We start from the raw sequence: 115,343 nt of genomic DNA, 5'->3' as shown, positions 1-115,343 counted from the left end.
CAGCCGGCGCGGACCACGGACGGGGTGTCGGTCGCCGGTGACGGCGAGGCCGACCCGCGGGGCGGTACAACGGATGGCATGAAGGAGAGGGTGGGATGACCGCGCCGGCGGACGGCAAGAGCCCGATCGAGGTCCTGCTGGTGGAGGACGATCCGGGCGACGTGTTGATGACCCAGGAGGCGTTCGAGGAGCACAAGCTCCGCAACCGGTTGACCGTCGTCTCCGACGGCGCCGAGGCGCTGGCCTACCTGCGGCGCGAGGGCCCCTACGCGGACGCGGTGACCCCCGACCTGATCCTGCTCGACCTCAACCTGCCCCGGCGGGACGGCCGGGAGGTGCTCGAGGAGATCAAGGAGGACGAGGTGCTGCGCCGGATCCCGGTGGTGGTGCTCACCACCTCCCAGGCGGACGAGGACATCCTGCGCAGCTACCAGCTGCACGCCAACGCGTACGTGACGAAGCCGGTCGACTTCGAGCGCTTCATCTCGGTGGTCCGGCAGATCGACGAGTTCTTCGTCAGCGTGGTGAAGCTGCCGCCGCGTGGCTGACACCCTGATCGACGACGTCGGCGGCCTGCTGCGGGAGGCCGCCGACGATGTCGTGGTGCCGCTGTTCCGCAAGCTGGACGACGCCGACATCACCGAGAAGGCCCCCGGCGAGCTGGTCACCGTCGCGGACCGGAAGGCGGAGGAACTGATCACCGCCGGGCTGCGCCGGTTGCGCCCCGGCTCGGTGGTGGTCGGCGAGGAGGCCGTCGCCGAGGATCCGGAGCTGCTGCGGCACCTGCACGGCGGCGGCGACGTGTGGCTCGTCGACCCGATCGACGGCACCGCCAACTTCGCCGCCGGCCGCCGGCCGTTCGCGCTGATGGTGGCCCTGCTGACCGACGGCGAGCCGGCCGCCGCCTGGGTGTTCGACCCCATGGCCGGCACGTTCGCCACCGCCCGGGCGGGGCACGGCACCCGGCTGGACGGTCGGCCGGTGCGGGCCGCCGCCGACGCGCCGCCGGTCGGCGCGCTGCGCGGCACCGCGATGACCCGGTTCCTGCCGCCGGCCGACCGCGCCGCCGCCGAGACCGGCGGCGAGCGGATCGGCGAGCTGCTCCCCGGCCAGCACTGCGCCGGCCGGGAATACCTCGACCTGCTCACCGGCAGGCAACAGTTCGTCCTCTTCTGGCGCACCCTGCCCTGGGACCACGCCCCGGGGGTGCTGCTGGTCCGTGAGGCCGGCGGGGTGGCCCGCCGGTTCGACGGGGCCGACTACCACCCGGCCGACGAGGGCCGCGGGCTGCTGGTCGCCGCCAGCGAGGAGATCTGGGCCGAGGCCCGCGAGGCGCTGGTCGCCCACTGAGACCCTGACGGAAGGACCCACCGTGCCCAGGATCAGCTTCCCCCGGCGGCTGTGCCGTCCGCTGATCGTCCTGCTCGCCGCCCTGGCCCTGCTGCTCGGCGCGGGCGCCGGGCCCGGCTGGGCCGCGCCCGACGAGGGTGGCTCGAAGAAGCTCCGGGACGCGCTGGAGGCGGCGGCCAAGGGGCACATCGAGGCCACCGCCCGGCTGGACAACTCCAAGCGCCGGCAGAAGGCGCTGACCGGCCGGCTGAAGGCCGTCGAGGTCCGGCTGGTCGAGCTGACCGCGCAGGTCGGCGAGGTGGCCGCCCAGTCGTACCGGCTGGGGCGGCTGACCCCGATCGCGGCGTTGCTGGACAGCACCACCCCCGAATCCTTCGTCCGCCGGGCCGGCGAGCTGGACGTGATGGCGCAGCGGGACGGCCGGCGGCTGCGGGCGCTGGCCGAGGCGCGGGCCGAGGCCCGGACCGCCAAGCTGGCCATCGACGCCGAGGTGCGCGAGCAGCAGAAGCAGGTCGTCGTGCTGGCCAAGCGGAAGCGGGACGCCGAGCGGGCGCTGGCCGAGGTCAGCTCCGGCACCGGCTCCGGGTTCGGCGGCGGGTCGGCGTCCGCCCGGCCCGCGCCCCGCAACTCGGACGGCTCCTGGCCGTCCGAGTCCTGCTCGGTGTCCGACCCGACCACCTCCGGCTGCATCACGCCGCGCACCCTGCACATGCTCAAGCAGGCCCAGTCGGCCGGCTACCAGCGCTACGTCTCCTGTCACCGCAGTGGTGGCGGCGGCGAGCATCCCAAGGGTCGGGCCTGCGACTTCGCCGCCGCGAAGGGCGGCTTCGCGAACGTCTCGGCCAGCGGCGGGGACAAGGCGTACGGGGACAGCCTGGCCACGTATCTCAAGAGCAACGCGGGCCGGCTCGGCGTGATGTACGTGATCTGGTACCGGCAGATCTGGATGCCGAACACGGGCTGGCGGGCGTACAGCGGCGGGGGCAGTCCGGCCGCCGACCACACAAACCATGTTCATGTTTCGATGTACTGACCTCGTCGCCCAGGTTCGCTGCGTACCATCGCCCCGGTGAACTCCGCATCCTCCGAGGTCGCGGCCGAGGCCGTGACCGACGTCCCGACCGGGCACCGGGCCCTGCCCAACGGCCTCGCCGCGTTCCTGGTCTTCCTGTCCAGCGGCGCCGTGCTGGTGCTGGAGACCGTGTCGCTGCGGCTGGTCGGCCCGTACGTCGGGGTGACCCTCCAGGTGACCAGCTCGGTCATCGGCATCGCGCTGGCCGCCATCGCGTACGGGGCGTGGACCGGCGGCTGGCTGGCCGACCGGCGGGACCCGCGCACCCTGCTGGCGCCCGCGCTGGTGCTGGCCGGCATCGCCACCGCGGTCACCCTGCCGATCGTCCGGTACGCCGGTGAGGTGCTGCGCGGCGGCGCGGCCAGCGGGATCCTGCTGCTCACCGCGCTGGCCGTCTTCGTCCCGGCGGCGCTGCTCGCCGCGGTCACCCCGCTGGTGGTCAAGCTTCAGCTCGCCGACCTGCGCCGCACCGGGCAGGTGGTGGGGCGGCTCTCCGGCATCGGCACGCTGGGCGGCATCACCGCCACCCTGGTGACCGGGTTTGTGCTGGTGGCCGCCCTGCCCAGCACGGTGATCGTGATCGCGCTGGCGGTGCTGCTGGGCGTCACCGGGCTGGCGCTGGGGGCGTACCTGCGCCGGCAGGTGCCGGCCGGGCTGCCCGGTCCGACCCGGGCGAAGGCCACGCTGGCCGTGCTGGGCCTGGTCGGGGCGGGGTTGAGCGCGGTCGCGCCGAACCCGTGCGACACCGAGACGGCGTACCACTGCGCGCGGGTCGACACCGACCCGGACCGGCCGAGCGGCCGGTTCCTGCTGCTCAACTCCGCCCAGCACTCGTACGTCGACCTGGCCGACCCGACGCACCTGGAGTACGCGTACACCCAGTGGTTCGGGGTGGTGGCCGACGAGGCCGCGCCGAAGGGTCGCCCGCTGGACGCGCTGCACCTGGGCGGCGGCGGGTTCACCATGCCCCGGTACCTGACCGCCACCCGGCCGGGCACCGACAACCTGGTTTTCGAGATCGACGGCGCGCTCGTCGACCTGGACCGCCGCGAACTGGGCGTACGCACCGGTCCGGGGCTGCGCGCCGAGGTCGGTGACGCCCGGGTGCTGCTCGGCGGGGAGGCCACCGACAGCCGCGACCTGATCGTCGGCGACGCCTTCGGTCACCTGGTGGTGCCGTGGCACCTGGCCACCCGGGAGATGGCCGCCGACATCCGCCGGGTGCTCCGGCCGGGCGGCGTCTACCAGCAGAACGTCATCGACTACCCGCCCGGCCGGTTCATCCGCAGCGAGCTGGCCACCGTCGCGGCGGAGTTCCGGCACGTCGCGCTGATCGCCCCGCCGGCCGCGATCAACAACCAGCACGGCAGCAACTTCGTCATCGTGGCCTCCGACGTGCCGCTGCCGCTGGCCGCGCTGGACCGCCGGGTCGGCGGGCTCACCGAGCCAGCGGTGCTGCTGCACGGCGCCGCCTTCGACGAATGGGTGGGCGACGCGCTGGTGCTGACCGACGACTTCGCGCCGGTGGACCAACTGCTCGCTACCGCCTGATCGGGTGACATTCGTGACCGATTCTGACGGTAGAGGTGTAGCCGGGGGGTTGGCGGGCAAAAGCTCGAACCATGGGTGGAGCTGCACGCAACGGCGCACAACTGCTCGATGAGCGGTACCGGCTGATCGAACAGCTCGGCGCGGGCGGCATGTCGGTCGTCTGGCGCGGTTACGACGAGGTGCTCGGGCGCCAGGTGGCGGTCAAGGTGCTCGCCTCCCGGCTGGCCAGCGACAAGGCGTTCCGGCACCGGATCCGGTTGGAGGCGCAGGCCGCCGCGCGGCTCTGCCACCCCAACATCACAAACGTGTACGACTACGGCGAGTCCGAGCAGGTCGGGCTGACCGTGCCGTACGTGGTGATGGAGCTGGTGGACGGCGGCCCGCTCAGCGCCCGGCTGGCCGGCGGGGCGCTGCCCTGGCGGGAGGCGGTGACCATCGGCGCCGAGGTGACCTCGGCGCTGGCCACCGCGCACGCCCGGGGCGTGGTGCACCGCGACGTCACCCCGGGCAACGTCATGCTCACCTCGACCGGGGTGAAGGTGGTCGACTTCGGCATCTCGGCGCTGGTGGGGGAGAGCGACAAGGGGCCGGACGGCGCGCTGCTCGGCACCCCGGCCTACCTGGCCCCGGAGCGGCTGGACAACGGCCAGGTCTCCCCGGCCACCGACGTGTACGCGGTGGGCCTGCTGCTCTACCGGATGCTTACCGGCCGGCTGCCCTGGCAGGCCCGGACGACCACCGAGATGCTCCGCGCGCACATGTACCACGAGCCGGGCCCGCTGCCGGCCGTGCCGGGGCTGCCCGACGAGGTCGCCGAGCTGGTCGGCCGCTGCCTGGCCAAGCGTCCCGCCGACCGGCCGGCCACCGCCGAGCTGGCCCGTACGCTGGCCGAGGCGGCCGGGGTGCTCGCGGCCGTGCCGGTCTCGCCGGCGCCCGGCACCCACGACCCGGCGCTGCTGTCCAGCGTCGGCACCACGATCCTGCCGTGGTCCACGGACACCGACGCGTTGCCCTTTTCCAGCGTCCGTTCCCGGGAGCGGACCCGCCGTTCGGTGTCCCGCCGCCGCCGGGTCGAGGCCGGGGTGGCCGCCGCGGGCCTGGTCGCGGTGACCGCCGGCGTCTGGGGGCTCACCTCCCGCAGCCCGGCCAGCGGCGGGGTGGACCGGCCGGTGGAGGCCGCCATGGGGCTGTCGCCGTCCGTCTCCTGCGACGTGGACTACGTGCTGCGCCGGGACACCGGCAAGGACTTTACGGCCGACCTGACGCTCACCAACACCGGCCGCACCGAGCTGCGCGGCTGGACGATGAGCTTCACCTTCCCGGGCAAGCAGAAGGTGGCCGGTGCCACCCCGGTGCCGGCCCGGCAGGCGGGCCGGACGGTGGAGATCACCCCGGCCGCCGGGCGCGACGCGCTGGCGCCCGGCGCGGCGCAGAAGGTGGCGTTGACCGGCTCGTACACCGGCACCAACCCACTGCCGGTGGAGTTCCGGCTGGGCGACACCACCTGCGGGGTGGAGGTCGCCGGGGTGGCCGGCTCGGTCCCGCCGCCGCCCGCGGCGCCGAAGACGACGACCGCCAAGGCCCCGGCGAAGGCGCCGGCCGCGAAGGCGGCGGGCAGCGGCGGCGGCGCCGCCGCGAAGACCAAGCCGCCGAAGCCCAAGCCGAAGCACGCCGCGAAGGGCAAGGGTGAGGGAAAAAAAGCGGGAAAGTAGCGAAGAAGGGAGCCGCCAAGCCGAAGCCTAAGAAGGACGCCGGCAAGGGCCCGAAGAAGTGAGGGCCGTGGTCAGGCCAGGGCCGCGAACCGCTGCACCTGGCCGATGGTCCCCTCGACGATGAGTACGCTCTCCGGCGCGAGCACGGTGTCCGGGGAGGCGTAGCGGAACCGTTCGCCGGGCAGCTTCGCGCCGACCACCATCACGCCGTACCGTTCGGCGGGGGTGATCTGCCGCAGCGGGCGGCCGGCCAGCGACGCGGGCACCCGCACCTTGGCGATGGCGAAGTCGTCGTCGAACTCGATGAAGTCGAGCATCCGGCTGACGATCAGGTGGGCCACCCGCTCGCCCGTCTCCGCCTCGGGGAAGACCACGTGCTGCGCGCCGACCGAGGACAGGATCTTGGCGTGCTTGCCGGAGGTGGCCCGGGCCCAGATCTGCGGCACGCCCAGCTCGGTCAGGGCGAGCACGGTCAGCACGCTCGCCTCCACCGACGCCCCGATGGCCACCACCACCCGGTGGAAGTCGGCGATGCCGAGCTGGCGCAGCGCGTCCTCCTCGGTCGCGTCCGCCTGCACCACCCGGTCGAGCTGACCGGACCAGCGCTGCACCCGGTCGGCGGACCGGTCGATGGCGAGGACGTCATGGCCGAGGTGGGTGAGGGAACCGGCGAGGTGGCAGCCGAACCGGCCCAGGCCGATCACCGCGACGGGGCTGTCGTCCGTCGTTCTAGCCGACAATGGGTTGCTCCTCCGGGTAGCGGTACAGCCGGCGCCGGGTGTTCAGGGCGATCGCCGAGCCGAGGGTGAGCGGGCCGATCCGGCCGATGTACATGAGCGCGGCCAGCAGGTACTGCCCGGGCTCGGGCAGTCGGGAGGTGACGCCGACGGTCAGGCCGGTGGTGCTGAACGCCGAGGTCACCTCGAACAGCACGGCGTAGAACCGGACGTGCTCGACGAGGGCGATCACGCAGACCGTGCCGCCGACGACCAGGGCCACGCTGAGCAGCGCCACGGTCAGCGCCTGCCGCTGGCTGGCCGCCGCGATCCGGCGGTTGCCGATCGTGACGTCCGGCTCGCCGCGCAGCTCCGCCCAGATGACGAAGCCGAGCAGGAAGAACGTGGACACCTTGATGCCGCCGGCGGTGCTGGCGCTGCCCCCGCCGATGAACATCAACGCGATGAGCATCGGGTAGCTCTCCTCGGTGAGCTTGCCGACGCCGACCACGTCGAACCCGCCGGTGCGGCTCAGCGCGATCTGGCTGAACGACGCGAGCACCTTGCCCGCCGGGTCGAAGGTGCCGATGGTGCGGGGGTTCGCCCACTCGGCGACCAGCAGGTAAGCGAAGCCGACCACCAGCAGCACCACGCTGCCCCAGATGGTGAGCTTGGTGGCGACCGCCCAGCCGCGCGGTCGCCGCCACTCGCGGACCGCCTCGAAGAGCGCCGGAAAGCCGAGCCCGCCGACGATCCCGCCCAGGGCGAGCGGCAGCATGATCCAGGGATCGCGGGAGAAGGCCAGCAGCCCGTTCGGATACAGGGTGAAGCCACCGTTGTTGAACGCCTGCACGGAGTGGAAGACCGCCGACCAGAGCGCGTGGCCGGGTGGATAGTCGAACGCCAGCCAGAGCCGGCCGGCGACGACGGCGGTCATCAGGGCCTCGGCGGTGAACACCGTGCCGGCGATCCGCAGCAGCAGCCACCGTACGTCGGCGATGCCGTACTCGGCGCTCTCGGCCTGCACCAGCAGCCGGTTGCGCAGCCCGAGCTGCCGGGAGACGGCCAGGATGACAAGCGCCGCGCCGGTGAGGATGCCCAGCCCACCGACCTGGGTGAGCACGGTGATCATCACCAGGCCGAAGGTGTTCCAGTAGGTCGGGGTGTCGTTGACGGCCATGCCGGTCACCGAGACCGCCGAGGTGGCGGTGAACAGCGCGGTGACGAACGGGGTGTACCGGTGCTCGCTGTCCGCCCAGGGCAGCATCAGCAGACCGGTGCCGAGCAGGATCACCGCCAGGAAGCCCAACGGCACCAGCCGTACGGGATGACGGAGAAACCGGCGCACCAGACAATCTTTCCCTTTCCGCCCGCGCCCGGTGCGGAAACCCGCAACCCGGAGATTCACCTCCCGGCCAGCCCTCGACCAACTGGCGGTCAGCCGGGGCCGGTCTGCTGTGCGCATCCCTCGACGAATCAGGAGACGGCGATGCGACGTACCCTTTCCGCCCTCGGTGTGGCCGGGGCGCTGCTGGCGGCGGCCGTGGTGGTGCCGGCGGTGGCGTCCGCCGACCCGAAGCCGGGCCCGGACCGGTCCCGGGAGGCCGTGCGGCCGGTGGTGATCGGGCACCGGGGCGCCAGCGGGTACCGCCCGGAGCACACCCTGGAGGCGTACCGCCTGGCGATCCGGATGGGCGCCGACTACATCGAGCCGGACCTGGTCTCGACGAAGGACGGCGTGCTGGTCGCCCGGCACGAGAACGAGATCTCGGGTACGACGGACGTGGCCGCCCGGCCGGAGTTCGCCGGCCGCAAGGCGACCAAGACCATCGACGGCGTGTCGGTCACCGGCTGGTTCACCGAGGACTTCACCCTGGCCGAGCTGAAGACGCTGCGGGCCAAGGAGCGGCTGTCGCAGGTGCGGGTCGCCAACACCGCCTTCGACGGGCTGTTCCAGGTGCCGACCTTCCAGGAGGTCATCGACCTGGCCCGGACCGAGTCCACGGCGCGTGGCCGGACCATCGGCGTCTATCCGGAGACCAAGCACCCGAGCTACTTCGCGGCCATCGGGCTGCCGCTGGAGGAGCCGCTGGTCGCCGTGCTGAAGGCCAACCGGCTCACCCACCGCAACGACCCGGTCTTCGTGCAGTCCTTCGAGACGGCCAACCTGCGCAAGCTGGACCGCATGATCGACGTGCGGCTGGTCCAGTTGCTCGACGCCGCCGGCCGCCCGTACGACTTCACCGTGGCCGGTGACGCGCGCAGCTACCAGGACCTGGCCACGCCGGCCGGCCTGGCCTGGATCGCGAAGTACGCCGACGGCATCGGGGCGAACAAGAACCTGATCGTGCCCCGGGACGCCGGCGGCCGGCTGCTCGCCCCGACCACCGTCATCCGGGACGCGCACCGGGTCAAGCTGGTGGTGCACGCCTGGACGTTCCGGGTGGAGAACCAGTTCCTGCCGGTCGACTTCCGGATCGGCGCCGACCCCAACGCCCGCGGCGACATCACCGCCGAGTACGAGCTCTTCCTGGGCCTCGGCCTGGACGGCGTCTTCGCCGACCAGCCGGACACCGCCGTGGCGGCCCGCGCGGGCCTCTGACCAGCACGTTTCGTGGGGTCCGGCGGCGGCCGGGCCCCACGTTCTGTGGTCGTCGCCGGGTGGTCGTGGTGCTCCGGCGGGCGTGCCGGGTCCTGGTCAGACGCTACGAACTTGTCGCCGGGCTTGTAGGCGAAAGATCCTCGGTATGCCCTAATAGGGAGCAAAACGGGACGAATAACTAAATACTGACACCCGCGTGGCCCGTGCACAGGCGGGCCGGGGATCGCGCCGTGCCACACACGGCGTACGGGGGTAATGAATGTCGATTCTGAGCACGAGACGAGCACGCCGACCGTGGCGTGCCGCTGCGGCGTTGTCGCTGGTCGCCGGCCTGTTGCCGCTGGTTGTGCCGCAGGCCGTCGGGCCGGCGCGGGCGGCCGCCCCAGCCGACCCGCCGGCCACGGTCGTGGTCAACAAGAACTGGGTGATCAACGGGACGGCCTATCCGAACCCGACCCAGCCGCCGCAGTTCCAGGCGACCCTGCTGTTGTCCGACGTCGAGCGGAACTGGGGCGAGGAGTACTCGACCTTCCAGTCCGGGCAGACGGTGGTGATCGACGAGCGGCTCGACACCGCGCTGCTGCCGCCCGGTTGCAGCAACACGGCCAGCGGTGACCTGGGCGAGCAGCTCCTCGTCGAAGGGACGAACACCTTCCAGATCACCAACACGGTCACCTGCGTGACCCTGCTGACGCTGGTGAAGGCGGTGCAGAACCCGTACGGCGGCACCGCGAGACCCGCGGACTGGACCCTGCGCGCGGAGCCGCGCTCGCTGGTGCTCCCGGTCATCAGCGGGCACAGCGGCGAACCGTCCGTGACCAACGCGCAGATCGGCCCGAACGTCGGTTACCAGTTGCGGGAGACCGGCGGCCCCGCCGGGTACGAGCAGGTCGACGGGGTGCGCTGCGTCGACGACGCGACCGGGCTGGTGGTACCGACCCCGGGCAGCGTGCTCACCGCCGGGCCGACGCAGCGGGTCACCTGCACGTTCACCAACCGGCAGCTCCCGCCGCCGCCGGGCCAGGCCCGCGTGACGCTGGTCAAGACGGTGGAGAACAGGTTCGGCGGCACGGCTCGACCGCGGGACTGGCTGCTGCACGCCACCCCACCGCCGGGCTCCTCCGCCACCCCGATCAACGGCCGCAGCGGCCAGCCCGCGGTGACCCGCGCGGTGGCCGTGGCCGGGGTCGGCTACACCCTCACCGAGAGTGGTGGGCCGGCGGGCTACGCCCAGATCGGCGCGGTGCGCTGCGTCTTCAACGACACCGGTCAGGTGGTCCCGACCCCGCGCAACGTGCTCACCCCGATCGCCGGCCGCAGCTACACCTGCACCTGGCGCAACGGCCAGCTCGACCCGGGGCGGGCGTACCTCACCCTGGTCAAGAACGTGTGGACCGGCGGTGACGGCTGGTCCGGCGGTGACGGCTGGTCCGGCGGGGACGGCTGGTCCGGTGGGGACGGCTGGTCCGGTGGGGACGGCTGGTCCGGTGGGGACGGCTGGTCCGGTGGGGACGGCTGGGACGGCAGGAGGGCCAAGCCCACCGACTGGCTGCTGACCGCGACGCCGCTCAACGGCGCGAAGCCGATCAGCGGCAGGTCCGGCAGCCCGGCGGTCACCAGGGTGTCGGTTCAGGCTCGGGTGGGTTACCGGCTCACCGAGTCCGGCGGCCCCCGGGGTTACGAACCCGGACCGCTGCGGTGCGTGCTCACCGGCACCGATCGGCAGGTACCCGTGGTGAACAGCGTGGTCACCCCGCAGCGGGGGCAGGCCATCACCTGCACGTTCAACAACAAGCGGGTGCAGAAGCCCGGACCGCCGCACGGCAAGGGCCGGGAGCACCTGCCGGTCACCGGTGTCAAGCTGACCGGGCTCATCGCCGGCGGCTCGCTGGCCCTGCTCGCCGGCGTGGTCCTGCTGGTGCTCGGCCGGCGCCGGCGCTCCCTGGCGGGGAGTCGATGAGCTGACCGGCGAGGTCGCCGTGACCGGATGACCGGCGCGGACGGCAGTGGTGGCCCGGCGGGTGCCGGTGCCGGTGGAGGCGTGCAGCGCCCGCCGGCCCGGCCCCGCCGGGCCACCGGCGTCTCCGGCCCTCGCCGGGGGCTGCCGGGCGATGGCGGGGTGCGACACACCCGCCGACCGGGCGGTGGCGATCACGGCCACCGTGCGTCGGGCCGGTTACGGCCCGGGGCCGCAGGCTGTAACGCCAGGCCATCCCATCCCGGTGACTTGTGTGCGTCCACCACATAGCCCGTGGGTGACGTCACTTCTAGCGTGAGCCGACACATAGAGTTCCCCCCACCTCCGAGTCCTCACGTGGAGTCGCAATGACGGTCCGGACGACGCGGCGGGCGTTCCTGTCCGCCACCATGATGGCCGCGGCGCTCGCCGCAAGCGCCTGTGGCAGCCCGCAGGAGACCGCCACCGGCGGCGGCGACAGCGCCGCCCCGGTCAAGGTTGGCCTGGTCTATTCCCAGTCGGGCCCGCTGGCCAGCTACGGAAAGCAGTACATCGAGGGTTTCAAGGCCGGGCTCGACTACGCCACCAAGGGCAGTGGCAAGGTCGGCGACCGGAAGATCGAGCTGACCGAGGTCGACGACGCCGGTGACCCGGCGAAGGCGGTCTCCGCGGCGAAGGACCTGATCGGCAAGGGCACCAAGATCCTCGCCGGCTCCACCGCGTCCGGCGTGGCCCTCCAGGTGGCCCCGATCGCCGCGCAGAACAAGGTGCTGTTCATCTCCGGACCGGCCGCCACCGACGCGGTCACCGGCGCGAACCGGTACACGTTCCGCTCCGGCCGGCAGTCCTACCAGGACGTGGTGACCGCGAAGTCGTTCATCGGCGACCCGAGCGGCAAGAAGGTCGTGGTCTTCGCCCAGGACGGCGCCTTCGGTGACGCGAACGAGGCCGCGGTGAAGGCGGTCATCGGCGGCGCCGGCGCGACCGTCAGCAGCGTCCGGGCCCCGGCCAGCGCCACCGAGTTCACCCCGTTCGCCAGCCAGATCAAGGCCGCCAAGCCGGACCTGCTCTTCGTCGCCTGGGCCGGCGCCACCGCCCCGGCCATGTGGCAGACCCTCGACCAGCAGGGCGTCCTCTCCTCCACCACGGTCGTCACCGGCCTGGACATCCGGGCCTCCTGGCCGACCTTCGGCGCCGCCGGCAGCAAGATCTCGTTCCTGTCGCACTACTTCGACGGGGCCAGCGACACCGAGGCGGCCAAGGCCGCCAAGGCCAAGATCCCCGGCGGCAAGCTCGACCTGTTCCACCCGGACGGCTTCGCCGCCGCCCAGATGGTGGTCCGCGCGGTCGCCGAGGGCGGCGACGACGTGGAGAAGATGATCAAGGGTCTGGAGGGCTGGCAGTTCGAGGGCGTCAAGGGCCGGATGACCGTACGCGCCGACGACCACGCCCTGATCCAGCCGATGTACCAGGCCAAGCTGACCGGCAGTGGCACCGACTTCACCGCCACCGCGCAGAAGACCCTGACCGGCGACGAGTCCGCGCCGCCGGTCACCCAGATGAAGGGCTGAACCGTGCTCGCCACCCGCGGTCTGACCTGGCGGATCGGTGAGGTCGCCATCGTCGACGACGTCGCGCTCGACCTGGCGCCCGGGGAGTTCCTCGGCGTCATCGGGCCCAACGGCGCCGGCAAGACCTCACTGTTCAACCTGATCACCGGCCTGCGCCGGCCGACGGACGGCCGGATCCTGCTGGACGGGAAGGACATCACCGCCCTTCCCCCGCACCGGCGGGCCCGCCTGGGGATGGGACGTACCTTCCAGTCGTCCTCGGTCTTCGGCTCGCTCACCGTGCGGGAGAACGTCCGGCTCGCCGTGCAGGCGCACCGCGGGGGCTCGATGAAGCTGTGGCGGCGGGCGGCGGCCGACCGGGAGGTCGCCGCCGCCGCCGACGCGGCGCTCGACCGGGTCGGCCTGCACCACCGGGGTACGGCCCTGGCCGGCACCCTCGCCCACGGCGAGAAGCGCAAGCTGGAGATCGCCCTGCTGCTCGCCGGGGAACCCCGGGTGATGTTGCTGGACGAGCCGATGGCCGGCGTCAGCGCCGAGGACGTGCCCGAACTGGTCGCGGTGATCCGGTCGCTGACCGGCGACAGCGGGCGGTCGGTGCTGATGGTCGAGCACCACATGGACGTGATCCTGGAGTTGGCCGACCGGATCGCCGTGATGCACCACGGCGCCCTGCTGGCCTGCGACACCCCGGACACGGTGATGGCCAACGCCACCGTCCAGGAGGCGTACCTGGGGGAGGCGCTCTAGTGAGTGCGAGGAGTGAGCCGGGTTTGCGAGCCCCGCAGTCGCGAACGATAGAGGGCTCAGTGGAGCCGATCCTGACCGTGGCGGACCTGTCGGTGCGGATCGCCGGGCTGCACATCCTCCAGGGGGTGTCGTTCACGGTCGCGCCCACCGGGGTCACCGTGCTGCTCGGCCGCAACGGCGTCGGCAAGACCACCACGCTGCGCGCCGTCGTCGGGTTGACGCCGCGCAACGGCGAGGCGCGCGGCAGCGTACGGATGGACGGGCACGACCTGCTCGACCGCCCCACCCACCGGCTGGTCCGCGCGGGCCTGGGCTACGTGCCGGAGGACCGCTGCGTCTTCGCCGGCCTCACCGTCGCGGAGAACCTGCGGCTCGCCGAACGGCGCGGCACCACCCCGGCGTACGACCGGGTCTACTCCCTCTTTCCGGAACTGGACCGGCGCGGGCGGCAGCGGGCCGGCTCGCTCTCCGGCGGCCAGCAGCAGATGCTGTCGATCGGCCGGGTGCTGCTCAACGACAACCGGCTGCTGCTGGTCGACGAGCCGACCAAGGGGCTGGCGCCGAAGGTGGTGACCGAGGTGGCCGAGGTGCTGGAACGGGTCGCCGAGTCCGTGCCGGTGCTGCTGGTCGAGCAGAACCTGGCGGTGGTCCGCCGGCTCGCCGCCGCCGCGGTGGTGCTCGCCGCCGGCCGGGTCGCCTGGACCGGTGCCGCGGACGTGCTGCTGCGCGAGGCCGAGCTGACCCGCTCGCTGCTCGGCGTCGGCTCCGGCGACGGCGGCCAGCACGGGGCGCCGACCGCCGCCGGCGTACGGAAGGACGAGAGCTGATGAGCACGGTCATCCTGCTGACGCTGACCGGGCTGGGCCTGGCGGCACTGTATTTCCTGGTCGCCTCCGGCCTCTCCCTGGTCTTCGGGCTGGCCGACGTGCTCAACTTCGCGCACGGCCTGTTCCTCGGCGTCGGCGCGTACGCCACCTGGTGGGCGTCGGGGAACCTGCCGGGCGCCGGCCCGGACGGCCTCGGGTTCGTGCTGGCCGTCGCCTTCGGGCTGGCCGCCGGCGTGCTGGTGGCGGTGCTGGTCGAGTTGGTGCTGATCCGGCCGCTCTACTCCCGCACCATCGAACAGGTGCTGGTCACCGTCGGCCTGTCGCTGGCCGGGGTGGCGCTGCTCCAGGCCACCTGGGGCGCCGACCCGCGGCCGTTCCCCCGACCGGCGTGGACCCGGGAGGTCACCTCCGTGTTCGGCGCGAACGTGCCGAACGCCGGGCTGCTGCTGATCGTGGCCGCCGCGGTGGTGCTGGCCGCGCTGCTGGCGTTCCTCCGCTGGACCCGGTACGGCCTGATCATCCGGGCCGGCGTGGAGAACCGGGAGATGGTAACCGCGCTCGGCATCGACGTGCGGAAGGCGTTCACCCTGGTCTTCGCGATCGGCGGGGCCGCCGCCGCGCTGGCCGGCGCGCTCGGCGGCGTCTACTTCGGCAACGTCTCGCCCGGCCAGGGCGGCTCCCTGCTGATCTTCGCCTTCATCGTGGTGGTGATCGGCGGGATGGGCTCGGTGGTCGGCTCCGCGTACGCGGCGGTCGCGGTGGGGCTGCTGCAACAGTTCGTCAACTACTACGGCCCCTCCGGCCTCGGCGACGTCTGCGTGGTGGCGCTGCTGGCCGTGGTGCTGCTGCTGCGCCCGCAGGGCTTCGCCGGAAAGGTGGCAACCGCATGACCGAGGTGAAGAGCCCCGAGGTGCCCGCGCCGCCGGCCACGGTGCCCGCCGAGCTGACCCCCGGGCACCGGCGCTGGCACGGGCTGCGGCCGTACCTGCCGCTGGTGGCGCTGGCGCTGGCCCTGGCGGTGCCGTACTCGACGCTTACCCTGCCGGGGATCTTCGAGGGGCCGCTGAACTCGCCGGGCACCCTGCAACTGCTCGCCGTCTGCCTGGTCTTCGGTGGTCTCGCCGCCGGTTACGACCTGCTCTTCGGCCGGACCGGGCTGCTCTCCTTCGGGCACGCGCTCTACTTCGCCGCCGGGGTGTACGGCACCGACATCCTGATCACCCGGGCCGGGCTGCCGCTGTGGCAGGCGGCGCTGCTCACCATCACCGGCGGGACGATCCTGGCCGCGCTGCTCGGCGCCATCGCGCTGCGTACGGTGGGCATCGCCTTCGCCATGGTGACGCTGGCCTTCGCCCAGGTCGGGGCGATCCTGGTGGCCCGCGACTTCGGCGGGCTGACCGGTGGCGAGGAGGGGTTGCCGCTGGACGTGTCCGGGCTGCCGGCCGGGCTGGTCGGGGTGGCCAACACGGTAAACCTGTACTGGCTGGCGCTGGCGTACCTGGCCGTGGTGGTGCTGGTGGTGCACCGGGTGAGCGGGTCGCCGACCGGGCGGGTGCTGGCCGGGCTGCGCGACGACGAGCGGCGGATCGGGGTGCTGGGGCTCGACCCGTACCGGTTCAAGCTGGTGGCGTTCACCCTGGCCGGCGGCTTGGCCGCGGCGGCCGGGGTGGTCTACTGCCTGATCGTCGGCGGCGCCAGCCCGCACATCACGTCCTCCGAGCTGACCCTGTCGCTGCTGGTCATGGTGGTGCTCGGCGGCCCCGGCACCCGCTGGGGCCCGGTCCTCGGCGGCATCCTCTACATGTACCTGGACCACCGCCTCACCGCCTTCGGCAGCAGCGACGCGGTGAACAGCCTGCCCGCCTTCCTCAGCCACCCGCTGAGCCAGCCGCTGTTCGTCCTCGGCACCGTCTTCATCCTGGCCGTCTACTTCTTCCCCGGCGGCCTGGCCAGCCTCAAATCCCGCCTGACCCCCCTCCTCACGGCCCTCCGCCGCCCCCCTGCCCTCCACTGACCCCGCGTCGGCGCGCGCGTCGCCCCGTTGATCATGAAGTTAGCGTCGCGACACGCCCGGTCGGAGGGCGCTAACCTCATGATCGACGCAATCGGGCGGAGGGGGCGTGCGGTGGTGCGGGAGCGGTTGGCTGTGGTCAGCGGCGGGGGGACGGGGATCGGGGCCGCCGTTGCCCGGGTGCTGGTCGAGGACGGGTACGACGTGATGATCGTGGGGCGGCGGGCCGATGTGCTGCTGGTCGCCGCCCAGCGGATCTCGGCGGAGTGCGGGCGGCCGGAGGCGGTCAGCGCGGTCACCGCGGACCTGACCGATCCGGCCCAGCTCGCCGCGGTGGTCGAGGCGGTCGGGGAGCGGACCGTCGACGTGGTGGTCAACAACGCCGGCGGCTACCTGGGCGGGGACACCGCCACGCTGGCCGGGGTGGCCGCGCAGTGGCGGGCCAACCTGGACGCCAACGTGCTCACCGCCGTACTGCTCACCGAGGCGCTGCTGCCGGCGCTGCGCCGCCCCGGTGGCCGGGTGATCCTGCTCAGCTCCATCGCCGCCCAGCGCGGCGGCGGCGGGCCGTACTCGGCGGCGAAGGCGGCCCTGCACGGCTGGGCGTATGACCTGGCGGCGCAGCTCGGCCCGGAACAGATCACGGTCAACGTGGTCAGCCCCGGCTACGTCGCCGAGACCGAGTTCTTCGGCGACCGGATGACCCCGGAGGGGCACGCGAAGCGGGTCGACGCGACCCTGGTCAAGCGCGCCGGCCTGCCCGACGACATCGCCGCGGCGATCCGCTATCTGGCGAGCCCGGCGGCCGGCTACGTCACCGGCCAGGTGCTCGGCGTCAACGGCGGCAGCGTCCTCGGCCGCTGATGTGTAAGGAGGGGCCCCTTATTAACAGACGTCTGTTAATAAGGGGCCCCTCCTTACACCTCGGGGTGGCGGCCCCCCGGGTGGCCGCCGCCCCCGCCTCAGCACTTGTGGATCAACTGTTCAGGATCTCGTAGACCAGGGCCGGTGCCTTGGTTGCCGCGTCGCCGGTCGGCGCGCTGATCTTCGGGGTGCTGCCGAAGCCGCTGTACTGCACGACGTACTGGTAGGCCTTGCGGTCGCCGGACGCCGGCATCTTCAGTACCAGCGAGGCGAGATGCTCGTCCGGGCCTACCGTGGCGGTGAAGGGCACCCGTCGGCCGGCCGCGCCGAGTGCCGCTGCCTCGCCCTCCTCCAACGCGTCGCCGACATTCCCCTCGGTCACGTCGATGAAACCGGCGTACTTTCCCGGGCCCCGCTCCTCAACCGAGGTGGCCGCCCCGATCAGCGGGGCGGCGCTGCCCGGGTCCGCGCCGTCGTACTCCGGAATCACCCCGCTAGCGGTGATCTTGGACTTGTCCAGGCTCATCCACTTGTCCGGGAATCTCGGGAGGCCAGAGTGCCCGTTGAACTTGATCTTCACCCAGGTCTTGTCCTTGATCGTCAGGAACGACATCTTGGCGCTGATGCCGTCCTTGTCCGGCCCGCTCGCCAGGTGGATCTCATAGGCCAATGACTCCGGATCGATCCGGCCGTTCAGCTTGCTGGACGAGTCCCTCCCGCTGAACCGGAAGGTGCTCTCCCCCTCGTCGGGAACGGCGGCGAGGAGCGTCTCCTTAGGACTGGCCGACGGGGTCGGGCTGGCTGTCGGGGTTGATCCGGTGGTCCGGTCGGGCACCGCTCCCGGCCCTTCCTTCGTCCCGCAGCCGGCCAGCAGGGCGGTCGCGGCCAGCAGGGCAGCAAACACCCCCGTCGCCCGTCGGATGCTGCCGTTGCCGCCCGTTGCCTGTGTCATCGCATGTCTCTTTCTCGTTGCCTGGCCTCTGCCGAGGATCATCGTGGGGGCGGGCACGGCGCTACGGCTGCCGATATGCTGCCGTTCGGCTGACGGCACTGCCATCCGGCCGCCAGTGGGGCCTCAGGAGCGGAAACACGCATGTCAGGAACGACGGTGCGGCCGGGTGCCGTGAATCCGCGGACGCCTCATCCGCTGCGTTTCGCCATCCTCGGGGCTCAGCGGGCGTGGTACACCGACCGGCAGCTCGACCTCGGTCCCGGCAAGCAGCGCGCCGTGCTGGCCGTTCTGGTCCTGTCGGCCGGTCGTCCGGTGTCCACCGGGCAGATCATCGAGGCGGTGTGGCCCGACGAGCCGCCCGCGAACGGCCCCAACGTCGTGCAGAAGCACATCGCCGGGTTACGCCGGCTGCTGGAGCCCGACCGGTCACCCCGTACGCCGGGGCAGGTGCTGACGCTGACCGACGCCGGATACCGGCTGGGGATCGCGCTGGAGTCGGTCGACGCGGTCCGCTTCGAGCAGGGTGTGCACCGGGCGCGGCAATGGCACGCGGCGGGCCGTACCAACGAGGCCCTCGCCGAGGTGACCGCAGCGCTGGAGCTGTGGCAGGGCGAGCCGTTCACCGGTTTCACCGGGCCGTACTTCGAGACCGCGCGGCACCGGTTGATCGAGCTGCGCGCCGTCGCCCTGGAGACCCGAGCCGAGCTGGGACTGGCCGCTGGGCGGCATCGCGAACTCGTCGGCGAGTTGGTTGAGTTGGTGGGCGAGTTCCCGGTCCGGGAACGGCTGCGCCACCAGCTGATGCTGGCGCTGTACCGCAGCGGGCGGCAGGCCGAGGCGCTGGCCGCATACCGCGATTTCGCCCAGCTGCTCCGCGACGAGTACGGCATCGAGCCGGGCGAGACACTCCAGCAGCTGCACGGTCGGATCCTTCGTTCGGACCCGACGCTCGCGCCAGCGGCGCCGGACATCGGCCTGCCTGCCGCGGAGGCAGGAACGACCGCCACCGTTGGCGGTGATTCGGCCCTACCGGAGCGCGCGGTGGACCTGCCGCCGCCCGGGGTCACGCCGCCACCTGCGCCGCACGCGGTGGCGGACCTGCCGCGAATGCGGGGCGGGGCGGCCATGTTCCCGCCGCCGGTGGCGCCGGCCCCCACAGCTGCCCCGGCGGGGATGCCTCCGGCCTTCGGTGGGCACCACCTCCGCGGTCGCCCCGGTGGCTTCCGGTCGGCGCGACGATCGCCGGCGCGACGCTCGCACTGCTGTCCTTCGGAATGCTCACCTGGGCGGTGGTCCTGGGCTACGCGTTGTGGCGGCGTAGCTGGCGGCTCGCCCTGGCGGGGAGCGGATACTTCCTGCTGGTCGTCGCCCTCGTCGTGGTCGCCCTGACGTCGCCGGTGCCGCCCGACCAGCCCGCCCCGGACCACGAGACTCTGTTCTTCATCATTGTGTTGGGCATCTGCTGGGGGTTGGGCACCGGCCATGTGGTGCTGCTCAACCGCGCCGTGATGTCGGCGCTCAGCCGGGCCTCCGGGGCGGGTCAACGCGGCGGCGCAGAGGAGCGACGAGCGCGCCGGGAGCAGGCCCGCCACCTGCTCCACCACTATCCGTCGGCCCGGGTCGAGCTGCACATCGGCCGGCCCGACCTGCCCCGGACGTTTGACGACGGCGGGTTGGTGGACGTCAACGCCGTCCCGGATCAGGTGCTGGCCGGGCTGCCCGGACTGACCGATGACCAGCGCCGTCTGATCATTACCGACCGCAGACGGCACGGGCCGTACGGGTCGCTGGAGGAACTGGGTGGCCGCTGTCCGTTGCCGGCAGCGACCACTGCGCTCCTCCGCGATGTGCTGATATTCGTCCCGCCCCTGCCATTCACCCGATCTTGACGGTGTTAAGCGGGGGCCCTTCCTATACAGAATGCGTTAGCAGGGGGCCCCTCCTTACACCTGGTAGAAATGCCGGATGGGTGACGATCGGGCGGCGGTACGGGAGCGCGCCGAGGCGGTGCTGCGTCGGTTGGCCGGCGAGCACGCCCGGCTGCGGGAGGATCAGTGGCGCGCGATCGAGGCGCTGGTGGTCGACCATCGGCGGGTGCTCTGCGTACAGCGCACCGGCTGGGGCAAGTCGGCGGTCTACTTCGTGGCCACCGCGCTGCTGCGGGAGGGCGGCGAGCACGGCCCGACGGTGATCGTCTCGCCGTTGCTCGCGTTGATGCGCAACCAGGTCGAGTCGGCCGGCCGGGCCGGCATCCGGGCCCGCACCATCAACTCGGCGAACCTGGACGAGTGGGACGAGATCACCGCCGAGATCCAGGCCGGGGCGGTGGACGTCCTGCTGATCAGCCCGGAACGGTTGAACAACCCGGACTTCCGCGACACCGTCCTGCCGAAGCTGGCCGCGACCACCGGGCTGCTGGTGGTGGACGAGGCGCACTGCGTCTCGGACTGGGGGCACGACTTCCGGCCCGACTACCGCCGGCTGCGGACCTTCCTCGGCAACCTGCCGGACCGGACCCCGGTGCTGGCCACCACCGCCACCGCCAACGCCCGGGTCACCCAGGACGTGGCCGAGCAGCTTGGTGACGCCCTGGTGCTGCGCGGCACGCTCGACCGGGAGTCGCTGCGGCTCGGCGTACTCGACCTGCCCGGCCCGGCGCACCGGCTGGCCTGGCTCGCCGACCACCTGGACGGGCTGCCCGGGTCCGGGATCATCTACACGCTGACCGTGGCGGCGGCCACCGAGACCGCCGAGTTCCTGCGCGCCCGGGGCTGGTCGGTGGCCGCGTACAGCGGGCAGGCCGAGGACGCCGACCGCCGCGCCGCCGAGCAGGACCTGCTCGACAACAAGATCAAGGCGTTGGTCGCCACCAGCGCGCTCGGCATGGGCTTCGACAAGCCGGACCTCGGCTTCGTGGTGCACCTCGGCGCGCCGCCCTCGCCGATCGCCTACTACCAGCAGGTCGGCCGGGCCGGCCGGGCCGTCGACCACGCCGAGGTGCTGTTGCTGCCCGGCGTGGAGGACGCGGCCATCTGGCGCTACTTCGCCTCGCTGGCGTTCCCGGCGGAGGAGCAGGTCCGGGCGGTGCTCGCCGCGCTGCCCACCGACCGGCCGATGTCCACCCAGGCCCTGGAACCGGTCGTCGACCTGCGCCGGGCCCGGCTGGAACTGATGCTGAAGGTGCTCGACGTGGACGGCGCGGTCCGCCGGGTGCGCGGCGGCTGGCTCGCCACGGGCGAGCCGTGGGTCTATGACGGGGCCCGGTTGCGCCGCGTCGCCCAGGCGCGCACCGCCGAGCAGCAGGCCATGCTCCAGTACGCGGCCACGACCGGCTGCCGGCTGCGTTACCTGCGGGAATGCCTGGACGATGCCGGGGCGGGCGACTGCGGCCGGTGTGACAACTGCGCGGGCGCCCTGTTTGGCACCGAGGTGTCCGACGCCGCGCTGACCGCCGCGCAGACCTTCCTCGGCCGCCCCGGGGTGGAGCTCGCCCCGAAGAAGCTCTGGCCGACCGGCCTGGAGCCGGTGGGCGTACCCCTGAAGGGCCGGATCCCCCCGACCGAGCAGGCGCTGCCCGGCCGGGCCGTGGGCCGCCTCTCCGACCTGGGCTGGGGTGGGCGGCTGCGCGGCCTGGTCGGTCCGGAGGCGGCGGACGGCCCGGTCCCCGACGACGTGGCGGCGGCCGTGGTCGAGGTGCTCAAGGCCTGGGCGCACGGCGACGACCCGTGGCCCCGCCGCCCGGCCGGCGTGGTCGCCGTCGGCTCCCGTACCCACCCGGCCCTGGTCGACTCGCTGGCCGAGCGGATCGCCGCGGTCGGCCGGCTGCCGCTGCTCGGCCGGGTCGTCCCGACCGGCCCGCCGGGCGCGGGCGGCCCGCGGGGCAACAGCGCCCAGCGGGTGCGCGCGCTGCACGACGCCTTCACCGTCCCCGACGAGCTGGCCGGCGCCGTCACCGCGCTGGACGGGCCGGTGCTGCTCGTCGACGACCTGGTCGACTCGGGCTGGACGATGGCCATGGTGGCCCGGCTGCTGCGCCGCGCCGGCGCCCCCGACGTGCTGCCGCTCGCCCTGGCCGTCGCCGGCTGACCGCGCCCGGTCCGGAGGGCTGACGCCCGGTGGGGCGGCGACCGCAGCCGGGCCGCTCAGGGCCGGTGACAGACCGCTATGCGGCAAGCCGGGCCGTCCAGGGCCGGTGACAGGCCGGTATGCGGCAAGCCCGCCGGTGCGTCCAGGGCACCGGTATGCGGCGCCCGCCGGTGCGTCCACGGCAGGTGATGGGCCGGTATGCGGCAAGCCCGCCGGTGACCGGCCGGCGTGCGACGGGGCTGCGGCGGAGCCGGCGGGGCGGGGAAGTTCCGGGCGATCGTTGATTGCGACCATTGCCACGACGGGCGGTGGTCGCCCGGGCCGCCCGAAACGTGCCGGTACCGTGAGTTCATGCCCGAGCAGCTCTCCGCCCCGCACCCGCCGGTGGGTGGGGAACGGCCGGCGCCCGCCGACGACCGCCCGGACGATCTGCCGGGCGGCCCGCAGCCGAACGGGGAAGGGCCGGCACCCGCCGATCACCGTCCGGGCGACCTGCCGGTGGACGGGGAACGGCCGGCGCCCGCCGACCGCCGTCCGGGGGGCCCGCCGCCGGACGGGGTGGACCGGGGCACGTTGCGGCTGGCGCTCACCGTGGGCGGTCTGGTGCTCGCCGTCCTGCTCGGCTTCGGCCTCGGCCGGGCCAGTCCCGGCCCGGCGGCGCGGACCGGCGCGGAGCCGGGGACCGGCGCGACGCCGGCCGGCGCCACCGGTGGCGGCAGCACCCCCGGCGGGGAGCACAGCCACGCGCCGGGCACCGGCGCCCACCAGCACGGCTCGGCCGTCGCCGGCCAGCCGGACCCGGCCGCCGCCGACGGGCTGTCGGTCAGCGCGTCCGGCTACACCCTCACCCCGGTGCGCGCGAACCTCGTCGCCGGTCGGGCCGGCGAGTTCCGGTTCCAGATCCGCGACGAGCGGCGGCGCCCGGTCACCCGCTTCGCGATCGTGCACGACAAGCCGCTGCACCTGATCGTGGTGCGCCGGGATCTCACCGGCTACCAGCACCTGCACCCGGCCATGGCACCGGACGGCACCTGGTCGGTGCCGCTGACCCTGGCCGAGCCGGGCGTCTGGCGGGCGTACGCGGACTTCACCGCCGTCGCCGACGACGGCCGGCAGACCGCGGCGACCCTCGGGGTGGACCTGGCGGCCCCCGGCGACTACCGGCCGCGTCCGCTGCCCGTCCCGGCCACCACCGCGACGGTTGACGACTTCACCGTCGGCTACCGGGGGGTCCCGGAGGTCGGCGCCGCGGTGCCGCTGGCCTTCACGGTCCGCACCGGCGACACGCCCGCCGCCCTGGAGCGCTACCTCGGCGCGTACGGGCACCTGGTGGCGCTGCGCGAGGGCGACCTCGGCTACCTGCACGTGCACCCGGAGCCGGCGCCGGCCGGGGACGCGGTGACGTTCTGGCTGACCGCCTCGGGGCCGGGACGTTACCGGCTCTACTTCGACTTCCAGGTGGCCGGCGTGGTGCGTACCGCCGAGTTCACCGTCACGGTGAGCTGACCCGGCGGGTCGATCAGCCGGCCGCGAATCCGGCCAGCGCCCGCAACCCCAACCGGGTGGCGGCGTCGTTGGCGAACCAGACGTGGTACTCGTTGGCCGGGTCGAACCCGGCCCGGCCCGCCGCCGCCCAGTCGTCCCGGTCCAGCAGGGCCAGGTAGTCGGCGAGCAGCCGGTCCCGCTGGGCCGGCGTGCAGCTCAGCTCCGTCGGCGCCGACCGGTCCAGGTGGTCGGCGAGCCGGGCGAGCGACAGGTACCGGGGCATCGTCGGCGGCCGGCCGGACAGGTGCCGCAGGTATTCCCCGAGCACCGTCGGTGCGGGCGGGTAGTTGGCCAGGGTGGCACCCATGCCGTGGTTGCCCGCCATGGTGAGCAGCACCCGGGCGGTCTGGCCCAGGATCTCGTCGTCCACCTCGTCGGCCCGGATGGCCTCGGCCAGGTACGACACGGTCGCCACCGGCCCGACGTAGTACCCGTCGAGATAGTTGCCGTCCAGGCCGTGCCGGAGCAGCCACTCCCGTACGGCGGTGGCGGCATGGGCGCACAGCGCCTCCATGACGTAGACGCGTCCCCAGCCGGTGGTCCGCGCGGCCAGCCAGAGCAGCGCCGCCCCGCCGCCGGGTCGACGCCGCAGCGCGTGCGCGGCGAGCGGGCCGAAAGAGGTGGAGAGCAGCCCGATGGTCTGGATCAGCGGGATGTCCCGGTCGTCGTGGTCCTCGGCGAGCAGCGCCAGGCCGAGCACGACCGCGTCGAGGCGGGTGCCGTGCCGGACCAGCCAGCGCCCGGTACGGCGGACCCGCTTTCGCTTCCCGCGCAGCGCGGCGGCGGCGATGTGCGGGTTGTGGTGGATGGGGACGCCGAGGTCGAGGACCGCCTCGGCGAGCTCGGCCGGGGTCGCCGTCGGGTCCGCGAAGTGGGCGTCCAGCGCGGCCGCCACATCGCTGCCCACCCGGCGCGGCCGATCGGCTCCGGCCGGGCGGGGCTGTCGTTCCGCCGCGGCCCGGCGTTCCTCGTCGTCCGGATAGGGTTCGCCCGATCTGGGCAGTGGCGAGTCCGGATGCGCGCGATGCAGCCGCAGCGCGTGGGCGTAGAAGCTGGGCCGGGATCCGAGCTCTGCCGGCTCGGGGGTCTGGCTCACCGGCGGGTGGAGGACTCGATTCTGCTGATCATGGACGGAGATGATGCCAGCCGGCGGGAGCCGGGGCAACCGGTCAGCCGGCTCGCCGGATCGGGCGGCGGGCCAGGTAGCGCAGCAGGTCGCGGATGTGGTGCTTCTCCTCGGCCGGCACGGTGGGGTCGGCCAGCCGTTCCAGGATCACCCGCACGTCCGCCTCGACCGGCGAGTCGTCGGTGCGGCGGCGCGGCGGGGTGCCGGCGTCGGGCAGGCCGAGCGCCCGGAACGCGGCCGCCACCGGCAGGTCGAGGGCGGCGCAGAAACCCCGCACCTTGGCCAGCTCGGGGTAGTCCTGCCAGTCGCCGGCCAACCAGCGGAAGACCGTCGAGCGGCCGACGCCGGTGTGCGCGGCCAGGTCGGTGACCGTCCAGCCGCGCTCGTCGCGCGCGTCGTCGATGGCCCGGCGTACGAAACGGGCGAAGGCCATCTGCGGCGATACCTCTGCGGCTGCCATGTCGCTGTGGGATCTTCCCTTTTCGGCCGACCGGACGGTGCGCCTACGAGAGTAGTACGACCTCCCCTTCGCGCAATTGCCCGATCATCCCATCCACTGGACGCGGAGGCCGCCCGCCCAGGTGGTTGCTTGTCCGGCGTCAACTAGGCTCGATGCCGACGTCCGGGACGGCCGATCGAACCGCGGAGGAGCAGCATGGCCGAGACGACCCGCCCGCTGCCGCACCGTCCCGGTGCGGTGAGCCTCTTCTTCGTGGTGAAGGCCGGCGTCTTCGCCGCCGGGTTCTGGATCTGGCTGCTGGTGTTGGTGCTGGGCGGTGGCCCGGCGGGCGGGGCGGAGGTCTTCGCCGCCACCGGCGCCGTCACCACCACCCTGGTCGGGGTGATCCTCGGGTGCCGGCTGGCCCTGCAACGCAACGCGGCGGACCGGCACGCCGAGCTGAAGCGGCTGCTGGTCGACATCTCCTGGAACGCCTTCACCGCCGCGGGCAACGCCGAGGCCCCCGCCAAGGTGGTGCCGTTCCCGACCCTGCCGCCGGAGGGCGACCGGGCACCCGGCGAGCGGGCCCAGGGCGAGCGCGTGACCGTCTTCGACCGGGGCCGGGACCGTAGCGGCGACCGCCGCCGCTGACGCGACCCCTGCTGACCGGGGCGCTTTCGTAGCGGCGACCGCCGCCGCTGGCCGGGCGGGTCAGCGGGGCGCGAGCAGCGTCTCCAGGCGCGGGGTCAGCTGCCACTGCTCGACCAGCGTCCGGTATTCCGCCCGCTGCTCCGGGGTCGGCTCCGCCCCGGTACGCCGGGCCCGGATCAGCAGGTTGCGCGGGGTGTGCTGGGAGTCGACGAACTCCACCACCTCGGCCCGGTAGCCGTGCAGCCGGAGCAGCGCGGCGCGGACCGAGTCGGTGAGCACGTCGGCGAAGCGCTCGCGCAGGATGCCCTGCCGGGTGAGCAGCTCGTACGGCGCCGGGGCGGGCCGCGTCCGTAGCTGCGCGGCGAGATCGTGGTGGCAGCAGGGCGCGGCGAGCACCCAGCGGGCGCCCCAGCGCACCGCCCGGGCCAGCGCCTCGTCGGTGGCCGTGTCGCAGGCGTGCAGCGCGAGCACCAGGTCCGGTGCCGGCTCGACCACCGCGTCGGCGATCGTGCCGGCGACGAACCGCACCCGGTCGGCCCAGCCCAGCCGCTGCGCCAGCTCCGTGTTGCGCCGGCGCTGGTCCTCGCGGACGTCCACCCCGACCAGTTCCACGGCCAGGCCCCGCTGGGCCAGCCAGCGGTAGGCGGCGAAGGTCAGGTAGGCGTTGCCGCAGCCCAGGTCGACCACGCGCAGCGGCCCGTCGAGGTCGTCCGGCAGGGTGGCCGCCAGCGCCCGGAGGAACGCGTCGACCTGCCGCCGCTTGGCGGCCGACCCGCCGATCTCCGCGAAGAGCGGGTCACCCGGGTCCAGCAGCCAGTCCTTGGCCCGGTCGTGCCCCTCGGCGGCCGGCGCCGCCCGGTCCGCCGCCGCCCGGTGGACCTGCGCCTCGCCGGACTTGGTCACCCGGAGTTGGAGCGTGGCGCCGGTCGTCTCGACGTGCCAGTTGCCGAACGGCTCGGCCAGTAGCGCGTCCACCGCCGCGTCGGCCTCCGCGCCGCGAGCGACGTTACGGGTGTACGGGCGGTGCCCGTCCGAGGTGGAGATCTGGATCCGGGGCCCCGCCTTCAGGGTCACCGGCCGCAGTTCGGCGCGGACCACCGAGGGGTGCTGCCCCTTGCGGCGCCCGGCGGCCACCGCCCGGGTCAGGGCGGGGTCGAGCAGCAGGGCCCGAACCTCGGTCAGGGCGGCGTCCAGTGGTTCCGGCATAGCTCCATCATCCTTCCCGGCTGTCGGCTCGCCGTCGCCAGCCCCAGGTCAGTGCGTATCCCCGATCGCCTTTGCTCTGCTTACGCCGAGGCAACACCGCACGGCCGAAAGTGGTGCGCCGGCGGCAGCAGAGCAAAGCCTGCCGACCCACCCGCCTGCCGGCTGGACCGCGGAGCAGCCGGCCCGCGAGATGCCGGCTCCCGACGATCAGCCGGCCCCTGGTCAGCCGGGCCCCGATCAGCCGGCCCCGATCAGCCGGCCCCGGCCAGCCGGGCCCCGGTCAGGCAGCCCCCGATCAGCCGGCCCCCCGAGCAGGCGGCCCCCGATCAGCCGGCCTACCGGCCAGCCCGGCGTCGATGTTCCGCGTTCCGCAGAGGGAGGCCGGATCGCGATGAGCGCCGGACGCGGAGAGTGCGACATCCCCCGTACCGGAACGGCCGGCACGGGGGATGTCAGGGTGCGTGGGAGATCAGTCGGCGGTGGACGCCTCGGCCGGCGTACCCGGGCCGGAACCGCCACCGCGACGGCGCCGGCGGCGGCGCGGCTTCGCCGACTGCCCGCCCTCGGCGGACGCGGCGGCCGGCTCGGCGGCACCCGCGTCGGCGGCGACCACGGCGGTCGGCTCGCCCGCGACGACCTCGCCGGCCCGGCGGCGACGCCGGCGGCGCGGGGTGCGGCTGTCGCCCTCGTCGGCGGTCTCGACCGGCGCGTTGGCGTCCGGGGCGTCGGAGCGGCCCCGGCCCTCGCCGCGACCCCGGCCTTCGCCCAGGCCACGGCCCTCGCCGCGACCCCGGCCCTCGCTGCGGCCCCGGCGACCCCGGCCGCCCTCGCCGCGCCGGGACCGGCCGCCGCCGAGGTCCTCCTCGACCTCGGCGGAGAGCCCGGCCCGGGTCCGCTCGGCGGTCGGCAGGGTGCCGGTCACCTGGGTGGGAATGTCCAGGTCGGTGTAGAGGTGCGGAGAGGTGTGGTACGTCTCCGGCGGCTCCGGCATGTCCAGGCCGAGGGTCTTGTCGATGATCCGCCAGCGGGGCATGTCGTCCCAGTCGACGAAGGTCACCGCGACGCCGCTGGCGCCGGCCCGGCCGGTACGCCCGATCCGGTGGGTGTAGGTGTCCTGGTCCTCGGGGCAGTCGTAGTTGATGACGTGGGTGACGCCGCTGACGTCGATGCCCCGGGCCGCCACGTCGGTGGCGACCAGCGTGTCGATCTTGCCGGCCCGGAACGCCCGCAGCGCCCGCTCGCGGGCGCCCTGCCCGAGGTCACCGTGCACGGCCGCCACCGCGAAGCCCCGAAAGTCGAGGTCCTCGGCGACCCGGTCGGCGGCCCGCTTGGTGCGGGTGAAGATCATGGTGAGCCCGCGCTCCTCGGCCTGGAGGATCCGCGCCACGATCTCGACCTTGTTCATCGAGTGGGTGCGGTAGGCCAGCTGCTTGGTCCGCGGGTTCGGGCCGGTCTCGGCGGTGTGCCCGGCGTGGATCGTCATCGGGTGGTGCAGGAAACGCCGGGACAGGGTGACGATCGGGTCCGGCATGGTGGCCGAGAAGAGCATCGTCTGCCGGTCCTCCGGCAGCATCGCCAGGATCCGCTCGACGTCGTCCAGGAAGCCCAGGTCGAGCATCCGGTCCGCCTCGTCGAGGACGAGCGCGCGGACCCGGTCGAGCCGCAGGTGCTTCTGCTTCTGCAGGTCCAGCAGCCGGCCCGGCGTGCCGACCAGGATCTCCACGCCCTTGCGGAGCGCCTCGATCTGCGGCTCGTACGCCACGCCGCCGTAGATCGGCAGCACCCGGACACCCCGGGTGCTGCCCGCGGCGGACAGGTCCTTGGCGACCTGGATGCCCAGCTCGCGGGTGGGGACGACGACCAGTGCCTGCGGCACGCCGTCGCTGCCCTCGCCCGGCGCGAAGACCCGCTCCAGCAGGGGTACGCCGAAGCCGAGGGTCTTGCCGGTGCCGGTCGGCGCCTGGCCGATCATGTCGGTGCCGCGCATCGCGATCGGGATCGCGTACTCCTGGATGGCGAAGGCGCGGGTGATGCCGGCGGCGGCCAGGGCCTCGACGGTCTCCTGCCGGGCGCCGAGCGCGGCGAAGGTGGGAGCTTCCGGGCGGACGGGAGCGGTGGGGGCCAGCACCTGGCCCTCGGTGGGTTCGGAAATGTGTTCGCTCATCTGGATCTGGGGGTGCCCTCTCGTGGTGCGCCCCGGCATGTCCAGCAGGGCGCTGTCGGTTTGGCGCGGGCCACACGGTCGGCGGAAACTGCCAACGCCGCACCGGGCCGCACGCGCGCCGGGGGCCGGACTCGAACAGATCGGCGCCCACGGCAACTGTTGAATACTACCTGAGCCGCTGGCCAGCGGTCTCGGCCAATGACAACACGCCCCACGCCGGGCGTGTTCCCTGTTGCCCGCGTCACACCGGCGGGTGTCCGGAACGCCCCGCTCGGCGGTAACCTGCGCTGCGTGTCCGCGCTGTCCGATCACGCACCCGTCGACCTGCTCGGCCTCGTCGCGTACGGCGAGCTGCTCCCCCTCCCCCCCCTCCCCGCCGCCCCCCCGGGCCGCCCCCGCCCGCGTTCCGGTCGTCCGGGCTCAGCCCGGCCACCAGTTCCTCGACCGCCGCCCGCTCCCAGCGGCCGGCCACCCCGCGCAGCCCGGCCAGGTGATCGGCGATCCGGGCCGCCGGCCAGTGGTGCGCCTCCCGCAGCCCGCCGGCCAGCATCCCGAGGTAGGCCGGTGCCGGCGCGTGCCACGGCACGTCCACCGCCCGCCAGGGTGCGGTGAAGGTGAGCATGGGCAGGCCCTCCCGGGTGCCGACCCGGATCAGGGTCTCGTACCGGCCGGGGCCCAGCGTCGCCCGCCCGCTGGCCACCGCCGCCGCGATCCCGGCCAGGTCGGCCCCCGGCGGCCGGTACATCTCCTGGGCGGCCAGGTCCGCGAACTGCTCGCCGGTCAGCAGCCAGGCCCGCGCCGCCGCGACCCCGGGCAGCCACGGGTCGTAGAAGGCCATCCCGCCGGTCCAGGCCCGCGACTCGCCGGCGAAGTACACCCCGCCGGGCACCAGCACCGGCGCCGAGCGGCGCGGTGGCCGGCCGTCCCGGCAGCCCGGGTACGACCGCAGCCCGCCCGGCGGACGCCCGCCCGACAGGTAACACCCGAGCCGGGCGGCGGACATGTTCGAGCCGTAGGCGACGTACCAGAGCCGGTCCACCCGCCCAGCCTGCCAGCCGGGCCCGCCGTCCACAGCCTGTGGATGGAACATGTGTACGAAGCCAGAGCTGATCTTGCTGGTGGGCGGAGCCCCGAGCCGCGGACTACCCTTGATCCGCCCCCGGGCGCCGCCCACCGCGCCCCCTTACCTGGAACGACGTGCCGCGTGGATCACAACCGGGTCATCCGAGACGTCACGGTCCGCCTGCCCATGGCGTCGACCGCCGTCGAGGCGTGCCAGTGGACCGTGGCCGCCCTCGCCCGCTACACGCCGGCCGCCATCGCCGTGCTGCTGCACGTCCAGGGCCGGCTCCGCTGCGTCGCGGCGACCGGCTCCTGGCAGGTCTTCTCCACCGTCGCGCCGGGCAGCGGCATCACCGGCCGGGTGCACGCCACCGGGCACGCCGCCACCGTCGCGGACGTCACCGCCGACCCGGACTACCTCCCGGTACGCCCCGACGTGACCGCCGAGATCTGCGTGCCGCTGTGCGACCCCGCCGGCCGGCCCATCGGCGTGCTCGACCTGCAGTGGAGCGCCCCGGAGGAGCTGGACCGGTGGCGGGCGACCGTCGAGCGGCTGGCCGACCGACTGGGTGCGCGGATCACGGCGCTGGGCGGACCGCCCGCCGAGAGCCGCAGCGAGAAACTGCTCCGGCACGCCGCCACGCTGACCGCCGCGCCGACCCAGTGGGAGCTGCTGACCGAGGCGATCGCCGCCGCCCGGGACGTCTCCGGTCTCGCCGCCGCGATGCTGGTCCTCGCCGACCGGAACGAGCCCCGCCTCGGCGGGCCGACCGACGCGCCGGGCGAGCTGGAGAGCCGGGTGCGAGCCGAGTTGGCCCAGGCCGGCCCGGAGGCGCTGCGGCGGATGATCGCCCGGGCCCACCGGTACGGCTCCGGCTACACGCTGGGCGAGGCCGGGCACCGCCCCACCGACGAGTACGCGCCGATCGCCCGGGCCGGCGTGCGCACCCTGATCGCGGTCCCGGTCGGTACGCCGGACGCGGGCGGGGTGCTGCTGGTCGCCGACGACCGGCTGCTGCGCCCCGACCCGACCACCGTCAACCTGATGGAACTGCTCGCCGGGCAGGCGTGGACCTGCCTGGACCGGCTGCGCACCCTGGCCCGGCTCCGCGAGCAGGCGAGTTCCGACCCGCTCACCGGGCTGCGGCACACCGGGCCGTTCGGCCAGCGGATCGCGGCGGCCACGCCGGGGCGTACCGCGCTGCTCGCCATCGACGTGGACGGCTTCAAGGACGTCAACGACACGTACGGCCACCAGGCCGGCGACCGGCTGCTGGTGGGGCTGGCCCGGGCCCTGGAGGGGGCGCTGCGCCACGGCGACGAGCTGTACCGGATCGGCGGCGACGAGTTCGTCGCGGTGCTCGAGGTGAGCCGCCCGGACGAGGCGGTCCGGATCGCCGAGCGCCTCGCCGAGGCGGCCCGCGGCGTGGGCCGGACGATCAGCGTGGGCGTGGCCGTCGCCCAGCCCGGCGAACGCCCGGAACTCGCGATGCGCCGCGCCGACCAGGCGCTCTACGCGGTCAAGCGGCAGGGCCGCGACGGCGTCCACCTCTCCGCCGCCTGAGGCCCCACCCCAGGCCCACGCCCCCACGCCCCGGGGGCGTGCGCCCGGGGGGCGATGCGTCAACTTGCGGCACGTCGGGCCTTGGCCGGCGCGGGATGGCGCGACATCCCGCAACCGGCGAGCCTTCGCGCGCGGAACGCGGACCTGCCGCGCCACGGCCCGTCCCGCCCAGCCACCCGCGCGAGCTACCGCACAACGGCCCATCCCGCCCAGCGGAGGGCCCGACATCCCGCACAGGGGCCCGTCCCGCCCAACGGAGGGCCCGACATCCCGCAAGGGGCCGGTCCGGAGGGGTGGGTCAGCGGCGGGTGAGCTCCTTGGCCAGCAGCTCGGCGATCTGGGCGGTGTTCAGCGCGGCGCCCTTGCGGAGGTTGTCGCCGGTGACGAAGAGATCGAGGGCGCGCGGGTCGTCGATCGCCCGGCGGATGCGGCCGACCCAGGACGGGTCGGTGCCGACGGCGTCGATGGGCATCGGGAACTCGCCCGCGGCGGGGTCGTCGACCAGGATCACCCCCGGCGCGTTGCGTAGCGCCTCCCGGGCGCCCTCGGCGTCGACCTCGGTGGCGAAGACCGCGTGCACGGCGACCGAGTGGCCGGTCACCACCGGCACCCGTACGCAGGTGGCGGAGACCTTCAGGTCGGGCAGGCCGAGGATCTTGCGCGACTCGTTGCGCATCTTCATCTCCTCGGACGACCAGCCGCCGTCGGCCAGCGAGCCGGCCCAGGGCACCACGTTGAGCGCCAGCGGGGCCGGGAACGGGCCCAGCTCGTCGCCGACCGCCTGTCGGACGTCACCCGCGCGGGAGCCGAGCACCCGGTCCCCGGCGATCTTGCCGAGCTGGGCGTGCAGGGCGTCCACGCCGGCCTGCCCCGCCCCGGAGACCGCCTGGTACGAGGCGAGCACCAGCTCGCGCAGGCCGTACTCGCGGTGCAGCGGGGCGATCGCGACGATCATCGCGAGGGTGGTGCAGTTGGCGTTGGCGATGATGCCCTTGGGCCGGTTGCGCACCTGCTCGGCGTTGATCTCCGGCACCACCAGCGGGACGTCCCGGTCCATCCGGAACGCGCCCGAGTTGTCCACCACGACCGCGCCCTGGCTCACCGCGATCGGCGCCCACCGCGCCGACACCTCGTCGGGCACGTCGAACATGGCCACGTCGACGCCGTCGAGCGCCTCGGGGGTGAGCTCCCGGACCGTCAGCTCCTCACCCCGGCAGAGCACGGTGCGGCCGGCCGACCGGGCCGAGGCGAGCAGCCGGATCTCGCCCCAGACGTTGCGCCGGGAGGAGAGCAGCTGGCACATCACGGTGCCGACGGCACCGGTCGCCCCGACCACGGCGAGGGTGGGCAGCCGGGTCATCCGGCTACCGCCCGGTGCCGGCGTAGACCACGGCCTCTGTCTCGCCGCCCAGCTCGAACTGGTCGTGGATGGCGCGGACCGCCCGGTCCAGGTCGGTGTCGCGGCAGACCACCGAGACCCGGATCTCCGACGTGGAGATCATCTCGATGTTGACCCCGGCGGCGCCGAGGGCGGCGAAGAAGCCGGCCGCCACGCCCGGGTGCGACCGCATGCCGGCGCCGATCAGCGACACCTTGCCCACGTGGTCGTCGTAGAGCAGACCCTTGAACTTGACCGCTTCCTGGATCTTGCTCAGCGCGGCCATCGCGGTCGGCCCGTCGGTCTTGGGCAGGGTGAACGAGATGTCGGTGCGGCCGGTCCCCTCGGTGGAGACGTTCTGCACGATCATGTCGATGTTGATCTCGGCAGCCGCGACGGTGTCGAAGATCCGCGCCGCCGCGCCCGGCTCGTCGGGCACCCCGACGATGGTGATCTTCGCTTCGCTGCGGTCGTGGGCGACGCCGGTGATCAGTGCCTGTTCCACAGGAAGGTCCTCCATCGATCCGGTGACCATGGTTCCGGTGTTGGTCGAGTATGACGAACGGACGTGGATCGGCAAGCCCGCGCGCCGCGCGTACTCCACGCTGCGCAGGTGCAGCACCTTGGCGCCGCAGGCGGCCAGCTCCAGCATCTCCTCGTAGGTGATCTGCGTGATGTGCCGGGCGTTCGGCACGATCCGCGGGTCGGCGCTGAAGATGCCGTCCACGTCGGTGTAGATCTCGCAGACGTCGGCGTGCAGCGCGGCCGCGAGCGCCACGGCGGTGGTGTCCGAGCCGCCCCGGCCCAGCGTGGTGACGTCCTTGGTGTCCTGCGAGACGCCCTGGAAGCCGGCCACGATGACCACCGAGCCCTCGTCCAGCGCGCCCTTGAGCCGCCCCGGGGTGACGTCGATGATCCGGGCCCGGCCGTGCACCGAGGTGGTGATCACGCCGGCCTGCGAGCCGGTGAACGAACGGGCCTCGTACCCCAGGTTGTGGATGGCCATGGCGAGCAGCGCCATGGAGATCCGCTCCCCGGCGGTGAGCAGCATGTCCAGCTCGCGGCCCGGCGGCAGCGGGCTCACCTGGTTGGCCAGGTCGAGCAGCTCGTCGGTGGTGTCCCCCATCGCGGAGACCACCACCACCACGTCGTCGCCGGCCTTGCGGGCGGCGACGATGCGCTCGGCCACCCGCTTGATCCGCTCGGCGTTGGCGACGGAGGACCCGCCGTACTTCTGCACCACGAGTGCCACGACGGCGCACTCCCTCCCAGCGTCCCTGAGCGTGCCGACGCCGCCGGCATCGGGTCCGGCGGCGCGGGTCAGACCACCCCAGGGTATCGGGCGCCGCGCGTCGCCGGGTCGGGTGATCCCACCATCCGGCCTGCCCAGGCCGACCCCACCCGGCAGGCCAGGCCGTCCCACCTGGGCCGCGAGGGGGTACGCCGGTGGCGCGGCGAACCGCGACACGCCGGCCGGGACGGCTCCCCACGGCGGGTGGCCGGCACCGCAGAATGGCCCGGTGCATGCCCATCACCGCGTGGCGCGCCGGTTGACCGGTCCGCTCGCGCTCCTCCTCCCGGCGATGCTCGCCGCCTGCGCCGCGGATCCCCCGGCGGACGCCCCGACGACGAGCGAGGACCCCCTCCCCGCCTCGGTCGACAGCGCGCGGGACCAGTTGACCGCCCTGGCCACGGCGGCCCGGGACCGGCATTTCACCGCCCGCTACACGCTGACCGGCTCGGCCGGCCCGGAGCGGACGATCCTGGTGACGACCGCGAACGACGGCACCTGGCGGGTGGACGTCCCGGCCGGCGCTGGCGGCGGGACGATCGACGTCTCCCTCGCCGCCACCGCGGACGGGCTGTTCCAGTGCGCCCTGCCCTCGGCCGGCCATCCGGAGGCGGCCGGTTGCGTCCGGCTCGGGGACCGGGACGACCGGGTGCCGGGGCGGTACGACCCCCGGGTGCAGCACCCGTTCACCGACTGGCCGGCGGTGCTCAACGACGGGCGGGCCCCGCTGGCGGTGTCCGCCACCCCGGCGCCGCACGGGGTCGACGGGACCTGCTTCGCCGTCGACTCCACCTCGGCCTCGCTCGACGCCCCGCTGGACGTCGGCACCTACTGCTACGGGCCGGACGGGACGCTCACCGCGCTGCACTCCGCGCTGGGCACGCTCCGGCTGGCCGGGCCGCCCGGTCCGGCGCCGGACACGGTCACGCTGGCCGGGCCGGTGGTGGACCGCTCGCCGTGGCAGACCACCTCGCCCGCGCCCGAGCCGACGGAGTCAGCGCCCGAGCCGGCGGAGTCGGGGCCGGAACCCACCGCAACGCCCTGACAATCGCGTCGTTACGGGTGTGCTTGCCCACATTCGTCACCCCCTGCCCGACCGGGCGAATCGCCCATACGGGACGCTTCATCCATGTCGGATCTCCACCCACTGCTCGCCTTCCGTTGGAGCCCCCGCGCCTTCGACCCGGCCGCCCGGCTGACCGACGCCGACGTGGCCTGCCTCCTCGAGGCCGCCCGCTGGGCCCCGTCCGCGGGCAACCGCCAGCCCTGGCGGTTCCGGCTCGGGCACCGGGACGACGAGACCGGCAAGCGGATCCTGGTGAACCTGCCGGCGCAGGACCAACGCTGGGCGCGGCACGCCTCCGCCCTCCTGGTCGGCGCGCACACCGGGCCGGACGGGTCCGCCGAGCGGCGCGCGTACGACCTGGGGCAAGCCGTCGCCCACCTGACCGTCCAGGCCACCGCGCTCGGGCTCTACGTGCGCCAACTGGTCAGCTTCGACCGGGCCGGCCTCACCGCCGACCTCGACCTCCCCGCCGACGTACGCCCCATGGTGGTGGCCGCCGTCGGCCGGCTCGGCGACCCGCACGCCCTGCCGCCCGACCTGCTCACCCGGGAGACCGGCCTGCGGCACCGCCACCCCCTGCCCGCCCTCCTGCTCACCTGATCACCCGGTCGGGTCGGCCACCCCGCTGGCCCGCAGCAGCACCCCCGCGGCCTCGGTCTGGCGATAGCGGACGTGCCGCCCCTGTCGAGACCGGCTGACCAGACCGGCGGCGTGCAACGCGGCCAGGTGCTGCGAGACGTTTCCGGCGGACATCCCGGCGAGTCGGGCCAGGTCCGTGGTGGTGCTCGCCGTGCCGAGCAGATGCAGCAGCGTGGCCCGCCCGGGGCCGATCAGCCGGGCGAGGGGGTCGCCGGGCGGTCGCGTGGTCACCTCCCAGAGCGTCCCGACCGCCCGGACCGGGTACACCGCGGCCGGTGGTGACTCCTCCAGCACGTTCCACAGCACCCGCTGGTCGGTGAAGACCGTCGGGTGCAGCGTCAACCCGCGACCGCGCAGGTCGAAGTCCCGTTCGAACGGATCGTCGGCGAGCACCCGGTCGTCGAGCCAGCGCAGGCTCGGGTGGAGCTGCTCGAAGAACCGGCCGGCCCCGCTCCCGGCGAGTTGGGCGGCCCGGTACGCCACGTCGGCGTCGAGCAACGCGCGGATCCGCGGCCAGTCCGCGGCGATCGCCTCGTCGTACCAGACCCGCACCGCGTCGACGAGCTGCGGCAGCAACCCACGGGGGTCGGTGAGCAGCGCCCGCCCGAACGGACTCAGCGGCTGGCGCGGGGTGTTCGCCAGCAGGTCCTGGACCACCACGGCCGGCGGCGTCGCCGCGAGCTGGTCGAGCTGCTCGGCGATCTCCACGTTGGGGCGCGCCGCCGGGGTGAGGAAATCCGGCAACGGGCAACCCCGCCAGGTCAACTCCATCAGCGGTCGGACCCGGGCAGCGACCTCGGGACGGCGCAGGATCACCCGGGCGCGGTCGATCCAGGGCAGGTGCACCGGGTAGCGGACCGGGTCGGCCAGCGCCCACACGCTCATGACCGTCTCGTTGACCGGCGACACGGCCAGCCGCACGCCCGCCACGTCGGCCAGGCTGAACCGCAACTCGGACACACGCACCCCCGGGACCAGGATTCGGTCCAGCCTAAAAGGCTCGACCGAGGGGTGGGGGCAGGGTTCACTTCCCGGCCATGGGGGCCAGAGACACCATCCGCACCGCCGTCCGAAACGTCGTACCGCCGGCCGGGTTGACCCGCGCGCTGGCCGCGCAGGCGATGGTCTACGCCGTCGGCAGCGGCCTGTTCCATGCCGGTAGCGCCGTCTTCTTCACCCGGGCGCTGGGGCTCAGCGCCGCCCAGGTCGGGCTGGGCCTGTCCATCGCGGCAGGGGTGTCGCTGCTCGGCACGGTGCCGCTGGGCGGGCTCACCGACCGGTACGGGCCGCAGCGGGTCTGGCTCGTCGGGCTGGTGCTGGACGCCGCGCTCTTCGCGTCGTACCCGTTCGTGGGCGGCTTCGCGGGCTTCCTCGCCGTGGTGGTGGCACTGGCGATGGTGGACGCGTCGACAGGTGTGGCCCGTCAGGTCTACTCGATCAACGCGCTCCCACCGGCCGAACGGGTCACCGCGATGGCGTACCAGCGTTCGTCGTTGAACGTCGGCTTCGGGCTGGGCGCGGTGATCAGCGGCCTGGTGCTGACGGTGGACACGATCGAGGCGTACCGGGGAATGGTCTGGTTCATCGCGGCGGTGATCCTGGTGACGGCCCTGTTCGTACGACGACTGCCCCGGCTGCCGCAGGTGACCCGGCCGGTGGAGCCGATGAGTCGCCTCGCGGTCCTGCGGGACCGGCCGTTCATGGTGGTGTCCCTGCTGTCCGGGCTGCTCACCGCGCACGGGGTGCTCTATCTGACGGTCCTGCCGCTCTGGATCCTCACCCACACCGACGCTCCGAAGACGATCATCGCCGCCCTGGTGCTGCTCAACACGGTCCTGATCGTCGCGCTCCAGGTACGCGTCAGCCGAGGTGCCGACACCGCCGCGGGTGCGGCGCGGGCCTCCCGCCGCGGCGGCCTGCTGATCGCCGTGTCCTGTCTGGTCCTGCCGATCTCCGGCCTCACCCGGGGCCCGCTCACCGTGGTGGTGCTGGTGGCCGCCGCGATGCTGCTGATCCTGGCGGAGCTGATCGAGTCGGCGGGCACCTGGGGGCTCACCGCCACCCTGCCACCGGACGACCAGCGCGGCGCGTACGTGGGGGCGCTGCGGCTCGGCGAGCAGGTGCAGTACATGATCGCCCCGGCGGGGTTGACCGCGCTCGGGGTGACCACCGGCGGCTGGGGCTGGTACCCGCTGGCGGCGATCTTCGTACTGGTCGGGCTGGCGATCGTGCCGGCGGTGGCGTGGACCGGGCGGACCCGCCGCCTGGGCGCGGCGAGGCCGGAGTTCGAGAGGGTGACTCCGGTCCCATAGTCCGGACGCGCCTTACCAAAGCCGACCTGATCACGTAGGGTCACCCTGTCATGTGGCAGGCGTACCTTCTCCTTCGCTGCCGCGACGAGGCCTGACGGCCGGCACCTCGTCGCGGAGTTGAACCGCGCCGTCCAGCACATCTGAGCTTTTATCGGCCCCCGGCACCGTCGCCGGCAGCGCGCCGACACCTTCCGATTGCTGACGCCACATGTTCCAGGGAGCACTCCGCCATGGCTCAACCCGCCGTCGACGCCGAAACCGATCCGATCGCCCGGCAACGTCCCAGCCGGATGCCGATCCACCGCTACCAGCCGTACCACCAGCAGTTCCGGCTCGACCTGCCGGACCGCGCCTGGCCGACCCGCCGCGTCGAGACCGCCCCGCGCTGGTGCGCGGTCGACCTGCGCGACGGCAACCAGGCGCTGATCGACCCGATGTCCCCCGAGCGCAAGCGCCGGATGTTCCAGCTGCTGGTGCAGCTGGGCTACAAGGAGATCGAGGTCGGCTTCCCCTCGGCCAGCCAGACCGACTACGACTTCGTCCGGCAGCTGATCGAGCAGGACCTGATCCCGGAGGACGTCACCATCCAGGTGCTCACCCAGTGCCGGGAGCACCTGATCGAGCGGACCTTCGAGTCGCTGCGCGGCGCCCGCCGGGCCATCGTGCACTTCTACAACTCGACCTCCACGCTCCAGCGCCGGGTGGTCTTCGGCCTGGACCGCGACGGCATCACCGACATCGCCACGTCCGGGGCCCGGCTCTGCCAGAAGTACGCCGAGATCCACACCCCGGACACCGACATCCACTACCAGTACTCGCCGGAGTCGTACACCGGCACCGAGCTGGAGTACGCGCTGGAGGTCTGCTCGGCGGTCATCGACGTGATCGACCCGACCCCGGACCGCAAGCTGATCATCAACCTGCCGGCGACCGTCGAGATGGCCATGCCGAACGTGTACGCCGACTCGATCGAGTGGATGCACCGGCACCTGCCCCGGCGGGACAGCCTGGTGCTCAGCCTGCACCCGCACAACGACCGGGGCACCGGCGTGGCCGCCGCCGAGCTGGGCCTGCTGGCCGGCGCCGACCGGATCGAGGGCTGCCTGTTCGGCAACGGCGAGCGCACCGGCAACGTCGACCTGGTCACCCTGGGCCTGAACCTGTTCTCCCAGGGCATCGACCCGATGATCGACTTCTCGAACATCGACGAGATCAAGCGCGCCGTCGAATACTGCAACCAACTGCCGGTGCACGAGCGCCACCCGTACGCCGGCGACCTGGTCTACACCGCCTTCTCCGGCTCGCACCAGGACGCGATCAACAAGGGCTTCGACGCGCTGGCCGTGGACGCGGCGGCCGCCGGCGTGCCGGTCGACGAGTTCACCTGGGCGGTGCCCTACCTGCCGATCGACCCGAAGGACCTGGGCCGCACCTACGAGGCGGTCATCCGGGTCAACTCGCAGTCCGGCAAGGGCGGCGTCGCGTACATCATGAAGACCGAGCACCAGCTCGACCTGCCCCGCCGGCTCCAGATCGAGTTCTCCGGCGTGGTCCAGCAGGTCACCGACCACGACGGCGGCGAGGTCGAGCCGGGCACGATGTGGGAGATCTTCGCCCGCAACTACCTGCTCGACCACCAGGTCGACCCGGCGGTCACGCTGGCCGGCTACAGCCTCGGCACCGCCGACGGCAAGGTGGAGATCGAGGCCACCGCCGGCTTCGGCGGCGAGCAGCGGGTGCTGGCCGCGGTGGGCAACGGCCCGATCGACGCGTACGTCAACGCGTTGCAGTCCCTGGGCGTGGCGGTACGGGTGCTCGACTACCACGAGCACGCGCTCTCCTCCGGCGGGGACGCGCAGGCCGCCGCGTACGTGGAGTGCGAGGTGGACGGCCGTACGGTCTGGGGCGTCGGGATGGACGCCAACATCGTCACCGCCTCGATCCGCGCGGTCACCAGCGCCGTCAACCGCGCCCACCGCTGAGGCGCAAGGCTGAGGTGTAAGGAGGAGGTGTAAGGAGGGGCCCCCTGTTAACGCATTTTGTATAGCAGGGGCCCCTTCTTAACACTTCTCAGCCGGGCGCGCCGTCGTCGAGGACCACTGCCTGGGCGACGACCACCCGCTGCCCGTCGAAGGTCATCGTCGGCGAGCCGTGCAACCGGTAGCCGTCGGCCAGCGCCGCACTGACCCGCCGGCAGAACTCGGCGTCGTCCGGCCCGGTGAGCAGCCGGTACCGCAGCCGGCCGTCCTGATCCGTCATGGCCGCGACCGTAACAGGCGGTGAGGTGTTAACAGGGGGCCCCTGCTATGCAGAATGCGTTAACAAGGGCACCCTCCTTTCACGTGTCCCGGGGTGGGCGGTGCACCAGGACGGCGGCCAGCAGCGCCCCGCCCAGCAGCAGCCCCGCGCACCAGGCCAGCGCCCCCCGGTACGCGTGGGTCAGCTCCGCCTTCTGCTCGTAGCCGGTGCCGGTGAGCCCGACCAGCAGCGGCAGCGCGGCCACCGCCAGCAGGCCGCCGGCCCGGGACGCGGCGTTGTTGAAGCCGCTCGCCACCCCGGCGAACCGGTCCGACACGGCGGCCAGCACCGAGGCGGTCAGCGGCGCCACCACCAGGGTCAGCCCGACACCGAAGAGCAGCACCCCGGGCAGCACGTCCGTCCAGTACGAGGCGCCGGGCCGCACCCCGCGCAGCAGCAGCAGCCCGGCCGCGGCGATCACCGGCCCGACGGTGAGCGGCAGCCGGGGCCCGACCCGGGCGGCGAGCGCCCCGGCCCGGGACGAGCCGACCAGTAACAGCACCGTCATCGGCACCGTGGCCAGGCCGGTGCGCAGCGCCGACCAGCCCACCACGTTCTGCAGGTAGACGGCGAGAAAGAAGGTGAAGCCGCCGAGCGCGGCGTACACCACCACGGTGAAGACGTTCAGCGCCGAGAAGAGCCGGCTGGCGAAGAGCCCGGTGGGCAGCATCGCGCCCTCGCCGCGCCGCCGCTCCAGCCACACGAAACAGGCCGCCGCGGCCACCCCGACCAGCACCGACAGCAGCACCGGCAGCGAGCGGAGGCCGCGGGCCGGGGCGTCGATCAGGGCGTACGTGATGCCGCCCAGGCCGAGCGCGCCGAGCGCCGCGCCGGCCATGTCGAACCGCCGCCGGCCGGTACGCGCGACGTCGACGTCCCGGCTCTCCGGCACCCAGCGCAGCGCCGCGAGCACCACCGCCACGGCCAGCGGCAGGTTGATGAAGAAGATCCACCGCCAGGAGAGCGCGTCGATCAGCCAGCCGCCCAGGAACGGGCCGAGCGCGGTGGACACCCCGGACAGCCCGGCCCACACGCCGATGGCCCGCCCCCGGTCGTCGGGATGGAAGCTGGCCTGGAGCACGGAGAGCGAACCCGGGGTGAGCAGGGCGCCGCCGGCGCCCTGGAGGATCCGCGCGGCGATCAGCTCGCCGGTGCCCTGCGCCAGTCCGCAGAGGACGGAGGCGACGGCGAACCAGATCACCCCGATCAGGAAGATGCGGCGCCGGCCGAACCGGTCGCCGAGCGCCCCGCCGAGCAGGACGAACGCCGCCAACATGAGCAGGTATCCGTTGACGGTCCACTGCAGATCGGCCACGGTGGCGCCCAGTTCGGCGCCGAGTCGGGGCAGGGCCACGTTGATGACCGTGCTGTCCAGGAACACCATGCCGGAGGCCAGGATCGCGGCGAGCAGGGTGCCCCGCCCCGCGGCGGTGCCGATCCGGAGCGCGGGTTCGGGTTCGGTCATGGGTCCAATCTGCCCTGTGGGTTCTCCTTCGCGCCGCGAATCGCCGAAAGCGCGGCGGGGTACTGTGCTGGCTCGCCGGTAGGACGCAAGCTGGAGGGGTGTCGGTGCGTATCAGATCAGGAGCACGGTTGGCCGGGGTGGCCGTACTGGCCGCGGCGCTCGCGTTCGGTGGGGCCGGCTGCGTCCCGGTCGACCCCGACCAGCCGGAGGCCACCCCGACGGTCAACGCCAACGTCCGCCAGCAGCTCGACCAGCTGACGGTCGCCAAGGAAGCGCCGATGCGCGGCTACAGCCGGAGCCGCTTCCCGCACTGGCGGGACACCGGCAAGAACTGCGACGTCCGGGACAGCGTGCTGAAGCGGGACGGCGAGGGCATCCGGCTGTCCGGCTGCAACGTGGTGGGGGGCCGCTGGGAGAGCGCGTACGACAGCAAGGTGCTCACCGATCCGATCGAGGTGGACATCGACCACACCGTCCCGCTGGCGGCGGCGTGGCGCAGCGGCGCGGCGGACTGGGACGACGCCAAGCGCGGCAACTTCGCCAACGACCTGACCCGACCGCAGCTCATCGCGGTTTCCCGGACGTCCAACCGGGCAAAGGGTGACCAGGATCCGTCCCGGTGGAAGCCGCCGAACCGCGCCTACTGGTGCACGTACGCCGAGAGCTGGGTGACCGTCAAGCACTACTGGCGGCTCACGGTGACCACCGCCGAGAAGGCCGCCCTGGCCGACATGTTGGAGGACTGCACATGGGCGAACAAGCGGTGACCGAGGCCGGGGCGACCCCCGCCCAGGAGGAGACGCCGGCCGCGGCCACCACCCCGACCGCGGATGCCACCACCACCGGCAGCGGCACCACTGACAGCGGGGACGCCGCCGCCGGCGGCGCGGACGCCGCTGCGGTGGTGGGCGAGGCGCCGGCCGCACCGCCCGGCGGCGAGCCGGCGGCGAAGGCCGGGGAGAACGCCCCGCAGAGCCGCAGCACGGACATCGTGGCCGGCCCGGGCGGGGTGATGACGGACGAGGCCGGTGTGGTCACCGGCGAGCTGACCCTGCGGACCGAGTACGCCGACGGCCAGGTCACCCTGCACGTCCAGTACAAGGACGCCGACGAGTGGTACGTGGTGACCGGCGGCCGGGTGCCGCTGGCCGACCCGGCCGCGCTGGAGGCGGTGCACAACGTGGCGGTCGCCCTGCTCAACCGCCCCGAGGGCTGAACGGACGACGGCGCGGCCCCGCCCAGGTGGGTGGGGCCGCGCCGTCGTGCCAGGTCAGACGTACGAGCCGGGCTCGCTGGGTGCGGAGACCACGCTCGGGTCCTCACCCTCGTCGGTGGGACGGGTGATCTGCGCGGCCACCTCGTGCGGGCGCAGCTCACCGCTGGCGATCTGCTCGGCCCAGTGGCAGGCCACCCGGCTGCCGCCGATGTCGCGCAGCACGGGCCGCTCGTCCGAGCAGCGGGTCGGCTGCGCCCACGGGCAGCGGGTGTGGAACCGGCAGCCGGACGGCGGGTTGGCCGGCGAGGGCAGGTCACCGGCGAGCAGGATCCGCTCGCGGCGGTCCTCCAGGTCCGGGTCCGGCACCGGCACCGCGGACATCAGCGCCCGGGTGTACGGGTGCAGCGGCTGAGTGTAGAGCCGATCGCTCGGCGCCTCCTCGACCAGCGCGCCCAGGTACATCACCCCGACGGTGTCGGAGATGTGCCGGACCACGGCCAGGTCGTGCGCGATCACCAGGTAGGTGAGGCCGAGGCTGTCCTGGAGCTCGTCGAGCAGGTTGACCACCTGGGCCTGGATCGACACGTCGAGCGCGGAGACCGGCTCGTCGGCGACGATCAGCTCCGGGCCCAGCACCAGCGCCCGGGCGATGCCGATGCGCTGCCGCTGACCGCCGGAGAACTCGTGCGGATAGCGGGAGAGCGCCCACCGGGGCAGGCCGACCTTGTCGAGCGTCTCACCGATGATCTTCCGGCGCTCGTCCCGGCCGCCACCGATGCCGTGCGCCTGGAGACCCTCGGTGAGGATCGACTCGACGTTCTGCCGGGGGTCCAGGCTGGACAACGGATCCTGGAAGATCATCTGCATCCGGCGGCGCAGCGCGCGCAGCTTGCCGGCCGGCAGCTTGCCCAGTTCCACGCCGTCGAAGACGACCTCGCCGCCGGTGGGCGGGGTGAGCTGGAGCAGCGCCCGGCCGAGCGTCGACTTGCCGCAGCCGGACTCGCCGACCAGCCCGTACGTCTTGCCGCGCGGGATGCTCAGGTCGACGCCGTCGACCGCCTTGACGTGCCCGACCGTCCGGTCGAAGAGCACCCCCCGCTTGATCGGGAAGTGCACCTTCAGGTCGCGTACCTCGACGAGGACGTCCTGCTCGCTCATGATGACTCCTCCTCGCGCGAGCCCAGGCCCGGCGGGGCGGGCGGGTCGGTCGGGACGGCCTGCGCCGGCACCGAACCCGGTTCGGCCGCCGTCGGCACGGCGGCGACGGCGTCGTCGCCGGTCGGCGTCGCCCGGTAGAGGTCCTCGGCCTCGGCCTGCGTCGCGCCGGGCACCGGGGCCGGGTTGACGCACCGGTAGCTGCGGCCGTCGTGGGCGAGCACCAGCTGCGGCGGTTCGCCCACGCACTCGTCGACGCGGCGGGTGCAGCGGGGGGCGAAGGCGCACCCCTCCGGCCAGGGGAGCACGTCGCGCACCGAGCCGGGGATGGGGTTGAGCCGCTCGCCGCGCCCGCTGTCCAGGCGCGGCACCGAACCGAGCAGACCCACGGTGTACGGGTGGCGGGGCTCGCGGAACAGCGGTCGCCGGCGGGCGGTCTCCACCACCCGGCCGGCGTAGAGCACGTTGACGGTGTCGCAGAGCCCGGCCACCACGCCCAGGTCGTGCGTGATCATCATCAGCGCGGTGCCGGAGTCCCGGACCAGTTCCTTGAGCAGTTCCAGGATCTGGGCCTGGATGGTGACGTCCAGCGCGGTGGTCGGCTCGTCGGCGATCAGCAGCCGGGGCTGGCAGGCCACCGCCATGGCGATCAGGGCGCGCTGCCGCATCCCGCCGGAGAGCTGGTGCGGGTACTCCTTGAGCCGGCGGCGCGGGTCGGGGATGCCGACCCGGTCGAGCAGCTGCGCCGCCTCCTTGGTGGCGGCCTCGCCCTTCATGCCGCGGTGCCGGGTGAGCACCTCGGTCACCTGGACGCCGATCGGGACCACCGGGTTCAGCGAGGAGAGCGGGTCCTGGAAGATCATCGCGATGTCCCGGCCCCGGATGTCCCGCCGGGAGCGGTCGTCGAGCTGGAGCAGGTCGGTGCCGTCGAAGACCGCCTTGCCGCCGACCCGCAGGCCCGGCTGCTTGGGCAGCAGGCCCATGATGGCCAGCGAGGTGACGCTCTTGCCGCAGCCGGACTCGCCGACCAGGCCGACCACCTCGCCGGCGTCGACCGAGAAGGACACCCCGTCCACGGCGCGCACGGTGCGCTGACCGCGCCGGGCGAACGTGACGGAGAGGTCGTCCACTTCGAGCAGTGCCATTACCGGCCCTCCGTTCGCGACTGCAGGTTCACTCCGCGTGCTTCACACATGGCCGGACCTACTTCCGCAGCTTCGGGTCGAGGGCCTCGCGCATCGCCTCACCGAGCAGGGTGAAGCCGAGCGCGGTGATGATGATCGCCACCGCCGGGTAGATCGCCAGGCCGGGCCGGACGCCGAGGTACGGCTGCGCTTCGGCGAGCATCACCCCCCACTCGGGGATGGCCGAGTTCTGGTTGCCGAGGCCGAGGAAGGACAGCGCCGCGGCCTCGATGATCGCGGTGGCCAGGGTCAGCGTGGCCTGGACGATCACCGGGGCGAGCGAGTTCGGCACCACGTGGGTCAGCGCGATCTTCGACTTCTTCACGCCGAGGGCGGTGGCCGCCAGCACGTAGTCGCTGTTGGACTGGGAGATCATCGAGCCGCGCAGCAGCCGGGCGAAGACCGGCACCGACACCACGCCGACCGCGATCATGACGGTGATCAGGCTGGGCCCGAGCAGCGCCGCGATGCTCACCGCGAGCAGCAGGCTCGGCATGGCCAGCAGCATGTCGATGAAGCGCATCAGGGTGGAGTCGATCCACCGGCCCCAGCGCCCGCCGAGTCCGGCCGCGGTGCCGGCGACTCCGCCGATCAGCGCGCCGATCGCCAGCCCGATCAGGGTGGCGACCACGCCGACCAGCAGGGTCTGCCGGGCGCCGACGATCAACCGGCTGAACTCGTCCCGGCCCTGGTGGTCATAGCCGAGCCAGTGGTCACCATCGATGCCAGGGATGACCCCGGGCCTGATCAGACCCTCCCGGATACCGATCGTGTCGGTCGGCGAGTAGGGCACCAGGAAGGGGCCGACAAGCGCCACCACGACGAACAGGGCGAAGATGACCGCGCCGACGATGGCGGCCGGGTTGCGCCGCAGCCGGCGGAACGCCTCCTGCCAGACGCTGACGCCCTGCTCGTCCTGACGGGCGGCGAGCTCGGAGAGACGGTCCAGCTTCTCGCGCTTCTTGCCAGTGGTGATGGTCATCGCACCCTCACCCTCGGGTCGATCACGCTGTAGGAGAGGTCGACGATCAGGTTCACCAGCACGTACACCACCGCAATGATCATGATGAAGCCCATCAGCACGGGATAGTCGCGCTGCCCGATCGCCTCGGCGACGAACGCGCCGATGCCGCTGAAGGCGAAGACTGTCTCGGTCAGCACCGCGCCGGAGAGCAGGCCGCCGGTGAGCAGGCCGATGGACGTGGCGACCGGCAGCATCGCGTTGCGCAGCACGTGCCGGCGGCGCACCGTGTTCTCGGTCAGGCCCTTGGCCTCGGCGGTCCGGACAAAGTCCTCACCGAGCACCTCCAGCACGCTGGCCCGGGTGATCCGGACGATGATCGCCAGCGGGATGCTGGCCAGTGCGATGCCGGGCAGCACCAGATGCCAGAGGGCGTCGGCGGCGGCATCCCACTCGCGGGTCATCAGCCCGTCGAGGAGGAAGAAGTTGGTGACCCGGGTCGCCCCGATGGTCGGGTCCTGCCGGCCGCTGGACGGGAACCAGTGGAAGTGCTCGGAGAAGATCGCCTTGAGCACGTAGGCCAGGAAGAAGACCGGGATGCAGATGCCGATCAGCGAGCCGCCGACCGAGGCGTGGTCGAGCAGCCGGCCGCGGCGGCGGGCGGCCAGGTAGCCCAGCGGGATGCCGATGCCGATGGCGAGGACCATCGCCATGATGGTCAGCTCGACGGTGCCGGGGAAGCGCTCCACGAACTCGGTGGTGACCGCCCGCTTGGTGGAGGTCGAGGTGCCCAGGTCCAGCTTGATCATGCGGCGCAGGAACCGCGCGTACTGAACCAGGATCGGCTCGTCGAGGCCGAGGTTGCGCCGGATCTGCGCGCGCATCTCCGGCGTGCCGCGCTCACCCAGGATCGCGGTCTCGGGCCCGCCGGGTAGGCGGTGCAACCAGATGAACAGCAGGACGGAGAGCCCGAACAGCGTCGGTATCAGCTGTAGCAGGCGCCTGACGATGAAGCGGAACACGGCGGCCTCGGAGGGGGTGCGGAGGGGTGCGGGCGGACGCCGTGGAGACGGCGCCCGCCCGCGTTGGTGCTCTCAGGTCAGGTTCAGGACTTGAACTCTGCGGTCGCGTACCGCTCGTCGGTGAGCGGGCTCGCCTTGATGCCGGTCACGTCCTTGCCGAACACGATGGCCGGCGGGGAGTGCGAGATCGGCACACCCGGCAGGAAGTCCATGATCGCCTTGTTGAGGGCCTTGTACTTCTCCGTCCGAGCCGCCGCGTCGGCGGTGGTGTCGGCGTCCTTGAACTGGGCGAAGAGCTCGGGGTTGTTGAAGCCCCACTCCGGCTTCACCCGGTCGAAGAAGGTGCCGATGAAGTTGTAGCCGTCGCCGTAGTCACCGGTCCAGCCCAGGAAGTGCAGGTCGTGCGCCGCGCCGGAGGTGGTGGCGTTGAGGTAGTCCGGGCTCCACTTCAGCGGGATGCCCTGGACGTTGATGCCGACCGCCTTGAGGTCCGCCGAGAGCAGCTCGAAGATGTCCTTCGGGTTCGGCATGTACGGCCGGGTGACCTCGGTCGGGTAGTGGAACCGCAGGGTCAGGTTCGACGCGCCGGCCTCGGCCAGCAGCTGCTTGGCCTTCTCCGGGTTGTAGTCGTACTTGGTGACGTCGCCGTTCCAGCCCTCGACGGTGTCCGGCATGAAGTTCAGCGCGACCTTGGCGCCCGGGGGCAGCTTCGAGTCGACCAGCGCCTGACGGTTCAGCGCGTACGCGATGGCCTGCCGGACCTTGATGTCGGCGAGCTTCGGGTTCCCCTTCTGGTTGATCGCCAGGTAGAGGACGTTGAACGCGGGCCGGGTCAGGACGTTGAAGCCCTCGTTCTTCAGCGGCTCGACGTCGGCCGGGCCGACCAGGTCGTAGCCCTGGATGTCACCCGAGCGGAGCGCCTGCTTGCGGGCGTTCTCGTCCGAGATCGTCTTGAAGATGATGGTCTTCAGCTTGGCCTTGTCGCCGTAGTAGTCGTCGTTGCGCTCGATGGTGAGCGTCTTGTTGGCGACGTCCCAGGACTTGAACTTGAACGGCCCGGTGCCGGTCGGGTGCTCCAGCGCGTACGCCGGGTACTTGATGTCCTCGGCGGTGCCGCCGACGTTGCTCGCGTCGTACTGCTCCAGCGCCTTCGGGCTGTGGATGGAGAACGACGGCAGCATCAGGGCGGCCGGGATCTTGCTGGAGACCCGGGTGAAGGCCAGGTCAACCGTGGTGGCGTCCTTGGCGGTGCAGGACTTGAAGAGGCTCGGCGGCAGGTCGGCGCTCTCGTTCTTGGCGAAGCCGCCCATGACGTCCTGCCAGTACGCCGTCACGTCCGGGCTCTGCATGAGGCCCTTGGCGTTGTACCAGCGGTCGAAGTTCTTGCAGACCGCCTCGGCGTTGAATTCGGCGCCGTCGTGGAACTTCACGCCGGAGCGCAGCTTGAAGGTCCAGACCGTGCCGGTCGAGTCCGGTTCCCAGGACTCGGCCAGCCCCGGGGTGACCTTGGTGCCACCCTCCTCCGGACGGACCAGGGTCTCGAAGACCTGACGCGCCACGCGCAGCGACTCACCGTCACTGGCGAAGCTGGGGTCGAGCACCTTCGGGTCTCCGGCGACGCCGAAGACGAGGGTGTCCTTCTTGCTACCGCCGGAATCACTGTCGCGATCGCTCTCGGCGCATCCTGCTACCGCGAGAGCCGCGACCGCGATGGCCGCGACAGCGGCCTTCGGCCTGGGTGCACGCATGGTGTGCTTCACCTCGTCCTTGGGGGAACGGACAACGTGGTGACAGGGGTCACCGATGGCGGTGACCTTAGCCCCCGTTCGGACCGCCGGGAAACTGCCGACGAAGCGGTTGGTACCGGATCGTGTCTTAACTGGTACGACGGAGGGCGTTCGGTGTCACATGTGGCGGCGAAAAGAACCATTTACCCCGCTACCAGGTTGGCCGATTTGTTACATCGACGGTCACCAGCAAGGTCCACATGTCAGAACCACGGACGGCCGGCACCGGGGCTCCGGCACCGGCCGTCACAGGCCCGATCAGGTACGCGTCAGACCGCGCGCCGCCCCTCGAAGGCCCGACCGAGCGTGATCTCGTCGGCGTACTCCAGGTCGCCGCCGACCGGCAGGCCGCTGGCCAGCCGGGTCACCGCGATCCCCATCGGCTTGACCATCAGGGCCAGGTACGTCGCCGTCGCCTCGCCCTCGGTGTTCGGGTCGGTGGCGAGGATCAGCTCGCGCACCGTGCCGCCGCTCAGCCGGGTCATCAGTTCCCGGATGCGCAGGCTGTCCGGCCCGATGCCCTCCAGCGGATTGATCGCCCCGCCGAGCACGTGGTACCGGCCGCGGAACTCGCCGGTCCGTTCGATCGCGACGACGTCCTTCGGCTCCTCCACCACGCAGAGCACCTCGTCGGTCCGGCGCGGGTCGCGGCAGATCCGGCACTGCTCGGACTCGGCCACGTTGTAACAGGTGGTGCAGAACCGCACCAGGTCCTTGACCCGGCGCAACGCGCCGGCGAGCCGGTTGACGTCGGTCGGGTCGGCGGAGAGGACGTGGAAGGCGATCCGCTGGGCGCTCTTCGGCCCCACCCCTGGCAGCCGGCCCAGCTCGTCGATCAGGTCCTGGATGGCACCCTCGTACATCTGGCTCAGAACCCGGGCAGGCCGAGGCCGCCCATCCCGCCCGCGACCGGGCCCATCTTCTGCTCGGTCAGCTCGCGGGCCGCCTCGGCGGCGTTGTGCACGGCCGCCACCACCAGGTCCTCCAGCGTCTCCACGTCATCCGCGTCGACCGCCTTCGGGTCGATCTTGATCGCCTTCAGCTCGCCGGTGCCGGCGACGGTGGCGGTGACCAGGCCACCGCCGGCGGTGCCGGTCAGCTCGGCGTCGGCCAGCTCAGCCTGCGCCTTGGCGATCTGCTGCTGCATCTTCTGCGCCTGCTTCAGCATCTGCTGCATGTTCGGCTGTCCACCTGGGCGCACGGATGGCTCCTTCTCGCACTCGTCTGCTCGGCCGCGCTCAGCCTAACGCTAGGGGCAGCCGCACCCCGCCCGGCACTTCCGGGAGTGCCCGCCCAGGTAGTGGCGGCCGGGCGCCGCCGACCTTTCCGGCGGATCCGGCCCCGGCCCGGCACGCTTCGCACCACGGCCCCGGGCCGGCACGCTGCGGCGCGGCCGGCCCAACGTGTCGCATCTCGCGGTGTCCGGTCGGGGGCGGTGGTCGGCTGGGCGGGATGTTGACCACGGGCGGCCCGGCCTTACCTCATCCGCTCCCTACCAACTTGACCTCACCACCGAATCACCGATCCCCACCATTGCCGCAAACAGGCACGACGGAGACACCGAATGATTCGTCTACGACATCAAGTTGGTAGGGCTTGAACCGCACCCGCTCGGTGGTGAGCACGGGTGGCTGGTCGGGACGCACCCGCACCGACACCCCACCTGGACGGTCTGAGCGGCCGGAGCTATCGCGCGTCCACCTCGTTGATCTTCTCGGCGCCGAGGGCCTCCCGGAGCAGTTGCACCGCCTGTTCCTCGCTGGACTGCCGGGCGGTCCGCTCGTCGATCACCACGTCGAGCGGCTCGTCACCCGGGTCGAAGCCCTCGTAGGTCGGGGTGGCCGGCTGCCCACCCGGTCGCCCGCCGCGCAACGGCCCGTCGTAGTCCGGGTCGTACGGCGGCTCCCCCGCCCAGTCCGCGTCCGCGGTCCGCCGCGCCTCCTGACCGGCACGCGGCCCCTTGCCGGCGCCCGCCGCGGCAGCCCGCGCCGCGGCGATCGCGCTGCTCACCGGCGCGCCGTTGCTCGGCCGCCGGGGCGCGGTCGACGCCGTCCCCGATCCGGTCGCCGCGCTCCCACCCGGACCGCTCGCGCCGGTCGCCGCGCTCCCACCCGGACCGCTCGCGCCGGTCGCCGCGCTCCCGCCCAGGCCACTCGCGGCGGCACCCGGGCCGCCCGTCGCCGGCGGGCGGGCGCCGGGATCGCCCGCGGCCGGGCTCACGCCGGGCCTGCCCGCGACCGGGCCACCGGGCGTCGGGGCGTTCGTCGACGCGCCACCCGGGCGGGCCGGCTCCGGCCAGTCATCGCCGGAGTCGTCCGCCGCGCCGGCCATGTCAGCCGGCCGGGCCGCCGCACCCGGATCGCCGTCCCCGCCGGGACGGGCCGGCTCGGGCCAGTCCTCGTCCTCGCCGGACCCGCCGCCTGCCTGGCCACCCGGGTCGGCGGCAGGCCGAGACGCACCACCGCGAGCGGACTCGACCCGGCCCGCGGCGGGTGGCTGGCCGGACCCGGGCTGAGTCGGCGCCGCTTCCGGCGGCGTGGCCGGCCGGGCCGGCGTGGACGACCGCGCCGGGCCGCCGAGCGCGCTGCCGCCCCGCTCCCCGGCCACCTCGCAGCGGATCTGCCAGCGGACGCCGAACTCCTCGTACAGGGCCTCGGCCAGCACGGCGGTGTGGTTGCCCATCATCTGCGCCAGCACCGGCGACTTCACCGTCAGCACCAGGGTGTCGCCGTCCAGGTCCCGGACCACCGCGTCCCGCATCAACGCCGCGGCCGGCTTCTTGATCCGGTTGACCTTGGCGACGATGTCCGGCCACGCGCGGCGGACCGCCACCCCGTCCAGCGCACCCGGGACGGATGTGCCGGGGCGGGGCGGGGCCGGGGTCGCCGGGTCGGGCAGCACCGCCGACGGCGGCACCGGACGGCGGGCGGGGGCACCGGGCTCCGGAGCGGCCGAGCCGTGGGACGGGCCGGTCGGTTCCTGGGACGGGACGGCGGCGGGGACGGCCTGCGGGGGTGCGGCAGCCGCCGGCTCGCCGGCGGTCGACGGGTGCGGCGCGGCGGCAGCCGCGGGCGGGGTGGGAGGCTGCTGGCGTACCTCCGGGGCGGGCGCGACCGGCGCGGGCCCGGCGGTGGCCGGCGGCAGCTCGCCGCCACTCAGGGTGAGCCGGCGTTCCATCCGCTCCAGGCGCTGGAGCAGGCCGCCGGTCGAGTCGTCGGCGCCGGGCAGCAGCATCCGGGCGCAGATCAGCTCCATCAGCAGCCGGGGGGCGGTGGCACCGCGCATCTCGACCAGCCCGTTGTGCACGATGTCGGCGCACCGGGACAGGGTGGCCGGTCCGAGCCGCTGGGCCTGGGCGGCCATCCGCTCCATCTGGTCGGCCGGGCCGTCGATCAGGCCCTTGGCGGCCGCGTCCGGCACCTGCTGGAGGACGATCAGGTCGCGCAGCCGTTCCAGCAGGTCGGAGGCGAACCGGCGCAGGTCGTGCCCGGCCTCGGCCACCCGGTCGACGGTGGCGTACGCGGCGGCGCCGTCCCCGGCGGCCAGCGCGTCGCACATCTCGTCGATCAACGCCGAGTCGGTCACGCCGAGCAGCGCGACGGCCCGGGCGTAGCTGACCCCCTCCGGGCCGGCACCCGCGATGAGCTGGTCCAGCACGGAGAGGCTGTCGCGCATGCTGCCCGCACCGGCGCGCACCACGAGCGGGAAGACGGCCGGCTCGACCTTGACGCCCTCCGCCGCGGTCAACTGCTCCAGGTACGGCCGGACCACCTTCGGCGGGAACAGCCGGAACGGGTAGTGGTGGGTCCGCGACCTGATCGTGCCGAGGACCTTCTCCGGCTCGGTGGTGGCGAAGATGAACTTGACGTACTCCGGCGGCTCCTCGACCAGCTTGAGCAGGGCGTTGAAGCCGGCCGACGAGACCATGTGCGCCTCGTCGATGATGTAGATCTTGAAGCGGCTGCGGGCCGGCGCGAAGAACGCCTTCTCGCGCAGGTCCCGGGCGTCGTCGACGCCGCCGTGGCTGGCCGCGTCGATCTCGATGACGTCGATCGAGCCGCCGCCGTCGGGGGCCAGCCCGCGGCAGGACTCGCACTGCCCGCACGGCTCGGGGGTGGGGCCCTGCTCACAGTTGAGCGAGCGGGCCAGGATCCGGGCGCTGGATGTCTTGCCGCAGCCCCGGGGGCCCGAGAAGAGGTACGCGTGGTTGAGCCGCCCGCTGCGCAGCGCCTGCGACAGCGGCTCGGTGACCTGCTCCTGGCCGATCATCTCAGCGAAGGTGCGCGGCCGGTACTTGCGGTAGAGCGCCAGCGTCACTCGTCCCGCCTCCTCTCGACCGAGCCATTCTGCGCCGCTCGCCGCCGGCTGACCACCCACCACCCCGCCCACCACGCAAGGAGGAGGTGCAAGGAAGGTGCCCTTGTTAACGCTTCCGGTAGAGGAAGGGGCCCCTGTTAACACCTGAGCGCCCGCGCCCGCGGAGCCGGTACAGACAGAAAGGCCCCCCGTGCACCCGTCAGAGCCCGCTTATCCTTGCTGCCTTCCGGCCCTGGGGAGGTTCACGAGATGCACGCCGCACGGGGGGTGTGCCCAGCCTACCCGACGACTTGTCGATCTTCAGGGGGTGGTGGGGTGGCTCGCCCGTCCGGGACCTGTATCCTGGCTCGCGGAGGATTCGCCTAGAGGCCTAGGGCGCACGCTTGGAAAGCGTGTTGGGTTCACACCCTCACGAGTTCGAATCTCGTATCCTCCGCTCGCTTGAGCAGCACGAACGACAGGGCCGGCCCCCACGGGGACCGGCCCTGAGTCGTCTCCATGGCCGCAGCAGTCTCAGTTGTCGTCTCAGTCCCCCTCCGCTTGCTCTCCGAGCGCGCCCTACAGCCACAAGGTCACTCATGGGTAGGAGCCCACCCGCGAGCGGTCGCCCAGCGAAGCGACACCCTGCCGCCACCGCACCGAGCGCGTGGAGCCGTGCAGCCACAAGCGGTTGTCAGTGACAATCGCTTTCTTGTCGGCGACAAGGGCCAGACCCCCATTCCCCGCGACTCGACAGGCAGGGGCATCCCAATCGCACACTTGGTGCGACGCCCCGGAGAAGAGCTGCCCACAATAGGGAACGGCGCCCGAGCTCGTCCCTCGGGCGCCGCCATGCTCCCTACCCTCCAACAAGCAAGGAGCTGCTATGAAGACTAGCGAATTTGACCGACAGCCGGAAGAGCGCTGGAACGATGCGAACGTGAGCCTCCGGCGGCGTATAACCGTCCGACACTTCGTCATCGCGGCCACAGTTGTCGCATCGGCACACCTTGTTCACCAGCGCACCGACGATGCACTTATCACCTTGCTCAGTCTGCCAGTGATGCAGGGCTTCCTCTGCTATTGGCTAACCGAGCCAAGCGATACACACAAGCAGCCAGGAAGCTGGTGAGCAGCAATGAGCGATTGGACCGTTCGGATCTACTTCGCGAAAACCGCCGCGGCAAGTAGGGTGTCCAAGGTTCAGAACGAGCGATTGGCCCTCGATTGGAAAGTGATTGAGCGGCGCACAGGGGCAACTCTTGTGGCGACACAACTGGTAAGGCGCAGGACGGCATCTTCCGCATTGTTGAGTGCCGCACGGGCCGTGGAGTGGATCCGAAATATGGCAGAAGAAGATATCCAGCCCATCTCCGTCTCGATGCACCAAGATGGAGAGCCTGAACAAATACCTGAGCTTGTAACCCTGGCCGAGATTGCCGTCCAGCTAGGCGTTTCGAGACAGAGAGTCCAGCAATTGTCGCGCCAACCCTGGTTCCCCTCACCCGTAGCAAGGACGAAAAGCGGCCCCATCTACACTCTGGCGGATGCGCAGCAGATGCAGCGCGAAAGGGAAGCCAAGCTGGGCAGGGACTACACGCGTAAGCAACTGGTCGACGCGATCAAGGGTCAGGAATAGCATTTTGCGTGCGCAGCGGGGGGCGGCTATAAGCCGCCCCCGTCAAGAGCTACGTTTCACTCGTCTCCCCAGAGCAGCCCGCCAAGCTGCTGGGCGATATCACGGCGCACCTGGTCAGTCATGTGCTGGTACCGGACGGCCATCGCCGAGTTGGACCAACCCATGATGCCCATCACGGCGCGGCCGGAGACGCCGAGGACCAGGAGCGCGGTGGCGGCCGTATGTCGCGCATCGTGTAGCCGGCCGTCCCGCACTCCGGCGAGCTTGAGCAGCCGTTTCCATTCGTCGTAGTCCGTCGCCTGATGGATCGCCTCACCGGTCGGGGAGGCGAACACCCAGCCCTCATCGCGCCAGAGCTGGGCAGCGGCTTCGCGTTCGGCGTCCTGTTCCTTCCGGTGCTGCCGGAGTAATTCGATCAGGGCATCCGGCAGGCCGATGGAGCGGCGGCCGGCGCGGGATTTGGTGTCCGCCGCTACCGGCCGTTCGTTCACCCTGTCGGGGCATTGGCCGGGCAACCTCTGCTCGCATTTCCCGTCGCAACCGTGCCGCCACTTCGGCCGGAGAAGCGCCCGTCGCACAGTCAGCGTTCCGTGGTCTAAATCCACGTCCGGCCATTTCAGGCCCAGCGCTTCGCCTTGCCGTAGTCCGAGTGCGAGCGCTACGGCCCACCGGGCGCTATTCCGCCGCGATGCCGCCGCGCGAAGAATCGCCTGCACCTCGGGAACGGTGTACGGCTGCACCTCGGAATCCGGGAGGCGCGGCGGCTTGGCCAGCGCGGCGGGATTCCGGGCGAGATGCCCCCGGCGCACCGCCTCGCCGAGTGCCGTGCGGATGGTCCGATGCGCCTGGTGGGCGGTGCCGGCCGCGCTGCCGTTGGCCATCATCCGGCCGTACAGCTTCTCCAGGTGCTCTGGCTCTAGGCGGTCGAGGCGGTGGGCACCCACGCCTGGGATGAGGTGCCGGCGGACGGCGACCCGGTAGCCGTCGAAGGTGTTCGTACGGACCACCGGGCCGGCGATGTTCTCGACCCAGTGCGTAAGCCACTTCTCGACCGTCCAGCGCTGCCCCGGCTTCCGTACCGTGCCGTTGTCGCGCTCCCGTTCGAGGGTGCGGACCTTGCGGGTCACCTCGGCCTCGGTCTTCGCTTGGACGTGCCGCCGGTCCGGCTTGCCGTTGTCCTTTACTCCGACCGTCACGCGGCCGTGCCAGTAGCCGTCGCCGCCTTTGTAGATGCTGGATGCGCCGTTCGGTTTGCGTCCCATTGGCTGGCTCCTTTCGTCAAGCCGCGTGGTCGAGTGGCGTGGGTTCGGCGAGCAGGTTCCGCACGTACTCGTCGAGGCAGAAGGTGGGGATGCGGCGGAGGCGGCCGATGGTGACGGTGCGGATCTGGCCGGTCTTGATGAGGGCGTACATCGTGGTGCGGCCGATGCCGAGTCGTTGGGCGGCTTCTTCGATGGTCAGGACAACGCGGTTGTCTGGCGTGGGCACGGCTTCTCCCCGTGGTTCCGGTGGGTTGAGAGCGCCGGTGGCTGGCGTTCTCGTCGGGCGAGGGTCAGTTGCTAGGCACGGCAGGCAGATCGATAGAAGTCGTTAGGGCGGCCCGCTGAGAGCGCCGCAGAGCCACGATTTCGGGTGCGCCGGTGTGATGGCATGGGCCGGTTGGGCTCAGGGGCTCTCAGCGGGCCGGTCTGCGCGGGTTGGTCGCGGTGGTCGGCGTTCGTTGTGGGAGAGGCTGAACCATCTCGGCATCTCGGCATCTCGGCAAAGGTGCCGTTGAGCTGGGCAAACGGGTGCCGAGATCGTTCCGGGTTCGCTGAGTGATCTCGGCAAGTGGCGGTGATCTCGGCAGGTGGTGTGCCGAGATGCCGAGATCGATGGCTGTCTAGGTGGTTGATCTCGGCAGGTTGTTTGCGCAGCTAGGGTGCTGGTTTCGCCGAGATGCCGAGATGCCGAGATGGTTCAGCGGGTTTCAGCCTTGGTGGCGTTCGACCCAGAAGACGGCGCGGTTGCCGCGTTCGTGGCGGCCGGTGCGTAGGACGTGATCGCCGCGCCAGCGTCCGGCTTGCCCGGTGAGCAGCCGGCCGAGTTGCAGCGGGTTGGGCAGTCGGCCGGCGGCGGTGGTGATGAACTGGCCGTCCCACGGGTCGTGGGCGTCGCTGCCGAGGTGCATGGGTTCGGCGTCGCGGCGTAGGTCAGCGGCGGTCAAAGGTCGACCGGCGTGGCGCTCATGCCAGGTGGTGAGGAACGCGCGCCAGCGCGTTTCGTCTTCATCGATTTCCCGCACGTCGGCGGCGTTGGTGAGGAATCCGTCGATGCCGTGGTGGGCGAGGAATCCGCCGAGTGCTTGCGCCCACGGGGTGAACTGCCGCATCGACAGCCCGGAGACGCGGGGTGCGCCTTGCCGGGTCCAGTCGAGCACCAGCACCAGCAGGTGCCACAGCACGGTGAGCTGATTGGCCGGAATGGTGATCCATTGGTCGAGGTGTGGGATGCCGAACCCGGATTGGTCGCGCAGCTCGGGGCGGGGCATGTCCGGGTCGAGGTGCACTCGGACGGTGCGGGAGGCCATGTCTCCGCCGACTTGCAGGTTGTTGCCGGTGGCCATCCATAGCCGGTCGTTGACGGTGGCGATGTTGCGGGATGCGCCGAGTTGCCGGTCGGACCACACGCCGTTGGTGACGAGCTGGGCGAGCACGGCGGAGTCGATGACGGTGCCTTCGGCGAGGTTGTCCCAGATGACCACGCCGACCTGTTCGGCAAACACGGCGGTGATGGACTTGCGGAGTTCTTCGTCGGAGTAGGCCCAGTTCATGACGCGCTGCCCGTAGAGCATGCCGGGGCCGGCGGTGAGGATCGTTTTGCCGGATGAGGGCATGGTGGCGTCGATGAGCGCGAACGGGGTCAGGGATCGGGTGAAGTGCCGCAGGATCGGCGTGGCCAACAGCGCCACGTAGTTCGCCCGGTCTGCCGCGCTGGCCCAGGGGAAGTCGCGGAGGAATCGGCCGAGCAGGAACGTGCGCGCCTCCGCGACCTGCTCGGCCGTGGGCGCGTCGGGCACGGTGGGCAGGGCGACTTTCGAGGCGAGGTAGAGGCCGGTGGTGCGGTCGTAGCCGGGGGTCTGCAACAGGGTGCCGTCACGGCGCAGCACGGGTGCGCCGATGATGCCGCGTAGCGGCGCCACACCCGGCCACGTCTTCCCGGCCAGCACTGAGGACAGGACTTCCCGGGAAGGGGTGGTTTCCTCTTCGTAGGGTTCCGGGTCGCCGCCGTCGCCTTTGCGGGTGCGCATCCGGTAGACGTAGGCGTGCTCGGCGAGCAGCCCGGCCAGCCCGGCGGGGTTGATGACGCTGGCCGACACCGGCAGCGGCGAATCCTCATCGGCGGCCGGGGCCAGCTCGCCGGAGACGGCTTCCATGTGCACCAGCTGCCCGGCGGACACGTACGTGTCCGGGAGCAGCCCGTCGACCAGCGCGGCTTTGAGCGCGCGGATGCTCTCCGGGCCGGTGCCGACCTTCAACCGGGTGCCGCTCATGCCGCCTCCTGAATGCTGCTCAGGCGGCGAGGCTGGCGCGCGCCGACGCGCAGCCCGGAGGCGATCGTGCGGGCGATCTCGCCGGGCCGCAGCCCGATGGACAGGGCGACCGGTTCCAGGACGGCGGTCACGTCGTCGTCGGTCAGCGCTGCCCCGGCGGCGAGCTGCCCGAGCGCCACCGCAGAGGTGAACAGGGCGTGATTGCGCTGCCCGTCCGGGGCGGCGGCCAGGTGGGCGACTTGCCGGCGGATCGCGGCGGCCAGGTACCGGCCGTGCCGGTCGGCCGGCAGGCTCACCGCGGCTGCCGGCCGGGCCGGTCGCGGGACGGGGGCGAGCAGCCCGGCCAGCCATGCGGGGAGCGGCGCGGGTTCGTAGTCCAGGGCGACGGCATACGGGCGGCCGGTGACGGTGGAGCCGGCGGCGACGACGTAGCCGCCGTGGGCGCGGGTGTCGACCTTCCACCCGAGGCCACCGCGCTCTCCGGTGGTGTTGCGCAGGGCTGGGCCGGTGGTGGGGTGGCGGTAGTAGAGGTGGGTGCCGCCGCTACCGGTGCCCACGGTGTAGGTCGCCTCAATGCCGGTGCGCGGTCCGGCGTCCGGGCCGAACCCGTCGAACGGGTCGATCGGTGTGCCGTGCCGGGCGGCGAGGCTGCCGAACACGTCCCATCCGTCGCACGCTCCCGCCCACTCCGGCGGCGGGTTGTCGTCGGGGTGCTTCGGCACGTCCAGGTCGACCACGACCAGACCGGACGGGCCGCACGCGATCCCGATGCCGTACGGGCGGCGCGACCAGGCCCGGCGGATGCGGGCCGGGTCGGTGGTGGCGCGCTGCTCCCACCCGAGGTGGCCGGACCGGCAGCGTGGGTCGCGGCCGGCGCAGTCCTCGGCGGTGTGGTCGGGGAAAGCGGGTCGCTTGTCGTCGGGGCGCAGCGGGAAGACGTGCCAGCCGCGTTCGGCGTGGCCGAGGGCGGCGGTGAGCAGATCACGCAATGGACCTCTCCTTTCGGGCAGTGCGGCGGGCGCGGGCGGCGGCCAGGTCGACCACCGCGCCGCCTGCCGGGTCGGGCTGGCGGGCGGCGCGGTCGTGGCGCTGTTGGGCGCATGCGGCGCAGTCACGGCGCAGCAGGTCGACCGGCCGACCGGTGAGGGTGTCGGCGGCGGTCAGCCGTCGGCCGCAGATGTGCGGGTAGGGCTCGGCGTTGGTCACCGGGCGGCCGAGGACCGCCGAGGCGACAAGCCACCCGGCCGGCATCAGCGCTCCGGCGAGCGGTAGGCGTTGTCCAGTCGGGCGGCGACTTTGCCCACGCAGGCGGTGATGACCTGGCGCGGGTCGTGGCCGATGCTGGCGATAGCGACCAGGGCGGTGAGCACCACGTCGGCCAGCTCGGCGGCCACATCTTCCGTGGTGTGGGTGACGCCCTTGCGTGGGTTCTGGCCGATGGTGCCGATCCACGCGGACGCGGCTTCACCGGCTTCTTCGGTGACCTTGAGAATCCGCAGCCCGGTTTCCTCACGGTCACATCCGTTGATCGCGTCCAGACGGCCGGCGACCAGCGCGGCGAGGGTGAACAGGTCAGTCATGACGTGGCCTTTCTCGGACGAGGGCGGGCGGCGATGGCGGCGCGGGTGACGGCGTGCCGCAGGTCGCCGAGCAACCCGATCAGTTGGCGGCGGGCGGGCAGCTCGGCCGGGGCGAGGGCGACCCTGACGCGCACCTCGGCGTGTTCGCGGCCGGCGGCGGTGCGCACGCGCACGAGGACGGCGCGGGAGCGGCCGGCGATGTCGACCACGATCTCTTCGGAGCGGTGCTCCCCGAGGCCGCAGCGGTGACCTCCGGCGCACCAGTCGGTGTGCTCGTTCGGGTTGCGGCGGTTCATCGGGTGCCGGCCCGGTACTCGTCGCGGACGCGCTCGATGACGCGGCGGCCGACGCGCGGTCGTTTGCCGGTGCCGGCGCAGCGGTGGCACTCGCGGGTGAGTCGGAGGATGAGGCCGCGCCTCTCTCCGGTGCCCTTGCAGCGGCGGCAGGGGCCGAACGGCACGGCGTAGCACTTGATCAGGTAGAACGCTGCGTAACCGAGGATGGTCAGGCTAGCTAGCGCGGCGATGGTCAGCACGAAACGCCTCCACAGGCCGTTTTGAGGGTGCACGGGGCCGACGCCGCTAGGTGCTAGGGCGCTGGCCAGGAAATGTTTGGGTCGCTAGCGGTGCCGCTAGGTCTAGCGGGGCTGGCCGCTAGACCTAGCGGCGAATCTTCGGCTACTTGCTCTTGCCGCCGCTCGCCTCGCGGTCACGCTTGGTGAGCGCCGCGAGCACGTCCGCGCGGTGGAAGCCCTTTCGGTTGCCGGATTCCCCGGTGTCGGTGTCCTCGCCCCAGCACTGCTTCGTCGTGAGGCCGTGGACCTTGAGCGCTTCGCGGAGCTGATCGGCGGTGAAGCCGGCGTACACGTCGGGCCGCAGCGCGGCGAGGCGCTTGACGATCACGGTGGACCACAGCTTCGGCTCGGCCTCGGCCATGACCCCGGCGACGTCCTCAAGGATCGTGTCGCGCCGTACGGCGGTGGTGTCGAGCACGACCCCGGCGGCGTGGCCGGTGACGTTGCCGTAGCGCTCCCGGGCCTTGCGGGCGCGGGCGACGATCGCCTCGGCCGTCGGGCCGTCGATCTCGAACGTCTTGACGATGACTGGCTCGTCACCCTCACCGGCCAGGTAGCCGATGCCCTTGTCCCGGCGGGAGAACATCGTGGCCCGGATGCCGTTGCGGTACATCGACGTGCCGAGCACCATGTCGTTCTCGGTCTGCCCCATGACCTTGAGGCAGAACCGCAGCACCGCGTTGGCGGAGATGCCGGTGGGCAGGCTCTTGGCGTCCGGGCGCTGGGTGGCCAGCTTGAGCATGATCCCGACCGCCGGGCCACGACGCACGAGGTCTTCGCAGATCTCCTCGATCTCCGCGCCGTACTTCGGGTGCTCAAACCCGCGCTGGCACTCATCGATGCCGATGCCGATCGGGTGCAACCCCAGCTTGCGGTTGCTCGCCAACTCGTCGGTGACCTTGTTCTCCGGGCACAGGTCACGCGGCAGGTCCCGGATCACCTTCGTGCGGCGCCGCATCTCCGTGTGGACCTCGCGCAGCGCGGTGACCAGGTACACGATGTCGTCTTCGTCGTCACCGGCACGGTAGGCGTGGCAGACCGGCTCCAACGGGGACAGGTCACCGGTGCCCTTGAGGTCAAACGCCAGCACCCACGAGCGGGGGTCGAGCGCGACCAGCAGCAGCGCCAACCTGAGTGCGAACGTCTTACCGAACCGGGGCAACGCACCGATGATCACGGACGCGTACATCAGGGTGATGGTGACCAGCGCGCCGCGCGGGTCGGTGCCGAACGGCGCGGCCTTGAACAGGTTCACCGTGCCGGAGGTGAGCAGCGGGAACGGCTTCTGCTTGGCGCGGGACATGTCCTTGTCCGCGACGAACAGCACGAGCCGGCCCGGGTGCACGTCGGCGTTGGCGGTCGGCCACACGCACCCGAGCGGCCGGGTCAGCGCGCCCGCCAACTCCTCGCGCTTCTCGACCACCGCCGAGGCGACCACGCCGCGAGGCAACTCCACCTCGGCGCGCCAGCCGACGCCGTTCTCCCGCGCGATCGGCGCGGGGAACCACCGCTTGCCGTTGTCGCCACGGCGGATCGCGGCGTCGATGCCCGGGATCCGCAGCGACGCCAGCGCAGTGAATACCTCCGCGCTGGTCAGCGGCGCAGCGGCGGTCCGGACCACGGCGGTGTCGAGCAGCGGCTTATCGGCCGGCGCACCGAGCAACGCGAGCGCCGTCACCGCCACGGCCAGGGCGGCGAGTTGCACCGCGCCTGGGGCGAGCAGCAGCACCCCGGCCAGGGTGAACAGGGCCAGGACGGCGGGGATCGCGGTCAGGCCGCGCCACCGCACCCGCCGGTCACGCTGCCGCGACAGCCCTTGGTAGGTGCGGGCCTCTTCGGGCTTGTCGATCGCGGCGCGGACCACCGACTGTCGGACCGGCTCGCCTTCCAGGTCGAACAGCCACCGCCCGTACCCGCTGACCAGTCGGGCGAGGCCGCGCGGGGCACGCCACGCGATGCGGCCGGCGTACTTCGGCAGCCGCAGCGCGTGGTAGCCGGCGGCGTGAGCGGCGAACCCGCCCGCCCACGTCAGGTTCCTGGCGAACTCCGCACGCGAGCGCAGCCAGCCCGGCAGGATCGGCACCCGCTCGGCGTCGCGGAACCCGGCCAGGGAGAACCGCGGCCGGCGCTGTGCTTCCACGCTGTCGACCAGCACCGGCCCACCCTCGGGCCGGTCGTCGTCCGGGTCGCTGTCGTCGTCGGGGGCGGCGGTGGGCTGCCGGCGGGACCGGGCGGCATCCAGGTCCACCACCTCGGCATCCGGGCCGGTCGGGGGGTCGGTTAGGTCGGCCTCTGCCGCCTGCCAGTCGAATCGGTCGTCTTCGTGGGGGGAGGTCATGATGGGGGTTCCTCCATCGGTCGGGAGATCGGTAGGGGGCCGGCGGCGCGGCGCAGGTTGGGAAGCCAGAGGCCGCGCCGCCGGGCGGGGTTAGCGGGAGCGGCCGGAGCCGCCGCCGGTGGGTCGGGCGGACAGGTAGGCCAGCAGGCAGCCCAGCGCGCCGCAGACGGCGGCGGCCACGGCCCACCCGTCCCGGGCAACCAGCAGGAGCAGGGCGTTGGCGGGGACCAGGGCGAGCAGCAACCGGCGGCGGGTCATTTCTTCTTGCCCTTCTTGTCGGCCTTGCCGATGGCCACGGCCCCATTGCCGATCGCGGACTGGCCCTTGACCTTGACCTTCCCGACCTCCACGGAGCTGCCGCCGGATCCGGCGTCGAAGTTGTAGTGACCCTCCGCGCAGATCGCGAGGGTGCCGGACTGGTCGACGGACACGGACTTGAAGGTGCTGGTGCCGCAGTCGCGGCAGGAAGTGATCGCCATGTTCACTGCTCCTTGCGGTCGGTGGTGGCGGCTTCTGCGCGCCACCGGCGGAGGTTGAGCGTCGCCATGGCCCCGTAGGACAGGGCGGCGACGATGAAGCCGTACTGCTCGGTGACCAGCGCGTACGCCAGCCAGAGGATCTGGACGGAGAGGCTGACGGCCCAGCCCTGCCAGAGCCGGCGGCCGGTGAGCCACCACCCGGTGAGGCCGACCAGGGTCAGCGCCCACGACCACCACTGCGCGCTCATCGGGTCGTCTCCATCAGCTCGACGGGCGTCCCGTTGACGGGCCGCGCGGTGGTCGTTTCCGCAGCTACCGGGGCGGTTGCTGGCGGCAGGTAGCGGCGGGCGGTGGACTCGCTCACGCCGGCCTTGGCGGCGATCTGCGCCACCGTTCCGGCGGGCAGCTTGGCGGCAGCACGGGCCACCTTCTCGGCGCTCGTGAGCGACCTCGGGCGGGGGCGCGGTGCGCGCGGCTTGGCGGGCGACGTGACGTCATCCGGCGTCCCCGGCGACGCCACCGGAGCCGGCATCGGGCCGATGGGGACGCTGTAGTCCCACGAGTCGACCGGGGCCGGCTCTTCGGCGGACGGCTCGCCGCCGCCGAAGATGACGGCGGTCACGTCCAGCCCTCGGCGGTACCGCTCGCCGACCTCAGCCAGCATCTCGGGCGTCGCGCTCTGGGCCAGCCGGCGCAGCCGCAGCGCCCGCCGGTCGGCAAGTCGCTCGCTGCCGGTGTCGATCCGGTCGGCCAGGCGCACCATGCGCTCGACGTTGCGCTGGCGGAACACCGCGCCCAGGTCGTCGAGCCCGCCCGGCTTAAGCAGCCCGAGCCGCACACCGATGCGCTGCGGCGTCCAGACCCAACGCGACGGCTGGCGCTCCCGGTCCGGCCGATCGGCAATCAGGTCCGACCACCACTGCCACGCGAGCAGCGTCGGCGCACCGAGGCGCAGCAGATACTCAGCGGTGTTCGCCGCGTTGCTGGCCGCGATCAGCCCCGCCCCGACGGCGATCACCCAGACCGCGACGCCATGCACCCCCGGCTCGCGCTCGGCGGACACGCGGGCCTTGGCCTGGTGCGCCTCGTTGAGCATCGCCAGCTCGGCGAACGCGAACAGCAGCAGCGCCTTCCACCACGCGAACCCGAGAGATTCCGTGGCCACCTCCCACATGCCCTCAGCGGACAGCGCGACGGCCACCGCCCCAGCGGCCCACCGGTACGCGGCACCGCGGTTGCCCCGGCGCCGCGCCCACCATGCGGCGGCGGTCAGCAGCAGCAGCGCCGCGCCGCCCACCGTGAGCAGCAACGCGCGGTGCTGCTCGGCGAGGTCGGCGAGCTGGTCAAGCAGTTGCACGTTCATCAGGCACCCCCGAGGACGTCGGCGAGAAGGTCACGATGAGCGGCGAACACCTCGCCGCCGTAGGCGTCGGCCAGGTGGCGGACGACGCAGCCGTAGTCGACGGCCGGCACCCACACGGCGCGGCGGGCGTCGTCGGAGCCGGTCACGTCGGGCAGCGCACCGGCGTACACGCCCACGTCGAAGCGGATCGGGGTGGTGACCATCCACGCCTCATCGGAGGCGCGCGGGTCGGGCACGTACCTGGTCGGCAGCGTGGTCACCCACGGGTCAGCGGGGTCAACGGCCAGGCCGGTTTCCTCGGCCAGCTCCCGCACGGCGGCGGCCAGGGCGCTCTCTCCGGGGTCGACATAGCCGCCCGGCAGCGCCCAGCCGTGGCCGTCGGCGCGCTCGATGAGCACGAGCCAGCGCCACCCGCCCGGCGTCGTCGCGGTCACGATGGCGTCGGCGCACTGCTGCTCGCCCCAGTGGCCCAACAGGTTCCGCCCGTACCGGATGCCGGTCGGTGCGTAGGGGTTGACCGGCCGTCCGTCGACCAGCGGGAACGGGATCGCGGCGGCGGCCCGCCGTGTCGTCCAGTCGATGCGGGTCGGGTCCATCTGCGGATCGGCCCACGAGGCTCCGGCGGCGATGCCGGCCAACACGGAAGGGTCGGTGTAGGTGCGGGGGGTCATGCGGCAACCTCCATAGGGTTTGCGCAGGTCAGGCACTCGCCGAGCGAGCGCGGGATGTAGTAGTCGCGCACCTGCCGGCAGGTGGGGCAGGTGCGGCGAGCGGTCAGCGCGGCGGCGATGCCGCGCCGCTGGGCGGGGGTGGCGGTGCGCTTCGGTCGGGCCAGGTCGACCCGGTACAGGTAGGCGGCGCGGGTACCACCGACGCCGCGCCACAGCACTTGAGCGGCGACCGGCTGACCACCGGGCCGCATACCGGCGGCGGTCAGTTGCCGGCGGGTGGCGTAGCCGGGCGGGGCACCTCGCCACCAGTAGGTCGGGATGCCGTACCGCGCCCCGTCCGGATCGAAGTAGGCGGCGCGGATGCGGGACATCAGGCCGCGCGGTGCGGGTCGGTGCGGGTGGTCAGGTCGGCGGCGGCGCGGGTGACGCGGGCCTCGGCCCGGCGCAGGCGTCGCCAGTCCAAGGCGGTCGGGCCGCCGTGGTCCTCGGCGTAGATCAGGGTGATCTCGGCGTCGAGCACGTCCAGCTCGGCCGCGATCAGCGGCCACTCCGCCTCGATCGCCGCCAGGTCGGCGGCGGTCGGCTCGGCGGTGACAGGGGCGAGGCGCTTCCTCACGGGAAACCTCCGGGAGAGTCGATGAAGTGGGAAGCCCCGTGGGTGCGACCAAACCGGCCGCACCCACGGGACGAACAGGAAGAAAAGGCAGAAGCCCAAACCGCGCGCCAAGATCCGGCCCACTCGCCCCGCTCGCTTGGGATCGACCAAGGTCGGCCACCGTGTGGCTCAAGGCGGGGATGCCGCAGACGGATCTACGCGGCGCTTCTGCTGTGAAGTTCTCAAAGACCAATCGCGCAGCGGGACGTAGGCGTGCAGTGCTGCTACGCACTGCCTTCCCCGGACCCCAACTGGCGGGATACAACGTGGCGTTGTATCCGTGACGCTACAACTCCACGTTGTATTCGCGCAAGCACACGTACCACGTAGGCTTGTACTGATGACTGACGCTGACCTGCCCACCGACTGGTGGACGACGGACCACGTACGCACCTACCTCGCGTCGGTAGGTGCCCCGATCAGTCGCGCCACCTGGGCTTCTTACGTCTCACGCGGCCAGGCTCCCGCGCCCGACCGGATGTTCGGCCGGTCCCCGGCGTGGCAGCCCGAGACCGTCCGGAAGTGGCAGGCCGAGAGGCCACGCAGAGGAACCGCCGGCTAGGTCGGATCATCAGGTGCCTCCTGTCCTCGGCTCCCGTTCGCGGCGGCACCTTGCTCGCCTGCCAATGAGACTGCCCGCCGGGCAGCGATACGGGCAGGTCCTACGCACGGACACGAAGGACACGGCCCATGTCCAATGAGGTCCCACGGCAGTTCAAACCGAATCTTGTGCTGGTCAACCGCCGCAAGGCGGTCGGCTGGGAGTCGCGCAAGCGCGCCGCGCGGGAGCTGCACCGCGTAGGCCAACAACGCGGCATCCGGGAGACACCCACGGTCGAGGCCATCGAAAAGGCGATGTACCGCCACGAGACCGGGCGCGTGGCGGTCACCGACCCGATCTACCGCCAGCTCTACTGCCTGGCGTACGACGCAAAGCCTCACGACCTGTTCGGCGAGCTGACGGGCAGCGCTGAGGATCGCCCGCACTTCACCGCGCGATCCCACAAGTTCGTGACAGCGTTTGTCGGCGCTGAGGGCACTGCCCGGCTACGCGAAAGCGCCGGCTGCACGCCAGCCGTGGGACAGTGGCACACCTGCTACTCGACTCCCGTCGAGCACCCGGAAGGCGACTGCACCCTGTACGTCTGGCCGTGCGGGTCGGCAATCTTTCACCTTGTCGAGCACGTCCAGTTGTCCACGATCGCAGCACTCGCCGCCTGGCGGGAAGTGTCGTACGGCGACAACATAAAGTGGGCCATCGATTACCTCGCACCCATCGCGCCTGCCGAGGACGAGTCAGCGGTGTATGTCCTCGGCGCTCAGTGGGTCGTTGAGTCAGCGTGGCCGGCTGAGTTGCTAGAAACGGCGCTACGCATCATGTCGACACCGAAGGTACTGCTGCACCGTGGCCGAGCCATGGATGACGAACACTTGGCGCATGCGGAATTGATCGAGCAGTCGTTGCTATCCGAAACGTACGACCATGTAGGCATCGAATCATTTGGCGTACGGGGAATCTCGGCAGGCTACGCCTCATGGTCCGGCCTCGTGTATCACCCGATCTCAGCCGAGCGCTCCCTAACGGAAGCTGAGTTGATCGCCTGCGAGCTTGCGATTCAATCCATGTGGGCGTATAGCGACGCGATTGCCCGACAGGTCGAGCAGGGCCGCGATCCACAGGTGCCGCCGGAACATGGATGGCGCTACCTTCGTGGAGTACGCTCCCGACTCACTGTTTCCCGCCTACGGGAGACCGGACAGCACCAGGCGATGCGCCGAGCGATTCTGCGGACGTGTGATCTAATGCCAGCCCTAGACCAATCCATCGAAACCCTCCGCGATACGGAACGAGGTTGAACCAATGACATCGGGTCGCCCAGTACTTGTCGTCACCGACATGCAAAACGGCTTCGTACGCGAGAAGTCAGCGCACATCGTTCCTGTCGTTGCCGACCTTGTGCGCCGGTGGCAGGCAGCCGGCGGCGACACACTCTTCACCCGGTACCTCAACTATCCCGGCAGCCCCTTCGAGCGCTTTTTCGGCTGGCAACGGCTTCAATCCTCACCGGATATCGATGTGGTCTCCGAATTGCTACCGTACCTATCTAACGGCACCATGCTCGATAAAACAGCCTATACCCCTTTCACCGCCCAAGGCATAGAACTGTTCCGCATGAAAGAGTGGAGCCACTTCTATTTCTGTGGGATCGCAACTGAAAGCTGCGTCCTGAAGGGCGCAGTGGACGCGTTCGAGCAAAACCTAACACCATGGCTGATTGCGGACGCCTCGGCGAGTCATGCCGGCATTGAGGCTCACGAAGCGGGACTCCTGGTTGCCCGCCGCTTCATCGGACCTGGGCAGGTGATCACACGAGACCAGATACCGCCTGACCTGCTTCCCAGCGATATGCATGCATAGAGATGAGCATTCACACCTTCCTTGCGGGTGCCGACTCTCGTAAGGTGGTGCAGTGACTGCCGACGAGACTCGCCTTGCCGTTGAACTTGAGTTCCTCAGCGAAGACCCGACCGACAGGGATATCGCCAGGAGCTATTGGGAAGTGGATGCCGACGGCAGTTGGAAACGTCCCGTCAGAGAGGTGACTACTAGCGCCGGGATTTCGCAGATCATTCTCACGCAAAGACTCCGGGAGATCGTCATAGCACGTGACCCTGAGACGCTCTGTGATGATTGCGGGATCGAGATGATCACAGCAAGCCGCAGTGAGTTCGATCAGAACCGGCGATCTGCTGCGTTCACCCGACTGGTATGCAAGGAATGTCGCTCAGCTAAGGAAGAGGCAGAGAAGCTAGCCGCAGCCGAACGCCAGCAACGGCTTGTCGATGAGATCAATGCTCGTTTCGGGTATAGAGATCTGGATCCGCTAGAGATCGAACAATTGAGCCTCCGAGAGGTGGTAACCCTCTTGGCGCTTTTCCGAAATCCTATAGACGAGAATTACACATGCTCCATACCACTCGACTCATGGAGCGGAAGCATCTTTTCCGCCCGCCCCGAAGACGGCCGCAGCAGACTGACGGAGCTTTGGAATTCCGGAAAGATTTACGTCCATCCCTCTACCCCGCCAAAGGCGTTCGGCTGGGTCGCCAACAGTGAAGGCGATGAACAACCGGGGATTTACGTTGATCGCGTCCGATGGACAGCGCGAGGCCAAGGCCCAACCGGATCCGTAAATGCAACTCTGGTCAAGGGAATCAAGGGCGCGTTGACCCGCCCCTGGCCGGACTCCTGGCAGATGCAATGGGCGAGCGAATGGGATCGAGTGATGCTCGAAGAGGCCCTCGCTTACCTAGAGCTGTGCATGGAGGAATATAATTTCGAGTTCTCTCCTGGGGATCGGACACGTAACGTTCTTGCAGAGGCGCTCGAATCGTTCGCGCTCGGCGCGGTATATAACTTCATCTGGAGAGCCACGAAGGACAGCGCGGCCTACTTTCAACGCGGCGGCGTCACTCGCAAGCAGGCCGCAAACAGTACGGTTGGCCGAATCGAGCGATCCGTTGAATATGCATTGGCTCAGAAATGGGATGTCAAGATCTATCGCCGCGACAGACGGCTCCCCTGGTCCGCCGTCAGCACCACTCTCTTCACGACAGTTTTGGGGGTGGGTGACGCCATGACAGCGAGGCCAGACGATGTACCTCTCGACGACAGTGAGGATCTCGACTGGGAGCCTGACGCTGCCGACCACGAGGTGGCTGACACTGCGGACGATGAGAGGGAGCAGCAGTGACCCGTCGTCTCAGTTGTCGTCTCGTTCGGCCAGGTTCATACGGATCCAGGCAGGTCAGATTTCACGATCAACCGCTGCCCCAGACCTCAACGGCCCTCGCCGGACAGCGAACGACAGACTTGGAAAGCGTGTTGGGTTAACACCCTCACGAGTTCGAATCTCGTATCCTCCGCTCGCTTGAGCAGGACAAACGACAGGGCCGGCCCCCACGGGACCGGCCCTGACTCGTGTCCACCGCTGGACGACGCTTCCTCAGCCCTGGTCGGTGGCCTCGGTCGTCCGGCCGCGACGGCGGGTGACCAGCAGGAGCACCGCGCCGGCGAGCACCAGGGCCGCGCCGGACCAGATCACCGCGCTCGACATGCCGGTACGCGGCAGGCCGCCGCCGAGGCCACCCGGCTCGGTCGGGGACGGGGTGACGTCGACCGGTCCACCGGTCGACGGACCCGGCGCCGGCCCGGACGGGCTGGCCGTCGGGCCGACGGTCACGCTGGGGCTGGGACTGGGACTGGCCGCGGCATAACCGATCTCCGCCCGGTCGTTGCGCGTGTCCTGCGGGTGCTCCGCGAGGCGCTCGTTCAGCCGGAGGCTGACCTCACCCGGCGCGCCACCGGCCTTGGTGATCTCCACCCGGAACCCGAAGAGCCGCTCCTCGTCGGGGCCGAACTTCTCCGCCATGATCGGGCACGCGTAGTGGGTGTTCGAGTAGTCGGCACAGGTCGGATCGGGGGTGACGACCCGGACCCAGTCCGGGAACCGGATCTCGGCCGTCAGGTCCCGCCCGGCACTGTTTGCGCCGGTCAGCGCGGCCTTACCGGAGATCCGCACCCCTGCCCGGACGTCCACCAGCGTGCCGACCGCTCCGGAAAGGGTGGCGCCCACGGCGATCACGTCGTACCGGTTGCGGACGCGATATCTGACGGCGCCGAAGTTGTCCATGAAGTCGATCTCGGTGAAGTCGGCAGCCTGCGCGTGGATCGCCCGCATGGCCAGCTCGGGCCCGCTGCCGGGGACCAGCTCCAGCTGGGACCACTCCGGCATCGACTCCCCCAGCGGCAGGACCTCGGTCCAGGTCAGGAAGTCACCCACCGCGTCCGGCGCCAGCCGGACGTCCAGGCCACCGACCACCTCGTACGTCCGGTTCGGCTCGATCGGCACGTCGAAGTCGCAGGCGACGACCCGGTACCACGGGTACGGCTCGCCGTAGCGGCAGTTGGAGTGCGAACCGGGGAACACCCCGACCGGTGCGTGGAACCACATCGTCACGCCCCGGCTGGGCTTGTCGCTCGCGTTCGTCAGCCGGACGGGCTGGTGCCGGGTCGTCCCGGCCGGGGCCGGCACGATCGGGTAGTTGGGGAAGGTGAACGGCTCCGGGTCGAGTAGCACCAGATCCGGACCGTCCTTGATGGCCAGGTCGACGGTGGTCCGCTCGACCCTGGTCACTCCCGCGGGCCGGGCGCTGACCGTGAAGGTGGCCGCGTCACCGAACCGCGCGCTCGCCTTCGGCGTGAACCGGATCGGCATGCGGTGGTGCTCCCCATCCAGCTCGCCGACCTCGCAGGTGAGCACGGCGGCACTCGGCTGGACACACTCGTGGTCCGGCCCGTTCAGCGCGTCGGGGGCCACGCTCAGCTCGGCGAGGGCGGCGGCCTCGCCGAGGTCCAGGGTTATCGTGCCGGACTTGGCGTAGGCCCCGTACCAGGTCAGCCACATCTGCTTGCCGGGTGCGCCACCCTCGCCGAGATGGACCGACAACGTCCACGCCCGCAGGTGCGGCGGGAAGTCCGCCTGCGCGGGTGTCGGGACGGCCGCCCCGACGAGGGCCGCCAGGCAGAGCGCCACCAGAGATCGAACCAGCTTCGTCGCGGCGTGGGCGGGCACGGATCACGTCCTTCGGCAGGGGGATGGCGGGACGCTAACAGAGCGTGAGGTCACGTGGGGGGGGCGGCCGAAGGCCGGCCTGGTTACGGACCGGCCTTCGTCGTGCCGCGGGAAGCGTCAGCCGAGCACCGAGATCGACGAGTTGGCGCCGGCCGTGCCGGTGATCAGGCGCTGGAACGGGGCCGGCTTGTTCGCCCCGGTGACCAGCCGGACGGAGACGTAGTTGACCCCACTGGCCAGGTAGAGCGCGGTGCGCATGCCGGCCACGTTGGCGCCGACGCCGAGGACCCACCGGGGGCCACCGTTCGCCCGCTGGAACGAGCCGCCCTCGATGCTCGCCGCCGACCCGGCGACGTGGAAGCCCGCCGAGTTCAGGTCGGTCGCCCCGGCGGCGGTGCCCCACCCGGTCGAGTCGGCGGTGCAGCCGGAGATGGTGCAGTTCGCACCGACGATCTCGAAGCCGTTGCCGGCGACGTCCTGGGCCTCGCAGCCCACCACTGTGGCGCGCGAGGAGGCGAGCCGGAACCCGGGGCCGGCCGTCGTCGCGGTGCCCGTGCCGTAGACCTTGCTGCCCCACACCTTGATGTTGCCGCCGCCGATCAGGTAGCCGCCCGCGTCGCTGCCCTGGCAGGAGCAGCCGCTGACGAAGCCGTCCGAGGACTGGAGGTTGTAGCCCCATCCGCCGGCGTTCTCCACCCGGCAGTCGGTGAGCTTGAACTCGCGCATCCCACCGGCGTACGTGCCGCCGAGGTAGATGCCGTCGCCGGTGGTGCGGCTGACGAAGACCCGGGTCAGCCAGGGCGCCGGGTCCGGCCCGTACGTGGTCGGGTCGGCGTTCATCTGGAAGTTGATGCCGTTCGCGGCCAGGTTGGCCCCCTCAAGGCCGATGTCGGTGACGCACTGCCGGGAGTGGGTGTAGGCGCCCGCCGGGGTGGTGACGAGAGCCGTGCCGCTGAAGCCCGTGGTGGCCTTCAGCACCGTGGCCATCGGCCCCGCGCCGATCAGCGCCTGTCGGCCGTAGAGCACCACGGGGCCCTTGACGAGGTATTCGCCGGGGGCGACGTAGACGGCCTGCTGCGCGCCGCTGCCCAGCGCGGCGTTGATGGCGGCCTGGGCGCCGACGGCGTCGTCGGCGATGAAGGGGGCCCCGGAGCCGGCCTTGCCGACCCAGGGGATCGCGCCGCTGGCCGCGAGGCCGGCGGCCTGGGCGGGGGTGATGCCGCCCAGCGCCGGGGCGGCGACGGCGCTGCCGGCGGCGGTGACGGCCGCGGCCCGGAGCAGTGAACGACGGTTGGAGCGCTGGTCCTGCACGAGTTCTCCTCCTGACGGGTGGGCCCCGGCCCGGTGACCGGGCCGGGTACGGCAACGCGGTCCGCCGGCAGGAGGAAACCGACGGGCACGACGAGCAACCCGGCGTACGCCGGGCTTCGCTCGCTATCCGTCTGTGTGGATCCCCCGTGACGGCGGCGCGCGCGCCGCATCGGGGTCATATTGGCAGTGGAACGCCTCGCTGTGTGTCCCGGTACGGTCCGACTGGGACTCCGGCGACACCGGGCCCCGTCGTACACATGTTCCATGCACAGCCTGTGGACACCGAGAGGACCGGATGAGTTACCAGCTCAGCGCGGTGGTGGCCGACACGGAGCTGCTGCGCGAGCGGACCGAGGGCCTGGACCACGCGGTGCTGGCCGCGTTGCGGCAGGATTTCGCCCTGCTGCCGGTGACCCCGCAGTTGGTCGAGGAGCTGACCGGCGGGCTGCCCGACTTCGCCGCCGACGACCCCGGCCCGGACCGGCCGTTCCACCTGCTGCTCTCGCCGGCGCTGACCGAGTTGCTGGGCCGGTGGTCGCGGGAGGGGCCGGTGGCGTACCTGGAGGCCGAGTTCGCCGGCGGCGCCGGCCACCAGGCGGCGATGGTCTGGCTCGGCGGCGAGGTCACCTGGGGGCCCCGCTTCGACGGCATGCTGGACGGGCCGCGGGCCGAGTGGCCGATCAACGCGGCGCTGGCCCGACTGGGTGCCGAGCCGGGCCCGTGGATCGACCACTTCGCCGAGCTGGGGCTGCACCTGGAGCGGGACAATGCCGGCTGGCTGACCCACGGCCGGCGCGGACTGACCGCCGACTACTGGGACGAGCTGGCCGAGGAATGGGAATCGAAGGAATCCGGCGACGACCAGCAACCTGAGCGGCCCGGCCCCGTTGGGGACTGGGGGAGCTCATGAAATTGCGACAATTCGCCTTCATCGCCACGCTGCTGGTTGCCGCCTCGGCGGCCGGCAGCGGCGTCCAGGCGCCACGAATCACCACACCCGCCGGCAACACCGAGGTGATCGACCTCAACGGCGTGACCGGGGTGGAGTTCGGCGACAGCGAGCAGGAACTGACCCGGCGCGGGGTGCTCCGCTCCGATGTGGACGCCTGCGGTCCGCTGCTCGCCGGGCACGGCTCGGTCAGCCCGATCTTCGTCGACGACCGACTGGTGCTGCTCTGGGCCGACGACCCGATGAGCACCCCGGAGGGGATCGGCGCCGGCACGCCGGTCGCCGAGGTCCGGGCCCGCTACCCGTCGGCGATCCGGCTACGCGCCCCGGCCGGGACGTACCGGTTCGACGGCCTGCTCGCCCGCAGCGGCGACCGCGCCTACCTGTTCCTCCACGATGGACGGGTCGTGCGCGAGACCATCGCCGGGTACGCCGACTGGGCCCACCGCCTCTTCGACGAGGGCTACAGCCCGTGCTGACCGTCTTTACCGGTTAACAGATCCCATCGATGTATCTATGCCTCGCTGGGGAATTGACAAGTTAACCGGTTAAGCCGACCATCGTGAATATCTTCGCTGGGTCGAGCGCCGGGGGCAACCGGCGGCCCGACCCGTCCGGGCGGCGAGGACTCCCCGCACCCACCACCCGTACGGGAGATCCTCATGATCCGACGCACCCGCACGCGGGCGTGCCTGGCCGGGGCGGCGGCAGCCGTCACCGCGCTGGCCACCGCCCTCGTCACCACGCCACCCGCCCAGGCCGCCGCCGGCGCCTGCTCGGTGACCTGGCAGGTCACCAACGACTGGGGCGGTGGCGCCACCACCAACGTCACGATCACCAACACCGGCGCCGCCGTGACCGGCTGGACGCTGGGCTGGGCGTTCCCCGGCAACCAGGTGATCGGCGACATCTGGAACGCGACGAAGACCCAGTCCGGGGCGAACGCCACCGCCACCAACGTCTCGTACAACGCGAGCCTCCCGGCCGGCGGCACGGTCAGCTTCGGCTTCAACGTCACCTACAGCGGCTCGAACCCGGCCCCGACCGCGTTCACGCTCAACGGCGCGGCCTGCGGCGACACCACGCCGGGTCCGAGCCCGACCGTCAGCCCCGACCCGACCGGCACCCCGAGCCCGTCCGACCCACCCACCGGTAACCTGGCGTTGAACCGGCCGGTCACCGCGTCGTCGACGGAGAGCCCGAACGCCGCCGCGCAGGCCGTCGACGGCAACGGCGGCACCCGCTGGTCCAGCCTGTACAGCGACCCGCAGTGGATCCAGGTCGACCTGGGCGCCACGTACCCGATCAACACGGTGCGGCTGCGCTGGGAGGCCGCGTACGGTCGGGCGTACCAGATCCAGACCTCGACGGACGGCGCCACCTGGACCCCGGTCTTCAGCACCACCACCGGCGACGGCGGCACCGACGACGTCACGCCGGCCGGGGCCAGCGGCCGGTACGTGCGGATGGCCGGCACCGCCCGCGGCACCGCCTGGGGCTACTCGCTCTATGAGTTCGAGGTGTACGCGGTGAAGCCGCCCACCCCGCCCGGCCCGGACTGCGGTCAGGCCCCGGCCGACCCGCAGGCGAACTCGAAGGCCCGCAACCTGATCTGCTACCTGCGCACGCACACCTACGTCAGCGGCCAGACCGACCTGCCGGACGCGGACAAGGTGCAGCAGCTGACCGGCCGCTACCCGGCGATCGTGGCGTTCGACTTCATGGAGTACACCCGGGGCAGCATCCAGACCCAGCAGGTCATCGACTGGGCGAAGGCGCGCAAGGGCATCGTGGCGTTCCAGTGGCACTGGTACTGCCCGCGCGGCGGCAACTACTCCGCGCCCTGCGACTTCCAGCCCGACCTCACCAACCCGTCGTCGAAGCTCTATCAGGACATCGACCTGGTGGTGCGGGAGCTGAAGAAGATGGGCGACGCCGGGGTGCCGGTGCTGTTCCGCCCGCTGCACGAGGCGAACAACAACTACATGTGGTGGGCGAAGAAGGGCCAGGCCGCCTACCAGCAGCTCTGGCGGCTGATCTACCAGCGGGCCCAGCTCGCCGGCGCGCACAACATCGTCTGGGTGTTCAACGGGATGGCCAGCGGCCAGGGCACCTCGCTGGCCTCCTGGTATCCCGGCGACGGCTACGTCGACCTGGTCACCTCCGACTACTTCCAGAGCGCCTCCGACTTCGCCACCACCAAGGCGGTCAGCGGCGCCAAGACCACCGGCGTGGCGGAGACGTTCAGCCCGCTCAACCCCAACTCCGACCCGGCCTGGCCGTACTTCGTGGTCTGGGCCTCGCGGGACTGGAACGGCAGCGGCAAGGACGTGGCCGGGCTCTGGCGCACCGCGATGGCCAACCCGAGGACCATCTCGATCGACCAACTACCCGACATGTCCGCGTGGTGACGCCCTGACCGGCAGGGGGCCGGGCCCGCCGAGGTCCGGCCCCCGCTGGCGTACGCGGGAAGCAGAGCGGATATGCGCGGCGCGTATACCGGACAGTGACCGAGCGAGTTGAATGAGCCGATGACCGAGACGTCGGGGCGAGCTGGTTGTGCCCGCTGCGGAGCCACGCTGGCGACTGACAACGACTCCGGACGCTGCGCTCCCTGTCAGCGGGCAGAGCGGGATCGGATCGCCGCCGCGCCCGAGGTCCCGGCCGCCTTCTGGTCCCACGAGCCACTTCGGCGCGCGCTGGCGGAGCGGCATTTCGGCCGAGCGGTCCGCGCCTACCGCCACCACCCCTACCACGGGCGCCAGCCGCTACCCCAGGCCACGGTGGCCGCCTGGTTCGGCATCACGCAGGCACAGCTCAGCCGGGTCGAGAACGGGCCGCCGGTCGTGCACCTCGACCGGCTGACGCACTGGGCTCGGGTGTTGCGGATACCCATGCATGCCCTGTGGTTCGATCTTTCCTCCAAGCCGATGGACGCTCCGTCACCCGTTGACGGGGAAACCCGCCTTCACTTGATCCGCGCACTTCGGTCCGCCGACCGGCAGATCGGCGGCAAGAACCTCTACGGCACGGTGCTGGCACACCTCGCGGCCTTCGCCGGCCCGCCGAAACAGTCACCGTCCATCCCTCGCCAGGCGCTGACGGCGGCAGCCTCACTGCATGAGATGGCCGGCTGGATGGCACATGACTCCGGGGATTCCATCACGAGCCGCCAACATTTCCGCCAGGCGTTGGCGCTCGCGGTCGACAGCGGGGATCAGCTCCTGGTCGGCCAGGTGCATGGCAGCCTGAGCCACCTCGCCTGCCACGAGGGAAACGGGAGCGCCGCGATCGCGCACGCCGCCGACGGACTCGGCACCGTCGTCGGCGAGGAAGCGACCGCCGGGGTTCGCGCCCGACTGTTCGCCTTGCAGGCGCGCGGCTTCGCGGCGGCGGGCCGCGCCCTGGACTGTCACTCTTCTCTTCGTCTGGCCGAAGCCGCTCTCGCCGAGACGGCGGCCGCGCACTCTGCCTGGCTGAGCCCGTTCGACCGCACCTCGCTGAACATCGAGGTGGCCCGGTGCCTGCTTCGCCTCGGCGACGTCACCGCCGCCCTCCGCACCCTCGACGGCGTCGTCGTCGACGAGCCCACCGCCCGGGTACGAAGTCAGGCCCTCGCCCGCCTGCTCCTGGCCACCGCGTTGGTCGGCCAGTCCCGGATCGAAGAGGTGTGCCTGCTCACCCGTCAGACCGTCGACCTCACTCACGGGCTCGGCTCCGCTGTCGTCCTCGACCAGCTACGACATCTCGCACTGCTGCTGCGGTCGCACGCCAGCCGATGCCCAGAGGTGCCACAACTTCTGGACCGGCTTCGCGACACGTTCCGGGAACGGAGTTGGGTGACGCTGCCGCTGCCAGCAAGATGACAGCCGCCGACAATGGTCGTCATGGCCGACGAGCGTCCCCTGTACGAGCGCGACCCGGCAGCCTGGCAGGCCCACCTCGCCGAAGGCAACGCGCGGCAGCCCCGGAAGCGGGTCGGTGTCGATGTGCTGCTGCGCAACGGGCGGGGTGAGATCCTGCTCGTCGACCCCCGGTACAAGCCGGACTGGGATCTGCCGGGCGGCATGGCGGAGGCCAACGAGCCACCCCACCGCACGGCAGAGCGGGAGCTTCGCGAGGAACTCGGCGTGGAGCTGACGATCGGGCCGATGCTGGTGGTGGACTGGGTGGCACCGCACGGGCCGTGGGACGACAGCCTGATGTTCATCTTCGACGGCGGGGTGCTGCCCTCTGCCGAGAAGCCGCGGCCGACGGATGACGAGCTGAACGCGGCCCGGTTCGTCTCGCTCGACGGGGCGCGGGAACTGCTTCGCCCGTACGTGTGGCGGCGGTTGCGTCATGCGGTCGACGCGCTCGGCGACGGGCGGCCGAGGTACCTGGCAGGTCCGTGATCGTTGGTAGCTGAGCAGCGTCTTCCTTTTGCCCACGTGCGCGATCTCGCGCCGACCTCATCGGTCAGGACCGGACGAGGCGCACGCCGGTAAAGAGCAGCCAGACGAGCCAGCCGGCGAACCCCAGGAGCCCGACGAAGAGCAGCGCCGAGCCGTCGGCGATCGCGAGGTTGCCGACCCCCGCGGCGAGCAGCAGACCCCCGCCCACCAGGCCCAGCAGGCGCTGCCAAGCCGGAGTCAGCCCGCTCGCGTGCGCGGCGAGGGCCGTGCCGATGAAGGTGGTGCCGAGCGTCGGCAGCGCCAGCGCGAACGCCGCCGCGTGCACCTGCCAGACGAGCTCGAACGCGGGTGTCGGCTCGGCCAGCCCGCCGGCGGAGAGCGCGAGCCCGATCTGCAGGACGTTGACAAGCACGAAGATGGCCGACAGCGTCGCGCCGGCGGCCACGGCGAGGCGCGACCAGTCGGCGCCTGCTCCGCCACCGCGCCGCTCCACGAGGCCGTGCAGACCCGTCACGAACACGAGCAGCAGCGGCAGGTACAGGGCCACCTGACCGGACGCGATCGCGACCGAGTCGCGGTTGGCCGCGTAGTAGGTCAGAACTTCCTCGATCGGAGCGCCGAAGGTCGGCGCGCCCGTTCCCGCCAGCACCGCGTTCTCTATCGCCACCGACAGCGCTAACGCGATCGCCGCGGCGCCGACGAGCCGGCCTCGAAGGAGCCGACTGCCGGCCGGCGTGGTGGCGGTGTGCTGCGGTGAGCTCATCCCTTACTCCTTCGTCTCGGTCGGATGGCGGGTTGTCGAGCAGGTTCGGATGGTCATCGGGTCGTCAGACGGTGACGACGACCTTCCCTCGGGTGTGGCCGGCCCCGACGTAGCGGAGGGCGTCTGCTGCTTCGTCGAGAGGGTAGGTGCGGTCGATGAGCGGCGTGACCTGCCCGGTCGCGAGGAGGTCGGCCAGGGTGAGCAGGTCCTGGCGCTTCCCGATCGACACGAGAGGCTTCAGTTGCTGACGGGTGAACCCGGACAGCACGCGGGCTTTGACGATCCGACCGAGGGGGCCGAGCCAGCGGCCGCCGCGTCCGCTGTTGGGGATGAGGGTGCCGGTGGGCGTCAGCGCTCGGCGGACATCCGCCAGGGGCTGGGCTTCCACGTTGTCGAGGATGACGTCGTAGCGCTTCCCGGCACGGGTGAAGTCGGTCCTCGTGTAGTCGACGACGTGGTCGACACCGAGCGACCGGACCAGGTCGACGTTGCGGGTGCTGCACACCCCGGTCACCTCGGCGCCGAACGCCTTGGCGATCTGTACGGCGAAGGAGCCCACGCCGCCCGACGCGCCCGTGACCAGCACCGTCTGGCCCGGTCGAACGTGCGCGATGTCACGCAGTGCCTGCAACGCCGCCAGGGCCGACGTGGGGACCGCTGCCGCGTCCACGACCGACAGGTTGGCCGGCACGGGCACGAGGTTGTCCGCTGGGACGCGGGCGTACTCCGCGAGCGCTCCGGCGGTGCTCCAGCCGAACACCTCGTCGCCGGGGCGGAGAGCGGTGACCTCCTTCCCGACCGCCGCCACCACGCCGGCGAGGTCCCGGCCAGGGATGCCGTGGCGCGGCCGGCGGAGCCCGAACGCCAGACGCAGCACGTACGGCTCACCGGTCATGACGAAGTAGTCGCCGGGATGCACCGAGGCCGCGCCCACCTGGACGAGCACCTCGCCTCGACCGGGGCGCGGTAGCCCGACCTCGGACGACTCGATCACTGCGGGCGGGCCGTAGCGGTGCTGGACGGCGGCCCGCATCATCGCCGCCCCGGCCGGACCGGCTCCCGGCCCCCGGCGTGCTGAGGCGTTCGATCGCTGTTCGGTTCCCATTGGAGCCTCCTCACGTCCGAGCTGCGACCCTCGCTCGCTCGTACACCGCACTTCGTACACTGTACGTCGTACGCCGTACTATGCTCGTACGCTGTACTGTTGTCAAGCCGTTCGAGGGAGCGAGGAGACCCGTGTCCGCCAGGAAGCAACGCCAGGTCGCGTCAGACGCGGGGCTCAGCAAGCAGCGGTTGGTGGTCGAGGCGATCCGGCTCGCCGACCGCGAGGGGGTCGACGGGCTGAGCATGCGCCGACTGGCCGGCGAGCTCGGCGCGGGCGCGATGTCGCTCTACCACTACGTGGCGAACAAGGATGAGTTGCTGGACGCGATGATCGACGTCGTGTTCGAGGAGATCGAGCTCCCGCCCGAGGAGACCGACTGGCAGTCGGCGATGCGACGGCGCTCGTTATCCGCCCGACAGGTTCTCGCCCGCCACCCGTGGGCGATCGGCCTGATGGAGTCGCGGACATCGCCGGGGCCCGCGCACCTCCGCCACCGCGAAGCGGTCACCGCCTGCCTGCGGAGGGCTGGCTTCCCGGTTCTGATGGCGACGCACGCCAACTGGTTGCTCGACAGCTACGTCTACGGTTTCGCCCTGCAGGAAGCCAGCCTGCCGTTCGACACCGCCGATGAATTTGCGGACCTGGCCGAGGACGTCTTCCTGCCCCAGCTTCCTCCTGACGAGTTCCCCTACCTCAACGAGTCCGCCGCGGCGCTCCTCGCCGCCAACTACGACCCGGCAGAGGAGTTCATCTTCGGCCTCGACCTGGTCCTGGCCGCCCTCGATCCCCTGCGAGCCTCCGCATAGCGCTCGGGAAGCGTGCGCCGCGACGGGTGCGACCAGAAACGGGAACGCGGTCACACCCACCAGGGGCATGACCGCGTTCCCGCAGTTCGGAGCGGTGGCGGAGGGATTTGAACCCTCGGAGGGCGTAAACCCTCACACGCTTTCGAGGCGTGCTCCTTAGGCCGCTCGGACACGCCACCGCCGACGAGGGTACAGGACCACCGGATGGGACGCCGAACCGGTATCCCGCCGGCCGGCCTGGCAGGATCTTTGCCATGAGTACGCACATCGGCGCTAAGCCGGGAGAGATCGCCGAGCGGGTCCTGATGCCGGGCGACCCGCTGCGGGCCAAGTGGATCGCGGAGACCTACCTCGAGGACGCCAAGTGCTACTCGACGGTGCGCGGCATGCTGGGCTTCACCGGGCGCTGGAACGGCGTCGAGGTGTCGGTCCAGGGCTCCGGCATGGGCATGCCCTCCGCCTCCATCTACGCCCACGAGCTGATCAACGAGTACGGCGTGAAGACCCTGATCCGGGTCGGTTCCTGCGGCGCCCTCTCCGAGGACCTGCAACTGCGGGACGTGGTGGCCGCGATCGGCTCGTCCACCGACTCGAACATGAACCGGATGCGGTTCGACGGGCTGATCGACTACGCCCCGGTGGCCGACTTCGGGCTGCTGCGTACGTCGGTCGAGGTGGCCGAGCGGCGCGGCATCACCATGCGGGTCGGGCCGATCCTGGCGGCGGACGCCTTCTACACCGACCGGCCGGACCTCTACGACACCCTCGCCGACTACGGGGTGCTGGCGGTCGAGATGGAGTCGGCGGCGCTCTACACGATCGCCGCGCGGTTCAAGGCCCGCGCGCTGACCATCCTGACGGTCAGCGACCACATCAAGACCGGCGAGAAGACGACCGCCGAGGAGCGCGAGCAGACCTTCAGCCAGATGGTCGAGGTCGGTCTCGACACCGTCATTTCCTGACCCTTTCGCAGTTCGCCGCCGCCCCGTCACCCCTCCGGTGACGGGGCGGCGGCGACCTAGCTCACAGAAATAAGTACGACCGGTCGTACTTTTTCGTCTAGGCTCCTTCGCATGACCCTCGACGGCCGGCTGGCCCGCGGCGAACGCACCCGGACCGCGGTGCTGGACGCGGCCGTGGCGCTGGCCACCGAGGCGGGTCTGCACGGGCTCTCCCTCGCCCAGCTCGCCGACACCCTCGGCGTGAGCAAGTCCGGCCTGTTCGCGCACTGGCGGTCGAAGGAGGCCCTCCAGCTCGCCACCGTCGACCGGGCCGTCGAGCAGTGGCAGGAGCGGATCATCGAGCCGGCCCTGCGCGCCCCGCGGGGCGTGCGCCGGCTCCGGGCGCTGCACGACGCCCGGATCGACTTCTATGCCGCGCGGGTGCTGCCCGGTGGCTGCTTCTTCGCCAACACCGAGCTCGAATACAACGCCCGGCCGGGCCCGGTCCGGGACCGGCTCGTCGACGCGTACGGTCGCTGGGCCGCGTTCCTCGAACGCCTGGTCCGCGAGGCCGTCGCCCTCGGCGAGCTGCCCGCGGACCTGGACGTCGCGCAGCTGGCGTACGAGATCGACGCGCTGGGGATCAGCGCCGTGATGCGCTCCCGGATGTTGGATCCGGACACCGCCTACCGGCAGGCCCGCCAGGGTCTGCTGAACCGGCTACGGACGTTGTCCCCCGAGCCGGCCCTGCTATCGGAAGGCCCGTCATGAGCCACGCCACCGCCGACCAGCCCACCGTCGAGTTCGGCCACGTCGAGCTCGTCACGGTGCACTTCGACGAACTCGACGCCATGGGCCTCCTGCACAACGCCCGGTACGCGGTGCTGCTGGAACGGGCGCTCACGCCCTACTGGGCCGACCGCGGCGTCTCCTTCACCGGCGGGCAGCTCAGCACCCCCGACGTGTTCCACGCGGTACGCGAGTTCACCATCACCTACCGGGCCCCGATCAGGGGCACCGGCCCGGTGGCCGTGCACTTCTGGCTCGACCACTTCGGGACCAGCAGCGCGCGGTACGCCTTCGAGTTCCGCTCGGTCGACGGCGCGACCCGGTACGCCGACGGCACCCGGTCCATCGTGCGGCTCGACCCGGCGACCATGCGTCCGGCCCCGTGGACCGACGCGGCCCGGGCGGTGGCCGCCACCTTGCTGCGGCCCACCACCGTGCCCGCCTGAGCACCGTCATCCCCGGCCACGGGCCCGGGCGTCGCCGGGCGGGAGCCCTCGGGTGTTAACAAGGGGCCCCGCCTCTACCGGAGGCGTTAAGAAGGGCACCCTCCTTACCGGAAGAAGGCGCGGAGGATGGCGGCGTTCTCCACTTCGAGCACGCCGCCGTAGACCTCGGGGCGGTGGTTGAGGCGGCGGTCGCGCAGCACGTCCCAGAGCGAGCCGGCGGCGCCGGTCTTCGGTTCCCAGGCACCGAAGACCACCGTGCCGATCCGGGCCAGCACCAGCGCGCCGGCGCACATCGTGCAGGGCTCCAGGGTCACCACCAGGGTGCAGTCGTCCAGTCGCCAGCGGCCCAGCCGCTCGGCGGCCCGGCGCAGCGCCAGCACCTCGGCGTGGGCGGTGGGGTCGCCGGTCAGTTCGCGCTCGTTGCGGCCGATCGCCAGCTCGGTGCCGTCCGGGGCGTAGACCACCGCGCCCACCGGCACGTCGTCGGCCGCCCCGCCGGGTTCGGCGGGCGGTTCGGGGCCGGTGACGGCGACCTCGACGGCCCGGCGCATCCACAGCTCGTGCCGCTGCTGGCGGCCCGTCCCGGTCCACGCGGCGAAGCCCTCGTCGGCGCCCGGCCCGACCCGCCTGGCCGCGCCGGGCGTCGGCTGTCCAGGGCGTACGGTGCCCAGCGCCGGATCGGTGGCGTCGGCCGGTTCGGCGGCACCCGCCAGTGGCGAGCCGCCGCCGGGCAGCTCGATCCCGCCGGACGGCGGCTCAGACCTCACGCAGCTCCTCGACCTCGTCGGCGCAGCCGAGCACCTGGCACACCTCGGTGGTGACGTCGCCCGGCAGCATGCCCTCCCGGGCACAGAGGTTGAGCAGGCGTTGCGCGGAGACGCCCAGGTCGGCCAGGAGGTCGGCGTCGCCGACCGGGTCGGCCTCCGGGTCGACGGCCGGCTGGTCGCTCTCCTCGTCACCGGCGGAGCCGCCGGCGGGGGCCACCGGCTCGTCGGTGTCGTCGAGCCCGGTCACCGAGGTCTTGAGGTCACCGACCAGCAGGGCGCCCAGCCGGGACTCCTCGGCGAGCGCCGAGTCCGAACCGAAGACCCGCAGGTCCTCGCCGTCGTCCAACCGCATGATCACCAGATAGGTGTCGTCGACCTCGACGAAGAGCAGCGACAGGTCCGCGTCCGGCTCGACGTCACGGAGGCGCTCGGCCACCTCGTCCAGATCGGCGGCACCCCGCAGGCTCAGCTCGTCCGCGGTCCAGCCGCCCTCGACGCGCACCGCTGCGGCAGCGAAGTACGACACGGTCCCCCCAAAATCGCCTCGGCACAGCACGCCGACCCGTTACGCGTGCACGTTAGCCGGTCGGGTCGGCGGGCGACCGGTCAACGCCCCGAAGGGCCGGTCATTGGCGGGAAGTCGGTGCCCGGAGTCAGCCGGCGATGCGGCGGCGGGTGGCGATCAGCTGACGCAGCTTGTCGGTGCGTACCCGCCGCGGCCGGTCCCGTTGCTGGGCCGCGCGGGCGCCGGCCAGCTCGGCGAGGAGCTGCTGGCGACGACGGCTGCGCTCGGGATCGAGTTGCTGGGTGATCCAGGCCATACGGCGAGCGTGCCCAGTCACAGCGGGTACGTCAAGATGCCGTTCGTTGCGCAGTCCGGCACCTACGGACCGTGTCGGCGGTCACCAGAGCGGCCAGTCGCCGGAGGTCGCCCAGCGGACCGCCAGCACGGCCGCGGCGATGCTCCAGCCGCCCGCCGTGACGATGGCGACCCCGGTGGCCGCTCCCCGGTCGCCGAACCGGACCAGCATCGCCGCGGCGAGCCAGGCGACGGCCCCGGCGAACGCCGTCCACCAGGCGTAACTTGCCACGTCGCGGGCGAGCAGACCGAACAGCAGCAGCCAGGCGGCGGCCAGCGCGCCGCCCATCGCGACGCCGCTGCCGGTGACCGGGTGCGGCTCGCGCCAGGTCGGTCGCGGCGGCGGCCCGGCGGGGAACAGCCCCGACGGGACCCGCGGCAGCGGGCGGCCGGTGGCCGGGTCGACCGGGTATCCGGGCTGGCCCTGCATCGGCGGCGCTCCCTTCACACAGCGTGACTACACCCGGGCGGGAGCGTCGCCGCCACGCGGGCGGCGCGGGACCCCGCTCCACCGTACTGGTCTGTCAGGATGACCGGATGCGCTCGCGATCCTCCCGACGTCGCCGCGTCGCCGCCTTCCCGGTCCTGCTGCTGCTGGCGCCGGCGCTGGCCGCCGGCTGCGCCGGTGGCGATCGGCCCGCCGCCGCGCCCACCGGCGGCTGGGTGCCGCCGAGCGGCATGGCGAGCGCCGAGCAGCCGGCACCCATGGCGACCGGGGCGACCCCGGCCGCGTCGTCTCCCGCCGCGTCGGCGTCGCGGTCCGTCTCGCCGTCGCCGTCGACCAGCCCGACCCGGGCCAATGTCCGGCGGGTCTTCCCGGTCCGGGCCGACAACGTCGACTACCACCCGACGCACTCGGGCTACCCGGGCACCGACATCTTCGCCGACTGCGGCGAGCCGGTGGTGGCGGTGACCGACGGCCAGGTGCTGGAGGTGTCCCGGGTGGACCGGTTCCGCAAGGGTGGTCCGCTGGGGCCGTACAACGGCGGCCTGTCGGTCTCGCTGCTCGGCGACGACGGGGTGCGTTACTACGGCTCGCACCTGAGCGCGATCGCCGACGGGATCGCGGCGGGCACCCGGGTACGCGCCGGTCAGGCGCTCGGCAAGGTCGGCCGGACGGGCAACGCGAACAACGTCTGCCACCTGCACTTCGGGCTCTCCCCGAAGTGCTCTGGTCACGACGACTGGTGGATCCGGCGGGGCGTGGTCTGGCCGGCCCGCTATCTCGACTCGTGGCGCCGGGGCGGCAACCGCTCCCCGGTGGCCGAGGTGACGCAGTGGCGTCGCGAGCACGGCTGCCCGAAGCAGGCGTCGTCCGCCGGCGGCGGCTGACCCCAGGCCCGACCCCAGCGCCGACCGGCCACCGCCGACCCCGACCGGCCCGACCGCCCGCGAACGACCGGGGCGGGCCGGCGTGGGAGCGCGCCCGCCGGCCGACCAAACGCGACATCCGGGCTTAACCGGTCGGACACATTGACGCGCGTCGTACCTGTGGGTAGCGTCCGGTCGTGAGAGAGCGCTCTCTCAGGTAACAAACCTCATAATTCCGACGAGCTCCGGGCCGGCCCCGACCGGCCCGGCGCATAGGAGGCACCCGTGAAACCTCCTGCACCACACCGCACCTGGGCGCTCGCCGCCACCACCGCGCTCGCCCTCGTCCTCGGCGGCCTCACCGTCGCCGCCACCACCGACGCCCAGGCCGCCTCCGTGGGGGCCGGCAGCTACACCACCGACCGGGTGGGGCCCCTCCCCGCCGGTTGCGGTGACCTCTCCACCAACCCCCGGCAGTTCGTCACCGCCGACGCGCCGTCCGGCCCGGTCCCCACCAACGACTGGTGGTCGTCCCTGCTCTGGAAGAAGACCAACTGCGCGTACAGCGAACCGCTGCACGCGCACCCGCTGTCGTACCAGACGTTCAGCGACGGCCTCGGCTTCTCGGCCACCTCCGTGCCGACCGTCACCGGCACCGCCACCGGCGTGGGCGAGTACAAGTACGCCTACGCCGAGGACTTCCGGGTCGGCGTCGCCGCCCTGGGCGCCCCGGTGGTGAAGGTCGACGGCTGGTCCGACTGGACGGTCACCCCGTACTGGAGTGACGGCGCGCGGACCATGCGCGCCACCATCGGTCACGGCCTGCCCTTCGCCTACTTCCGGACCAGCGGCGGCGACGCGGTGCTCAACCCGACCGGCGGCAGCCCGACCGTCTGGTCCAACAGCGGCGCCACCATCGGCTTCACCATCAAGGGCCACGACTACGTCGCGTACGCCCCGACCGGGGCGACCTGGTCCACCGCGAACGGCCGGATCTCGTCCACCCTGGGCGGCAGGGGCTACTTCTCGATCGCGCTGCTGCCCACCACCCCGAACACCGACGCAACGGCCCGCGCCGAACTCGCCACCACCTACGGCCGGTACGCGCACGCCCACGTCACCGGCACCCGGCTCGGCTACGCGTACGACCCGGCCGCCGGGACGGTGACCAGCACGTACGGCTTCACCACCGAGGCCCGGGAGGGCACCGAGACCCGGACCGTGGTGAGCCTCTACCCGCACCAGTGGAAGGCGCTCACCGGCGCCACCCCGCTCACCCTCACCTACCCCTCGGCGCGGGGCCGGATGAAGGTGCTCGCCGGGGTCTCGCAGTTCCGCACCGCGATGAAGTTCCACGGCGTACTGCCGGAGCTGCCCGCCGTCGCCACCGGCGCCGGCGCCGACCTCACCCAGCTGAAGGACCAGCTCGCCGCGGTGCGGGGCAACCCGATGGACGCCCGGGGCGGCGACACCTACTGGACCGGCAAGGGCCTGGGCCGGGCGGCCCGGATCGCCGAGATCGCCGACCTGGTCGGTGACGCGGAGACCCGCACCTCGGCGCTGAACGCGATCCGGTCGACCCTGACCGACTGGTTCACCGCCTCGCCCGGCAAGACCGCGCGGGTCTTCTACTACGACCGCAACTGGGGCACGCTGATCGGCTACCCCGCGTCGTACGGCTCCGACCAGGAGCTCAACGACCACCACTTCCACTACGGCTACTTCATCGCGGCGGCCGCCACGCTTGCCAAGTTCGATCCGGCCTGGGCCCGCTCCGACCAGTACGGCGGCATGGTCGACCTGCTGATCCGGGACGCCAACAACTACGACCGGACCGACACTCGCTTCCCCTACCTGCGCGACTTCGACATCTATGCCGGGCACGACTGGGCCTCCGGGCACGGCTCGTTCAACGCCGGCAACAACCAGGAGTCGTCGTCGGAGGGGATGAACTACGCCAACGCGCTGATCCAGTGGGGCCAGGCCACCGGCAACACCGCGGTCCGCGACGCCGGCATCTTCATCTACACCACCCAGGCCGCGGCGATCCAGGAGTACTGGTTCGACGCCGACGACGAGAACTTCCCGGCGAACTTCGGCCACTCCACGGTCGGCATGGTCTGGGGCGACGGCGGGGCGTACGCCACCTGGTTCAGCGCCGACCCGGAGATGATCCAGGGCATCAACATGCTCCCGGTCACCGGCGGCCACCTGTACCTGGGCTACCAGCCGGCGTACAACAAGGTGAACTACGCCGAGCTGGTCCGCAACAACGGCGGCGAACCGAACGTGTGGCAGGACATCCTGTGGCAGTTCCTCGCCCTCGGCGATCCGGACGCGGCGCTGAGCAAGCTGCGGGCCAACCCCGGCTACACCCCGGAGGAGGGGGAGAGCCGGGCGCACACCTTCCACTGGATCCGCAACCTCGCCGCGCTGGGCCAGGTCGACACGTCGATCACCGCCAACCACCCGCTGGCCGCGGTGTTCAACCGCAACGGGTCGCGCACCTACGTGGCCAGCAACATCACCGCCGCGCCGCGCACGGTCACCTTCTCCGACGGCACCCGCCTCACGGTCGCCGCCGGGAAGACCGCCACCACCGGGGCGTACACCTGGAGCGGCGGCAGCGCGACCGGCGGGTCGGACACCGGCACCCCGGGCCCGACGCCGACCGACCCGACCCCCGACCCGACGACCCCGACCCCGACGCCGACCACCCCGACCCCGACGCCGCCGCCCACCACCACCCCGCCGCCGACCACTCCGCCGGCCTCCTCGCCGACGCAGTACCTGCTCAGCGGTGGGGCGATGGGTGCGGCCGGCGCCTCGGGCAGCACCACGGTCACCGGCGCCGGGGGCGCCAACTGGGACGGCACCCCGCACAACCCGACGGTCTTCACCTCGACCGGGCTGAACCTGGCCTACAACGGCGGGCAGACCACCTTCGACCTGTTCCTCGACGCCAACCAGGCGGTCGGCAACGGGGTGCAGGCACGGGTGTCGTACGACCTCACCGGCGACGGCACCTTCGACCGGGTGGAGACGTACCGCTACTTCCCCACCGATCCGGTGCCCGGCTGGGAGCACTACACGCAGAACCAGGGGCTGCTCGCCAGCAGCGGCACGCTGGGCAACCTGCGCAACGGCACGGTGAAGGTGGAGGTCTGGTCCGCCATCGGCGTCAACCCGTCCACCGTCGGCACCGGTGACCGGTCGGTCGTCAAGCTGCCGTACTCCTGATTTCCCACGCACCACCACCCCCGCGCCGCCGGTCGTCCCCCGACCGGCGGCGCGGGCGCGTAGGTTATCCGGGCATGAGCCGGGATCCCATCGCCGACCTGCGCCGGATCGCGTTCCTGCTGGAACGGGCCAACGAGGCCACCTACCGGGTGCGAGCGTTCCGCTCGGCCGCGAAGGCGCTCGCCGCGCTGCCCGCCGCCGAGATCGCCGAGCGGGCCCGCACCGGCAAGCTCACCGAGCTGGCCGGCGTCGGCGACGTCACCGCCCGGTGCGTCGCCGAGTCGCTGGCCGGTGAGGAACCGGTCTACCTGCGCCGGCTGGTCGCCACCGAGGGCACCGACCTGGACGAGGCGGCCAGGAAGCTGCGGGACGCGCTGCGCGGCGACTGCCACACCCACTCCGACTGGTCGGACGGCGGGTCACCGATCGAGGAGATGGCGCTCGCCGCGGTCGAGCTGGGCCACGAGTACGTGGTGCTCACCGACCACTCCCCCCGGCTGAAGGTGGCCCGGGGCCTGACCGCCGACCGGCTCCGCAAGCAGCTCGACCAGGTGGCGGCGATCAACGAGGCGCTGCCGGAGGGGTTCCGCATCCTCACCGGCATCGAGGTGGACATCCTCGCCGACGGGTCGCTGGACCAGGACGAGAAGCTGCTGGCCCGGCTGGACGTGGTGGTCGGCTCGGTGCACAGCGGGCTGAACGACGAGCGGGCCCGGATGACCCGGCGGATGCTCACCGCCATCGCCAACCCGCACCTGGACATCCTCGGCCACTGCACCGGGCGGATGGTGGCGTCCCGCCCGGCCGGGGTGAAGGGCCCCGGCGACCGGGCGCACCGGGCACGTACCCGCGCCGAGAGCGACTTCGACGCGGACGCCGTCTTCGCCGCGTGCGCCGAGCACGACGTGGCAGTGGAGATCAACTCACGCCCGGAGCGGCAGGACCCGCCGAAGCGGCTGATCCGCCGGGCCCTGGAGGCGGGCTGCCGGTTCGCCATCGACACCGACGCGCACGCCCCCGGCCAGCTCGACTGGCAGCGGTTCGGCTGCGAGCGGGCCGCGCTCTGCGGCGTGCCGGCCGACCGGGTGGTGAACACCTGGTCCGCGACCCGCCTCGTCAAATGGACCCGATCCCACGACTGACCGCCCGCCCAGCTCGCCCCGGCCCCGGCGGTGCCGGCCTGCGGCAGGTCGGGCTGTCCCGCACCCACAACCGCCCCACATGCCGCAACGTGGGCCCCCGGCCCCGCCCGCCCTCGCGTGGGCGGGCCGGCCGCTTTATGCGGCAGGTCGGGCTGTCCGGGGGCCACGACCGCCCCGCATGCCGCAACTCGCGCCACCCCGAGCCGGGGCCGGGCCATCACTCGCCCGGGGCCGCGAGCGGGGTCAGCGGTGGGCGGCCGGCTCCGCGGCGGGGACGGCCGGTGCGCCGGCGGCGACGGGCCGACGCCGGCGTCGGCCGACCAGGCCCTGGGTGACCGCCACCCCGAGCAGCACGATCAGCGCACCGACCGGCTGGTGCCAGTTCAGTCGCTCGTCGAGCGCGAGGGCGCCGATCAGCACCGCGAAGATCGGGATCAGGTAGGTCACCGTGGAGGCGGTGCTGGCGCCGGCCAGCCGGATGTTGCGCATGTTGATCACGAAGGCCAGCCCGGTGCCCAGCGCGCCGAGCGCCAGCACGCAGGCCACCACGTCCACGGAGAGCGCGGTCGGCGCCGGAGGCGCCCCGGCCACCAGCGGGGTGACCACCGCGAGCTGCACCGTCGCGAGGAGCAGTTGGGCCGCCGAGAGCGACAGGCCGGAGTGGGCGCTGCCCGCGATGAACTTCTTCTGGTACGGGATGGCGACGCCGTAGCAGGCCGCCGCGCCGAAGCAGAGCAGCTGGCCGACGAAGTGCGACCCGCCGACGCCCTCCCAGATGCCCAGCACCACCAGCACGCCCAGGAAGCCCAGCCCCAGGCCGACCGCGCGGCGCAGGTTCAGCCGTTCGGTGCGGAAGACCAGCACCGCCATCGGCAGCACGATCAGCGGGGTGGTGGCGTTCCAGATGCCGGCGAGCATCGACTCGACCCGCTGCTCGCCGTAGCCGAAGAGGGTGAACGGGAGCGCCACACCGAGGGCGGCGACCACGAACAGGTGCGCCCAGATGCGGGGCTCGCGGGGCAGCCGGTCGCGCAGCAGGGCCAGCACCACCACCAGGGTGAGCGCGCCGGCGGCCACCCGGTAGAGGGTGAGCTGAAGCGGGTGCAGCTCGCGGATGCCCACCTTGATGAACAGGAAGCTGGAACCCCAGATCGCGGCCAGCGCGATGAATCCCGGCAGCCAGCTCCGCAGCGGCGCCTTGTCAGGGGTGGTAACGGCGTTCACCCCTGACACTCTGCCGCAGGGGTACGACGAAGTCCCGCGAAATTCGGACGCCGTGTCGACCGCCACAGGGACCCGCAGCGGTGATCGTCGTTGATCAGCCGGAGGTGAGGACCAAGTGCGACTTTCGCCGGGTTTCGATCCGCTGGTCGACCTGGCTGGCTGCTGGACGACCGCATTGGCGGAGCGGTATCTCCCGATCCGGGAGCTTGCCGGTGCCCGGCACGAGTGCGTCGCCGGCCGGCTGGTGCTCGGCCCCTTCCGGCGGGCCAGTGAAAGCTTCGGGACGGCCAGCCTCGCCTGCGCCCTCATCCCCAACGCCGAAGCCACCGGCCGGTACGTGCACGGCCGGGTCAACCTCACCTTCGCCCCGGACACCTGGATCCAACCGGACATCACCGTGCTGCACAGCCTGCCGGCCACCGACGACGAGGATCGCTGGATTCCGGTCGACTTCTGCACGATGGCGGTGGAGGTGGTCTCCGGCGACGGACCGGAATCGCCACGGGTGGACCGGGCGGCCCTGTGCGCGGAGCGCGGGGTGCCGTACTTCCTGCGGGTACGGATCGACCGCGCGCCCGCGTACGCGGAGGCGGAGCTGCTCGGCCTCGGCCCGGACGGGCGCTACGGCCGCGTCGCGGCAGCGGTCGCCGGCCGGCGGTTGCGCGCGGACCTGCCGTTTCCCATCGACTTCGACCCCGCCGACCTGCTGCCCTGAACACGGCGAATCGGGGTCGACAGCCGGTCGGTGGGGTCGCGTACTGTTCGCCTCGTGGGACGAATCGATGACCTCGCCAACCGGTACGTGACCGAGTGGGCTCCGCTGAGCCCGAGCGGCGCGACCTACGTCGGCATCGCCGGCTACGACGACCAGCTGGACGACCTGTCGCCGGATGGCTACGCGGCCCGCGCCGACCTGACCCGGCGGACCCTGGCCGACCTCGACGTCACCGAGCCCGAGTCGGAGCTGGAGCGCACCGCCAAGGAGGCGATGCAGGAGCGCCTGGGCCTGGACCTCGCCCGGTACGACGCCGGGGAGGTGACCAGCGAGGTCAGCGTCATCACCAGCGGTCTGCACGAGATCCGGATGGTCTTCGACCTGATGCCCACCGAGGGCGACGACGCCAAGGCCAACATCGCCAGCCGGTTGGCCAAGCTGGCCGGGGCGCTGGAGGGCTACAAGACCACCCTCCGCGAGGCGGCCGACGCCGGCCACGTCAGCTCGACGGCGCAGCTGGTCGAGGTGGCCAAGCAGTGCGACATCTGGACCGACCCGGACGGCGACAACTTCTATCACGGGCTGGTCCAGCGACTGGGCGCCGACGGGGCGCTCGGCGCGGAGTTGCGCCGGGGCGCGGCGGCGGCCACCGCGGCGACCGCCGAGTTCGGGCACTTCCTCCGCACCGAGCTGGCCCCGCGCGGGCGGGACAAGCAGGCCGCCGGCCGGGAACGCTACGAGCTGGCCTCGCAATACTTCCTCGGCGCCAGGGTCGACCTGGACGAGACGTACGCCTGGGGGTTCGCGGAGCTGGCCCGGCTGGAGGCCGACATGCGGACGGTGTCCGCGCGAATCGTCGGTCCGGGCGCCACCATCGACGAGGCGGTCGCCGCGCTGGACGCCGACCCGACCCGGACGGTCCAGGGCAAGGAAGCCTTCCGCGACTGGATGCAGGCGCTGGCCGACCGGGCGATCAGCGAGCTGCACGGCACCCACTTCGACATCCCGGAGCAGGTCCGCCGGATCGAGTGCCGCCTCGCCCCGACCAGCGACGGCGCGATCTACTACACCGGCCCGAGCGAGGACTTCTCCCGCCCCGGCCGGATGTGGTGGGCGGTGCCGCAGGGCGTCACCGACTTCTCCACCTGGCGCGAGGTGACCACCGTCTTCCACGAGGGCGTGCCGGGTCACCACCTCCAGGTGGCGCAGACCGCGGTCCGGGCCGAGCTGCTCAACCGCTGGCAGCGGCTGCTCTGCTGGGTGTCCGGGCACGGTGAGGGCTGGGCGCTCTACTCGGAGCGGCTGATGGACGAGCTGGGTTACCTGGAGGACCCGGGTGACAAGCTCGGCATGCTCGACGGGCAGGCGTTCCGGGCGGCCCGGGTGATCGTCGACATCGGCATGCACCTGGAGCTGGAGATCCCGAAGGACAACCCGTTCGACTTCCACCCGGGCGAGCGCTGGACGCCGGAGCTGGGCTGGGAGTTCCTGCGGGCGCACTGCCGGGTGCCGGACGAGAACCTGCGGTTCGAGCTGAACCGCTACCTGGGCTGGCCGGGGCAGGCCCCGTCGTACAAGGTGGGCGAGCGGATCTGGCTCCAGGCCCGGGACGAGGCGAAGGTCCGCAAGGGCGCCGACTTCGACCTGAAGGAGTTCCACCGGCAGGCACTCGACCTGGGCTCGCTCGGGCTGGACCCGCTACGCCGGGCGCTGGCCCGGCTCTGACCGACGATCCGCGCCCGGGTGCGGCCCTTCGCGGGCCGGCCCGGGCGCGGTGCGTTCCGGCTCGGGTGGCGCGGGGCCAGGTCAGGCCAGGTCCAGCCGCAGCGCGGGCCGCGCGGTCAGGGTGTCGCTGGTGACGTACGCCAGGTCGATCACCGGGTCGGTGAAGGTGATCGGGATCGGTGAGGTGACCGGGATGCCGTCCGGCAGCGGCAGGTCCGGAGTGAGCGTGATCTTGATGCCGACCAGCCGGCCGACGAACCGGGTGGCATAGAAGCTCACGTTTCCCGACACGGTCAACCGGTCGGTGGCGTAGCGGGCGGTGGTGCCGGCGGGGCCGTCGGCCCGCAGCAGGAAGTCGTCGGTGACCGCCCGCCGCATGCTGAACTTCAACACCCGCAGCGTTCCGCGCACGGTGGGCAGGTCGACCGTCCCGTCGAAGCGCAGCCCGGTCATGGTGACCTTCGACCCGGTGAGCTTCGACGGCCGCGCGGCCACCCGCGGTTGCCCCGGCTCGGGCGCGATCCGGGGCAGCGGCGCGCCCGGCTCGACCTCTCCGGTGCCGGTCGGGACAGGTGTCGCACTTCGGGTGGGGACCGGGCAGGCCGGGGACGAGCCGTCCGGCGCCGGCCGGGTGGCGCCGCCGGACGGCCCCGGGCCGGGGGACGCCGAGGTGGCGGTGGGGGTCGGCGTCGGGCTGGGCGTACGGTCGGCCCGCCCGCCGGTGAGCAGGTCGCCGATGCCGTGGATGAGATCGGTGATCAGGTTTCCGTCGCGGCTGGGGCTCGGGCTGGGAGCCGGGCCGGTCGGGGCGGCGGGCGTCCCGGGCGATCGGGACCCGCTCGGGGCGGGCGAGGCCGGGGCGGGCGAGGCCGGGGCGGGCGAGGACGGGGCGGGCGAGGACGGGGCGGGGCAGTCCCGGGCGGCGGCCCGGACCGGGGCGGGTGCGGCGACGCCCAGCAGCCCCGCCGCGACGAGGCCGACGGCGACGAACCCCAGCGCGGAGAACCGGGCGGCGGACGACGCCGGGGACGGTCCCGGCTCCCGGCCCGGCGGCGGCTCGTCACCCTCCCGGCCGCTGGCCCTGGGCTCGCCGTCCGGACCGGTGCTGGCGCCGTCCAGGTCCGGGCCGGTGGTAGCCGGCTCGCCGTCCAGGCCGGGCACGGCCTCGCCGCCCGGGCCGGTGGCGGGCTCGCCGTCCAGGCCGGTGGTGGTGGGCGCACCGTCGGGCCTCGGCCGGGCGGTCGGGGTCCAGGCGAAGGCGAGTGCGCTGCCGACCATGCCCAGCAGCAGGCCGACGAAGAACCCGCCGAAGTTGAGCCCCTTGAGCGAGTAGACGGCGGTGACCGCCGCGACGATCGCGTAGAACACCCGCTGGCCCGGGCTGAACCAGATGAGCAGCCCGCAGGTCAGCAGGGCCGCCGGGAGCACCCAGGACAGGAAGCCGGTCGGGCCGGTGGTGAGGCTCAATCCGGCCAGGGTGAGCTTCGAACTGAGGAGGAGTTCGACGCCGGCCAGCGCGGTGAGCAGGCCGCCCCAGAACGGCCGGCTGCGCCGCCAGTTGCGGAACCGGCGTCGAACCCCGGTGGTACGCCCCGGACGGGCGTGCCGCGGATCCACCGATGTCACGGGGTGACCTCCTCCAGCTGCGGTGGGCAGGGCAGGCTGGCGGGGTGGCCGGGTGGGCCACCCCACGGTCAGCTCAGAAGCACTGCTTGCCCTTGGCGTCTCCGAAGGCGTGCACGGTCATCTTCAGTCCCTTGAGGTTGAAAGTGCCGGCGGTGGTGTAGCGGGCCACCTGGCGCAGGCCGGTGATCTGGACCTGCTGCGCGTCCTGCCCGAAGGAGCCGGCCAGCGCGGCCGGGTTGAGGTCGCTGGCGTCGCGGCCGATGTTGATCCGGGTGAAGGTGGCATCGCCCTCGAGCGAGTCCATCGCGATCACCATCCCGTCGGCGGTGGCCGGTTCGCCGCCGCCGGCCTCGATGCGCAGCACCACGGGCATCCCGGGCACGCTGGCGTCGACCGACTGGCACATCTTGTACAGCTCGGCGTGCCCGATCTCGGAGAGGGCGACCGGGTGGACCGTGCCGTCCTTCTCCTTGACCACGCCGCCGTACTGCTTGAAGCCCTGGCCCTCGAGTTTCTGCGCGGCGACCTTGAACTGCTTGCCGGAGACGGTGATGTCGGCGGCGATCGCGCCGTTCGCGATGCCGAAGAGGATGGCGCCGGCGACGGCGGTCGCGGGCACCATCAGCGCGACGAACCGCCGCCAGCGGGTACGTCCCCAGTTGTTGATCGGGTCCTGCACGGATTCCTCCTCGGTGCGCGGTGGTGGCCTCGCTGGTGGTGGTCCGCGTCCGCCGTTCCTGGCCCCGCGTCGGGCCGTCCCGCTTCGGGTTACCGACGGGTAACGAACTGCGGAAATGATGGTGCACCCGGTGCGGCCCGGGTCACAAGAGGCTCCCTACCAGCAGGTAACCGCACCCCGACCCTCCACCACCGTCCGTCAACAGGCACGGGACCCATCACGGTCGAAGAAGGTAAAAAAGCCACGCCGAGGTGACGCGGAGTCGCCAAACCATCGATGCATCACGATTCAATAACGGATACCGTCGGTGGCGCCACAGACACCGAGGGGTGGACCGGACGCCGGCCCACCCCTCGGTCGTACGCTCAGCTCAGCGCTGCTCCGCCTCGTCCGCGACCGGGCGCTGGCTGGGCACCGTGGCCCCCTCGTCGGACTTCCAGTTCGTCGTGGCCGGCGGGATCTCGTCGGTCAGCGGCCCGGCCTCGGGCTCGCCGGCCGGCGAGTCCTCGACCGGCGCGTCGTCGGCCCGGTGCCGGGCCCCCACCGCGGCGGCCCGCCGGCCCGACAGCATCAGCCACAGCCCGACGAGCAGGGCCAGCGCCCCGAAGACCGCCAGGCCGATCGGCAGGTTACGGCCGATCAGCTGGAGCTTGTCCCGGGTCTCGCCGGCCGACTTCACGCTGTTGGCGATGGTGTCGTCGTTGTAGACGAAGTCGGCGTCCAGCAACGCCACCGTCGCACCCTGGTCCGGCACGAAGGTCTTCTTCTGCTGCTCGCGCACCTTGACGAAGTTGCCGCTGACCGGCTCCACCCAGATGGTCCGGGTGTTGCTGTAGGTCACCTTGCCGGTGGTGGCGCCCGGCACCAGCGCGCTGGCCAGCGCGCTCAGCGAACCCTCCGCGGTGGCCAGCTCGGTCTCGTCGATGGTCTGCACGAAGCGGTACGCGTCGGTGCCGTTGACCTGCTCGGTCCCGTCGAACTTGATGGGCAGCGCCGCGCGCAGGTCCCGGTCGAAGTACCGGTAGTCCTTCCGCTCGGTGCGGAACGGGAACTTGTAGGTCTGCCCCTCGAAGGTGACGGCGTCCTCCTTGCTGGCGTCCCCGTCGGTGTCGAGGTACTGCTTGTCCCACTTGCGGGCCGCGGCGGTCACCCGGTCGAGGGCCAACTCGGCGGCGTACTGGCTGACGACCGACTTGTCGTCGGTGCGGACCACTGTGCCGTACGCGTCCCAGACGACCGCCTCGCCCTTGAGATCGCCGGTCATCTCCTTCTCGGTGGTGCTGGCCTGCGGCACCACCTCGGTGGTGGCCTCCAGGGTGCCCCGCTGGATCGTCGGCTTGTTCTCCAGCACCTGCATGAAGGTGGCGTTGTCGGCGACCGCGACGCTCGGCCTGAGGCAGCCGTCCGGCTCGCCCTGGGCGTTGCAGAACGTCAGGTCGTACGGCAGCTTCGTCACCGACGGAGCCACGTAGAACGCCGTCCCCGCCGCGAGGGCGAGGGACAGGACACCTATGCCGAACAACGCCGCACCCAGGCGAGCCTTCACTGGTCCTCCTCAAGACAAAGACAGTCAGCCGGTGTCCGGCGAATGGTTGGGTCTGCGAAACTGGGCCGCACGTTACTCCCGGGTTACATATCCACGCGACCCTCTGGACGGCTGATGTCTGCTCCGATTCCCGATCAGGTTCTGCGGCGGCTGCCCGCGCTCGACGCGGTGCGGGTGATCGGAGCGCTCGCCGTCGTCGGACACCACGTCGGCTTCGCCACCGGACAGAACACCGGCGACGGCGGTACCGGGGCCTGGCTGTCCCGGCTCGACGTGGGGGTCGCCGTCTTCTTCGTCCTCTCTGGATTCCTGCTGTTCCGGCCGTACGCGCACGCGCACGCAACGTATCAGCGCCGGCCCGCGACGGGTAGGTACCTGTGGCGGCGAGCCACCCGGATCCTGCCCGCCTACTGGGTGGCGGTGGTGATCTGCCTGCTGGTGCTCCCACAGAACCGGGACGCGTCGACCGCCGACTGGCTGCGGCACGTCACGCTTACCCAGATCTACCAGCACGGCCAGCTCAAGCACGGGCTCAGCCAGACCTGGAGCCTCGCCACCGAGGTCACCTTCTATCTGCTCCTGCCGGTGCTCGCGGCCCTGGCCCTCGGCCGGCGCCGGGACGCCGACCGGGTGCTCCGGATCGGGCTGGCCGCGCTGGCCATCACCGCCGGTTGGGTGGCGTTGATGGCGGCCGGCCTGCTCAGCCTCGGCCTGCAGACGATGTGGCTGCCGTCGTACGCCGGCTGGTTCGGGGCCGGCATGGCGCTGGCCGCCGCGCACGTGGCGCTGCGGACCGGCGGGGGTGAGCGCTGGCGGTGGCTGGACGAGCTGGGCCGCGCCCCGCTCGCCTGCTGGGCCGTCGCGCTGGGCGCGCTGGCCGTCGCCACCACCCCGGTCACCGGCCCACGTGACCTGGCCGAGCCCTCCGCCGCCGAGTTCGCCACGAAGCTGCTGCTCTACCTGATCGTCGCGGTCATGCTGATCGTGCCCATCGCGTTCGGGCCGGCGACCCGCACCAAGGGCCTGTTCGACACCATCCTCGGCCGGTGGCTCGGCCGCGTCTCGTACGGGCTGTTCCTCTGGCACCCCTTCGTGCTGGAGAGCATCTACGTCCTCGACGACCGGCCGGACTTCACCGGCGACCCGCTCGGCACGTTCCTGCTCACCGTCGCCGGCGGGCTGGTCCTCGCGGCGATCAGCTACTACGCGGTGGAGCGTCCCTTCCAACGCTGGGGCGGTCAGTGGCCGGGGCGGCGGCGCAGCACCAGCGACAACCAGAGCGCCGTGCCGGCGGTCACCGCGGCGAGCTGAGGCAGCCACGCGGTGTGCGTGTCGCGGGTGACCGCGTACCAGCCGGCCACCGCGAAACAGGCCACCGGCAGCCAGCGCACGACGCCCTGGCGCAGCCGGTGCATCCCCCGCCGGTCCGGCGGGTGCAGTTGCGGTTCCAGTGCCCGCCCGGCCAGCACGCCGACGAAGACCAGCAACGCCACGCCGGCCGCCGCCGGGCCACCGACGAGCAGCAACGCCCCGCCGCCGACCAGCGCCGGAAGCAGTCGCGGGCGCCGGCGGCGGAGCACCGGCGGGGCCGGCGGGCCGGGCCGCCGCGCCGGCAGCACCGCGAGTACGCCGACCCCGGCGAGCAGCACCGCGCCACCGGCGAGCGCCGGCCCGTACTGCCGGTCCGGGGCGAAGCGGAGCACCACCTCACCGGCGAAGCCCGCCGGCACCAGCCAGCCCTGCTGCCAGCCGTCCACCACGAACGGGGTGAAGGTCCGCCCGCCGCCACTGGCCGTCCAGCCCTCGTTGGCGTTCTCCCGCAGGGCCAGCACCCGGCGGCCGGGATGGTCCGCCAGGCGCAGCACCCGGCGGGTGGTGGACCACTCGCTCACCTGCACGGCGGACCGCACCGCGGCCGGTGCACCGGTGCCGCCGGCCGTCCCGCCGCCGGCCGGCGACGCGGCCCCGCCCGGTTCGAGGGTGAGCTGGGTCGGCAGCGCCACCTTGCTGCCCACCGCGGTAACCCGCAGCGGGCCGGCCGACAGCGGCAACGGGTCCGCCGCGTCCGCGCCGCAGGGCACCGCGCTGACCTCGCGCAACTCCAGCAGGTCACGGCGGTTGGCCAGCAACGCGGTACGCCGCTCCACCCCGCCGGCGCGGACCGTCGGACCGCTGCCGCAGGGCAGTTCGACCCGCGCCAACGGGTCCGCCCGGCGCACCGGCGCCGACGGCAGCACCTCCAGCTCGCCCACGCCCGCCGGCAGGTCCTGCATCAGCCGCCGGTACGGGTCGTAGGAGCGGGCCGGGATGACGTCCGAGATCAACACGGTGAGGGTGGCGGTGGTCATCGGCTCGTCGAAGAGCAACGTGCCGCCGGCGTCGAGGGCCCCGCCCCGCATCCCGCCGTCCCCGATCGCGGTGACCCGCCACGGCCGGGCCGCCGCCGCGGTGGGCGGCAGGGTCAGCCGCAGGCCGGAGATGCTGCGCGGCCGGGGCCAGGTCAGCCGCAGCCACGGCTGCCGGTCCGAGTCGGCGGGATACCAGGTGGTCGCGGGGTCCCCGTCGACCGCCGCGCCGGGCCGGGCGACCGGGTCGAACACGCCGACCGTGGAGGCGGCGACCGTCGCGGTGAGCCCGGTCGTCACCGAGGCCGCGCCGCCGGCGTCCAGCAGCGCGTTGAGCTCCCCGCCGGGGCGGGGCCGGGCGCGCAGCGCCAACTGGTACTCGGCGCCCGCCGGCAGCCGCACCGACCGGTCGATCCGGTCGCCGTCCTCGGACGCCCGGGCCAGGCCGCCGTCGCACAGCGGCCGGCCGGCGTCGAACACGCACGCCGGGCTCGACGGCGCGGCGGCGAGCACCACCCGGGCGGGATCGCCCGTCGCCGGTCCGGACGGCACCACCAGGGTCCGGCCGGCCCGTACGCCGGGCAGGGCGAACTCGGCGATGCCCACGCCGCCGAAGCCGGCCCGTACGTCGAAGACCTGCTCGACGGTGACCCGGACGAACCGGGTCGGATACCCGTCGGGGAGGGTGACCTCGACCGAGCGACCGGAGACCGGGACGGTGGCCTGCTGCCGGCCGGCGGTGACGGTGATCCTGGTGGGCAGCGAGTCGGCCCCGTCGTCGAAGGTGAGCCGGACCTGCCGGACCACCCGTGGCCGGAGCAGCGCCACCTCGAACCACTGCCCGACCGCCGCGGTGCCCGGGGCGGACCGCCACGACGTGTTCGGGTCGCCGTCCACCGCCGCGTACGGCTGGTGCTCGGGGCGCCCGCCGCCCAGCGGCTGCGCGTCGGACCAGGAACTCGAGGCGGAGACGCCGTCGATGCCGAAGTACTTCACCGCCGTCGACTCGTCGTCGGCCCAGTCGGGCAGGTAGTCCCGGGCCGGCGCCGCCAGTCGGGCCTCCTCGGCGGGGCTGAGGGTGGCCGAGGCGTTGTCGTGTTGCTGGCCGAAGGCCACCTCACGGCGGCGCAACCCGTCGGTCAGGGTGACCGCCGTGCCGCGCAGCGCCGCCGGCCGGTCACCGGCCAGCACGGTCGGGGCGGCGGAGAGCCCGCCCGCGGCGGCCAGCGGGAGCAGCGACTCGGGCCCGCCGACCAGGGTGGTCACGTCGTCGGCGTCGTACGCCACCACCTGGTCGACCGGCCGGCGGACCTGGTACACCTCCAGCGCCCGCACCTTCACGTCCAGGCCGCGGTCGACGAAGTTCCCCGGCAGCCCACCGCCGCCCAGTTCGGGCCCGAACCCGCGGACCGGCTCGATCCCGGCCGAGCGCAGCAGGGCCTGCCGGACGATCACCGGCTGGGTGGTGTCGCTGTGCCCGTAGTCGAGGTCGGCGCGGAGCAGCAGGTATTTCACCCCGGAGCGGGCGAGCAGGTCGGCCAGGCCGGGCGAGCCCTGCCCGGTGGCGAGCACCGACTCGACCGCGTCGAGCAGCCGGATCGTCCCGGGTGGGGTGAGCGGCACCGAACTGCGCACCGCCCACGGCTTGTTCAGCAGCGGCTGGACGATCTCGTCGCTGGGGCTGCCCCAGAGGTACCGGGGGAACCGGGCCGCGGGGACCACCAGCACCCGGTCGTCGCCCGCATTCCGGTCGAGCCAGCCGGTCGCCTCCCGCCAGTAGCCCGGCACGCTGTGGAAGCTGCCCGGCGCGGCCAGCCCACCGGCGAGGGCGGGCGAGGCGACCGCGGCGACCGCCGCCAGGGCGGTGCCGGTGACCAGGCCGGCGCGCAGCCGTACCGGTTGCAGCAGCCGGGCCACCCCCTGGTGCAGCGCGGGGCGGTCGCCGGTCCGGGCGGCCCGGAGCACGAGCCCGACGAGATGGGCCAGGCCGAGGATGAGTGGCAGCCGGAGCACCACGTCGAACTTGTGCACGTTGCGCAGCGGCGCGCCCGCCGCGTCGAGGAAGGCCCGCTGCGTCTGGGCGCCGAACCCGTCGAGCTGGCCGACGTGGCCGAGCCCCACCAGGGCGAGCCCCACCAGCAGGCCGGTGATCAGGAAGCGCCGGTACGGCATCCCCCGGCGGGCCAGGCCGGCGAGGCCGAGGCCGGCCACCACCAGGGTGGCGATCACCAGTGGCTGCTCGGTGGCCAGCCGCCACCCCGCCGTCCAGGGTGGCCCGTACGGGCCGTTGAGGTAGGCGTGCCAGTGCGAGGCGCCGCGCAGCACGGTGGTCAGGTCGGTCGGCGCGGTGGTGACCGGGGCGGTCTCGATGTAGTCGAGGAACGGCGGACTGAACCGGCCGAGCAGCAGCAGCGGGACCAGCCACCAGGCGGTCGCCGCGCCCACCGCCAGCCCCCAGGCCAGCAGCGCGGTCAGCCGCCGCCGGAGCGGGTGCAGCCCGAGCAGCCAGATCGCGGCCAGCGGCACGACGGCCAGCACGGCGGTGGCGTTGACCCCACCGGCGCACGCCACCACCAGCGCGGAGCGGGCGACCGCCCGGCGCACCGGCGCGCCCTTGGCCAACCCGACCAGCGGCACCAGCACCCACGGCGCGAGCGCGCTGGGCCACGCCTCGACGGAGATCGGGCCCAGCTCGGTGAGCAGTCGGGGCGAGAGCGCGAACGCGACGCCGGCGAACAGCCGGGCCCCGGGGGTGCCGATGTGCAGCCGCTCGGCCAGCCGGACCACTCCGGTGCAGGCCACCGTCAGCACCAGCGCCCACCAGAGCCGCTGCACCACCCAGGCCGGGACGGCGAGCAGCTTTCCGGCGAGGAAGAACGGCCCCATCGGCCAGAGGTAGCCGTACGCCTGATTCTGCAGCTGGCCGAAGGTGCCGTCCGGATCCCACACGTGCAGGGCCCGGGTCAGCCATCCGGCCGGATCGATGGCGAGGTCCACCTTGGTGTCGATCACGACGAGACCCGGGTCCTGGACGAAGGCCAGGGCGGACAAAGCCACGCAGACCGCAACCAAGCGCAGACGCCACACCACTCGTGACGTGCCGTCCGGCCCCTCGACCGGCCCCGGACGGCCCGGCGACTGCTGCATCTCGCCTCCGATCGGGCATTGCGGCTTACGTGACGCAGCCCATAGTGTGACGCGACCGCGAAGACTACTCGGCAGTAGGAGTGAGTGTGGAAGCACCGGCTGCCGCCACCCGGCACGTACTCTTCCTCAACTGGCGGGACACCCGGAATCCGGAGGGTGGTGGATCGGAGGTCTACGTCGAACGGATCGCCGGCGAACTCGTCCGGCGCGGTCACCGGGCCACCCTGCTCTGCGCCACCCACACCGCCGGGCCCGCCGAGGAGACCACGGCCGACGGCGTACGGGTCCTCCGGCGCGGCGGCCGGCACACCGTCTACCTGCGGGCCGCGCTGGTCTACCTCGCCGGGGCCGTCGGCCTCGGCCCGCTGAGCCGCCGGCGCGGCGGCCGACCCGACCTGCTCGTGGACGTCGGTAACGGCCTGCCCTTCCTCTCCGCCCTCTACGCCCGCCGCCCCGTCATCGCCCTGGTGCACCACGTGCACCGCGAGCAGTGGCCGGTGGTGCTGGGCCGCTGGCTGGCCCGGTTCGGCTGGTGGGTGGAGTCCTGGCTGGCGCCCCGGGTCTACCGCCGGTGCCAGTACGTCACGGTCTCCGCGGCCACCCGCCGCGAGCTGGCCACGCTGGGCGTCGACCCGGAACGGGTGGCGGTGGTGCACAACGGGACGCCGGACATGACCGTCGGGCCGGTGCCCCGCTCACCCCTGCCGTCGCTGGTGGTGCTCGGCCGCCTGGTGCCGCACAAGCAGGTCGAGGTGGCCCTGCGCGCCGTGGCCGAACTGGCCGGGGAACTGCCCGGCCTCACCCTGACCGTCGCCGGGCAGGGCTGGTGGGAGTCGCAGCTCCGCGAGGTCGCCGCCGAGCTGGGGGTGACCGACCGGGTGCGGTTCACCGGGTTCGTCAGCGACGCCGACAAGCGGGAACTGCTCGCCGCCGCCTGGGTGGCGCTGACCCCGTCCCTCAAGGAGGGCTGGGGACTGACCATCGTGGAGGCCGGCGCGGTGGGCACGCCGACGGTTGCCTTCCGGGGCGCCGGTGGCGTCGAGGAGGCGCTGGTGCACGGCGAGACCGGACTGCTCGCCGACGACGTCGACGACTTCGTCGCGCAGGTGCGGCGGCTGCTCACCGACGACGCGTACCGGTCGGCGATGGGTGCGGCCGCCCGGCGGCACGCCGCCCGCTTCACCTGGCCGGTCTCCGGAGAAAAGTTCGCGGCCCTCGTGACGAGGGCCGCGAACGTGCCGGCGTGGACGCCGGTCGAGCAGGTGGAGCGGTCCTACGGCCTGACGCCGTAGACCAGGGGCTGGTTGGCGCCCGCCTCGGCGGTGCTGCCGCCCGACTCGGTGCGGGCCGCCTGCTCCGCCTTGGCCGCCTCGGACACCGACGTACCGGTCAGCGTGGTGGCCAGCGCCGCCGTGCCGACGGCACCCAGAGCGATCGCGGCGACCGCGACCAGAACCAACGAGAGAGTACTGCGCATGCTGGTCTTTTCCTCCTCGTGAGCTGACTGCGCGGCACGTTACCACCAAGTAGGCGCGCCGGGGAGGGCCGCGAGGACCGTCGATCCGGGCCGGTACGGCGGTCCGGTCACCGCGTTCGCGCCACCGGATTCTCGTACAGGGTCAGGTCGTCGCCGGCGTACACCAGGCGCAGGCCGGTGAGGGCGGCCGGATCGACCGGCCGGTAGCCGGCCCGTCGCTGCACCACCACCCAGCGCACCCCGGTGGCGGCGACCGGGCCACCCCCGGCGAGCACCCGCCCGACCTCGGCGGCACGCCGGTTCTCCCCGGCCACCCGCCGGTCACCGACCCAGAGCGTGTCGTCGACCAGCACCTCCGCGTCGACGTACCGGGGCAGCGGGTCGAGCACGGTCCGCCCGGCGTTCCAGGCGTAGGCCCGGTACGCCCCGAACGGCAGCGACAGCACCTCACCCGGCCGGCCGTCGAGCCGGGCCGCCACCGCGGCCCAGTCCGCCGGATAGCTCACCGGCCGCAGCCGGCCGGCCGCGCCGAACGCCAGGTCCGGCAGCACCACCACCGGCAGCAGCAGCGCCGCGCCGCACAGCACCCGGGCGCCGACCACCGCGCCCCGGCCGGTGATCCGGGCGGCGGCCCGCTCCACCCCCAGCGCGGCCGCGACGGCGAGCAGCAACGCGTACGGGACGAGGAACTTCTGGCCGTCGCGCAACAGCCCCGCCCCGGGCACCGCCGCCACCGCCCAGCGCAGCACGGCGGCGGTCCCGGGCAGCGCCCCGAGCGCGGCGGCGAGGAAGCCGGCGCCGGCCAGCCCGGCCAGCCGGACCGCCACCCCGGAGGGCCAGCGCCGGCGCAGCGTACGGAAGCCGGCCACCGCCGCCCCGAGCACCAGCGCGGTGGCCAGCGGGGCCAGCGGCGAGGATCGGCTCGCCGGGACGGTCTGCCCGTTCCAGATCCCCCCGGTGCCGGCCAGCGCGCCCAGCACGCCGCTCCAGTTCTCCGCCCGCGCGGCGAACGCCGGCACCCCGGCCGGGTCGCTGCGACCGTCCGCCGCGGTCAACCCGGCCGCCGCCAGCCAGGGCAGGTTCAGCAGCAGCAGCACACCGACGGCCGCGGCGGTCCGCCCGAGCGCGGCCCGCCGGGCGACCAGCACCGCGACCGTCCCGAGCGCGATCAGGCCACCGGTCGGGGTGACCACCGCCGGCAGCGCGGCCAACGCCAGCCGGCGCAGCGCGCGCGGCCGCTCCCGGCGTACGTCGATCGCGGCGGCGACCACCCAGGGCAACGCGCCGTACGCCAGCAGCAGTCCCCAGTGGCCGATCAGCAACCGCTCGGCGAGGTACGGCGTCCAGACGTAACCGAGCGCCGCCACCGCCCGGGTGACCGGCCGTTCGGCGGGCACCAGGCGGCCGGCGCCGATCGCGGCCAGCAGCAGCACCGCCGCCAGCGCGGCACGCTGCACCAGCCACCCCGGCACCGCCAGGCTGGCCAGCGAGACCAGCGCGTCGAGCGGCACCGCGCGCGGCAATGAGTCGCCCGGAGCGACCAGCTCGGCCCGCCACGGCTGGTGCGGCACGAACACCATGTCGTAGCTCAGCACGTAGCCGGGCTGCGCCAGCGGGGCCAGCACCAGCGCGGTGACGGTCAGCCCGATCGCGACGAGCATCGACCTTTCCCGCAGGGTTGACCTCCTCACTACGCTGACCGGGCGAGGACGCCGGCGTGGCGACACTGTACGCGCGCCGGCCGGAACCCGGCCGGGCCGGCGACCACCCCGCGAACACCGGGTAGGCGGGGCGGACGGGACGGTCATGGGCACGGAGTCGGGCGGCCGCAGCCGCACGGGCGGGATCGGCGCCGCGGGCCTGGCCGTCACCCTGGCCGGCGTGTTCGTCAACGGTCTGGCCTACGTGGTGCCCGTCCTCGGGGCCCGGCAACTGCCGCCCGCCGAGCTGAGCGCGCTGGCCACCCTGCTGGCGCTCGGCGCGATCGGCGGCGTCGCCAGCACCGGCCTGCAGATCGCGGTGGCGGTCCACCGGGCCCGGCACGGCCGGGCGCACACCGCCCGCCCCACCCTGCTCACCGTCGGCGTCACCGCCGCGCTGCTCGCGGTGACCCTGCCCGTCGCCGCCGGACTGCTCCGCCTCACCCCACCGGCGGTGCTGCTGCTCGGCGTGCTGACCGTCGCCGTGGTGGCGGCCGGCCGGTGGCTCGGCGAACTCCAGGGCGACCAGCGGTTCCTCCGCCTGGCCGGCGGGATGGCGCTGCTGGCCGCCGGCCGGTACGGCGGCGTCATCGCCGGGCTGGCCCTCGGCGGCGGGCTCACCGGGGCGCTGCTGGCCGGCGCGGTCACCTCCGCGCTGGTGCTGGCGCTGCTGGTCCGGCTGAACCGGGGCGCCGGCATCGACCCGGTCGCCCCGGCGCTGCCCGCCCGCACGGTGCTCACCGCCAGCGGCGCCACCCTGGCGATGCTGGTGGTCTCGTACGCCGACCTGCTGCTGGCCCGCCGGTTCCTGCCGCCGGACGCCTCCGGCGCGTACGCGGTCGGCACCGTGCTCACCAAGGGCGCGCTGTGGGCGCCGCAGGTGGTGACCGTGATCGCGCTGCCCCGGCTGGCCCGCGGCGACCGCCGTACCCTGCTGGTGTCGCTGGCGCTGGTCGGCGGGGCCGGCGCGGTGCTGGTGCTCGCCGCGACGCTGGCCGGCGGCGTCGCGTTCACCCTGGCCGGCGGCCCGGAGTACGCGGGCCAGGGCCGGTACGCGCCGCTCTTCGCCGCCACCGGCGCCCTCTACGCCGTCGTCTTCGTGCTGATCAACGCGCGGGTCGCGGCGGCCGTCCGGTGGGCGTCGGCGCCACTGTGGACCTCGACGGTCTGCTTCCTCGCCGCGGTCGCCACCGTCGTGCCGCACACCGTCGGCGGCATCGCCGGGGCAGCCCTGACCACCGCCGGGCTCACCGCGCTGGTCACCGCCGCCCTGACCGTCCGCCGCCGGCAATCGGAGCCGGTCACTCCCACCCGTCCGGCGGGTGCCACCGCCCAGCCGATTCGTGACACCCTGGGGTCGGTTGACCAGTAGACGGGGGTTTCTGGTGGCGGTGACCGACTCCGGCCGGCGGGCAAGTGGCCCCCACCGACCGTTCCGCTGGCTGCTCGCCCTCTACGCGCTCTGCCTGCTGGTGGCCGCGCCCGCCGCCCCGCCCCGGGCGGCGCAGCCGGTGGCCGGCGGATACTCGGCGGCGCAGCTCACCGCCCTCTTCGCCGCCTACGGCGACACGTCGGGGCGGTGGAGCGGGGCGGACCGCACCGCCTCCGTCCCGCTGCCCGACGGGCGGCTGCTCTGGCTCTTCTCCGACACCTTCCTCGGCCCGGTCGGGCCGGACGGCTCCCGGCCACGCACCGCGCCCTTCATCCACAACTCCGCCGTGGTGCAGCGCAGCGACCAGCTGGTGGAGACCGTGCACGGCGGCACGGCCGACGACCCGCGCCCGCTGGTGCCGGCCATCGAGCCGGACGAGTTCCACTGGATCGGCGACGCCCAGGTCGTCGGGGACACCCTCCAGGTGCTGGTCAACCGCTACCGGCGGACCGGGGCGAGCCCGCTGGACCATCAACTGCTGGGCACCGCGCTGGCCACCTTCGCGCTGCCCGCGCTGACCCCGACCGGGATCCGCCCGCTCCCACTGGACGACCGGGTGTCCTGGGGGTCCGAGGTGCTGCGCGACGGCGACCACACCTACGTCTACGGCACCGAGGCGGCGGGCGAGGCGAAGTTCGCGCACGTGGCCCGGGTCCGGGGCGACGACCTGGGCGGGCCGTGGGAGTTCTGGACCGGCCGCGACTGGTCGACCGACGACGACGCCTCGGCCCGGGTGCTCAGCGGCGTCGGCACCTCGTACGGGGTGCAGCGGGCCGGCGGGCGGTACGTGCTGGTCACCCACGAGAACAACCTGGTGTTCAGCGCCGAGCTGGTGGCGTACGCGGCGGACTCGCCCGTCGGGCCGTTCCAGGGGCCGGACTACCTGCACACCGCACCGGAGACCGCCGACGGCAACCTCGTCTACGACGCCGACCTGCATCCCGCCTCGGCCCGCCCCGGCAAGCTGCTGATCTCGTACAACGTCAACAACGTCGACGACGCGGTCACCTACGCCGACGCCGGTCTCTACCGGCCCCGGTTCGTGGAGGTCGACTGGCCGCCGCGCCGCGCCGACCGGGGCGACCTGCCGCCGGCGCCCGGCGGCCTGACCGCCCGCGCCGGCGGGGCCGGCACCGCCGTCCTGTCGTGGACCGCGCCGCGGGTCGACGACGAGCTGCGTTACCAGGTGCACCGGCGGGACGTCACCGCCGGCCAGACCCATCCGGTCCGGATCGGCGAGCCGGTCACCGAGCCCCGCTTCTCCGCCGACTTCCTGGTCAACGGGCACGAGTACGAGTTCCAGGTCACCGCGGTCGGCCGCGGCGGCGAGGGCCCGCCGTCGCCGGCCGCCCGGATGACGGCCGTGGTCCCGCCACCACCGCCGCCGGGCGGGCTGCGGGCCGAGCCGGGCCGGGCCGGGGACGTCACGCTGCACTGGAACCCGGTGCCCCTGGTCCGGCTCTACCGGGTGCTCCAGCGGGACCTGAGCACCGGCGCGCGGAGCACCGTCGGCACGTTCACCGGCACCCACGCCACCGTCGAGTTCCTCCGGCACGGCCGCGACTACGAGTTCAGCGTGATGGCGATCGGCGGCGGCGGGACGAGCCGCCCGTCCCGGCCGGTCCGGGTGACGGCGGCCGTCGCGCCCCCGCCCGCGCCGGCCCGGCTCGCCGCCACCGTCCAGCCGGACGGCACCATCCGGCTCACCTGGCGCACCCTCGGCCCCGGCATCTCCTACCGGGTCTACCGACGCGACCTGGACGGCGGCCCGGACCAGGACGTCCCGGCGGTGGAGAGCGGCGCGTCCCACCTGGCCCGGCTGCTGGAGCACGGCCACGAGTACGAGTTCACCGTCACCGCGGTCAACAGCGGCGGCGAGGGGGCGCGGGCCGAGCCGGTCCGGGCCCGGGCCCGGTTCAGCCCGCCCACCACCGCCCCCGAGGGCCTGCGCGCGGTGGCCGGTCCCGGGCAGGTGGAGCTGACCTGGCGCTCGACCGTACCCGGCGGGTGGCACCGGGTGTACCGGCGCGACCTCACCGCGAAGGACCGGGACTTCGCCGAGGAACCGATCCCGACCCAGGGCGACCGGACCACCGTGGTCGGCCTGACCAACGGGCACGAGTACGAGTTCGTGGTGGCCGCGCTCAACCAGGCCGGACCCGGCCCGCGCAGTGCCCCGGTCCGGGTGGTGCCCGAGCTGCCCGAGCCGACCGGGCTCACCGCGGTCGCGGGCGGCGGCGGTGAGGTGCAGCTTCGTTGGCGGTCGGCCGGTCCCGGCTTCGCCTACCGGGTGCACCTGCGCGACGTCACCCTCGGCGAGCCGTGGCGCACCGACCCGTACCCGGTGCAGGACACCCGGCACACGGCGGTGCTGCTCGTCCGCGACCACCGCTACGAGTTCCGGGTGACCGTCACCGACGGGGTGAGCGAGGGGCCGGCGACGGAGCCGGTGGCGGTGACGGTCCGCTGAGCCGGCGGCTCAGCGGTCGCCGGCGAGCCAGCCGGTGAGCAGCAGGTGGTCGATCGAGTCGACCCGGCCCAGCGGGCGCCCGCCGGCCGTCCGCTCGCGCAGCTCGTCCCGGGTGAACCAGCGCGCCTCCAGCAGTTCCTCGCCGTCGACCGCGATCCGCTCGGAGACGGCGGTGGCCCGGAAACCCACCATCAGCCCGGCTGGGAAGGGCCACGCCTGCGAGCCCTGGTAGGCCACGTCGCCGACGACCACCCCGGCCTCCTCGGCCACCTCCCGGCGCACCGCGTCCTCCAGGCTCTCGCCGACCTCGACGAACCCGGCCAGCGTCGAGTACGACCCCGGCGCCGCGCCCCGGTGCCGGGCCAGCAGGCAGCGGTCGGGTGAGCCGGGCGCCTCCACCAGCACGATGATCGCCGGCTCGATGCGGGGGAAGAGCAGCCGGTCGCAGGGCTCACAGGTGCGGGCGTGCCCGCCGAAGGTGGTGCCGGTACGGGTGCCGCAGCTCCCGCAGTGCCGCTGTTGCCGGTGCCAGTGCAGCAGCCCCCGGGCGTAGCCCTGGATCGCCGCCTCGGCCGGTCCGAGACCGGCGAAGATCGCCCGTACGTCCACCGCCGCGGCGGCGCCGGTCAACGCCGTCGCCTCCTGCTCGCTGAGCGCGGAGAGGTCCACCGCGAAGACCGCCACCTCGCCGTCGAGGCCGAGGAAGACGGTCTCGTCGGCGGCGGCGAGCACCCCGGCCGAGTCCGCCGCGCTCAGCCGTACCGGGATGCGCTCGGCGGTGACCAGGCACCGGTCCCGCCACAGCGGCAACAGGACGGTGCCGGCGGCGGCCAGCCGCGCGGCGACCCAACCGGGATCGGCCCGCCGGCCGCCCGACCGGTCCAGCCATCCGCCGCCGTACGCCAGCACCCGCTCGTCCGTCCGCACCCTGCTACCGTGCCACGGCCGGGGCACCCGCCGGACACCACCCCACCCGCCCCCTTTCCGACACCCGCAGTGGCCGGTCAGGGGCATTTCTGTGACCGCCGACACGCGGTCCACGAGGACGACCGGTCGGACAGTGTCTCCCGGCCGCGCGGTTGGTTACCGTAGTTGTCCTCCGGGTGGGACGCACCCCCCGTGGCATTTTCCCGATGAGGTAGCTGTGACGCTGTACGGCGAAAAGACCCCCCACGCCGACGACCGGCCGACGGTCCAGGTCACCCCGGTCAGCTGGCCGGGTGACGAGCCGGAGACCGGCCGGCAGGCGACACCGGGTCCGGGTGGGCGACGCTCCTGGTTCACCCGGGGGCGGGTGCTGCTCGCCGGTGGGGTCACCGCGGCCGTGCTGGCCGCCGTGGGCGGGGCGGGCGCCTACGCGTACGCCGGTGACGTGCCTCGCGGCACGACGGTGCTGGGTGCCGAGGTGGGGGGCCGCAGCCGGGCCGACGCGGCCAAGGAGCTACGCGCCGAGCTGGAGCGCCGCGCGACCGAGCTGACCGCCCCGGTGAAGATCAACCTCGGCGACCGGACCACCGAGATCAAGCCGGCCGACGTCGGCCTGACGGTGGACGTGGACGCCTCGGTGGCGGCGGCGGCCCAGGCCGAGGCGCACGCGGTGGACCGGCTGGTCGGTTCGCGTACGGTGCCGCCGGTGGTGACGGTCGACCCGGACCGGCTGGACGCGGTGCTGCGCAAGGCGCTGGGCAGCCAGGGCCGGAAGATGACCATGCCGGCGATCACCTTCTCGGGCACCACCCCGAAGGCGGTGCACCCGAAGCCGAGCCTCTCCCTGGACCCGGAGCAGTCCGCGCAGGTGCTGAAGGCGGGCTGGCTGACCGGCGCCCCGGTCACCGTGCCGCTGATCGAGATCAGCCCGGCGACCGACGCCGCGGGGGTGGACAAGTTGGTGGCGGAACTGGCCCGGCCGGCCGTCGCCGCGCCGGTCACGCTACGCACCGACAAGGGCTCGATCAGCATCCCGCCGGCGGCGATCGCCAAGAGCCTGCGGTTCACCGCCGACAAGACCGGCAAGCTGACCCCGAAGGTCGAGGTCAAGCGGCTGCGCGACGCCCTCGGCGACCGGATCAAGACCATCGAGACCGCGCCGGTGGACGCCAAGATGACCCTCACCGGCGGCAAGCCGACCGTGGTGCCCGGCCGCAACGGGCAGCAGGTCGACCCGGCGGCCCTCGCCCGGGATTTGCTGGCGGTGCTGCCCAGGTCCGACGGCCGGACGGTCACCGCGAAGGTCAAGCCGGTGGAGCCCGAGCTGACCACCGCCAAGGTGACCGGCCTGGGCATCAAGGAGAAGGTCTCCAGCTTCACCACCCGCTTCCCGGGCGGCCTGTCGTCCCCGCGTAGCCAGAACATCGTCAACGTGGCCAAGCACGTCGACGGGACGATCGTGCTGCCGGGCGAGACCTTCTCGCTGAACGCGCACACCGGCGAGCGCGGCACCGACAGCGGCTACCAGGAGGCCCCGGTCATCCTCAACGGCAAGCTGGTCAAGGGCGTCGGTGGCGGCGTCTCACAGTTCACCACCACGCTGTTCAACGCGACCTACTACGCCGGGTTGCAGGACGTGCAGCACAAGCCGCACTCCTTCTACTTCGAGCGCTACCCGGCGGTGATCGAGTCGACCATCTTCTGGCCCGACCTCGACTTCAAGTTCCGCAACAACACCAAGTACGGCCTCATGATCGACACCTCGTACACGTCGAACACGGTGACCGTGGCGATCTGGAGCACCAAGATCTATGACAGCGTGAAGACCGAGTACGGCCCCCGCCGGGACATCACCACCCCGAAGACGGTCTACCTGGAGCCGGGTCCGGGCTGCATCGCCGCCTCGGGCAGCAACGGCTTCGCCCAGGACGCCTTCCGGGTCATCACCAAGGACGGCAAGGTGGTGAAGCGGGAGAAGTTCAGCTGGCGCTACGACCCGGAGCCGCGCTTCATCTGCGCCCCCGACCCCAACAAGGCCAAGCCCAACTCCTGAGGTCCGCGCCACCCGGGCAGCGAGACGCCCCGCCGGCTGGTCGCCGGCGGGGCGTCTCCGCTTCGAGTACGGCTGCCCGCCGCGCGGGCCGGGCAGCGGCTTGACCGCCAGGCCCTACGGCCGCGCCTCGGCCAGCCCCTGGCGTACGCCGTCGGCGTCGCGGTCGGTGCCGTAGACGGGGGTGTCCGGCTGCTGCCGCCAGCTCTCGTCCAGCGTCCCCGCGTCCACCGGCTCGAAGCCCAGCTCGTCGACGAGCCGCATCACCAGTTGCTTCGCGTCGGCGTCGTCGCCGGCCACCGGCAGCGCGATCCGGTCGGCGGCGCCCGCCGGCCGCCCGTTGTCCATCAGGTGCGGGGCCTGGATGTTGTTGAACGCCTTCACCACCCGGGCGCCCTTCAGGTGCTCCGCGGTCCAGCGGCTGGAGCTGAGGCTGCGGTCCTGCAACTCGGCGATGTCGCCGTCGCGCTGCGGGTAGTAGTTGTCGGCGTCCACCACGACCTTGCCGTCGAAGAGCTCCGCCGGCAGCTCCGGCACGGCGAACAGCGGGATGGCCACGATCACCAGCTCCGCGTCCCGCACCGCCTGCTCCAGCGTGCCGGCGGTGGCGCCGGTCTCCTGGGCGAGGTCGGTGAGGCTCTCCGGTCCCCGGCGGTTCGTCACCGTCACGTCATGGCCGAGCGTGCGCAGCCTGCGGGTGAGGGTCCCACCGATGTGCCCCGAGCCGATGATTCCGATCTTCATGACCACTCCTGCCTCCGCCAGTCCTGGCGGTCAGATCCGGCCGAACCCTGAGCAGGTACCCCGTACGAGGCGACCGAAAGGCGGAGGAGGCGTACGCCACGTCCGGTTTCCGGTCACGCCGAGCGCCACGCCGCGGGGCAGGCTCCGCCCCGACCGTACCGACGTCACCGGCCCCTTCGCACCCGTTCCCAGGCGGCACCGGCCGTCTCCCACCGCACCTCCCGGGACGTTGCCGCCTCCAGACGGGCCGAGACCACTACTTCCCCGAAGTTGTCCCCTCTGGAAGCGGGGAGTATTTCCCCGAAGTTGCGGCGGGGCCTTGCGGCAGGACACCACCCGGACGAGGCAGCGCTTCTCGGGGACGTTGCCCCTGCGGGAGCGGGCCGTCGCCACGGATCCCC

103 protein-coding genes, 2 tRNA genes, 1 other RNA gene and 1 pseudogene (1 of these 107 running past the window's edge) are annotated in these 115,343 nt (G+C 72.6%); 51 read left to right on the top strand and 56 right to left on the bottom strand.

Annotated features, from left to right (window positions below):
• From K7640_RS13925 to K7640_RS13900, 6 genes are all read left to right on the top strand, one after another.
• Positions 1-99: the end of an ATP-binding protein gene (locus K7640_RS13925; protein ID WP_222955232.1), read on the top strand. Its footprint begins 1,707 nt before the window's first position; the window shows 99 of its 1,806 coding nt (coding positions 1,708-1,806); the start codon falls outside the window, past its left edge; the stop codon is at positions 97-99.
• Positions 96-548, top strand: a complete 453-nt coding sequence (locus tag K7640_RS13920; protein WP_222955231.1) for a response regulator — start codon at positions 96-98, stop codon at positions 546-548. Before K7640_RS13925 ends, K7640_RS13920 begins: the two co-directional genes overlap by 4 nt.
• Positions 541-1,350 (top strand): inositol monophosphatase family protein, encoded by an 810-nt coding sequence (locus K7640_RS13915; RefSeq protein WP_222955230.1) that lies wholly within the window; start codon positions 541-543, stop codon positions 1,348-1,350. Before K7640_RS13920 ends, K7640_RS13915 begins: the two co-directional genes overlap by 8 nt.
• Positions 1,351-1,372: 22 nt before the next feature.
• A complete protein-coding gene (locus tag K7640_RS13910) occupies positions 1,373-2,383 on the top strand; it encodes a hypothetical protein (RefSeq protein ID WP_374198085.1) in 1,011 nt (336 codons plus the stop codon).
• Between the two features lie 36 nt (positions 2,384-2,419).
• Positions 2,420-3,973 carry a fused MFS/spermidine synthase gene (locus K7640_RS13905; protein ID WP_222955229.1) on the top strand — a complete coding sequence of 518 codons (1,554 nt, stop codon included), beginning with the start codon at positions 2,420-2,422 and terminating at the stop codon, positions 3,971-3,973.
• 71 nt (positions 3,974-4,044) lie between these two features.
• A complete protein-coding gene (locus K7640_RS13900; protein ID WP_222955228.1) occupies positions 4,045-5,685 on the top strand; it encodes a serine/threonine-protein kinase in 1,641 nt (546 codons plus the stop codon).
• 71 nt (positions 5,686-5,756) lie between these two features.
• Here the strand turns inward: K7640_RS13900 and K7640_RS13895 are convergent, their stop codons facing one another.
• Positions 5,757-6,425 carry a TrkA family potassium uptake protein gene (locus K7640_RS13895; RefSeq protein WP_222955227.1) on the bottom strand — a complete coding sequence of 223 codons (669 nt, stop codon included), beginning with the start codon at positions 6,423-6,425 and terminating at the stop codon, positions 5,757-5,759.
• Complete coding sequence (locus K7640_RS13890) at positions 6,415-7,749, bottom strand: TrkH family potassium uptake protein (RefSeq protein ID WP_222955226.1); 1,335 nt, start codon at positions 7,747-7,749, stop codon at positions 6,415-6,417. Before K7640_RS13890 ends, K7640_RS13895 begins: the two co-directional genes overlap by 11 nt.
• 141 nt (positions 7,750-7,890) lie before the next feature.
• Here K7640_RS13890 and K7640_RS13885 point away from each other — a divergent pair, with 141 nt between their 5' ends.
• From K7640_RS13885 to K7640_RS13850, 8 genes are all read left to right on the top strand, one after another.
• Complete coding sequence (locus K7640_RS13885; protein ID WP_222955225.1) at positions 7,891-9,003, top strand: glycerophosphodiester phosphodiesterase; 1,113 nt, start codon at positions 7,891-7,893, stop codon at positions 9,001-9,003.
• 313 nt (positions 9,004-9,316) lie between these two features.
• Positions 9,317-10,963 carry a hypothetical protein gene (locus K7640_RS13880; protein ID WP_255608976.1) on the top strand — a complete coding sequence of 549 codons (1,647 nt, stop codon included), beginning with the start codon at positions 9,317-9,319 and terminating at the stop codon, positions 10,961-10,963.
• A 365-nt stretch (positions 10,964-11,328) separates the two neighbouring features.
• Complete coding sequence (locus K7640_RS13875) at positions 11,329-12,531, top strand: substrate-binding domain-containing protein (RefSeq protein ID WP_222955223.1); 1,203 nt, start codon at positions 11,329-11,331, stop codon at positions 12,529-12,531.
• Positions 12,532-12,534: 3 nt separating this feature from the next.
• Positions 12,535-13,278 carry an ABC transporter ATP-binding protein gene (locus K7640_RS13870; RefSeq protein WP_222955222.1) on the top strand — a complete coding sequence of 248 codons (744 nt, stop codon included), beginning with the start codon at positions 12,535-12,537 and terminating at the stop codon, positions 13,276-13,278.
• 59 nt (positions 13,279-13,337) lie between these two features.
• A complete protein-coding gene (locus K7640_RS13865; RefSeq protein WP_222955221.1) occupies positions 13,338-14,105 on the top strand; it encodes an ABC transporter ATP-binding protein in 768 nt (255 codons plus the stop codon).
• Positions 14,105-14,995 carry a branched-chain amino acid ABC transporter permease gene (locus tag K7640_RS13860; RefSeq protein WP_222955220.1) on the top strand — a complete coding sequence of 297 codons (891 nt, stop codon included), beginning with the start codon at positions 14,105-14,107 and terminating at the stop codon, positions 14,993-14,995. Before K7640_RS13865 ends, K7640_RS13860 begins: the two co-directional genes overlap by 1 nt.
• Positions 14,992-16,119 carry a branched-chain amino acid ABC transporter permease gene (locus tag K7640_RS13855; protein ID WP_222955219.1) on the top strand — a complete coding sequence of 376 codons (1,128 nt, stop codon included), beginning with the start codon at positions 14,992-14,994 and terminating at the stop codon, positions 16,117-16,119. Before K7640_RS13860 ends, K7640_RS13855 begins: the two co-directional genes overlap by 4 nt.
• A 78-nt stretch (positions 16,120-16,197) precedes the next feature.
• Positions 16,198-16,980 (top strand): SDR family NAD(P)-dependent oxidoreductase, encoded by a 783-nt coding sequence (locus tag K7640_RS13850; RefSeq protein ID WP_222955218.1) that lies wholly within the window; start codon positions 16,198-16,200, stop codon positions 16,978-16,980.
• 112 nt (positions 16,981-17,092) lie between these two features.
• Here the strand turns inward: K7640_RS13850 and K7640_RS13845 are convergent, their stop codons facing one another.
• Complete coding sequence (locus K7640_RS13845; protein ID WP_222955217.1) at positions 17,093-17,932, bottom strand: hypothetical protein; 840 nt, start codon at positions 17,930-17,932, stop codon at positions 17,093-17,095.
• Between the two features lie 141 nt (positions 17,933-18,073).
• On the opposite strand from K7640_RS13845, the gene K7640_RS13840 reads away from it, so the two are divergent.
• The 4 genes from K7640_RS13840 (at position 18,074) to K7640_RS13830 (ending at position 23,524) form a co-directional block, all read left to right on the top strand.
• Positions 18,074-19,321: an AfsR/SARP family transcriptional regulator gene (locus K7640_RS13840; RefSeq protein WP_255608973.1), complete on the top strand. Its 1,248-nt coding sequence runs from the start codon at positions 18,074-18,076 to the stop codon at positions 19,319-19,321.
• A complete protein-coding gene (locus tag K7640_RS30200) occupies positions 19,309-19,821 on the top strand; it encodes a hypothetical protein (RefSeq protein WP_255608972.1) in 513 nt (170 codons plus the stop codon). Before K7640_RS13840 ends, K7640_RS30200 begins: the two co-directional genes overlap by 13 nt.
• A 76-nt stretch (positions 19,822-19,897) precedes the next feature.
• Positions 19,898-22,018, top strand: a complete 2,121-nt coding sequence (locus tag K7640_RS13835) for a RecQ family ATP-dependent DNA helicase (protein ID WP_222955216.1) — start codon at positions 19,898-19,900, stop codon at positions 22,016-22,018.
• Between the two features lie 351 nt (positions 22,019-22,369).
• On the top strand, positions 22,370-23,524 hold the full coding sequence (locus K7640_RS13830; protein ID WP_255608971.1) for a hypothetical protein: 1,155 nt from the start codon (positions 22,370-22,372) through the stop codon (positions 23,522-23,524).
• 13 nt (positions 23,525-23,537) lie between these two features.
• Here K7640_RS13830 and K7640_RS13825 read toward each other — a convergent pair whose 3' ends face one another.
• Entirely contained in the window at positions 23,538-24,470 is a 933-nt protein-coding gene (locus K7640_RS13825) for a hypothetical protein (protein ID WP_222955215.1), read from the bottom strand.
• A gap of 262 nt (positions 24,471-24,732) precedes the next feature.
• Positions 24,733-25,149 (bottom strand): helix-turn-helix domain-containing protein, encoded by a 417-nt coding sequence (locus K7640_RS13820; RefSeq protein ID WP_222955214.1) that lies wholly within the window; start codon positions 25,147-25,149, stop codon positions 24,733-24,735.
• A 195-nt stretch (positions 25,150-25,344) separates the two neighbouring features.
• On the opposite strand from K7640_RS13820, the gene K7640_RS13815 reads away from it, so the two are divergent.
• Positions 25,345-25,779, top strand: coding sequence for a hypothetical protein (locus K7640_RS13815; RefSeq protein WP_222955213.1), 435 nt, complete (start codon positions 25,345-25,347; stop codon positions 25,777-25,779).
• Positions 25,780-25,839: 60 nt separating this feature from the next.
• Here K7640_RS13815 and K7640_RS13810 read toward each other — a convergent pair whose 3' ends face one another.
• From K7640_RS13810 to K7640_RS13800, 3 genes are all read right to left on the bottom strand, one after another.
• The gene (locus K7640_RS13810; protein WP_222955212.1) at positions 25,840-26,985 is read right to left on the bottom strand and encodes an SAM-dependent methyltransferase; all 1,146 of its coding nucleotides are present in this window, start codon (positions 26,983-26,985) and stop codon (positions 25,840-25,842) included.
• A 469-nt stretch (positions 26,986-27,454) separates the two neighbouring features.
• A complete protein-coding gene (locus K7640_RS13805; protein WP_222955211.1) occupies positions 27,455-29,149 on the bottom strand; it encodes a DEAD/DEAH box helicase in 1,695 nt (564 codons plus the stop codon).
• 241 nt (positions 29,150-29,390) lie between these two features.
• On the bottom strand, positions 29,391-30,239 hold the full coding sequence (locus K7640_RS13800) for a histone deacetylase (protein ID WP_255608970.1): 849 nt from the start codon (positions 30,237-30,239) through the stop codon (positions 29,391-29,393).
• 159 nt (positions 30,240-30,398) lie between these two features.
• Between K7640_RS13800 and K7640_RS13795 the strand changes: the two genes are divergently transcribed.
• On the top strand, positions 30,399-31,775 hold the full coding sequence (locus tag K7640_RS13795) for a sensor domain-containing diguanylate cyclase (protein WP_255608969.1): 1,377 nt from the start codon (positions 30,399-30,401) through the stop codon (positions 31,773-31,775).
• A 298-nt stretch (positions 31,776-32,073) separates the two neighbouring features.
• Here the strand turns inward: K7640_RS13795 and K7640_RS13790 are convergent, their stop codons facing one another.
• Together K7640_RS13790 and K7640_RS13785 are read right to left on the bottom strand one after the other, a co-directional pair.
• Positions 32,074-33,135, bottom strand: a complete 1,062-nt coding sequence (locus K7640_RS13790; RefSeq protein WP_222955209.1) for an aspartate-semialdehyde dehydrogenase — start codon at positions 33,133-33,135, stop codon at positions 32,074-32,076.
• Positions 33,136-33,139: 4 nt separating this feature from the next.
• Complete coding sequence (locus K7640_RS13785) at positions 33,140-34,405, bottom strand: aspartate kinase (protein ID WP_222955208.1); 1,266 nt, start codon at positions 34,403-34,405, stop codon at positions 33,140-33,142.
• A 286-nt stretch (positions 34,406-34,691) separates the two neighbouring features.
• On the opposite strand from K7640_RS13785, the gene K7640_RS13780 reads away from it, so the two are divergent.
• Positions 34,692-35,489: a hypothetical protein gene (locus K7640_RS13780; protein WP_308042551.1), complete on the top strand. Its 798-nt coding sequence runs from the start codon at positions 34,692-34,694 to the stop codon at positions 35,487-35,489.
• A gap of 84 nt (positions 35,490-35,573) precedes the next feature.
• Positions 35,574-36,110, top strand: coding sequence for a nitroreductase family protein (locus K7640_RS13775; RefSeq protein ID WP_222955207.1), 537 nt, complete (start codon positions 35,574-35,576; stop codon positions 36,108-36,110).
• Here the strand turns inward: K7640_RS13775 and K7640_RS13770 are convergent, their stop codons facing one another.
• A complete protein-coding gene (locus tag K7640_RS13770) occupies positions 36,111-37,115 on the bottom strand; it encodes an ArsR family transcriptional regulator (protein WP_222955206.1) in 1,005 nt (334 codons plus the stop codon).
• A 71-nt stretch (positions 37,116-37,186) separates the two neighbouring features.
• Here K7640_RS13770 and K7640_RS13765 point away from each other — a divergent pair, with 71 nt between their 5' ends.
• The gene (locus K7640_RS13765) at positions 37,187-38,461 is read left to right on the top strand and encodes an MFS transporter (protein WP_222955205.1); all 1,275 of its coding nucleotides are present in this window, start codon (positions 37,187-37,189) and stop codon (positions 38,459-38,461) included.
• A gap of 230 nt (positions 38,462-38,691) precedes the next feature.
• Positions 38,692-40,443: a 2-isopropylmalate synthase gene (gene leuA / locus K7640_RS13760; protein WP_222955204.1), complete on the top strand. Its 1,752-nt coding sequence runs from the start codon at positions 38,692-38,694 to the stop codon at positions 40,441-40,443.
• 88 nt (positions 40,444-40,531) lie between these two features.
• Here the strand turns inward: leuA and K7640_RS13755 are convergent, their stop codons facing one another.
• Together K7640_RS13755 and K7640_RS13750 are read right to left on the bottom strand one after the other, a co-directional pair.
• The gene (locus K7640_RS13755; protein WP_222955203.1) at positions 40,532-40,720 is read right to left on the bottom strand and encodes a DUF1737 domain-containing protein; all 189 of its coding nucleotides are present in this window, start codon (positions 40,718-40,720) and stop codon (positions 40,532-40,534) included.
• A gap of 79 nt (positions 40,721-40,799) precedes the next feature.
• Positions 40,800-42,224: an MFS transporter gene (locus K7640_RS13750; RefSeq protein ID WP_222955202.1), complete on the bottom strand. Its 1,425-nt coding sequence runs from the start codon at positions 42,222-42,224 to the stop codon at positions 40,800-40,802.
• A 104-nt stretch (positions 42,225-42,328) separates the two neighbouring features.
• On the opposite strand from K7640_RS13750, the gene K7640_RS13745 reads away from it, so the two are divergent.
• Positions 42,329-42,991, top strand: a complete 663-nt coding sequence (locus tag K7640_RS13745; protein WP_222955201.1) for an HNH endonuclease family protein — start codon at positions 42,329-42,331, stop codon at positions 42,989-42,991.
• Positions 42,973-43,440, top strand: coding sequence for a hypothetical protein (locus K7640_RS13740; RefSeq protein WP_222955200.1), 468 nt, complete (start codon positions 42,973-42,975; stop codon positions 43,438-43,440). The genes K7640_RS13745 and K7640_RS13740 overlap by 19 nt, the downstream gene beginning before the upstream one ends.
• Before the next feature lie 54 nt (positions 43,441-43,494).
• On the opposite strand, the gene K7640_RS13735 is transcribed toward K7640_RS13740, so the two are convergent.
• The 9 genes from K7640_RS13735 to ffs all read right to left on the bottom strand — a co-directional run bounded on the left by K7640_RS13735 (position 43,495) and on the right by ffs (position 54,136).
• Positions 43,495-44,598, bottom strand: coding sequence for an ABC transporter ATP-binding protein (locus K7640_RS13735; RefSeq protein ID WP_222955199.1), 1,104 nt, complete (start codon positions 44,596-44,598; stop codon positions 43,495-43,497).
• Complete coding sequence (locus K7640_RS13730) at positions 44,595-45,740, bottom strand: ABC transporter ATP-binding protein (protein WP_222955198.1); 1,146 nt, start codon at positions 45,738-45,740, stop codon at positions 44,595-44,597. Before K7640_RS13730 ends, K7640_RS13735 begins: the two co-directional genes overlap by 4 nt.
• Positions 45,741-45,798: 58 nt before the next feature.
• Positions 45,799-46,761 carry an ABC transporter permease gene (locus K7640_RS13725; RefSeq protein WP_222955197.1) on the bottom strand — a complete coding sequence of 321 codons (963 nt, stop codon included), beginning with the start codon at positions 46,759-46,761 and terminating at the stop codon, positions 45,799-45,801.
• Entirely contained in the window at positions 46,758-47,762 is a 1,005-nt protein-coding gene (locus K7640_RS13720) for an ABC transporter permease (protein WP_222955196.1), read from the bottom strand. The genes K7640_RS13725 and K7640_RS13720 overlap by 4 nt, the downstream gene beginning before the upstream one ends.
• Positions 47,763-47,845: 83 nt before the next feature.
• The gene (locus tag K7640_RS13715) at positions 47,846-49,510 is read right to left on the bottom strand and encodes an ABC transporter substrate-binding protein (RefSeq protein ID WP_222955195.1); all 1,665 of its coding nucleotides are present in this window, start codon (positions 49,508-49,510) and stop codon (positions 47,846-47,848) included.
• Positions 49,511-49,818: 308 nt separating this feature from the next.
• Positions 49,819-50,412, bottom strand: coding sequence for a recombination mediator RecR (gene recR, locus K7640_RS13710; protein WP_222955194.1), 594 nt, complete (start codon positions 50,410-50,412; stop codon positions 49,819-49,821).
• 5 nt (positions 50,413-50,417) lie between these two features.
• Positions 50,418-50,726, bottom strand: a complete 309-nt coding sequence (locus tag K7640_RS13705) for a YbaB/EbfC family nucleoid-associated protein (RefSeq protein ID WP_222955476.1) — start codon at positions 50,724-50,726, stop codon at positions 50,418-50,420.
• Between the two features lie 509 nt (positions 50,727-51,235).
• Positions 51,236-53,866, bottom strand: a complete 2,631-nt coding sequence (locus K7640_RS13700) for a DNA polymerase III subunit gamma and tau (RefSeq protein ID WP_222955193.1) — start codon at positions 53,864-53,866, stop codon at positions 51,236-51,238.
• A gap of 179 nt (positions 53,867-54,045) precedes the next feature.
• An RNA gene (gene ffs, locus K7640_RS13695) (signal recognition particle sRNA small type) lies at positions 54,046-54,136 on the bottom strand.
• 81 nt (positions 54,137-54,217) lie between these two features.
• Here ffs and K7640_RS13690 point away from each other — a divergent pair.
• The 3 genes from K7640_RS13690 to K7640_RS13680 all read left to right on the top strand — a co-directional run bounded on the left by K7640_RS13690 (position 54,218) and on the right by K7640_RS13680 (position 55,484).
• Positions 54,218-54,302: transfer RNA gene (locus tag K7640_RS13690), tRNA-Ser, on the top strand.
• A 429-nt stretch (positions 54,303-54,731) separates the two neighbouring features.
• Positions 54,732-54,977: a hypothetical protein gene (locus K7640_RS13685; RefSeq protein ID WP_222955192.1), complete on the top strand. Its 246-nt coding sequence runs from the start codon at positions 54,732-54,734 to the stop codon at positions 54,975-54,977.
• A 6-nt stretch (positions 54,978-54,983) separates the two neighbouring features.
• Entirely contained in the window at positions 54,984-55,484 is a 501-nt protein-coding gene (locus K7640_RS13680) for a hypothetical protein (RefSeq protein ID WP_222955191.1), read from the top strand.
• A 56-nt stretch (positions 55,485-55,540) separates the two neighbouring features.
• On the opposite strand, the gene K7640_RS13675 is transcribed toward K7640_RS13680, so the two are convergent.
• The 16 genes from K7640_RS13675 to K7640_RS13600 form a co-directional block, all read right to left on the bottom strand.
• Positions 55,541-56,746, bottom strand: a complete 1,206-nt coding sequence (locus tag K7640_RS13675; RefSeq protein ID WP_222955190.1) for a site-specific integrase — start codon at positions 56,744-56,746, stop codon at positions 55,541-55,543.
• Positions 56,747-56,762: 16 nt separating this feature from the next.
• Positions 56,763-56,972: a helix-turn-helix domain-containing protein gene (locus tag K7640_RS13670; RefSeq protein WP_222955189.1), complete on the bottom strand. Its 210-nt coding sequence runs from the start codon at positions 56,970-56,972 to the stop codon at positions 56,763-56,765.
• A gap of 481 nt (positions 56,973-57,453) precedes the next feature.
• Entirely contained in the window at positions 57,454-59,016 is a 1,563-nt protein-coding gene (locus tag K7640_RS13665; protein WP_222955188.1) for a hypothetical protein, read from the bottom strand.
• Positions 59,013-60,005 (bottom strand): bifunctional DNA primase/polymerase, encoded by a 993-nt coding sequence (locus tag K7640_RS13660; protein ID WP_222955187.1) that lies wholly within the window; start codon positions 60,003-60,005, stop codon positions 59,013-59,015. Before K7640_RS13660 ends, K7640_RS13665 begins: the two co-directional genes overlap by 4 nt.
• Positions 59,998-60,267: a hypothetical protein gene (locus tag K7640_RS13655; protein ID WP_222955186.1), complete on the bottom strand. Its 270-nt coding sequence runs from the start codon at positions 60,265-60,267 to the stop codon at positions 59,998-60,000. Before K7640_RS13655 ends, K7640_RS13660 begins: the two co-directional genes overlap by 8 nt.
• Positions 60,267-60,596, bottom strand: coding sequence for a MazG-like family protein (locus K7640_RS13650; RefSeq protein ID WP_222955185.1), 330 nt, complete (start codon positions 60,594-60,596; stop codon positions 60,267-60,269). Before K7640_RS13650 ends, K7640_RS13655 begins: the two co-directional genes overlap by 1 nt.
• A complete protein-coding gene (locus K7640_RS13645) occupies positions 60,593-60,892 on the bottom strand; it encodes a hypothetical protein (protein WP_222955184.1) in 300 nt (99 codons plus the stop codon). Before K7640_RS13645 ends, K7640_RS13650 begins: the two co-directional genes overlap by 4 nt.
• Positions 60,889-61,131 (bottom strand): hypothetical protein, encoded by a 243-nt coding sequence (locus K7640_RS13640; RefSeq protein WP_222955183.1) that lies wholly within the window; start codon positions 61,129-61,131, stop codon positions 60,889-60,891. Before K7640_RS13640 ends, K7640_RS13645 begins: the two co-directional genes overlap by 4 nt.
• A 142-nt stretch (positions 61,132-61,273) precedes the next feature.
• Complete coding sequence (locus tag K7640_RS13635; protein WP_222955182.1) at positions 61,274-63,508, bottom strand: cell division protein FtsK; 2,235 nt, start codon at positions 63,506-63,508, stop codon at positions 61,274-61,276.
• Between the two features lie 90 nt (positions 63,509-63,598).
• Entirely contained in the window at positions 63,599-63,766 is a 168-nt protein-coding gene (locus K7640_RS13630) for a hypothetical protein (protein ID WP_222955181.1), read from the bottom strand.
• Positions 63,763-63,987 (bottom strand): hypothetical protein, encoded by a 225-nt coding sequence (locus tag K7640_RS13625; RefSeq protein WP_222955180.1) that lies wholly within the window; start codon positions 63,985-63,987, stop codon positions 63,763-63,765. Before K7640_RS13625 ends, K7640_RS13630 begins: the two co-directional genes overlap by 4 nt.
• A gap of 2 nt (positions 63,988-63,989) precedes the next feature.
• Positions 63,990-64,235, bottom strand: a complete 246-nt coding sequence (locus K7640_RS13620; protein WP_222955179.1) for a hypothetical protein — start codon at positions 64,233-64,235, stop codon at positions 63,990-63,992.
• The gene (locus K7640_RS30195) at positions 64,232-65,350 is read right to left on the bottom strand and encodes a hypothetical protein (protein ID WP_255608968.1); all 1,119 of its coding nucleotides are present in this window, start codon (positions 65,348-65,350) and stop codon (positions 64,232-64,234) included. The genes K7640_RS13620 and K7640_RS30195 overlap by 4 nt, the downstream gene beginning before the upstream one ends.
• The gene (locus tag K7640_RS13610) at positions 65,350-66,021 is read right to left on the bottom strand and encodes an NUDIX domain-containing protein (protein ID WP_222955178.1); all 672 of its coding nucleotides are present in this window, start codon (positions 66,019-66,021) and stop codon (positions 65,350-65,352) included. Before K7640_RS13610 ends, K7640_RS30195 begins: the two co-directional genes overlap by 1 nt.
• Positions 66,018-66,392, bottom strand: coding sequence for an RRQRL motif-containing zinc-binding protein (locus K7640_RS13605; RefSeq protein ID WP_222955177.1), 375 nt, complete (start codon positions 66,390-66,392; stop codon positions 66,018-66,020). Before K7640_RS13605 ends, K7640_RS13610 begins: the two co-directional genes overlap by 4 nt.
• A complete protein-coding gene (locus tag K7640_RS13600) occupies positions 66,392-66,637 on the bottom strand; it encodes a DUF6284 family protein (RefSeq protein ID WP_222955176.1) in 246 nt (81 codons plus the stop codon). The genes K7640_RS13605 and K7640_RS13600 overlap by 1 nt, the downstream gene beginning before the upstream one ends.
• Positions 66,638-67,366: 729 nt before the next feature.
• On the opposite strand from K7640_RS13600, the gene K7640_RS13595 reads away from it, so the two are divergent.
• From K7640_RS13595 to K7640_RS13585, 3 genes are read left to right on the top strand one after another with little or no spacing between them, the layout of a single operon-like run.
• On the top strand, positions 67,367-68,533 hold the full coding sequence (locus K7640_RS13595) for a hypothetical protein (RefSeq protein WP_222955175.1): 1,167 nt from the start codon (positions 67,367-67,369) through the stop codon (positions 68,531-68,533).
• Between the two features lie 4 nt (positions 68,534-68,537).
• Entirely contained in the window at positions 68,538-69,095 is a 558-nt protein-coding gene (locus tag K7640_RS13590) for a cysteine hydrolase (protein WP_222955174.1), read from the top strand.
• A gap of 52 nt (positions 69,096-69,147) precedes the next feature.
• Positions 69,148-70,431 (top strand): hypothetical protein, encoded by a 1,284-nt coding sequence (locus K7640_RS13585; RefSeq protein WP_222955173.1) that lies wholly within the window; start codon positions 69,148-69,150, stop codon positions 70,429-70,431.
• A gap of 252 nt (positions 70,432-70,683) precedes the next feature.
• On the opposite strand, the gene K7640_RS13580 is transcribed toward K7640_RS13585, so the two are convergent.
• Positions 70,684-72,312 carry an LPXTG cell wall anchor domain-containing protein gene (locus K7640_RS13580; protein ID WP_222955172.1) on the bottom strand — a complete coding sequence of 543 codons (1,629 nt, stop codon included), beginning with the start codon at positions 72,310-72,312 and terminating at the stop codon, positions 70,684-70,686.
• 117 nt (positions 72,313-72,429) lie between these two features.
• A complete protein-coding gene (locus K7640_RS13575; RefSeq protein WP_222955171.1) occupies positions 72,430-73,623 on the bottom strand; it encodes a right-handed parallel beta-helix repeat-containing protein in 1,194 nt (397 codons plus the stop codon).
• Between the two features lie 295 nt (positions 73,624-73,918).
• On the opposite strand from K7640_RS13575, the gene K7640_RS13570 reads away from it, so the two are divergent.
• From K7640_RS13570 to K7640_RS13550, 5 genes are all read left to right on the top strand, one after another.
• Complete coding sequence (locus K7640_RS13570; RefSeq protein ID WP_222955170.1) at positions 73,919-74,533, top strand: hypothetical protein; 615 nt, start codon at positions 73,919-73,921, stop codon at positions 74,531-74,533.
• Positions 74,534-74,565: 32 nt separating this feature from the next.
• On the top strand, positions 74,566-75,051 hold the full coding sequence (locus K7640_RS13565; protein ID WP_374198089.1) for a hypothetical protein: 486 nt from the start codon (positions 74,566-74,568) through the stop codon (positions 75,049-75,051).
• A 183-nt stretch (positions 75,052-75,234) separates the two neighbouring features.
• Positions 75,235-76,983 (top strand): glycosyl hydrolase, encoded by a 1,749-nt coding sequence (locus K7640_RS13560; RefSeq protein ID WP_222955168.1) that lies wholly within the window; start codon positions 75,235-75,237, stop codon positions 76,981-76,983.
• A gap of 372 nt (positions 76,984-77,355) precedes the next feature.
• Complete coding sequence (locus K7640_RS13555) at positions 77,356-78,438, top strand: DNA-binding protein (protein ID WP_308042544.1); 1,083 nt, start codon at positions 77,356-77,358, stop codon at positions 78,436-78,438.
• Positions 78,439-78,459: 21 nt separating this feature from the next.
• Positions 78,460-78,966, top strand: a complete 507-nt coding sequence (locus tag K7640_RS13550; RefSeq protein WP_222955166.1) for an NUDIX hydrolase — start codon at positions 78,460-78,462, stop codon at positions 78,964-78,966.
• Positions 78,967-79,030: 64 nt separating this feature from the next.
• Here K7640_RS13550 and K7640_RS13545 read toward each other — a convergent pair whose 3' ends face one another.
• Positions 79,031-79,729: a hypothetical protein gene (locus K7640_RS13545; protein WP_222955165.1), complete on the bottom strand. Its 699-nt coding sequence runs from the start codon at positions 79,727-79,729 to the stop codon at positions 79,031-79,033.
• 64 nt (positions 79,730-79,793) lie between these two features.
• Positions 79,794-80,762, bottom strand: coding sequence for an NAD(P)-dependent alcohol dehydrogenase (locus K7640_RS13540; protein WP_222955475.1), 969 nt, complete (start codon positions 80,760-80,762; stop codon positions 79,794-79,796).
• Positions 80,763-80,965: 203 nt separating this feature from the next.
• On the opposite strand from K7640_RS13540, the gene K7640_RS13535 reads away from it, so the two are divergent.
• Entirely contained in the window at positions 80,966-81,640 is a 675-nt protein-coding gene (locus tag K7640_RS13535; protein ID WP_222955164.1) for a TetR/AcrR family transcriptional regulator, read from the top strand.
• Between the two features lie 92 nt (positions 81,641-81,732).
• Here K7640_RS13535 and K7640_RS13530 read toward each other — a convergent pair.
• Positions 81,733-81,819, bottom strand: a tRNA-Ser gene (locus K7640_RS13530).
• Between the two features lie 75 nt (positions 81,820-81,894).
• On the opposite strand from K7640_RS13530, the gene deoD reads away from it, so the two are divergent.
• From deoD to K7640_RS13515, 3 genes are all read left to right on the top strand, one after another.
• Positions 81,895-82,602, top strand: coding sequence for a purine-nucleoside phosphorylase (gene deoD / locus K7640_RS13525; RefSeq protein WP_222955163.1), 708 nt, complete (start codon positions 81,895-81,897; stop codon positions 82,600-82,602).
• A gap of 111 nt (positions 82,603-82,713) precedes the next feature.
• The gene (locus K7640_RS13520; protein ID WP_222955162.1) at positions 82,714-83,352 is read left to right on the top strand and encodes a TetR/AcrR family transcriptional regulator; all 639 of its coding nucleotides are present in this window, start codon (positions 82,714-82,716) and stop codon (positions 83,350-83,352) included.
• The gene (locus K7640_RS13515; protein ID WP_222955161.1) at positions 83,349-83,816 is read left to right on the top strand and encodes a thioesterase family protein; all 468 of its coding nucleotides are present in this window, start codon (positions 83,349-83,351) and stop codon (positions 83,814-83,816) included. The genes K7640_RS13520 and K7640_RS13515 overlap by 4 nt, the downstream gene beginning before the upstream one ends.
• Before the next feature lie 104 nt (positions 83,817-83,920).
• Here K7640_RS13515 and K7640_RS13510 read toward each other — a convergent pair whose 3' ends face one another.
• From K7640_RS13510 to K7640_RS13495, 4 genes are all read right to left on the bottom strand, one after another.
• Positions 83,921-84,367, bottom strand: a complete 447-nt coding sequence (locus tag K7640_RS13510; RefSeq protein WP_222955474.1) for a nucleoside deaminase — start codon at positions 84,365-84,367, stop codon at positions 83,921-83,923.
• 205 nt (positions 84,368-84,572) lie between these two features.
• The gene (locus K7640_RS13505) at positions 84,573-85,109 is read right to left on the bottom strand and encodes a tRNA adenosine deaminase-associated protein (protein WP_222955160.1); all 537 of its coding nucleotides are present in this window, start codon (positions 85,107-85,109) and stop codon (positions 84,573-84,575) included.
• 127 nt (positions 85,110-85,236) lie between these two features.
• Positions 85,237-85,404 (bottom strand): hypothetical protein, encoded by a 168-nt coding sequence (locus K7640_RS13500; RefSeq protein ID WP_222955159.1) that lies wholly within the window; start codon positions 85,402-85,404, stop codon positions 85,237-85,239.
• An 81-nt stretch (positions 85,405-85,485) separates the two neighbouring features.
• Entirely contained in the window at positions 85,486-85,872 is a 387-nt protein-coding gene (locus K7640_RS13495) for a hypothetical protein (RefSeq protein WP_222955158.1), read from the bottom strand.
• 107 nt (positions 85,873-85,979) lie between these two features.
• Between K7640_RS13495 and K7640_RS13490 the strand changes: the two genes are divergently transcribed.
• The 3 genes from K7640_RS13490 to K7640_RS13480 all read left to right on the top strand — a co-directional run bounded on the left by K7640_RS13490 (position 85,980) and on the right by K7640_RS13480 (position 91,135).
• The gene (locus K7640_RS13490; RefSeq protein WP_222955157.1) at positions 85,980-86,774 is read left to right on the top strand and encodes a M23 family metallopeptidase; all 795 of its coding nucleotides are present in this window, start codon (positions 85,980-85,982) and stop codon (positions 86,772-86,774) included.
• A gap of 264 nt (positions 86,775-87,038) precedes the next feature.
• Positions 87,039-89,993, top strand: coding sequence for a glycosyl hydrolase (locus K7640_RS30810; RefSeq protein ID WP_222955156.1), 2,955 nt, complete (start codon positions 87,039-87,041; stop codon positions 89,991-89,993).
• 74 nt (positions 89,994-90,067) lie between these two features.
• Positions 90,068-91,135: a PHP domain-containing protein gene (locus K7640_RS13480; protein ID WP_222955155.1), complete on the top strand. Its 1,068-nt coding sequence runs from the start codon at positions 90,068-90,070 to the stop codon at positions 91,133-91,135.
• Here K7640_RS13480 and K7640_RS13475 read toward each other — a convergent pair.
• Positions 91,018-92,359: pseudogene (locus K7640_RS13475) on the bottom strand (DMT family transporter); the annotation flags it as partial. The gene K7640_RS13480 and the pseudogene K7640_RS13475 sit on opposite strands and share 118 nt — an antisense overlap.
• A gap of 115 nt (positions 92,360-92,474) precedes the next feature.
• Here K7640_RS13475 and K7640_RS13470 point away from each other — a divergent pair.
• Positions 92,475-93,074, top strand: coding sequence for a Uma2 family endonuclease (locus tag K7640_RS13470; RefSeq protein ID WP_222955153.1), 600 nt, complete (start codon positions 92,475-92,477; stop codon positions 93,072-93,074).
• A 54-nt stretch (positions 93,075-93,128) separates the two neighbouring features.
• Positions 93,129-94,799, top strand: coding sequence for a DUF885 domain-containing protein (locus tag K7640_RS13465; RefSeq protein WP_222955152.1), 1,671 nt, complete (start codon positions 93,129-93,131; stop codon positions 94,797-94,799).
• Between the two features lie 81 nt (positions 94,800-94,880).
• Here K7640_RS13465 and K7640_RS30590 read toward each other — a convergent pair whose 3' ends face one another.
• The 3 genes from K7640_RS30590 to K7640_RS13450 all read right to left on the bottom strand — a co-directional run bounded on the left by K7640_RS30590 (position 94,881) and on the right by K7640_RS13450 (position 98,650).
• Positions 94,881-96,425, bottom strand: coding sequence for a DUF6114 domain-containing protein (locus K7640_RS30590; RefSeq protein WP_222955151.1), 1,545 nt, complete (start codon positions 96,423-96,425; stop codon positions 94,881-94,883).
• A 73-nt stretch (positions 96,426-96,498) separates the two neighbouring features.
• Positions 96,499-97,104: a DUF6230 family protein gene (locus K7640_RS13455; protein WP_308042543.1), complete on the bottom strand. Its 606-nt coding sequence runs from the start codon at positions 97,102-97,104 to the stop codon at positions 96,499-96,501.
• A 370-nt stretch (positions 97,105-97,474) separates the two neighbouring features.
• Entirely contained in the window at positions 97,475-98,650 is a 1,176-nt protein-coding gene (locus tag K7640_RS13450) for a DUF3068 domain-containing protein (RefSeq protein WP_222955150.1), read from the bottom strand.
• 114 nt (positions 98,651-98,764) lie between these two features.
• Between K7640_RS13450 and K7640_RS13445 the strand changes: the two genes are divergently transcribed.
• Positions 98,765-99,961 (top strand): acyltransferase, encoded by a 1,197-nt coding sequence (locus tag K7640_RS13445; protein ID WP_222955149.1) that lies wholly within the window; start codon positions 98,765-98,767, stop codon positions 99,959-99,961.
• Here the strand turns inward: K7640_RS13445 and K7640_RS13440 are convergent.
• A complete protein-coding gene (locus tag K7640_RS13440) occupies positions 99,889-104,052 on the bottom strand; it encodes an alpha-(1->3)-arabinofuranosyltransferase (RefSeq protein WP_222955148.1) in 4,164 nt (1,387 codons plus the stop codon). The two genes, K7640_RS13445 and K7640_RS13440, sit on opposite strands and share 73 nt — an antisense overlap.
• A 176-nt stretch (positions 104,053-104,228) precedes the next feature.
• On the opposite strand from K7640_RS13440, the gene K7640_RS13435 reads away from it, so the two are divergent.
• A complete protein-coding gene (locus tag K7640_RS13435; RefSeq protein ID WP_222955147.1) occupies positions 104,229-105,434 on the top strand; it encodes a glycosyltransferase family 4 protein in 1,206 nt (401 codons plus the stop codon).
• Here K7640_RS13435 and K7640_RS13430 read toward each other — a convergent pair.
• Together K7640_RS13430 and K7640_RS13425 are read right to left on the bottom strand one after the other, a co-directional pair.
• The gene (locus tag K7640_RS13430; protein ID WP_222955146.1) at positions 105,416-105,619 is read right to left on the bottom strand and encodes a hypothetical protein; all 204 of its coding nucleotides are present in this window, start codon (positions 105,617-105,619) and stop codon (positions 105,416-105,418) included. The two genes, K7640_RS13435 and K7640_RS13430, sit on opposite strands and share 19 nt — an antisense overlap.
• 107 nt (positions 105,620-105,726) lie before the next feature.
• On the bottom strand, positions 105,727-107,280 hold the full coding sequence (locus K7640_RS13425; RefSeq protein WP_222955145.1) for a hypothetical protein: 1,554 nt from the start codon (positions 107,278-107,280) through the stop codon (positions 105,727-105,729).
• Positions 107,281-107,425: 145 nt separating this feature from the next.
• Between K7640_RS13425 and K7640_RS13420 the strand changes: the two genes are divergently transcribed.
• Positions 107,426-108,691 (top strand): polysaccharide biosynthesis protein, encoded by a 1,266-nt coding sequence (locus K7640_RS13420; RefSeq protein WP_222955144.1) that lies wholly within the window; start codon positions 107,426-107,428, stop codon positions 108,689-108,691.
• Complete coding sequence (locus tag K7640_RS13415) at positions 108,681-111,221, top strand: fibronectin type III domain-containing protein (RefSeq protein WP_222955143.1); 2,541 nt, start codon at positions 108,681-108,683, stop codon at positions 111,219-111,221. Before K7640_RS13420 ends, K7640_RS13415 begins: the two co-directional genes overlap by 11 nt.
• Positions 111,222-111,230: 9 nt before the next feature.
• Here K7640_RS13415 and nudC read toward each other — a convergent pair whose 3' ends face one another.
• Positions 111,231-112,148, bottom strand: coding sequence for an NAD(+) diphosphatase (gene nudC, locus K7640_RS13410; RefSeq protein ID WP_222955142.1), 918 nt, complete (start codon positions 112,146-112,148; stop codon positions 111,231-111,233).
• A 217-nt stretch (positions 112,149-112,365) separates the two neighbouring features.
• Here nudC and K7640_RS13405 point away from each other — a divergent pair, with 217 nt between their 5' ends.
• On the top strand, positions 112,366-114,201 hold the full coding sequence (locus K7640_RS13405) for a VanW family protein (RefSeq protein WP_222955141.1): 1,836 nt from the start codon (positions 112,366-112,368) through the stop codon (positions 114,199-114,201).
• Positions 114,202-114,315: 114 nt separating this feature from the next.
• Here the strand turns inward: K7640_RS13405 and K7640_RS13400 are convergent, their stop codons facing one another.
• Positions 114,316-114,942 carry an NADPH-dependent F420 reductase gene (locus K7640_RS13400; RefSeq protein ID WP_222955140.1) on the bottom strand — a complete coding sequence of 209 codons (627 nt, stop codon included), beginning with the start codon at positions 114,940-114,942 and terminating at the stop codon, positions 114,316-114,318.
• Positions 114,943-115,343: the final 401 nt, after the last annotated feature.

It is taken from the genome of Micromonospora sp. PLK6-60, from assembly GCF_019890675.1.
Lineage (GTDB): Bacteria > Actinomycetota > Actinomycetes > Mycobacteriales > Micromonosporaceae > Micromonospora.
The sequence above is the reverse complement of the archived record's forward strand: the minus strand, read 5'-3'. Positions and strand labels throughout refer to the sequence as shown.

Bases quoted from the DNA above. Each gene is read 5' to 3' on its own strand.
- K7640_RS13625 (WP_222955180.1), bottom strand. From the start codon at position 63,987: ATGGCGATCACTTCCTGCCGCGACTGCGGCACCAGCACCTTCAAGTCC.
- K7640_RS13685 (WP_222955192.1), top strand. From the start codon at position 54,732: ATGAAGACTAGCGAATTTGACCGACAGCCGGAAGAGCGCTGGAACGAT.
- K7640_RS13725 (WP_222955197.1), bottom strand. From the start codon at position 46,761: ATGACCATCACCACTGGCAAGAAGCGCGAGAAGCTGGACCGTCTCTCC.
- K7640_RS13650 (WP_222955185.1), bottom strand. From the start codon at position 60,596: ATGACTGACCTGTTCACCCTCGCCGCGCTGGTCGCCGGCCGTCTGGAC.
- K7640_RS13610 (WP_222955178.1), bottom strand. From the start codon at position 66,021: ATGACCCCCCGCACCTACACCGACCCTTCCGTGTTGGCCGGCATCGCC.
- K7640_RS13705 (WP_222955476.1), bottom strand. From the start codon at position 50,726: ATGCAGCAGATGCTGAAGCAGGCGCAGAAGATGCAGCAGCAGATCGCC.
- K7640_RS13425 (WP_222955145.1), bottom strand. From the start codon at position 107,280: ATGCTCGTCGCGATCGGGCTGACCGTCACCGCGCTGGTGCTGGCCCCG.
- K7640_RS13800 (WP_255608970.1), bottom strand. From the start codon at position 30,239: ATGTTCCATCCACAGGCTGTGGACGGCGGGCCCGGCTGGCAGGCTGGG.
- K7640_RS13840 (WP_255608973.1), top strand. From the start codon at position 18,074: ATGTCAGGAACGACGGTGCGGCCGGGTGCCGTGAATCCGCGGACGCCT.
- deoD (WP_222955163.1), top strand. From the start codon at position 81,895: ATGAGTACGCACATCGGCGCTAAGCCGGGAGAGATCGCCGAGCGGGTC.
- K7640_RS13550 (WP_222955166.1), top strand. From the start codon at position 78,460: ATGGCCGACGAGCGTCCCCTGTACGAGCGCGACCCGGCAGCCTGGCAG.
- K7640_RS13595 (WP_222955175.1), top strand. From the start codon at position 67,367: ATGTCCAATGAGGTCCCACGGCAGTTCAAACCGAATCTTGTGCTGGTC.
- K7640_RS13655 (WP_222955186.1), bottom strand. From the start codon at position 60,267: ATGCCGGCCGGGTGGCTTGTCGCCTCGGCGGTCCTCGGCCGCCCGGTG.
- K7640_RS13775 (WP_222955207.1), top strand. From the start codon at position 35,574: ATGTCGGATCTCCACCCACTGCTCGCCTTCCGTTGGAGCCCCCGCGCC.
- K7640_RS13540 (WP_222955475.1), bottom strand. From the start codon at position 80,762: ATGCGGGCCGCCGTCCAGCACCGCTACGGCCCGCCCGCAGTGATCGAG.
- K7640_RS13560 (WP_222955168.1), top strand. From the start codon at position 75,235: ATGATCCGACGCACCCGCACGCGGGCGTGCCTGGCCGGGGCGGCGGCA.
- K7640_RS13515 (WP_222955161.1), top strand. From the start codon at position 83,349: ATGAGCCACGCCACCGCCGACCAGCCCACCGTCGAGTTCGGCCACGTC.
- K7640_RS13445 (WP_222955149.1), top strand. From the start codon at position 98,765: ATGTCTGCTCCGATTCCCGATCAGGTTCTGCGGCGGCTGCCCGCGCTC.
- K7640_RS13820 (WP_222955214.1), bottom strand. From the start codon at position 25,149: ATGGCAGCCGCAGAGGTATCGCCGCAGATGGCCTTCGCCCGTTTCGTA.
- K7640_RS13635 (WP_222955182.1), bottom strand. From the start codon at position 63,508: ATGACCTCCCCCCACGAAGACGACCGATTCGACTGGCAGGCGGCAGAG.
- K7640_RS30195 (WP_255608968.1), bottom strand. From the start codon at position 65,350: ATGAACGTGCAACTGCTTGACCAGCTCGCCGACCTCGCCGAGCAGCAC.
- K7640_RS13630 (WP_222955181.1), bottom strand. From the start codon at position 63,766: ATGACCCGCCGCCGGTTGCTGCTCGCCCTGGTCCCCGCCAACGCCCTG.
- K7640_RS13520 (WP_222955162.1), top strand. From the start codon at position 82,714: ATGACCCTCGACGGCCGGCTGGCCCGCGGCGAACGCACCCGGACCGCG.
- K7640_RS13545 (WP_222955165.1), bottom strand. From the start codon at position 79,729: ATGAGCTCACCGCAGCACACCGCCACCACGCCGGCCGGCAGTCGGCTC.
- K7640_RS13510 (WP_222955474.1), bottom strand. From the start codon at position 84,367: ATGCGCCGGGCCGTCGAGGTCGCCGTCACCGGCCCCGAACCGCCCGCC.
- K7640_RS13885 (WP_222955225.1), top strand. From the start codon at position 7,891: ATGCGACGTACCCTTTCCGCCCTCGGTGTGGCCGGGGCGCTGCTGGCG.
- K7640_RS13845 (WP_222955217.1), bottom strand. From the start codon at position 17,932: ATGACACAGGCAACGGGCGGCAACGGCAGCATCCGACGGGCGACGGGG.
- K7640_RS13680 (WP_222955191.1), top strand. From the start codon at position 54,984: ATGAGCGATTGGACCGTTCGGATCTACTTCGCGAAAACCGCCGCGGCA.
- K7640_RS13400 (WP_222955140.1), bottom strand. From the start codon at position 114,942: ATGAAGATCGGAATCATCGGCTCGGGGCACATCGGTGGGACCCTCACC.
- K7640_RS13855 (WP_222955219.1), top strand. From the start codon at position 14,992: ATGACCGAGGTGAAGAGCCCCGAGGTGCCCGCGCCGCCGGCCACGGTG.
- K7640_RS13850 (WP_222955218.1), top strand. From the start codon at position 16,198: ATGATCGACGCAATCGGGCGGAGGGGGCGTGCGGTGGTGCGGGAGCGG.
- K7640_RS13900 (WP_222955228.1), top strand. From the start codon at position 4,045: ATGGGTGGAGCTGCACGCAACGGCGCACAACTGCTCGATGAGCGGTAC.
- K7640_RS13815 (WP_222955213.1), top strand. From the start codon at position 25,345: ATGGCCGAGACGACCCGCCCGCTGCCGCACCGTCCCGGTGCGGTGAGC.
- K7640_RS13920 (WP_222955231.1), top strand. From the start codon at position 96: ATGACCGCGCCGGCGGACGGCAAGAGCCCGATCGAGGTCCTGCTGGTG.
- K7640_RS13620 (WP_222955179.1), bottom strand. From the start codon at position 64,235: ATGAGCGCGCAGTGGTGGTCGTGGGCGCTGACCCTGGTCGGCCTCACC.
- K7640_RS13765 (WP_222955205.1), top strand. From the start codon at position 37,187: ATGGGGGCCAGAGACACCATCCGCACCGCCGTCCGAAACGTCGTACCG.
- K7640_RS13675 (WP_222955190.1), bottom strand. From the start codon at position 56,746: ATGGGACGCAAACCGAACGGCGCATCCAGCATCTACAAAGGCGGCGAC.
- K7640_RS13500 (WP_222955159.1), bottom strand. From the start codon at position 85,404: ATGGCCTGGATCACCCAGCAACTCGATCCCGAGCGCAGCCGTCGTCGC.
- leuA (WP_222955204.1), top strand. From the start codon at position 38,692: ATGGCTCAACCCGCCGTCGACGCCGAAACCGATCCGATCGCCCGGCAA.
- K7640_RS13835 (WP_222955216.1), top strand. From the start codon at position 19,898: ATGGGTGACGATCGGGCGGCGGTACGGGAGCGCGCCGAGGCGGTGCTG.
- K7640_RS13740 (WP_222955200.1), top strand. From the start codon at position 42,973: ATGGGCGAACAAGCGGTGACCGAGGCCGGGGCGACCCCCGCCCAGGAG.
- K7640_RS13750 (WP_222955202.1), bottom strand. From the start codon at position 42,224: ATGACCGAACCCGAACCCGCGCTCCGGATCGGCACCGCCGCGGGGCGG.
- K7640_RS13790 (WP_222955209.1), bottom strand. From the start codon at position 33,135: ATGACCCGGCTGCCCACCCTCGCCGTGGTCGGGGCGACCGGTGCCGTC.
- K7640_RS13730 (WP_222955198.1), bottom strand. From the start codon at position 45,740: ATGGCACTGCTCGAAGTGGACGACCTCTCCGTCACGTTCGCCCGGCGC.
- K7640_RS13495 (WP_222955158.1), bottom strand. From the start codon at position 85,872: ATGCAGGGCCAGCCCGGATACCCGGTCGACCCGGCCACCGGCCGCCCG.
- recR (WP_222955194.1), bottom strand. From the start codon at position 50,412: ATGTACGAGGGTGCCATCCAGGACCTGATCGACGAGCTGGGCCGGCTG.
- K7640_RS13420 (WP_222955144.1), top strand. From the start codon at position 107,426: ATGGGCACGGAGTCGGGCGGCCGCAGCCGCACGGGCGGGATCGGCGCC.
- K7640_RS13755 (WP_222955203.1), bottom strand. From the start codon at position 40,720: ATGACGGATCAGGACGGCCGGCTGCGGTACCGGCTGCTCACCGGGCCG.
- K7640_RS13875 (WP_222955223.1), top strand. From the start codon at position 11,329: ATGACGGTCCGGACGACGCGGCGGGCGTTCCTGTCCGCCACCATGATG.
- K7640_RS13830 (WP_255608971.1), top strand. From the start codon at position 22,370: ATGCCCGAGCAGCTCTCCGCCCCGCACCCGCCGGTGGGTGGGGAACGG.
- K7640_RS13605 (WP_222955177.1), bottom strand. From the start codon at position 66,392: ATGTCCCGCATCCGCGCCGCCTACTTCGATCCGGACGGGGCGCGGTAC.
- K7640_RS13570 (WP_222955170.1), top strand. From the start codon at position 73,919: ATGAGTTACCAGCTCAGCGCGGTGGTGGCCGACACGGAGCTGCTGCGC.
- K7640_RS13480 (WP_222955155.1), top strand. From the start codon at position 90,068: ATGAGCCGGGATCCCATCGCCGACCTGCGCCGGATCGCGTTCCTGCTG.
- K7640_RS13665 (WP_222955188.1), bottom strand. From the start codon at position 59,016: ATGAGCGGCACCCGGTTGAAGGTCGGCACCGGCCCGGAGAGCATCCGC.
- K7640_RS13715 (WP_222955195.1), bottom strand. From the start codon at position 49,510: ATGCGTGCACCCAGGCCGAAGGCCGCTGTCGCGGCCATCGCGGTCGCG.
- K7640_RS13810 (WP_222955212.1), bottom strand. From the start codon at position 26,985: ATGCCGGAACCACTGGACGCCGCCCTGACCGAGGTTCGGGCCCTGCTG.
- K7640_RS13795 (WP_255608969.1), top strand. From the start codon at position 30,399: ATGGCGTCGACCGCCGTCGAGGCGTGCCAGTGGACCGTGGCCGCCCTC.
- K7640_RS13645 (WP_222955184.1), bottom strand. From the start codon at position 60,892: ATGAACCGCCGCAACCCGAACGAGCACACCGACTGGTGCGCCGGAGGT.
- K7640_RS13490 (WP_222955157.1), top strand. From the start codon at position 85,980: ATGCGCTCGCGATCCTCCCGACGTCGCCGCGTCGCCGCCTTCCCGGTC.
- K7640_RS13805 (WP_222955211.1), bottom strand. From the start codon at position 29,149: ATGAGCGAACACATTTCCGAACCCACCGAGGGCCAGGTGCTGGCCCCC.
- K7640_RS13590 (WP_222955174.1), top strand. From the start codon at position 68,538: ATGACATCGGGTCGCCCAGTACTTGTCGTCACCGACATGCAAAACGGC.
- K7640_RS13430 (WP_222955146.1), bottom strand. From the start codon at position 105,619: ATGCGCAGTACTCTCTCGTTGGTTCTGGTCGCGGTCGCCGCGATCGCT.
- K7640_RS13735 (WP_222955199.1), bottom strand. From the start codon at position 44,598: ATGAGCGAGCAGGACGTCCTCGTCGAGGTACGCGACCTGAAGGTGCAC.
- K7640_RS13860 (WP_222955220.1), top strand. From the start codon at position 14,105: ATGAGCACGGTCATCCTGCTGACGCTGACCGGGCTGGGCCTGGCGGCA.